The sequence below is a fragment of the Pseudomonas sp. GW821-FHT12A04 genome, from assembly GCF_058807755.1.
This window is the reverse complement of the sequence record NZ_JBXAQZ010000015.1, coordinates 115,343-218,277: the sequence shown is the minus strand read 5'-3', so window position 1 is coordinate 218,277 and position 102,935 is coordinate 115,343. Positions and strand designations below refer to the sequence as shown.

Annotated in this window: 99 protein-coding genes and 1 pseudogene (1 of these 100 cut by a window edge); 50 read left to right on the top strand and 50 right to left on the bottom strand. The window is 61.4% G+C overall.

What is annotated here, in order from left to right; all coding sequences use genetic code 11:
* The first annotated feature begins 402 nt into the window (after positions 1–402).
* Positions 403–570, top strand: coding sequence for a hypothetical protein (locus AC1RS8_RS23380; protein WP_167362873.1), 168 nt, complete (start codon positions 403–405; stop codon positions 568–570).
* 62 nt (positions 571–632) lie between these two features.
* On the opposite strand, the gene dmpG is transcribed toward AC1RS8_RS23380, so the two are convergent.
* From dmpG to AC1RS8_RS23360, 4 genes are read right to left on the bottom strand one after another with little or no spacing between them, the layout of a single operon-like run.
* On the bottom strand, positions 633–1,667 hold the full coding sequence (gene dmpG, locus AC1RS8_RS23375; protein ID WP_057714051.1) for a 4-hydroxy-2-oxovalerate aldolase: 1,035 nt from the start codon (positions 1,665–1,667) through the stop codon (positions 633–635).
* A 13-nt stretch (positions 1,668–1,680) separates the two neighbouring features.
* Positions 1,681–2,589 carry an acetaldehyde dehydrogenase (acetylating) gene (locus AC1RS8_RS23370; protein ID WP_090456759.1) on the bottom strand — a complete coding sequence of 303 codons (909 nt, stop codon included), beginning with the start codon at positions 2,587–2,589 and terminating at the stop codon, positions 1,681–1,683.
* A gap of 18 nt (positions 2,590–2,607) precedes the next feature.
* Positions 2,608–3,399, bottom strand: a complete 792-nt coding sequence (locus AC1RS8_RS23365; RefSeq protein ID WP_057714049.1) for a fumarylacetoacetate hydrolase family protein — start codon at positions 3,397–3,399, stop codon at positions 2,608–2,610.
* Positions 3,396–4,223, bottom strand: a complete 828-nt coding sequence (locus AC1RS8_RS23360) for an alpha/beta fold hydrolase (protein ID WP_407515705.1) — start codon at positions 4,221–4,223, stop codon at positions 3,396–3,398. Before AC1RS8_RS23360 ends, AC1RS8_RS23365 begins: the two co-directional genes overlap by 4 nt.
* A gap of 274 nt (positions 4,224–4,497) precedes the next feature.
* Between AC1RS8_RS23360 and AC1RS8_RS23355 the strand changes: the two genes are divergently transcribed.
* Both AC1RS8_RS23355 and AC1RS8_RS23350 read left to right on the top strand, forming a co-directional pair.
* Positions 4,498–5,274, top strand: coding sequence for an SDR family oxidoreductase (locus AC1RS8_RS23355; protein ID WP_489338916.1), 777 nt, complete (start codon positions 4,498–4,500; stop codon positions 5,272–5,274).
* Positions 5,275–5,287: 13 nt separating this feature from the next.
* Positions 5,288–5,782 (top strand): SRPBCC family protein, encoded by a 495-nt coding sequence (locus tag AC1RS8_RS23350; protein ID WP_489338917.1) that lies wholly within the window; start codon positions 5,288–5,290, stop codon positions 5,780–5,782.
* A gap of 591 nt (positions 5,783–6,373) precedes the next feature.
* Here AC1RS8_RS23350 and AC1RS8_RS23345 read toward each other — a convergent pair.
* From AC1RS8_RS23345 to AC1RS8_RS23315, 7 genes are read right to left on the bottom strand one after another with little or no spacing between them, the layout of a single operon-like run.
* A complete protein-coding gene (locus AC1RS8_RS23345) occupies positions 6,374–6,808 on the bottom strand; it encodes a nuclear transport factor 2 family protein (RefSeq protein WP_223503410.1) in 435 nt (144 codons plus the stop codon).
* Positions 6,805–7,194, bottom strand: a complete 390-nt coding sequence (locus AC1RS8_RS23340) for a nuclear transport factor 2 family protein (protein WP_489338918.1) — start codon at positions 7,192–7,194, stop codon at positions 6,805–6,807. The genes AC1RS8_RS23345 and AC1RS8_RS23340 overlap by 4 nt, the downstream gene beginning before the upstream one ends.
* Complete coding sequence (locus tag AC1RS8_RS23335) at positions 7,195–8,397, bottom strand: acetyl-CoA C-acyltransferase (RefSeq protein WP_489338919.1); 1,203 nt, start codon at positions 8,395–8,397, stop codon at positions 7,195–7,197.
* A gap of 31 nt (positions 8,398–8,428) precedes the next feature.
* Positions 8,429–8,887: a MaoC family dehydratase gene (locus AC1RS8_RS23330; RefSeq protein WP_154861410.1), complete on the bottom strand. Its 459-nt coding sequence runs from the start codon at positions 8,885–8,887 to the stop codon at positions 8,429–8,431.
* 2 nt (positions 8,888–8,889) lie between these two features.
* Positions 8,890–9,672 carry an SDR family oxidoreductase gene (locus AC1RS8_RS23325; RefSeq protein WP_489338920.1) on the bottom strand — a complete coding sequence of 261 codons (783 nt, stop codon included), beginning with the start codon at positions 9,670–9,672 and terminating at the stop codon, positions 8,890–8,892.
* A 13-nt stretch (positions 9,673–9,685) separates the two neighbouring features.
* The gene (locus AC1RS8_RS23320) at positions 9,686–10,879 is read right to left on the bottom strand and encodes an acyl-CoA dehydrogenase family protein (protein ID WP_489338921.1); all 1,194 of its coding nucleotides are present in this window, start codon (positions 10,877–10,879) and stop codon (positions 9,686–9,688) included.
* Positions 10,876–12,048: an acyl-CoA dehydrogenase family protein gene (locus tag AC1RS8_RS23315; protein WP_489338922.1), complete on the bottom strand. Its 1,173-nt coding sequence runs from the start codon at positions 12,046–12,048 to the stop codon at positions 10,876–10,878. Before AC1RS8_RS23315 ends, AC1RS8_RS23320 begins: the two co-directional genes overlap by 4 nt.
* Before the next feature lie 172 nt (positions 12,049–12,220).
* On the opposite strand from AC1RS8_RS23315, the gene AC1RS8_RS23310 reads away from it, so the two are divergent.
* Positions 12,221–12,865 carry a YceH family protein gene (locus AC1RS8_RS23310; RefSeq protein ID WP_057714038.1) on the top strand — a complete coding sequence of 215 codons (645 nt, stop codon included), beginning with the start codon at positions 12,221–12,223 and terminating at the stop codon, positions 12,863–12,865.
* A gap of 195 nt (positions 12,866–13,060) precedes the next feature.
* On the opposite strand, the gene AC1RS8_RS23305 is transcribed toward AC1RS8_RS23310, so the two are convergent.
* Both AC1RS8_RS23305 and AC1RS8_RS23300 read right to left on the bottom strand, forming a co-directional pair.
* Positions 13,061–13,579: a cupin domain-containing protein gene (locus AC1RS8_RS23305; protein WP_489338924.1), complete on the bottom strand. Its 519-nt coding sequence runs from the start codon at positions 13,577–13,579 to the stop codon at positions 13,061–13,063.
* A gap of 9 nt (positions 13,580–13,588) precedes the next feature.
* Positions 13,589–14,407, bottom strand: coding sequence for a shikimate 5-dehydrogenase (locus AC1RS8_RS23300; RefSeq protein WP_223503423.1), 819 nt, complete (start codon positions 14,405–14,407; stop codon positions 13,589–13,591).
* Positions 14,408–14,653: 246 nt separating this feature from the next.
* Here AC1RS8_RS23300 and AC1RS8_RS23295 point away from each other — a divergent pair, with 246 nt between their 5' ends.
* The 3 genes from AC1RS8_RS23295 to AC1RS8_RS23285 all read left to right on the top strand — a co-directional run bounded on the left by AC1RS8_RS23295 (position 14,654) and on the right by AC1RS8_RS23285 (position 15,744).
* On the top strand, positions 14,654–15,007 hold the full coding sequence (locus AC1RS8_RS23295; RefSeq protein WP_057714035.1) for a hypothetical protein: 354 nt from the start codon (positions 14,654–14,656) through the stop codon (positions 15,005–15,007).
* 235 nt (positions 15,008–15,242) lie between these two features.
* Positions 15,243–15,437 (top strand): hypothetical protein, encoded by a 195-nt coding sequence (locus tag AC1RS8_RS23290; protein ID WP_008052996.1) that lies wholly within the window; start codon positions 15,243–15,245, stop codon positions 15,435–15,437.
* Positions 15,438–15,552: 115 nt separating this feature from the next.
* Complete coding sequence (locus AC1RS8_RS23285) at positions 15,553–15,744, top strand: hypothetical protein (RefSeq protein WP_489338925.1); 192 nt, start codon at positions 15,553–15,555, stop codon at positions 15,742–15,744.
* On the opposite strand, the gene AC1RS8_RS23280 is transcribed toward AC1RS8_RS23285, so the two are convergent.
* Positions 15,741–16,802, bottom strand: coding sequence for an AI-2E family transporter (locus tag AC1RS8_RS23280; RefSeq protein WP_489338926.1), 1,062 nt, complete (start codon positions 16,800–16,802; stop codon positions 15,741–15,743). The two genes, AC1RS8_RS23285 and AC1RS8_RS23280, sit on opposite strands and share 4 nt — an antisense overlap.
* Before the next feature lie 164 nt (positions 16,803–16,966).
* On the opposite strand from AC1RS8_RS23280, the gene trhP reads away from it, so the two are divergent.
* Entirely contained in the window at positions 16,967–18,289 is a 1,323-nt protein-coding gene (gene trhP, locus AC1RS8_RS23275) for a prephenate-dependent tRNA uridine(34) hydroxylase TrhP (RefSeq protein ID WP_489338927.1), read from the top strand.
* Positions 18,290–18,484: 195 nt separating this feature from the next.
* On the opposite strand, the gene AC1RS8_RS23270 is transcribed toward trhP, so the two are convergent.
* Complete coding sequence (locus AC1RS8_RS23270) at positions 18,485–19,348, bottom strand: LysR family transcriptional regulator (protein ID WP_489338928.1); 864 nt, start codon at positions 19,346–19,348, stop codon at positions 18,485–18,487.
* 96 nt (positions 19,349–19,444) lie between these two features.
* Between AC1RS8_RS23270 and AC1RS8_RS23265 the strand changes: the two genes are divergently transcribed.
* Positions 19,445–20,356 (top strand): DMT family transporter, encoded by a 912-nt coding sequence (locus AC1RS8_RS23265; RefSeq protein WP_057714030.1) that lies wholly within the window; start codon positions 19,445–19,447, stop codon positions 20,354–20,356.
* A gap of 132 nt (positions 20,357–20,488) precedes the next feature.
* Here AC1RS8_RS23265 and AC1RS8_RS23260 read toward each other — a convergent pair whose 3' ends face one another.
* Complete coding sequence (locus AC1RS8_RS23260; protein ID WP_090456787.1) at positions 20,489–21,199, bottom strand: FadR/GntR family transcriptional regulator; 711 nt, start codon at positions 21,197–21,199, stop codon at positions 20,489–20,491.
* Positions 21,200–21,477: 278 nt separating this feature from the next.
* Here AC1RS8_RS23260 and AC1RS8_RS23255 point away from each other — a divergent pair, with 278 nt between their 5' ends.
* The 3 genes from AC1RS8_RS23255 (at position 21,478) to ampC (ending at position 25,462) form a co-directional block, all read left to right on the top strand.
* Positions 21,478–22,824 (top strand): MFS transporter, encoded by a 1,347-nt coding sequence (locus tag AC1RS8_RS23255; protein ID WP_489338929.1) that lies wholly within the window; start codon positions 21,478–21,480, stop codon positions 22,822–22,824.
* Between the two features lie 24 nt (positions 22,825–22,848).
* Positions 22,849–24,192: a glucarate dehydratase gene (gene gudD, locus AC1RS8_RS23250; protein WP_340315931.1), complete on the top strand. Its 1,344-nt coding sequence runs from the start codon at positions 22,849–22,851 to the stop codon at positions 24,190–24,192.
* Positions 24,193–24,352: 160 nt separating this feature from the next.
* The gene (gene ampC, locus AC1RS8_RS23245; protein ID WP_489340638.1) at positions 24,353–25,462 is read left to right on the top strand and encodes a class C beta-lactamase; all 1,110 of its coding nucleotides are present in this window, start codon (positions 24,353–24,355) and stop codon (positions 25,460–25,462) included.
* A 148-nt stretch (positions 25,463–25,610) separates the two neighbouring features.
* Here the strand turns inward: ampC and AC1RS8_RS23240 are convergent, their stop codons facing one another.
* Complete coding sequence (locus tag AC1RS8_RS23240) at positions 25,611–26,162, bottom strand: DUF4174 domain-containing protein (protein ID WP_489338930.1); 552 nt, start codon at positions 26,160–26,162, stop codon at positions 25,611–25,613.
* A gap of 180 nt (positions 26,163–26,342) precedes the next feature.
* Between AC1RS8_RS23240 and AC1RS8_RS23235 the strand changes: the two genes are divergently transcribed.
* The gene (locus AC1RS8_RS23235) at positions 26,343–26,711 is read left to right on the top strand and encodes a VOC family protein (RefSeq protein WP_057714024.1); all 369 of its coding nucleotides are present in this window, start codon (positions 26,343–26,345) and stop codon (positions 26,709–26,711) included.
* Positions 26,712–26,731: 20 nt separating this feature from the next.
* On the opposite strand, the gene AC1RS8_RS23230 is transcribed toward AC1RS8_RS23235, so the two are convergent.
* Positions 26,732–27,517: a sulfite exporter TauE/SafE family protein gene (locus AC1RS8_RS23230; protein WP_090456794.1), complete on the bottom strand. Its 786-nt coding sequence runs from the start codon at positions 27,515–27,517 to the stop codon at positions 26,732–26,734.
* A gap of 216 nt (positions 27,518–27,733) precedes the next feature.
* Positions 27,734–28,483 carry a hypothetical protein gene (locus AC1RS8_RS23225; protein WP_489338931.1) on the bottom strand — a complete coding sequence of 250 codons (750 nt, stop codon included), beginning with the start codon at positions 28,481–28,483 and terminating at the stop codon, positions 27,734–27,736.
* Positions 28,484–28,690: 207 nt separating this feature from the next.
* Here AC1RS8_RS23225 and AC1RS8_RS23220 point away from each other — a divergent pair, with 207 nt between their 5' ends.
* Positions 28,691–29,512, top strand: coding sequence for an aldo/keto reductase (locus AC1RS8_RS23220; RefSeq protein ID WP_057714022.1), 822 nt, complete (start codon positions 28,691–28,693; stop codon positions 29,510–29,512).
* A gap of 29 nt (positions 29,513–29,541) precedes the next feature.
* A complete protein-coding gene (locus AC1RS8_RS23215; RefSeq protein WP_489338932.1) occupies positions 29,542–30,012 on the top strand; it encodes a DUF1810 domain-containing protein in 471 nt (156 codons plus the stop codon).
* On the opposite strand, the gene AC1RS8_RS23210 is transcribed toward AC1RS8_RS23215, so the two are convergent.
* On the bottom strand, positions 29,977–32,337 hold the full coding sequence (locus AC1RS8_RS23210) for a DNA polymerase II (RefSeq protein WP_489338933.1): 2,361 nt from the start codon (positions 32,335–32,337) through the stop codon (positions 29,977–29,979). The genes AC1RS8_RS23215 and AC1RS8_RS23210 overlap by 36 nt on opposite strands.
* Before the next feature lie 244 nt (positions 32,338–32,581).
* Here AC1RS8_RS23210 and AC1RS8_RS23205 point away from each other — a divergent pair, with 244 nt between their 5' ends.
* On the top strand, positions 32,582–33,022 hold the full coding sequence (locus AC1RS8_RS23205; RefSeq protein WP_007976812.1) for a CBS domain-containing protein: 441 nt from the start codon (positions 32,582–32,584) through the stop codon (positions 33,020–33,022).
* 133 nt (positions 33,023–33,155) lie between these two features.
* Here the strand turns inward: AC1RS8_RS23205 and AC1RS8_RS23200 are convergent, their stop codons facing one another.
* Positions 33,156–33,779, bottom strand: a complete 624-nt coding sequence (locus tag AC1RS8_RS23200) for a glutathione S-transferase family protein (protein ID WP_057714019.1) — start codon at positions 33,777–33,779, stop codon at positions 33,156–33,158.
* A gap of 261 nt (positions 33,780–34,040) precedes the next feature.
* Between AC1RS8_RS23200 and AC1RS8_RS23195 the strand changes: the two genes are divergently transcribed.
* Positions 34,041–34,481, top strand: a complete 441-nt coding sequence (locus AC1RS8_RS23195) for a phage infection protein (RefSeq protein ID WP_340315944.1) — start codon at positions 34,041–34,043, stop codon at positions 34,479–34,481.
* A 77-nt stretch (positions 34,482–34,558) separates the two neighbouring features.
* On the opposite strand, the gene AC1RS8_RS23190 is transcribed toward AC1RS8_RS23195, so the two are convergent.
* Complete coding sequence (locus AC1RS8_RS23190) at positions 34,559–35,650, bottom strand: DUF1615 domain-containing protein (RefSeq protein ID WP_489338934.1); 1,092 nt, start codon at positions 35,648–35,650, stop codon at positions 34,559–34,561.
* A gap of 137 nt (positions 35,651–35,787) precedes the next feature.
* Between AC1RS8_RS23190 and AC1RS8_RS23185 the strand changes: the two genes are divergently transcribed.
* The gene (locus tag AC1RS8_RS23185) at positions 35,788–37,323 is read left to right on the top strand and encodes an FAD-dependent oxidoreductase (protein WP_489338935.1); all 1,536 of its coding nucleotides are present in this window, start codon (positions 35,788–35,790) and stop codon (positions 37,321–37,323) included.
* Between the two features lie 136 nt (positions 37,324–37,459).
* Here the strand turns inward: AC1RS8_RS23185 and hemB are convergent, their stop codons facing one another.
* The gene (hemB, locus tag AC1RS8_RS23180) at positions 37,460–38,434 is read right to left on the bottom strand and encodes a porphobilinogen synthase (RefSeq protein ID WP_493163679.1); all 975 of its coding nucleotides are present in this window, start codon (positions 38,432–38,434) and stop codon (positions 37,460–37,462) included.
* A gap of 152 nt (positions 38,435–38,586) precedes the next feature.
* Positions 38,587–39,297 carry a glutathione S-transferase family protein gene (locus AC1RS8_RS23175; RefSeq protein ID WP_223531756.1) on the bottom strand — a complete coding sequence of 237 codons (711 nt, stop codon included), beginning with the start codon at positions 39,295–39,297 and terminating at the stop codon, positions 38,587–38,589.
* 367 nt (positions 39,298–39,664) lie between these two features.
* On the opposite strand from AC1RS8_RS23175, the gene AC1RS8_RS23170 reads away from it, so the two are divergent.
* Positions 39,665–40,336 (top strand): hypothetical protein, encoded by a 672-nt coding sequence (locus tag AC1RS8_RS23170; protein WP_057714013.1) that lies wholly within the window; start codon positions 39,665–39,667, stop codon positions 40,334–40,336.
* Positions 40,337–40,473: 137 nt separating this feature from the next.
* Here AC1RS8_RS23170 and mnmH read toward each other — a convergent pair whose 3' ends face one another.
* From mnmH to AC1RS8_RS23145, 5 genes are all read right to left on the bottom strand, one after another.
* Entirely contained in the window at positions 40,474–41,577 is a 1,104-nt protein-coding gene (mnmH, locus tag AC1RS8_RS23165) for a tRNA 2-selenouridine(34) synthase MnmH (protein ID WP_057714012.1), read from the bottom strand.
* The gene (gene selD / locus AC1RS8_RS23160) at positions 41,577–42,611 is read right to left on the bottom strand and encodes a selenide, water dikinase SelD (protein ID WP_057714011.1); all 1,035 of its coding nucleotides are present in this window, start codon (positions 42,609–42,611) and stop codon (positions 41,577–41,579) included. Before selD ends, mnmH begins: the two co-directional genes overlap by 1 nt.
* Before the next feature lie 175 nt (positions 42,612–42,786).
* Positions 42,787–43,743, bottom strand: coding sequence for a quinone oxidoreductase family protein (locus AC1RS8_RS23155; RefSeq protein ID WP_218498113.1), 957 nt, complete (start codon positions 43,741–43,743; stop codon positions 42,787–42,789).
* A gap of 27 nt (positions 43,744–43,770) precedes the next feature.
* Positions 43,771–43,944 carry a DUF1427 family protein gene (locus tag AC1RS8_RS23150; protein ID WP_079246732.1) on the bottom strand — a complete coding sequence of 58 codons (174 nt, stop codon included), beginning with the start codon at positions 43,942–43,944 and terminating at the stop codon, positions 43,771–43,773.
* A 105-nt stretch (positions 43,945–44,049) separates the two neighbouring features.
* Positions 44,050–44,829 (bottom strand): AraC family transcriptional regulator, encoded by a 780-nt coding sequence (locus AC1RS8_RS23145; protein WP_489338936.1) that lies wholly within the window; start codon positions 44,827–44,829, stop codon positions 44,050–44,052.
* Positions 44,830–44,974: 145 nt separating this feature from the next.
* On the opposite strand from AC1RS8_RS23145, the gene AC1RS8_RS23140 reads away from it, so the two are divergent.
* Complete coding sequence (locus tag AC1RS8_RS23140) at positions 44,975–45,202, top strand: DUF6555 family protein (RefSeq protein WP_057714008.1); 228 nt, start codon at positions 44,975–44,977, stop codon at positions 45,200–45,202.
* Between the two features lie 33 nt (positions 45,203–45,235).
* Positions 45,236–45,514, top strand: coding sequence for a hypothetical protein (locus AC1RS8_RS23135; protein WP_489338937.1), 279 nt, complete (start codon positions 45,236–45,238; stop codon positions 45,512–45,514).
* A gap of 27 nt (positions 45,515–45,541) precedes the next feature.
* Here the strand turns inward: AC1RS8_RS23135 and AC1RS8_RS23130 are convergent, their stop codons facing one another.
* From AC1RS8_RS23130 to AC1RS8_RS23115, 4 genes are all read right to left on the bottom strand, one after another.
* Positions 45,542–45,697 (bottom strand): metallothionein, encoded by a 156-nt coding sequence (locus AC1RS8_RS23130; protein WP_079246731.1) that lies wholly within the window; start codon positions 45,695–45,697, stop codon positions 45,542–45,544.
* A gap of 104 nt (positions 45,698–45,801) precedes the next feature.
* On the bottom strand, positions 45,802–46,554 hold the full coding sequence (locus tag AC1RS8_RS23125) for a C1 family peptidase (RefSeq protein ID WP_090456813.1): 753 nt from the start codon (positions 46,552–46,554) through the stop codon (positions 45,802–45,804).
* Positions 46,555–46,708: 154 nt separating this feature from the next.
* The gene (ctpM, locus tag AC1RS8_RS23120; RefSeq protein ID WP_493163699.1) at positions 46,709–48,385 is read right to left on the bottom strand and encodes a methyl-accepting chemotaxis protein CtpM; all 1,677 of its coding nucleotides are present in this window, start codon (positions 48,383–48,385) and stop codon (positions 46,709–46,711) included.
* 224 nt (positions 48,386–48,609) lie between these two features.
* A complete protein-coding gene (locus tag AC1RS8_RS23115; protein WP_056722503.1) occupies positions 48,610–49,926 on the bottom strand; it encodes a Na+/H+ antiporter family protein in 1,317 nt (438 codons plus the stop codon).
* Positions 49,927–50,285: 359 nt separating this feature from the next.
* On the opposite strand from AC1RS8_RS23115, the pseudogene AC1RS8_RS23110 reads away from it, so the two are divergent.
* From AC1RS8_RS23110 to AC1RS8_RS23100, 3 genes and pseudogenes are all read left to right on the top strand, one after another.
* Positions 50,286–51,575, top strand: a pseudogene (locus AC1RS8_RS23110) (methyl-accepting chemotaxis protein); the annotation flags it as partial.
* A 102-nt stretch (positions 51,576–51,677) separates the two neighbouring features.
* Positions 51,678–52,433, top strand: coding sequence for a methyl-accepting chemotaxis protein (locus tag AC1RS8_RS23105; protein WP_371318489.1), 756 nt, complete (start codon positions 51,678–51,680; stop codon positions 52,431–52,433).
* A 315-nt stretch (positions 52,434–52,748) separates the two neighbouring features.
* On the top strand, positions 52,749–54,425 hold the full coding sequence (locus tag AC1RS8_RS23100; protein ID WP_407515724.1) for an MFS transporter: 1,677 nt from the start codon (positions 52,749–52,751) through the stop codon (positions 54,423–54,425).
* Positions 54,426–54,591: 166 nt separating this feature from the next.
* Here the strand turns inward: AC1RS8_RS23100 and AC1RS8_RS23095 are convergent, their stop codons facing one another.
* Genes AC1RS8_RS23095 through AC1RS8_RS23080 form a run of 4 tightly spaced genes read right to left on the bottom strand, consistent with a single transcriptional unit; the run spans position 54,592 to position 57,205 of the window.
* Positions 54,592–55,908 carry a sensor histidine kinase gene (locus tag AC1RS8_RS23095; protein WP_489338938.1) on the bottom strand — a complete coding sequence of 439 codons (1,317 nt, stop codon included), beginning with the start codon at positions 55,906–55,908 and terminating at the stop codon, positions 54,592–54,594.
* On the bottom strand, positions 55,905–56,573 hold the full coding sequence (locus tag AC1RS8_RS23090; protein WP_057714001.1) for a response regulator transcription factor: 669 nt from the start codon (positions 56,571–56,573) through the stop codon (positions 55,905–55,907). The genes AC1RS8_RS23095 and AC1RS8_RS23090 overlap by 4 nt, the downstream gene beginning before the upstream one ends.
* A gap of 3 nt (positions 56,574–56,576) precedes the next feature.
* Positions 56,577–56,897 carry a PepSY domain-containing protein gene (locus tag AC1RS8_RS23085; protein ID WP_057714000.1) on the bottom strand — a complete coding sequence of 107 codons (321 nt, stop codon included), beginning with the start codon at positions 56,895–56,897 and terminating at the stop codon, positions 56,577–56,579.
* Positions 56,897–57,205, bottom strand: coding sequence for a PepSY domain-containing protein (locus AC1RS8_RS23080; protein WP_057713999.1), 309 nt, complete (start codon positions 57,203–57,205; stop codon positions 56,897–56,899). Before AC1RS8_RS23080 ends, AC1RS8_RS23085 begins: the two co-directional genes overlap by 1 nt.
* Positions 57,206–57,439: 234 nt before the next feature.
* Here AC1RS8_RS23080 and AC1RS8_RS23075 point away from each other — a divergent pair, with 234 nt between their 5' ends.
* From AC1RS8_RS23075 to codA, 4 genes are all read left to right on the top strand, one after another.
* Positions 57,440–58,519 (top strand): patatin-like phospholipase family protein, encoded by a 1,080-nt coding sequence (locus AC1RS8_RS23075; RefSeq protein WP_489338939.1) that lies wholly within the window; start codon positions 57,440–57,442, stop codon positions 58,517–58,519.
* 75 nt (positions 58,520–58,594) lie between these two features.
* The gene (gene queD / locus AC1RS8_RS23070) at positions 58,595–58,951 is read left to right on the top strand and encodes a 6-carboxytetrahydropterin synthase QueD (protein ID WP_008021670.1); all 357 of its coding nucleotides are present in this window, start codon (positions 58,595–58,597) and stop codon (positions 58,949–58,951) included.
* A gap of 210 nt (positions 58,952–59,161) precedes the next feature.
* Positions 59,162–59,983, top strand: coding sequence for an alpha/beta fold hydrolase (locus tag AC1RS8_RS23065; protein WP_429522293.1), 822 nt, complete (start codon positions 59,162–59,164; stop codon positions 59,981–59,983).
* 121 nt (positions 59,984–60,104) lie between these two features.
* Positions 60,105–61,349: a cytosine deaminase gene (gene codA / locus AC1RS8_RS23060; RefSeq protein ID WP_090456830.1), complete on the top strand. Its 1,245-nt coding sequence runs from the start codon at positions 60,105–60,107 to the stop codon at positions 61,347–61,349.
* Between the two features lie 111 nt (positions 61,350–61,460).
* Here codA and AC1RS8_RS23055 read toward each other — a convergent pair whose 3' ends face one another.
* Positions 61,461–62,453: a diaminopimelate epimerase gene (locus AC1RS8_RS23055; RefSeq protein WP_489338940.1), complete on the bottom strand. Its 993-nt coding sequence runs from the start codon at positions 62,451–62,453 to the stop codon at positions 61,461–61,463.
* Between the two features lie 165 nt (positions 62,454–62,618).
* Here AC1RS8_RS23055 and AC1RS8_RS23050 point away from each other — a divergent pair, with 165 nt between their 5' ends.
* Positions 62,619–63,770 (top strand): MFS transporter, encoded by a 1,152-nt coding sequence (locus AC1RS8_RS23050; protein ID WP_489338941.1) that lies wholly within the window; start codon positions 62,619–62,621, stop codon positions 63,768–63,770.
* Between the two features lie 86 nt (positions 63,771–63,856).
* On the opposite strand, the gene AC1RS8_RS23045 is transcribed toward AC1RS8_RS23050, so the two are convergent.
* The 3 genes from AC1RS8_RS23045 to AC1RS8_RS23035 all read right to left on the bottom strand — a co-directional run bounded on the left by AC1RS8_RS23045 (position 63,857) and on the right by AC1RS8_RS23035 (position 67,903).
* Positions 63,857–66,280, bottom strand: a complete 2,424-nt coding sequence (locus AC1RS8_RS23045; protein ID WP_489338942.1) for a TonB-dependent siderophore receptor — start codon at positions 66,278–66,280, stop codon at positions 63,857–63,859.
* Positions 66,281–66,378: 98 nt separating this feature from the next.
* Positions 66,379–67,362 (bottom strand): FecR family protein, encoded by a 984-nt coding sequence (locus AC1RS8_RS23040; protein WP_489338943.1) that lies wholly within the window; start codon positions 67,360–67,362, stop codon positions 66,379–66,381.
* A 40-nt stretch (positions 67,363–67,402) separates the two neighbouring features.
* Complete coding sequence (locus AC1RS8_RS23035; RefSeq protein WP_057713991.1) at positions 67,403–67,903, bottom strand: sigma-70 family RNA polymerase sigma factor; 501 nt, start codon at positions 67,901–67,903, stop codon at positions 67,403–67,405.
* 233 nt (positions 67,904–68,136) lie between these two features.
* Between AC1RS8_RS23035 and tynA the strand changes: the two genes are divergently transcribed.
* On the top strand, positions 68,137–70,425 hold the full coding sequence (gene tynA, locus AC1RS8_RS23030) for a primary-amine oxidase (RefSeq protein WP_489338944.1): 2,289 nt from the start codon (positions 68,137–68,139) through the stop codon (positions 70,423–70,425).
* A 134-nt stretch (positions 70,426–70,559) separates the two neighbouring features.
* Here tynA and feaR read toward each other — a convergent pair whose 3' ends face one another.
* The 3 genes from feaR to paaY form a co-directional block, all read right to left on the bottom strand.
* Positions 70,560–71,474, bottom strand: a complete 915-nt coding sequence (feaR, locus tag AC1RS8_RS23025) for a transcriptional regulator FeaR (protein WP_489338945.1) — start codon at positions 71,472–71,474, stop codon at positions 70,560–70,562.
* A 101-nt stretch (positions 71,475–71,575) separates the two neighbouring features.
* Complete coding sequence (gene paaX / locus AC1RS8_RS23020) at positions 71,576–72,499, bottom strand: phenylacetic acid degradation operon negative regulatory protein PaaX (RefSeq protein WP_007972019.1); 924 nt, start codon at positions 72,497–72,499, stop codon at positions 71,576–71,578.
* Between the two features lie 176 nt (positions 72,500–72,675).
* Positions 72,676–73,272 (bottom strand): phenylacetic acid degradation protein PaaY, encoded by a 597-nt coding sequence (paaY, locus tag AC1RS8_RS23015; RefSeq protein WP_489338946.1) that lies wholly within the window; start codon positions 73,270–73,272, stop codon positions 72,676–72,678.
* Positions 73,273–73,620: 348 nt separating this feature from the next.
* Here paaY and paaF point away from each other — a divergent pair, with 348 nt between their 5' ends.
* The 16 genes from paaF to AC1RS8_RS22935 all read left to right on the top strand — a co-directional run bounded on the left by paaF (position 73,621) and on the right by AC1RS8_RS22935 (position 91,190).
* Positions 73,621–74,394: a 2,3-dehydroadipyl-CoA hydratase PaaF gene (paaF, locus tag AC1RS8_RS23010; protein ID WP_489338947.1), complete on the top strand. Its 774-nt coding sequence runs from the start codon at positions 73,621–73,623 to the stop codon at positions 74,392–74,394.
* Between the two features lie 51 nt (positions 74,395–74,445).
* A complete protein-coding gene (gene paaG, locus AC1RS8_RS23005) occupies positions 74,446–75,237 on the top strand; it encodes a 2-(1,2-epoxy-1,2-dihydrophenyl)acetyl-CoA isomerase PaaG (RefSeq protein ID WP_489338948.1) in 792 nt (263 codons plus the stop codon).
* Between the two features lie 3 nt (positions 75,238–75,240).
* Positions 75,241–76,758: a 3-hydroxyacyl-CoA dehydrogenase PaaH gene (gene paaH, locus AC1RS8_RS23000; RefSeq protein WP_489338949.1), complete on the top strand. Its 1,518-nt coding sequence runs from the start codon at positions 75,241–75,243 to the stop codon at positions 76,756–76,758.
* Complete coding sequence (gene paaI, locus AC1RS8_RS22995) at positions 76,751–77,200, top strand: hydroxyphenylacetyl-CoA thioesterase PaaI (RefSeq protein ID WP_154861450.1); 450 nt, start codon at positions 76,751–76,753, stop codon at positions 77,198–77,200. The genes paaH and paaI overlap by 8 nt, the downstream gene beginning before the upstream one ends.
* On the top strand, positions 77,193–78,404 hold the full coding sequence (pcaF, locus tag AC1RS8_RS22990) for a 3-oxoadipyl-CoA thiolase (RefSeq protein ID WP_489338950.1): 1,212 nt from the start codon (positions 77,193–77,195) through the stop codon (positions 78,402–78,404). Before paaI ends, pcaF begins: the two co-directional genes overlap by 8 nt.
* A 99-nt stretch (positions 78,405–78,503) precedes the next feature.
* The gene (gene paaK, locus AC1RS8_RS22985; protein ID WP_057713982.1) at positions 78,504–79,829 is read left to right on the top strand and encodes a phenylacetate--CoA ligase PaaK; all 1,326 of its coding nucleotides are present in this window, start codon (positions 78,504–78,506) and stop codon (positions 79,827–79,829) included.
* Positions 79,830–80,979: 1,150 nt separating this feature from the next.
* Entirely contained in the window at positions 80,980–81,969 is a 990-nt protein-coding gene (paaA, locus tag AC1RS8_RS22980; RefSeq protein ID WP_057713980.1) for a 1,2-phenylacetyl-CoA epoxidase subunit PaaA, read from the top strand.
* Positions 81,970–81,997: 28 nt separating this feature from the next.
* Positions 81,998–82,279 (top strand): 1,2-phenylacetyl-CoA epoxidase subunit PaaB, encoded by a 282-nt coding sequence (gene paaB / locus AC1RS8_RS22975; protein ID WP_007943393.1) that lies wholly within the window; start codon positions 81,998–82,000, stop codon positions 82,277–82,279.
* 8 nt (positions 82,280–82,287) lie between these two features.
* Positions 82,288–83,049 carry a 1,2-phenylacetyl-CoA epoxidase subunit PaaC gene (gene paaC, locus AC1RS8_RS22970; protein ID WP_489338951.1) on the top strand — a complete coding sequence of 254 codons (762 nt, stop codon included), beginning with the start codon at positions 82,288–82,290 and terminating at the stop codon, positions 83,047–83,049.
* Entirely contained in the window at positions 83,036–83,569 is a 534-nt protein-coding gene (gene paaD / locus AC1RS8_RS22965) for a 1,2-phenylacetyl-CoA epoxidase subunit PaaD (RefSeq protein ID WP_090456852.1), read from the top strand. Before paaC ends, paaD begins: the two co-directional genes overlap by 14 nt.
* Positions 83,570–83,603: 34 nt before the next feature.
* Positions 83,604–84,680 (top strand): 1,2-phenylacetyl-CoA epoxidase subunit PaaE, encoded by a 1,077-nt coding sequence (gene paaE / locus AC1RS8_RS22960; RefSeq protein WP_489338952.1) that lies wholly within the window; start codon positions 83,604–83,606, stop codon positions 84,678–84,680.
* A 178-nt stretch (positions 84,681–84,858) separates the two neighbouring features.
* Complete coding sequence (locus AC1RS8_RS22955; protein ID WP_150814175.1) at positions 84,859–85,167, top strand: DUF485 domain-containing protein; 309 nt, start codon at positions 84,859–84,861, stop codon at positions 85,165–85,167.
* A complete protein-coding gene (locus tag AC1RS8_RS22950) occupies positions 85,164–86,810 on the top strand; it encodes a cation acetate symporter (protein WP_057713976.1) in 1,647 nt (548 codons plus the stop codon). Before AC1RS8_RS22955 ends, AC1RS8_RS22950 begins: the two co-directional genes overlap by 4 nt.
* A 34-nt stretch (positions 86,811–86,844) precedes the next feature.
* Entirely contained in the window at positions 86,845–88,098 is a 1,254-nt protein-coding gene (locus AC1RS8_RS22945) for an OprD family porin (protein ID WP_489338953.1), read from the top strand.
* 57 nt (positions 88,099–88,155) lie between these two features.
* Positions 88,156–90,225 (top strand): phenylacetic acid degradation bifunctional protein PaaZ, encoded by a 2,070-nt coding sequence (paaZ, locus tag AC1RS8_RS22940; protein ID WP_493163664.1) that lies wholly within the window; start codon positions 88,156–88,158, stop codon positions 90,223–90,225.
* A gap of 650 nt (positions 90,226–90,875) precedes the next feature.
* Positions 90,876–91,190 carry a hypothetical protein gene (locus AC1RS8_RS22935; RefSeq protein WP_223503668.1) on the top strand — a complete coding sequence of 105 codons (315 nt, stop codon included), beginning with the start codon at positions 90,876–90,878 and terminating at the stop codon, positions 91,188–91,190.
* Between the two features lie 129 nt (positions 91,191–91,319).
* On the opposite strand, the gene AC1RS8_RS22930 is transcribed toward AC1RS8_RS22935, so the two are convergent.
* From AC1RS8_RS22930 to AC1RS8_RS22920, 3 genes are read right to left on the bottom strand one after another with little or no spacing between them, the layout of a single operon-like run.
* On the bottom strand, positions 91,320–92,228 hold the full coding sequence (locus AC1RS8_RS22930; protein WP_489338955.1) for a LuxR C-terminal-related transcriptional regulator: 909 nt from the start codon (positions 92,226–92,228) through the stop codon (positions 91,320–91,322).
* The gene (locus AC1RS8_RS22925; protein ID WP_489338956.1) at positions 92,225–93,643 is read right to left on the bottom strand and encodes an aminotransferase; all 1,419 of its coding nucleotides are present in this window, start codon (positions 93,641–93,643) and stop codon (positions 92,225–92,227) included. The genes AC1RS8_RS22930 and AC1RS8_RS22925 overlap by 4 nt, the downstream gene beginning before the upstream one ends.
* A 39-nt stretch (positions 93,644–93,682) precedes the next feature.
* On the bottom strand, positions 93,683–94,789 hold the full coding sequence (locus tag AC1RS8_RS22920; protein WP_057713969.1) for a polyamine ABC transporter substrate-binding protein: 1,107 nt from the start codon (positions 94,787–94,789) through the stop codon (positions 93,683–93,685).
* 218 nt (positions 94,790–95,007) lie between these two features.
* Between AC1RS8_RS22920 and AC1RS8_RS22915 the strand changes: the two genes are divergently transcribed.
* The 4 genes from AC1RS8_RS22915 (at position 95,008) to AC1RS8_RS22900 (ending at position 100,001) form a co-directional block, all read left to right on the top strand.
* Positions 95,008–95,790, top strand: a complete 783-nt coding sequence (locus AC1RS8_RS22915; protein ID WP_489338957.1) for an enoyl-CoA hydratase-related protein — start codon at positions 95,008–95,010, stop codon at positions 95,788–95,790.
* Positions 95,787–96,968, top strand: a complete 1,182-nt coding sequence (locus tag AC1RS8_RS22910; RefSeq protein ID WP_489338958.1) for an acetyl-CoA C-acyltransferase family protein — start codon at positions 95,787–95,789, stop codon at positions 96,966–96,968. Before AC1RS8_RS22915 ends, AC1RS8_RS22910 begins: the two co-directional genes overlap by 4 nt.
* A 322-nt stretch (positions 96,969–97,290) precedes the next feature.
* Entirely contained in the window at positions 97,291–98,412 is a 1,122-nt protein-coding gene (locus tag AC1RS8_RS22905; protein WP_489338959.1) for an HlyD family secretion protein, read from the top strand.
* Positions 98,409–100,001 (top strand): DHA2 family efflux MFS transporter permease subunit, encoded by a 1,593-nt coding sequence (locus AC1RS8_RS22900; protein WP_057713965.1) that lies wholly within the window; start codon positions 98,409–98,411, stop codon positions 99,999–100,001. Before AC1RS8_RS22905 ends, AC1RS8_RS22900 begins: the two co-directional genes overlap by 4 nt.
* Positions 100,002–100,013: 12 nt before the next feature.
* Here AC1RS8_RS22900 and AC1RS8_RS22895 read toward each other — a convergent pair whose 3' ends face one another.
* From AC1RS8_RS22895 to ycaC, 3 genes are all read right to left on the bottom strand, one after another.
* Positions 100,014–100,454, bottom strand: coding sequence for a carboxymuconolactone decarboxylase family protein (locus AC1RS8_RS22895; protein ID WP_154861462.1), 441 nt, complete (start codon positions 100,452–100,454; stop codon positions 100,014–100,016).
* Positions 100,455–100,719: 265 nt separating this feature from the next.
* Positions 100,720–102,162 carry a mechanosensitive ion channel domain-containing protein gene (locus AC1RS8_RS22890; RefSeq protein ID WP_489338960.1) on the bottom strand — a complete coding sequence of 481 codons (1,443 nt, stop codon included), beginning with the start codon at positions 102,160–102,162 and terminating at the stop codon, positions 100,720–100,722.
* Between the two features lie 222 nt (positions 102,163–102,384).
* Positions 102,385–102,935, bottom strand: the 3' portion of a protein-coding gene (gene ycaC, locus AC1RS8_RS22885; RefSeq protein WP_057713962.1) for an isochorismate family cysteine hydrolase YcaC. Its footprint extends 76 nt past the window's final position; 551 of the gene's 627 nt are visible here — the last part of the coding sequence; its start codon lies off the right edge, out of view; it ends in the stop codon at positions 102,385–102,387.

The following is a 102,935-nucleotide window of genomic DNA, read 5'->3' as shown; positions in this document are numbered from 1 at the left end:
AGCCATGGAGCAAAAAGCGGCATAAACACCGTAACCGGTGTCCGGGATTACTTGACCAGTTCAGCTTGCTCGCGATGAGGCCGGCACATCCAACACCCGTGTCGCCTGACACACCACCATCGCGAGCAAGCTCGCTCCCACAGGGGATCACGGCCAGGCACAGATCCCGGGAACGCCCAATAAACCTGTGGGAGCGAGCTTGCTCGCGATGAGGCCGGCACATCCAACACCCATGTCGCCTGATAGGCCGCCATCGCGAGCAAGCTCGCTCCCACAGGGGATCAAACACCCACAAGGGAAGGGGCAGCTTCAAATTGGTTGGCTAGTCCATTCGGACGAGGCGACTCGCGCGCTGCAGCCATAACCTGTCTCTACAACAATAAAACCGTGTCGAGACTCATCATGCGCAAAACGACTTGTGCTCTGTTCATCATCCTCTGTGCGGGTGCTTCCACCAGTCTGTGCCAGCTGTTCAAGAACGAAGCCTACCGACCGACCACGGCTTACTTCAGCTGTTCGAGCTCGGCCATCAACTGCTACCCGCCTGTGGTGCGCAATCTGCTGCCTTGAGCACGGTTTCCACCGGCCATAAAAAAACCACCGGATCGGTGGTTTTTTCGTTGCCGCATTAATCAGGTCGGCAGTACACCCCTGGCCCGCGACAGGGTCAGCGCCAGGTCTTCGATCATGTCTTCCTGACCTCCCACGGTTCCGCGTCGGCCCAGCTCCACCAGCAGTTCGCGAGCAGCGATGCCGTACTTCTGCTCGGCACGCTTGGCGAACAACAGGAACGAACTGTAGACCCCGGCGTAACCGAGTGTCAGTGCGTCCCGGTCGAGGCGGATCGGCTGGTCCATCATCGGCACCACCAGGTCTTCGGCCACGTCCATGATCTTGTACAGGTCGACGCCGCTGTTGACGCCCATGCGCTCCAGCACCGCGACGAACACTTCCAGCGGCGTATTGCCCGCTCCCGCGCCAAGACCCGCGACCGAACCGTCGATCCGTGCAGCACCGGCCTCGATGGCAGCCAGGGAGTTGGCGATGGCCATGCCCATGTTGTGGTGGCCGTGGAAACCGACTTCGGTCCCGGCGTTCAGTCCCGCACGCAGGGCCCCGATCTTTTGCGTCACTTCATCGGGCAGCATGTAGCCGGCCGAGTCAGTGCAATAGATGCAATTGGCGCCGTAGCTTTCCATCAACCGCGCCTGCTCCAGCAGTTTTTCCGGGCTGACCATGTGCGCCATCATCAGGAAGCCAACGGTGTCCAGGCCCATCTTCGCCGACATGCCGATGTGCTGGCCGGACACGTCCGCCTCGGTGCAGTGGGTCGCCACACGAATGGTCGACACGCCGTGTTCGTGGGCCATCTTCAGGTGGTCGAGGGTACCGATCCCCGGCAACAACAGGGCCGAAACCTTGGCCTGTTTCATCTTCGGAATCACCGCAGAGAAGTATTCCTCGTCGCTGTGGGCCGGGAAACCGTAGTTCAGCGAAGCACCGCCCAGACCATCGCCGTGGGTGATTTCGATCAGCGGCACACCGGCCGCATCGAGACCGGTGGCCACCGAGACCATTTGTTCGATACTGATCTGGTGCTGTTTGGCGTGCATGCCGTCGCGCAGGCTCATGTCATGCAGACGGACGCTCTTACCTTGCAAATTCATAGCGATTCTCCACTCAACGGGCAGGCAATTGCAGGGTGCCCTTGTGGGCTTCTTCGGCGAACATCTCGGCCGTGCGCAAACCGGCGGCGGTCATGATGTCGAGGTTGCCGGCGGACTTGGGCAGAAAATCGCCGAGGCCTTCGACCTCGATGAAAATCGACACCTTGCGCCCGTCGAACACCGGCCCGTTGATCAGCTTGTAGCCGGGCACATAGCGCTGCACTTCACGGACCATCTCCAGCACCGAGGTGCGGATTGCATCCTGGTTCGGCTCGTCATCGGTCAGGCAGTGGATGGTGTCGCGCATCATCAGCGGCGGCTCGGCCGGATTGATCACGATGATTGCCTTGCCGCGTCGGGCGCCGCCGATCTTCTCCACCGCACCGGCGGTGGTGCGGGTGAACTCGTCGATGTTCTGCCGCGTGCCCGGGCCCACCGAACCGGAGGACACCGTCGCGACGATTTCGCCGTAGCTCACCGGCTGCACCCGCGACACCGCCGCCACCATCGGGATGGTCGCCTGGCCACCGCAGGTGACCATGTTGACGTTCATCGCCAGGCTCGACGCGTGCTCTTTGAGGTTGACCGGCGGCACGCAGTACGGACCGATGGCCGCCGGCGTGAGGTCGATCATGATCACCCCGAGCTCGTTGAGCTTGCGGCTGTTTTCCGCGTGTACGTAAGCCGAGGTGGCATCGAAGGCAATGCGAATGTCATCGTCGAGGACGTGAGGCAGCAAGCCATCGACACCGCCGGCGGTGGTTTTGATGCCCATTTCCCGGGCACGTTTCAGGCCTTCGGATTCAGGGTCGACACCAACCATCCACACCGGCTCGATCCATTGCGATCGGCACATTTTCATCAGCAGATCGGTGCCGATGTTGCCCGGGCCGATAATGGCCGCTCTGAGTTTTTTGCTCATGGGGTCAAACTCCAAAAGTCAGGCGCAGAAAGACACCCGGGCACTGCCCAGGCCATCAATGGTCAGTTCAAAACGGTCGCCGGCACGGGCCGGTTCCAGCGGTACCAGCGAGCCGGACAGGATGATTTCCCCGGCCTTGAACGGAATGCCGAAGGCGCCCAGGGTATTGGCCAGCCAGGCCACCGCCGTCAACGGGTTGCCCTGCACCGCCGAACCCAGGCCTTCACTCAGGGGCTCTGCGTTTTTGAACACACGCATGCGCAAATTCGGCAGGTCCAGTTCGCGCGGATCCACCTTGCTGTCGCCCAACACAAACACTCCGCAAGAAGCGTTGTCTGCGACTGTGTCCTGGATGCGGATGCGCCAGTCGTGAATCCGTGAGTCGACGATCTCGAAACACGGCATCACGTATTCGGTGGCGGCCAGCACGTCGGCTTCGGTGATGCCGGGGCCGACCAGGTCATGCTTGAGCTTGAAGGCGATCTCGCCCTCGGCACGGGGCTGGATCAGTTTGTTGGCGGACAGGGAAATTTGCGCATCGTCATCGAACGACATCTGCCGCGTGATGAAGCCGAAATCCGGCTGATGCACGTTAAGCATTTGCTGCACCGCCGCCGAGGTCACGCCGATTTTCTTGCCGACGATCTGGTCACCGGCTGCCACCCGACGCTCAATGGCGTACAGGGAAATGTGATAGGCGTCTTCGATGCTGATCGACGGCCAGCGCTCGGTCAGCGGCGCCAGGGTGGAGCCGCTGAGCAGCGCCTGATAAAGCTCTTCGCCGAACTCACGGCGCAATTGCACGCTCATCCACGGGCCTCCTGAAAAAACGCCAGGCACTGGCGGTTGAAAAAGTCACGGTGCTCGACCTGGACCCAATGCCCGCACTCGCTGAGCATCACGAAACGTATTTGGGTGCAGTGTTCAAGCATGGTCTGGGCACCGGAGGACGGGCAGAACTTGTCGTTCATGCCCCAGAAACCGAGGATCGGGCACTGCAATTCACCCAGGCGCGACGTCATGTTCGGCACCTGCATGGTCGACAGCACGCACACCGGTTGCTGCTTAACCACGGCGACGCGCTCGTTCACCGTTTCGTCGCTGATCAGGGTTTCGTCGAACAGTTGCAGGGCCAGCAGGCGACGCATGCCCGCCGCATCGTTCAGCTCACCCTTGGCGAAAGCCGCGCCCATTTTCTGGATGCCTTCCATCTGCAGGTAATACTGTTCTTTTTCCATCAGGCCACCGGGCGCCATCAGCACCAGACGGCTGATACGCTGCGGTTGGTCGAGGGCCAGTTTGATCGCGATCGCGCCGCCCAGGGAGTTGCCGACCAGCACGCAACGCTGGATGTCGAGGGCATCGAGCAAACCGCTGAGGGCGGCGACAAAAAAATCCAGGGTGTAGAGGGTGTCCGGCTTGTCTGAAGCGCCGTAGCCGGGCAAATCCGGGACGATCACCCGGTAACCGGCTTCGGCGAACACCGGGTAGTTCTGCTTGAAGTTGCTGTGACCGCTGGCACCCGGTCCGCTGCCATGGATGAAAATCACCGGTTCGCCGTTACCGGTGTCTTTGTAGTGCAGCTGCAAACCATCCGGCAGCGTAACGAAGTGCCCTTGCGCTGAAGCGCCCATAAGGTGTCCTCCCGGCCTGTTGTTGTAGCCGGATTATTCCGACGGGTCGGGCCATCAACATCGTCCGACAGGACTACCTACTACCTGTAGGAGCGAGCCTGCTCGCGATGGTCGTCAACGATGACGCTGGATACCTGACACCCCGCGGTGTTCTCAGGTCCATCGCGAGCAGGCTCGCTCCTACAGACAATCTCTAGTCCCTTTGGACGTTGGCCTGCCGGGGTTGCAGACCTAGCATCGGTTACATTCCCGAGCGACAGAACGAGACACCCCCATGCTTGATCCAATGGACTTTCGCGGCAAAGTGGTACTGGTCACCGGAGGTGGCAAAGGTGTGGGTCGCGGCATCAGCCAGCGCTTTCTGGACTGTGGCGCCGAGGTGGTGATTTGCGGTCGCGAAGCACCACAAACCTTGCCGTCCAGCGCCGGGCGCGAGGCGCTGTTCGTGGCCTGCGACCTGCGGGATGTCGAGCAGTCCGGGCGCTTGATTACGCAGATCGTCGAGCGCTTCGGCCGCCTCGATGTGCTGGTCAACAACGCCGGCGGTTCGCCGAATGCCGACGCCGCCACAGCTTCGCCACGCTTCAGCGAGGCAATCATCCGCCTGAACCTGATTGCGCCACTGAACCTGTGCCAGCAGGCCAACCAGGTGATGCAGGCCCAGGCCGACGGTGGCGCAATCATCAACATCTGCAGCGTCAGCGCCACCCGCCCTTCCCCCGGCACCGCCGCTTATGGCGCGGCCAAAGCCGGCTTGCTCAACCTGACGACCTCGCTGGCGGTGGAATGGGCGCCCAAGGTGCGGGTCAACGCCGTGACCGCCGGGCTGATTCTCACCGAGCAGGCGGCCATGCATTATGGTGACGATGCGGGCATTGCCAGGGTGGCGGCGACCATTCCGTTGCAACGCCTGGCGACCCCGGAGGACATTGGCGACACCTGCCTGTACTTGGCATCGACATTGGCCCGTTACGTCAGCGGCACGGACATCGCGGTGCATGGCGCGGGCGAACGCCCGGCATTTCTCGATGCGGCTCAATCCCATCCATAAGAGGACTTTCGACATGCCCGTAGCCAGCCACAGCGTTGTGCTGAACCTCACGCGACAAGCCGCCTGGACCAAACTGCGCGACCTGAGCCTTGCCCCGCACTATGTACCAGGCCTGACCGGTTGCCAGTTTCATCCAGGCGCAACGGAAGGTATCGGCGCCAGTCGCCGGGTGTTGCGCAAGGGCGGTCAGTATCTGGATGAAAGCGTGGTGCAGTGGCAGGAAGGCACGGGGTTCGTGCTGCGGTTGCACAAGGGCGGCAATGAGTCGCCCTTTCCGTTTCGCGAAGCGAGTTTCAGTTATGCCTTGCAAGCCGAAGGCAACGCGACCCGCATCACTCTGCAAATGAGTTACAGCCTGCGCGGTGGCAAGCTGTTTGAAGGGTTGCTGGCCAAGGCCTTCAACAAGGTCGTTCGGCAGATTGCCGAGAACCTCAAGGCCTACTACGAAACCGGCCGAACGCAGAATCCGGATATGGCTGTCAGCACATCCAATATCAATGCTGCCTGACACACCGCCATCGCGAGCAAGCCCGCTCCCACAGGGGATTGGGGGGTGCTCGCAATGCCGGTGTCACCACAAAAACTGTGGGAGCGAGCCTGCTCGCGATGAGGTCGGCACATCCACCATCAATGCTGCCTGACATGCCGCTATCGCGGGCAAGCCCGCTCCCACAGGGGATTAAGGTGTACTCGCAATACCGGCGTCAACACAAAAACTGTGGGAGTGAGCTTGCTCGCGATGAGGTCGGCACATTCAACATTGATGTTGCCTGACATGCCGCCTTCGCGAGCAAGCCCGCTCCCACAGGGGATTGAGGTGTACTCGCAATGCCGGCGTCACCACAAACATTGTGGGAGCGAGCTTGCTCGCGATGAGGTCGGCACATTCAACATTGATGTTGCCTGACATGCCGCCATCGCGTTCAAGCTCGCTCCCACAGGGGATTGAGGTGTACTCGCAATGCCGGCGTCACCACAAAAACTGTGGGAGCGAGCTTGCTCGCGATGAGGTCGGCACATCCACCATCAATGCTGCCTGACATGCCGTCATCGCGAGCAAGCTCGTGCCTACAGGAGCCACCTCTGGAGTGAGCAACCTTCAGGAACGCGCCACTTCCGAGTGAGCGGTAAAGCGGGTGGCGACGATCTTCCATTGGCCGGCGATACGCTGATAACGGTCCTGATAGAACCCACCCAACTGCCGCGTCGCCCCGCTCTCACCATCCAGGTTGAAATACCACAGGGCCCAACGGCCCTGGGCTTCATCTTCGCTTAGCACATCGATTTCCGGGTTGGCGCCGTGATGCAGGTCGATCACCCGCTCATGGCAGGCCAGTTCGCGGTACAGCGCGACAAAACTGTTGCGCTCACGAAAGATCCCCAGCGGGCCGTAATCGATCAGCACTTCACCTTCGGCAAAGCAGTCGGCAATCACCTCGACCTGCTTGAGATCGCAGGCGTTGAGGTAGCGATGCTTGAGCTGGCGGATGTCCTCCAGCGCTTCCAGGCGGGCGATACGCTGTTCCAGGTTCATGCGGCACCTCGCGCGATTACGTTAACTTCACTCCAGTAGGCTTTCATCGAGCGGACTTTGCCGTCGGTATCGAATTCCATCACGTCGATCACATGCAGCGAGCACGGTTGCCCGCCCCACACCATGTCGACCCGGAACGGCATCGCGCCGCAACCGTTGAGCGTCGCGCGCACCGGGCCGGTCCGGGTTGCGGAGACTTTCATCGCCCCCAGCCCTTCACGGTAAAAGCGCGCGATAGCGTCGATGCCCTGCAACGGCGCCTGGCCGACCGGGTCTTCAACGATGGCGTTTTTGGCATAGAGCGCGAGGATGCCGTCGATGTCGCCGGCATCCACCAACTCCACGTAACGCGCCATTGTCGTCTGGATATGTTGTGCGCTGATCATTCAGACCACCTCGAATAGAGCAGCAGCGCCCATGCCGCCACCGATGCACATGCTCACCACCACGTAACGCAAGCCGCGACGCTGGCCTTCGACCAATGCGTGGCCGACCATCCGCGCCCCGGACATGCCGAACGGATGGCCGATGGCGATCGCCCCGCCGTTGACGTTCAGGCGCTCGGCCGGAATGCCCAGGGTGTCACGGCAATACAGCACCTGGCAGGCGAACGCTTCGTTCAACTCCCACAGGCCGATGTGGTCCATGGTCAGGCCATGACGCTTGAGCAGTTTCGGAATCGCGTAGATCGGGCCGATGCCCATCTCGTCGGAATTGCAGCCGGCGACGGCCATGCCGCGATAGATCCCCAGCGGTTCCAGGCCACGTTTCTCGGCCATTTTTGCGCTCATCAGTACCGAAGCCGATGCGCCGTCGGACAACTGCGAGGCGTTGCCGGCGGTGATGAAACGACCCTTGTCGCTCCACTGACCGCCCGGCCACACTGGCTCCAGCGCCTTCAGGCTCTGGAGAGTGGTGTCGATACGGTTGCACTCATCGCGCAGCAAGGTGACGGTTTCATAACTGGTTTCGCCGGTGGCCTTGTCGAACAGTGCCTTGCGGCTGATCAGCGGCGCGAGCTCCCGGTCGAAGCGTCCGGCGCTCTGGGCCTGTGCGGTACGCAGCTGGCTCTGGTAGCTGTATTCGTCCTGCTCGTCGCGGGAGATGCCGTAGCGCGCGGAGACGATCTCGGCGGTTTCGATCATCGGGATATAGGCGTGCGGGTCCAGCTCGATCACCGAACCCGACTGATTGCGATACAGGTTCTTGTGCTTGTTCTGCACCAGGGAAATCGACTCCAGGCCACCGGCCACGGCGATGTCGATTTCGTCGCACATGATGCCTTTGGCGGCCATGGCGATACTCATCAGGCCCGACGAGCACTGGCGCTCGACAGCCATCCCGGCAACCGATGCCGGCAAGCCGCCGGCAATCGCGCACAGACGCCCCAGGTTATAGGACTGGGTGCCCTGCTGTGCGGCGGCGCCAATGATCACGTCGTCCACTTCACCGGGCTCGATGCCGGCGCGGCGCACGGCTTCACGCACCACGTGGCCGCCCAGTTGCGGGGCTTCGGTGTCATTGAAGGCACCGCGAAAGGCTTTGCCGATCGGAGTACGGGCGGTCGAAACGATGACGGCTTCTTTCATGTTCAGTTCCTCGAAATTTCTGCTGACAGGCTTAGGCGGGGTAATAACGGCTGATGGTGTCGACCACACAGCCGGGGCGCTCCTCGCCGTCGATTTCGACGCTGACGCGGATGGTCGCCTGTACGCCGCCCTTCACTTCCTCGACCGCGATCAGTTGCGCACTGCCGCGCACCCGCGAGCCGACACGCACCACCGAGGGGAAGCGCACCCGCTCACAGCCGTAATTGACGCCCATGGCCAGGCCACGGACTTCGACGATCTGCGGCAGGAACAGATTGACCAGCGACAGGCTCAGGTAGCCATGGGCAATGCAGGCGCCAAACGGGCCGCTGGCGGCCTTGAGCGGATCGACGTGAATCCACTGATGATCGCCAGTGGCGTCGGCGAACCGGTCGATGCGGTCCTGTTCCAGCAACAGCCAGTCGCTGGCGCCGAGTGATTCGCCCACGGCGTCGAACAGAGCCATCGGCGTGTCGAAAATACGTGGCATGGTCACGCCCTCTGGCTGGACACCGACAACACTTCGCCGGTCATGTAGGAGCTGTAGTCGCTGGCCAGGAACATCATCACGTTGGCCACTTCCCAGACTTCGGCGGCGCGGCCGAACGCTTCGTTGGCGGCCAGTTGATCGAGCACTGCCTGGGGCGCGGATTTGCGCAGGAAATCATGCAGGGCAATGCTCGGGCTGACCGCGTTGATGCGGATGCCGTAGTCAGCCGCCTCGACCGCTGCGCAGCGGGTCAGCGCCATCACGCCAGCCTTGGCGGCGGCGTAGTGCGCCTGTTCTTTCTGCGCGCGCCAGCCCAGCACCGAGGCGTTGTTGACGATCACTCCGGCACGGCGCTCCATCATTTTCGGCAGCATGGCGCGGGTCATGCGCATGGTGCCGGTGAGCGTCACGTCGATGACCCGATTCCACTCTTCATCGGCCATGTCCACCAGCAACCGCGAGCCGCCAAGCCCGGCGTTGTTGATCAACACATCGACGCCTTGCAGGTCACGCTCGGCGCAGACGATCAGCTGCTGTACCTGGGCTTCGTCGGCAACGTTGCAGACCTGGCCGAACACGTGTTGCAGCCCGGTGGTTTCGCGGATTTTCAGCACCGCTTCGGCCAACCGGCCTTCATGGATATCGCTGATCATCAGCGCACGGCAGCCTTCTTCGGCGGCACGCACGGCGGCGGAAAAACCGATCCCGGCGCCTGCGGCGGCGGTGATCAGCACCGACTTGCCGCGCAGCAGGCCGCGACCTTCAACATATTGAGGTACAGACATGAACTCTCTCCTTTCAGGCGCGCGGACGCGGCTCTTTGGGCATGCCCAAGGCACGCTCGGCGATGATGTTGCGCTGGATTTCGTTGCTGCCGCCGTAGAGGGTGTCGGCGCGGCTGAACAGGTAAAGCGACTGCAAACGTGTCAACCGGTAAGGCGCGGCTTCGAGCAATTCCGCCTCGGCGCCGAGGACGTCCATCGCCAACTTGCCGAGGCTGGCGTGCCAGGTCGACCAGAACAGCTTGTAGATGGTCGCCTCTTTGCGCAGCGAACCGTCCTGGCTACCCGAGAGCATGCGCAGCGAGTTGTAGCGCATGATCCGCAACCCGCTCCAGGCTTCGGCCAGGCGCTGACGCAGGATCGGATCGCGGTCGGCGCCATTGGACTTGGCGATGGCGATGATTTCGTTGAGTTCGTTCTGGAACTGCATCTGCTGGCCGAGGGTCGACACACCCCGCTCGAAGCCCAGCAGCGCCATGGCGATCTTCCAGCCTTCGCCCGGCGCGCCAATGATATTGGTGGCGTCGGTGCGGGCATCGTCGAAGAACACTTCGTTGAATTCCGAGGTGCCGGTGAGTTGCTCGATGGGTCGCACGGTTATTTCTGTCTGGGCCATGGGCACCAGCAGGAACGACAGACCGCGATGGCCGACACTGCCCGGTTCGGTGCGGGCGATGACAAAGCACCAGTCCGATTCGTGGGCCAGGGAGGTCCAGACTTTCTGGCCATTGATGATCCAACTGCCGGTGGCTTCGTCCAGCGTTGCGCGGGTCTTGACGTTGGCCAGGTCGGAACCGGCGCCCGGCTCTGAATAGCCCTGGCACCAGAACGACGTACCGCTGACGATCCCCGGCAAAAAACGCTGTTGCTGTTCGACCGTGCCGAATGCGGCGATGGTCGGCCCGGCCAGCCCTTCGCCGATATGCCCCATGCGGCCGGGGCCGCCGGCGCGGGCGTACTCTTCGTTGAAGATCACCTGCTGGGTGATCGACAGGCCGCGCCCGCCATGCTCCGGCGCCCAGCCGACGCAGGTCCAGCCGCCTTCGGCAAGCTTGCGCTCCCAGGCTTTGCGCTCTTCGGGAAACATATGCTCATCGCCTGGACCACCGCGAAAACGCAGGGCTTCGAACTCGCCGCAGAGGTTGGCGCTCATCCAGTCGGCGACTTCCCGACGGAAGCGTTCGTCCTGCTCGCTGAAACTGATTTTCATGGCTGCTCTCCCAGAATCACCGAAGCAATGCGCTCGCGATGCCAGGCCGGTAGCCCGAGGAAGCTCTCGCTGGCGCGGGCGCGCTTGAAGTAGAGGTGCGGGTCGTATTCCCAGGTGAAACCGACGCCGCCGTGTAGCTGGATCGATTCGGACGCGCAGGAGAAGTAGGTCTCGGAGCACTGTGCCTTGGCCAGCGCCGCCGCCAACGGCAGTTCGGCCGCGACCTGCGGATCACCCTGGGGATCGAGGACTTCCTGGGCCACGCACGCGGCGTAATAACTGGCCGAACGCGCGCATTCGACTTGCAGCATCATGTCGGCGGCGCGGTGTTTGAGGGCCTGGAAACTGGCAATCGGGCGACCGAACTGCTGGCGCTCCTGCATGTAGGCCACGCTGAGGTCGAGCACCTGCTGCGCGCCGCCGGTCTGCTCGGCGGCCAGGCCGATGCAGGCCAGTTGCAGGACTCGCTCAAGGTACGACCAGCCGTTCCCGAACTCACCCAGCAGGCAGTCGGCTTCAAGGTACAGGCCCTTGAGCTGGATCCGCGCCTGGCGCCGGGTCTGGTCCATGGTCGGCAGCATTTGCCGTTCGATGCCTGCGCATACGGCGTTCACGGCAAACAGGCTGATGCCCATTTCGCCAGTGGTTCCGGGTTGCCGTGCGGCAATGATCAACAGGTCAGCGCCATGGCCATCGAGCACATGCTTGAGGGTGCCGTCGAGGACGTACCCGTCGCCTTCGGCCACCACCGTTGCCTGGACATCGTCGGCGGACCAGCCATTGGCACTGCTGAACGCCAAGGTCGCGGTCACGCTGCCATCGGCAATCGACGGCAACCAACGCTGCTTCTGTTGATCATTGGCCGCCAGTAACAGCGCAGGGGTGGCCATGCAGGCGGTGGCGAAAAATGGCGAGCACAGCAAACGCCGGCCCATCTGTTCGAGCAGGATCGTCAGCTCGACAAAGCCGAGGCCCAGGCCGCCATAGGTTTCGGGGATATGAATGGCCGGCCAGTACATTTCCTGGCACAGACGCTGCCAGAGGGCTTCGTCGAAACCCCGTTCACTGACCATTGCCGCGCGCACGGCGGCAGAATCCGAGACATCGGCGAGGAAACCCTCGGCCGATGCGCGGATCATTTCCTGTTCGTCGCTGAATGCAAACTCCATCGCGGCGCCTTCTGCTCGTTTGGCGGGGCGCGCGTGGCGCAACACCCCTTTGAGCATGAAGTTTGGCGCCGCCCGGACGCGGCAGAATCGTTAGCCTTGCCTAGTCCGAACGGGCGATGTCAAAGTGCGCCTACGCAAGTGAAAAACATGAATCGGCTAAGGATGCAGAACCATGAGCACTGAGCAAGAGACGACTTTCGACGAGCCACGGCTCAGCAGCACGGAAATCCGCATTCTGGGATCGTTGATTGAGAAACAGGCCACCAGCCCGGAAACCTATCCCCTGACCCTCAATGCCCTGGTGATTGCCTGCAACCAGAAAACCAGCCGCGAGCCAGTGATGAACCTGACGCCGGGCCAGGTCGGTCAGAGCCTGCGCGCCCTCGAAGGACGCGGCTTCGCCAGACTGGTGATGGGCAGCCGCGCCGACCGCTGGGAACACAAGGTCGACAAGGCCCTGGAACTTGTACCGGCGCAGGTCATCCTGACCGGGCTGATGTTTCTGCGCGGCCCGCAGACCGTCAATGAACTGCTAACCCGCAGCGGCCGCATGCATGAATTCGAAGACACTGAACAGGTGGTGCATCAACTCGAACGCCTGATTGCCCGGGGTCTGGCCGTGCTGATTCCGCGTCAGGCCGGCCAGCGCGAAGACCGTTACACCCACGCCCTGGGCGACCCGGCGGATATCGAAGCGATCATGGCGGCACGGCAAAACCCGGCCGAGCGTGGCGGCAGCGGGGTTTCGGTTGAACGGATCGAAGAACTGGAAGCGCGAATTGCGGCGCTGGAAGAAAGACTGGCCCGGCTCGAATAACCTGGATGTTTACCTGACACAACACTCCCACAATGGATCGTGGACCGACGGACATGTGTGATTGACACAACCCCTGTAGGAGCGAGCCTGCTCGCGAAAAACGTCCAGACGACGCGCTCATTCAGACAGCACGCGTTATCGTTGACGTCCATCGTGAGCAGGCTCGCTCCTACAGTGGTTTGACGGTGCCTGTGGTTACTCGCCGTCCCAGTAATCCACCCCGTCCGCCTGCCGGGCCACCGCAACAAAGCCCGACGCATTACCCTCGGCATCCACCTTGAAGTCATCCATCACGGCGTATTTACCGGAATCCGGGTATTCACAGATTTCCGGTGATTGCTGGGTGCTGACGGCCAGGTAGCGCAACTCGCCGTTACTGGTATTGATGATCTGGTGCGCCTTTTCAGGCCCACCCGGTGGACAGGCGATCACATCACCGGCACGGATTGGAAAGCGTTCGGATCCCAGGCGAACCTGCCCTTCCCCGGCCACGACGTAGAACATTTCCTCATTGACCCGATGACTGTGAAACGGACTGCCGCGCATGCCTGGCTCCAGCACATACAGGCGATACCCCAGCTTTTGCGCCCCCAGTTGCTGACCGACACGGGCCTGGCGCTGTTGATAGCGACCGGCGGTTTCACCGGTCGGCGCAAACGCTTCGGGTAGCGACTCAAGTTCGACCGAATCCAGATTGAGAATGGGGGGATGCATGGACACCTCCTAGCTGCGGGCAAACGCCACGGCCTTCTGGAATTGCTCGTCCGTCGGCCGTACACCGGTATAGAGCACAAATTGCTCCAGTGCCTGGATCGCGATCACTTCCAGCCCGGTGATGACCCGCTTGCCTTCGGCACGGGCACGCACGATCAGCGGTGTTTCCGAGGGTATCGCCACCACATCGAAGACAGTTTCCGCTTTTTCGATCACATCAGGCTCAAAGGCCAGTTGATCGGCCTCCGGTCCTCCCGTCATGCCGATCGGGGTGACGTTGACCAGCATCTGCGGGCGACGCCTCCCCAGCTCGGCCTGCCACTCATACCCCAAAGACTGCGCCAGCGCCTGCCCGGCGCGCTCGTTGCGGGCCACGATCAGGCCGTTTTCATAGCCGCCATCGCGCAAGGCACTCGCCACGGCCTTGGCCATGCCGCCGCTGCCGCGCAAGGCAAAGGTCGAGTCCTTGGGCACCTGGTGTTTTTCCAGCAACTGGGCAACGGCGATGTAGTCGGTGTTGTAGGCCTTGAGATGCCCGTCGGTGTTGACGATGGTGTTGATCGATTGAATGGCGGCGGCAGATGCGTCGAGTTCATCCACCAGGGCAATGCAGGCTTCCTTGAACGGCATCGACACGCCACAACCACGAATCCGCAGGGCGCGAATGCCGGCAACAGCACCCGTCAGGTCCTGGCTGGCAAAGGCCTTGTAGTAAAAATTCAGGCCCAGTTGTTCATACAGATGATTGTGAAAACGCAGACCAAAGTTCCCCGGGCGTCCTGAAAGGGACATGCACAACTGGGTGTCTTTGTTGGGGTTCATCTGCATGGGCAAGCTCCTTCAAATGCACTTTTCGGATGGACGGGATTAGCCCTCCATCGGGTTCTGATCGATCATGAAGGTGTGTTCGCACGGGCCTACACGGGTCGGTAAGAAAGTCGGTACAGACCTTACACAAAATTTACCTCGCGGCCGTGCTGTTTTTCAGAAAAACGCTGTCTTAGAAGTATCCCCGCGACAATCCTTGGGTCTATTGCAGACACAAGCGCCGGGTTGAAGAACCGAGGTACTATCATGATCCGTAAAGTCCCCACAGTAGCCTTGCTGATCGGCACCCTCGCTATCGCAGGTCAGGCGCAAGCCGGGCATGGTAATGACGCGGCGGTATTTGGAGCGATCGTCGGTACTGCCATCGTCGGCTCGGCTCTGATCAACGCCAACCGCCCGGTCTATGTCGCGCCGCAACCGGTCTACTACCAGCCCGCGCCGGTTTATTACGCACCACCGCCTCCGGTTTACTACCAACCGGCCCCGGTCTACGTGCAACAACCGATCTACTACCGCCCGGCCCCGGTTTACTACGGACCACCCCGTGGTTACTACGGCCCGCCACGCGGCTACTACGGCCGACATTACGGTCGCTGGTAACAGACTCAACCGGCCCCGCTGAAACAGTGGGGCTTTTTTATATCCAATTGTCGATCAAGGTCTGGATAAATCTCGCCAAGGTCGCTATCGGGACAGTGTCCGTGGCAGAAACAGGCAAGATGGACTCGTCCCGATTTCTGCCCTGCGGCACAAAACGGTCATATTTTTGTCATGTCAGTTCCGCAAGCTCGGTGCTGTCCGTCGAAAACAGGTTCATAACAACAAGGACGACCACATGCCAACGCAAAACCCGCACCGCATCGTCGGTCTGTGCACCTCCAGCAAGGTCTACAACGCACTGACCGAACTCAAGCACCTGGAAGGTCATCGCAGCGCCAAGTTTCTCTCGCTGCTGACGCAAAGCCTGGTGCGCAAGGGCCTGCTCAACGAGCAGGAAGTGGTTCATATGCTCGATCAGGTGGTCAGCTGACCGACCAACGGTCGTTTACCCCCTCTGGCATCAATGACCACTATCGAAAACGTTGATTACCCCTCAAGGTACCCGGACCTTAAAGTAACTCCACAGATTGATGGAGGTACTTTTCATGTCCAAGGTTCAGATCATGTCCGTTATCGGCAGCGCCGTCCCCGCACAGCTCAGAGAGTTGGGCATGCTCGCCTGCTGGTACCTGGTGCAGGACGGCGTACAGATCAGCGGCCCGCTCACTTCGCTGCCCGCCGCCCGTGAGCTGTCGCAACGCATCGGCAGCAGCCAGTCCGGCAGGTTCAGCGCCTAAGGCAGCTGCACCCGCGGTTTGGTTTCGATGAAAATGTCCCAGCTCGACATGAACAGGGCCGCGATCAACGGGCCGATGACAAAACCGTTCAGCCCGAAAATCGCCAGGCCGCCGAGGGTCGAGACCAGGATCATGTAGTCCGGCATCCTGGTGTCCTTGCCCACCAGCAATGGCCGGAGCAGGTTGTCCACCAGACCGATCACCAAGACCCCGAACAATACCAGCACCACGCCCTGCCAGATCGCCCCGGTGAGCAGGAAAAACGCCGCCACCGGCACCCAGACTATTCCCGCCCCCACCGCCGGCAGCAACGACAGAAACGCCATCAACACCGCCCAGAGCAACACGCTGGGAACGTCCAGAAACCAGAAAATCAGACCGCCCAGCGCGCCTTGGGTGACGGCCACCAGCAGGTTGCCTTTCACCGTGGCCCGCACCACACGATTGAACTTGAGCTGCAAACGGCGTTTCTGCTGTTCCTGCAACGGCACCGCCGCACGCACCTTGCGCGCCAGTTCCGCACCGTCACGCAGGAAGAAAAACAGCAGGTACAGCATGATGAAAAAGCTGACGATGAACTCGAACGTGCCCTGGCCGAAACTGAACGCCTTAGAGGCCAGCGCCTGCCCGCCGGTCATCGCGCTCTTGACGATTTTCTCGCGCAGCCCGTTCAACTCGCCCATGCCGAAGCGATCCAGCAGATGCTGGAAATACGGCGGCAGGCTGTGCTTGAACTGCGACACATACCCGGCAATGTCGAGTTCGCCGCTCTCGACGCTTTTGTAGAGTGACGCGCCCTCCTGAACCAGCAAGGCGCTGATGATGATTACCGGCAGAATCGCAATCACCAGGCAAATGCTCAATGTGCACAGCGACGTGAGGTTGCGTTGCCAGCCGAACTTCACTTGCAGCCGGCCCTGCAGTGGCGCAAAGAGGATGCCCAGGATCACCGCCCAGAACGCCGCGCCGTAAAACGGCAGCAGGATCCAGATGAAGGCAGCGCTCACCAGCACCAGCAATACCGTCAGCGATTTGTCTTGTGGGTTCGTTTCGTTCATGTCCGATCCGTGCCAGCCAGTCAGGACGAAAAACTTTCGCCTTGATGTTTAGTCCGCCACGGCTCGCGCGAGTGCCATCGGTTTGTTGATCAGACATAGATCCAGGTCAATAAACCCTTGGCACAGGGCATTTACCCTGTGCGGCTTTTGCGACCGACACCGCCATGAACCTCACCGCGCCAGAACTGCTCGCCCCCGCCGGCACCTTGAAAAACATGCGTTACGCCTTCGCCTACGGCGCCGATGCCGTGTACGCCGGCCAGCCGCGCTATAGCCTGCGGGTGCGCAACAACGAATTCGACCACGCCAACCTGGCCCTCGGCATTCGCGAGGCCCAGGCCCGGGGCAAGCGCTTCTACGTGGTGGTGAACATCGCGCCGCACAACGCCAAGCTCAAGACCTTCCTCAAGGACCTTGAACCGGTGATCGCCATGGCCCCGGATGCGCTGATCATGTCCGACCCCGGCCTGATCATGCTGGTGCGCCGACACTACCCGCAGATGCCGATCCACCTTTCGGTGCAGGCCAATACGGTGAACTGGGCCAGTGTCGAGTTCTGGCAGCAGCAAGGCTTGAGCCGGATCATCCTGTCCCGAGAGCTGTCCCTGGAAGAAATCGCCGAGATCCGCGAGCAAGTGCCGGCCATGGAACTGGAGGTGTTCGTGCACGGCGCGTTGTGCATGGCCTATTCCGGGCGTTGCCTGCTGTCGGGCTACATGAACAGGCGCGACGCCAATCAGGGCAGCTGCACCAACGCCTGCCGCTGGAAATACTCGGCGCAACCGGCCACGGAAAACCCGCTCGGCGAGATCGTGCAGCAGTATCAGCCGGAACCCACCCTGGGCATCGGCGCGCCCACCGGGCAGGTGTTCCTGTTGCAGGAAGCCAATCGTCCCGGCGAACAGATGCCCGCCTTCGAAGACGAACACGGCACTTACATCATGAACGCCAAGGACCTGCGCGCCGTGCAGCATGTCGAACGCCTGACCCACATGGGCGTGCACTCCCTGAAAATCGAAGGCCGGACCAAATCCCACTTTTATTGCGCGCGCACCACCCAGGTTTATCGCCGGGCCATCGACGATGCGGTGGCGGGCCGGGCCTTCGACCGCGGCCTGATGACCGACCTGGAGTCCCTCGCCCAGCGTGGCTACACCGAAGGTTTTCTGCGCCGGCATGTGCATGACGAATACCAGAACTACCAGAACGGCAGCTCGGTGTCGGAGCGCCAGCAGTTTGTCGGTGAACTGACCGGACAGCGGCGGGATCGCCTGGCCGAGGTCAAGGTGAAAAACCGCTTCGGCCTGGGCGATCACATGGAGCTGATGACGCCCAAGGGCAACTTCCACTTCGATCTGCACCAGTTGCAGAACGCCAAGGGTGAAGCGATCGACGTTGCGCCGGGGGATGGGCATACGGTGTATTTGCCGATACCGGATGCGGTGGAGCTGGAGTTTGGGTTGTTGATGCGGGATGTGAGGGGCTGAACATCAGCAACAGTGCCATGTGAACCTGTGGCGAGGGGGCTTGCCCCCGCTGGGGTGCGAAGCAGCCCTAAATCCAGAGGACGCGGTTTTTCTGTACAAGTACTTTCGTCGGGATTACGACGGCTTTGCCGCCGATCGGGGGCAAGCCCCCTCGCCACAAACGCTGCCTTACCCCATTTCTACAGCGATCAATGATTACGCAAATTCCTCGCGGAGCATCTTCACAAACGCCTCACGCGCCGGGTGCACCCCGGCGTTTTCGTGCCAGTAAAACAGGTTGTCGACGGCGGTCAGCTCAGGAAACTCAAACCCTGCGCACCCTGCACCTTTGGCGTATTGGTCAAAGATCCCCTTAGGCACCAGCGCCACGCCGGCCCCGGCGCTGACGCAACCGACAATCGCGCCATAACTGGCCAGGCTGACAATCGGCAGCGCCTGCCCCTTTCGCAACAACCAATGCTCCAGCGCCGCCCGGTACGGACAGCCCTGGGGCCACATGAACACGGTCTGGTCCTGCAAATCACTGATGTCCCGCAGCGGCCCCAGGGAGGTCGAGGCGATCAGCAGCAGCTCTTCGCGGTACATCGGCGTGCGCTTGAGGTGCGAACGCTCGACATCCACCGCCACGATGGCGCCGTCGAGCTTGTGGTTGAGTGTGTCGTCGAGCAACTGCCCCCAGGAGCCGGTGGTCAACTCCAGCGCCACCTGCGGGAAACGCTTGTGGAATTTCGCCAGCAGGCGCGGCAATCGCCCGGTGGCCGACGACTCGATGGCTCCGATGCGCAACGGCCCCGAGGGTTCGGCCGAAGGATCGACCGCGCGCTTGGCCTCGGCGGTGAGGGCAAGAATTTTCGAGGCGTAGGCCAGGAAGGTTTGCCCCGACGGGCTGATGCGCAGCCCTCGACCCTCACGCAAAAACAGCGCGACACCCAGTTCGGCCTCCAGGGCCTTGATCCGGGCCGTGATGTTCGACGGCACGCAATGCAACAGCTCGGCCGCGCGGGCGATGCTGCCGACATCGGCCACGGTCTTGAACATGCGAATCTGAGCCAGCTCCATACATCACCCACAGTGAACAGTTAGCGCAGTATAAGTCAGTTGTGGCGAACGATCCGCTTTCTGATACTCGGTGCATCCACCCACAGGTGCACGACCATGACGCCGCTCACACCCTCCCCCGTTTCACCCTGGAAAATCATTCTGGCCATGGCGTTTGTCGTGGCGTGCTGGGGCTACTCCCCGACCGGCATCCATATCGGCTTGCAGGCCTATGACCCGGTGCACCTGGCGCTCCTGCGCTTCCTGCTGGCCTCTGTGTTCATGGCCGTGGTCGCGATGTTCAAGGGCATTCGCCTGCCGAGCCTGCGAGATCTGCCCCTGATGTTCGGCCTGGGCTTCTTTGCCGTGAGCCTGCACCACGTGGCGATCAACTTCGGACAGCAGGGTGTCAGCGCTGGCGCTTCGAGCGTCCTGGCCCAGACCACCCCGCTGTTCAGTACGTTGATCGCGCGCTTCGTGTTCAAGGATCAGGTGAGCCTGTGGCGCTGGGGTTGTGTGCTGCTCGGGTTGTTTGGCGTGATGATTGTGGTGGCAGGCGATCATGGCTTGGGCAGCATTGATGCCCACGGCTTGCTGATCCTGCTGGCGGCGGTGTCCTGGAGTCTCTACTTTGCCCTGCAAAAGCATCACACCGGGCGATACGACGGGCTGACGCTGGTGTGTTACACGGTGTGGTCCGGGACGGTGCTGTTGCTGGTCTACTTGCCCGGTCTGGCGGATCAAGTCGCCCAGGCGCCGCTGCGCGTGCAGTTTGCGGTGATTGCCCTGGGGATATTCCCCAGTGCCCTGGCGTACCTGGCTTGGGCTTATGTGCTGGCGCATGTCGATTTGAGCCGGGCGACGATGACGCTGTATTTGACGCCGCCGACGGCGATGGTGATTGCGTCTTATGCGCTGGGTGAGCGGCCGACATTGATGATCGTGGTCGGCGGGCTGGTGGTGTTGGCAAGTGTGCTGGCGTTGAATCTGGAGCGGCGGGCTGTGGTTGTTCAAACTGTCAGGGTCTGACTCAGGTTTTTCGCTGTCAGGTCCGGCGCTATCGCGAGCAAGCTCGCTCCCACAGGGGAAATGCGGTGCTCACACAATCGGTGTGGGAGCGTGGCTTGCCCGCGATGAACGATGACGCGGTATCACTGACCATCAGCTGGGCGAAAACCGGTCGCGACTGTTGGTCAGGTGCAGCCACATCGCCGCCCGCGCCGCATCCGGGTCCTGGCGTTTGATGGCGTTGAGAATCGCCTCGTGCTCCAGGTTGGCCAACTGACCGAGCTTGCTCAAGTCCACCGCACCACGCTCGGCGGCATTGACCCGGGTGCGCGGGATCATCGCACTGCCCAGGTGCTGCATGATTTCAGTGAAGCAGACGTTGCCGGTGGCTTCGGCGATCAGCAGATGAAAACGCCGGTCCGCTTCGACACAGCTGTCGTTGTTGGCCAGCAGGTTTTGATAGTCGTCCAGCGCTTCACGCATCTGCGCCAGTTGCAGATCGGTGCGGCGAGTTGCCGCCAGCGCCGCCGCCTGGGTTTCCAGACCCATGCGCAACTCCAGAATACTGCGCACCCCCAACGCCGTATCGACATTCAGCCGCAGCCCCTGCTCCGGAGCGCGCTCGATCACAAACGTGCCAATCCCATGCCGGGTTTCCACCAGCCCCGAGGCCTGCAACTTCGAGATCGCCTCGCGCACCACCGTGCGACTGACCCCGTGCTCCTGAACGATGGTGTTTTCCGACGGCAGCTTGTCGCCGGGCAACATCTGGCCGAGCAGAATGCGCTGGGTCAGTTTCTCCACCAGATCATGGGCCAGGTTGTGGCTGCGCTTGCGGGCAGGTGCTTCGAGGTCTTCTTGCATGGGCGTGTCCGAAATCAGGGCTATCGAATCGTAGCACCGCGCCGGGCGAGAATTCCGAAAAATCTCGCTTAACTTGTATGACAACACTCAACAAAAGCCCATATTGAGTCGCTTAAAAGGCCACTTAGCACCACCAACAGAATTAAAAACCTCTGAATTGCCGCCATTTCATTGGGCAAACATGGTTGCAAGTTCAAAAAACCTAGTTGTATGATGTCTAGCAACAACGCAACACCCAGCTTCACCCCGCATAAAAATAACGAGTGGGAGAAAACGCAGTGAATACATCCATCTCCGGGATGCACGACGACGCCAATTCAGCGCTGAAGTCCGCCATCGCCAAAGTCAAAAGACACGTCTTGCCGCTGTTCGTCATCATGTTCATCGTCAATTACATTGATCGCGTGAACATCGGTTTCGTCCGCACCCACATGGAGCACGACCTGGGCATTGGCGCGGCCGCCTACGGCCTGGGTGCCGGTCTGTTCTTCATCGGTTATGCACTGTTCGAGGTGCCCTCCAACATCCTTCTGCAGAAAGTCGGCGCACGCATCTGGCTGACCCGGATCATGCTGACCTGGGGCCTGGTCGCCGCAGGCATGGCGTTCATCCAGAACGAAACCCACTTCTACATCCTGCGTTTTCTGCTGGGCGTGGCCGAAGCCGGGTTCTTTCCCGGGGTGATCTACTACTTCACCCGTTGGTTGCCTGGCGTGGAGCGAGGCAAGGCGATTGCCATCTTCCTCAGTGGCTCGGCGCTCGCGTCGCTGATCTCAGGCCCCCTGTCCGGTTTGCTCCTGCAAATCGAAGGGCTGGGCCTGCACGGCTGGCAGTGGATGTATTTCATCGAGGGCATGTTTTCGGTGGGATTGTGCGTGTTCGTCTGGTTCTGGCTGGACTCCAGGCCCCACGACGCCAAATGGCTGAGCCGCGAAGAGCAGGACGCACTGGTCAAGGCCATCGACGACGAACAACTGGCCCGGGAAGCCGCCACGCCCATCAAGCCGTCGCTGGGCAAACTGCTCAAGGATCGCCAGATCATCCTGTTCTGCCTGATCTACTTCTTTATCCAGCTGACCATCTACGCCGCGACCTTCTGGCTGCCGAGCATCATCAAGAAGATGGGCGATCTGAGCGATGTCCAGGTCGGGCTGTTCAACTCGATTCCGTGGTTGCTGTCGATTGTCGGCATGTACGCCTTCGCTTCCTTGTCGGCCAAATGGAAACACCAGCAAGCCTGGGTCGCCACTGCCCTGCTGATCGCTGCGGCCGGGATGTTCATGTCCACCACCGGCGGGCCGGTCTTCGCCTTTGTCGCCATCTGCTTTGCAGCACTGGGCTTCAAATCGGCCTCGTCGCTGTTCTGGCCGATTCCCCAGGCCTATCTGGATGCGCGCATTGCCGCTGGCGTCATCGCGTTGATCAACTCGGTGGGCAACCTCGGCGGCTTCGTTGCGCCGACCACTTTCGGCCTGCTGGAAGAACGCACCGGTTCCATTCAGGGCGGGCTGTACGGCCTGGCCGCGACTTCAATCATCGCCGCCATCATCGTGTTTGCTGCCCGTAACACACCGAAACCCGCACCTGCCGTGGCGCTGGGCAAACCCGCTCCCGACCACGCCTGAATTCTGCTTTTTAAGGATTGGAAAATGAACCCACAAGACACCGCAAAAGCCCCGGTCATCACCAGCATGCAAGTGGTTCCGGTCGCCGGCCACGATGGCATGCTGCTCAACCTGAGCGGCGCCCACGGCCCGTTTTTCACCCGCAACATCGTGATCCTCAAGGACAACGCCGGCCACACCGGCGTTGGCGAAGTGCCGGGGGGCGAGCGCATTCGCCAGACCCTCGAAGACGCGCGCAGCCTGGTGGTCGGCAGCCCGATTGGCACTTATCAGAAAATCCTTAATCAGGTACGCCAGACCTTCGCCGACCGCGATGCCGGTGGCCGCGGTTTGCAGACCTTCGATCTGCGCATCACCATTCACGCCGTCACCGGCCTGGAAGCTGCATTGCTCGATTTGCTCGGTCAGCACCTGGACGTACCGGTGGCCGCCCTGCTCGGCGAAGGCCAGCAGCGCGATGAAGTGAAGATGCTCGGCTATCTGTTTTACGTCGGTGATCGCAACGAAACCGACCTCGCCTACCGCAGCGAACCGGACGCCGACAACGACTGGTTCCGCGTGCGGCACGAGAAAGCCATGACCGCCGATGCGGTGGTCCGCCTGGCCGAGGCGGCTCACGCGCGTTATGGCTTCAAGGACTTCAAGCTCAAGGGCGGCGTGCTCAGCGGCGACGCCGAAATCGAAGCGGTCACAGCCCTTGCCGAACGCTTCCCCGATGCGCGCATCACCCTCGACCCGAATGGCGCCTGGTCACTGAAAGAAGCCATCCGCCTGTGCCGCGATCAGCACCGCGTGCTGGCCTACGCCGAAGACCCGTGCGGGGCAGAAAACGGTTACTCGGGGCGAGAAGTCATGGCCGAATTCCGTCGCGCCACGGGTTTGAAAACCGCGACCAACATGATCGCCACCGACTGGCGGGAGATGGGCCATGCGATCCAGTTGCAGTCGGTCGACATTCCCCTGGCCGACCCGCACTTCTGGACGATGCAGGGTTCGGTGCGCGTGGCGCAGATGTGCCACGAATGGGGCCTGACCTGGGGTTCGCACTCTAACAACCACTTCGACATTTCCCTGGCGATGTTCACCCATGTCGCGGCAGCGGCGCCGGGCGAGATCACCGCCATCGACACCCACTGGATCTGGCAGGACGGTCAGCGCCTGACCAAGGCCCCGTTGCAAATCGTCGACGGCTGCGTGCAGGTGCCGCAGAAACCGGGGCTGGGGGTCGAGCTGGATATGGATCAGGTCGCCAAGGCTCACGAGCTGTACAAAGGCATGGGCCTGGGGGCGCGGGATGACAGCGTGGCGATGCAGTTCCTGATTCCCGGCTGGAAGTTCGACAACAAGCGGCCTTGCCTGGTGCGTTGAATCGCCAGGTGCGTTGAATCAAGGGTTGCGTGTGGCCGCCTGATGGCGGCCGATTTTAAAAAGCGCTCGGAGCATGGCGCTTGAACCCCTAAAATGACGCGCAACTGAATCAACGACGGATGAAACCAACATGGACAGGCTGAAAACCATCGCCGCTGGCATGGCGATATTCGCCGCAGGCCAGTGCGTTGCACAGGATCAAGTCGAGACAGTGGTGAATGCCGCTGTACAACCGGTAATGCAAGCCGAGGGTATCCACGGCATGGCCGTGGCGATCACCGTCAACGGCCAGGCGCATTACTTCAACTATGGCGTCGCCTCGATAGAAACCGGCAACCCCGTCACACAAGACACCCTGTTCGAAATCGGCTCCGTCAGCAAAACCTTCACCGCCACCCTCGCCGCCTACGCCCAGGCCACCGGCAAGCTGTCCCTGACCGACAAGGCCAGCCAGGTCCTGCCGGCCTTGCGCGGCAGTGCTTTCGACCACATCAGCGTACTGCAACTGGGCACCTACAGCGCTGGCGGTTTACCCCTGCAATTTCCTGCTGAATCTGATTCGGCCGACAAAATGCTCGGCTACTACAAACAATGGAAACCGCTCTACGCCCCCGGCAGCCACCGACTGTATTCGAATCCCAGTCTGGGCCTGTTCGGCTACCTCGCCGCCCACAGCATGGGCCAGCCGTTTGATGACCTGATGGAGAAGACCCTGCTGCCAAAACTCGGCTTGCAGCACACCTATGTGCATGTGCCGCAGGATCAGATGGCGCTCTACGCCCAGGGCTACAACAAGGACGGCAAACCGGTACGGGTGGGTCCGGGCGCGCTGGATTCCGAGGCGTATGGGGTGAAGACCAGCGCCGCAGACTTGCTGAGCTATGTCGGCGCGAATATGAAACCGGCGTCCCTGGAAAAGCCGTTGCAGCAAGCCATCGCCTTGACTCACAGCGGTTACTACACCGTTGGCGATATGACTCAGGGCCTGGGCTGGGAGATGTATCGATACCCGATCACACTGGACCGCTTGCTGGACGGCAACTCCACGCCAATGGCCATGCAGGCCCATGAAGTCCAGTGGCGGAACCCGCCGCAAGCGCAGCCGGAAAACGTGCTGATCAACAAGACAGGTTCAACCGGTGGCTTTGGTGCTTATGTGGCGTACGTGCCTTCGAAGGACATCGGCATCGTGATGCTGGCCAACAAGAATTATCCCAATGCGCAGCGGGTCAGGATCGCTCATCAGATACTGAGTGCCCTTGCCCGATAGTTGCTGATCCATCTGTGGGAGCGAGCTTGCTCCGGGCGGCGCTCCGAGGATGGAGGTCTGACATTCAACATTTGTATCGACTGTTACGACGCTATCGCGAGCAAGCTCGCTCCCACAGAAAAGCCTGCCATTGTCGCCAGATAGAGGATCAATCATCCGGCATTTCAGGCGGCTTGGCGGGCTTGGCCGGTTTGCCAGGTTTTGTACCTTTGGCGCCTTTTGCCGCCGGCTCGGCTTCAGTGACGGGAGCGGCCACGGTCGCGGTAAATTCTTTCTCGGCCACCGGCAGCTGATCGACAGCGCTGAAAACATCTTCCAGCTTGATGGCGTCCGATTGTTCAAGTTTCTTTTCGCCGTCCTTGCCGACCAGAATCACCTTGGTCTTGGCGCCGGCCCCCAGCTTGAGCGAGCGGATCAGCGCCGCCGTGTCCTGTGGCCCGAGGTCCTTGCCGTCGCGCTGGCCCATCAGGTTGAGTACGGTGTAGAGCACCATGTTGCGGTCGGTGAAGCCCTTGCGGTTGGCCGGCTCATCCAGCGACTTTTTCAGGCTGACCCAGGTCGGATCAACCGTGCTCGGAGCGATGACGATCAGTGGCCGGGCCCTGCCCTTGTCCATGTCCAGCGGTGAGTCGCCATCGGCGGCGAACGAGGTGCCGGCAAACGCCAGCAAAGTAGCCAGAGTCAGTGACCTGATGAGCATGCGCATCTCCTTTTGATATTCACGCTCTAATGATTGCGCATCGCGGCGATCGTTCCGGGTGACATACCGCAAATATTGTTCGCCTTGCCCCAAGCTTAGGTCAGGGCGGTCATTGCGCAACAGACTGGGCTAATCTGAAGACTCATGGCAACCAGCCTGATCCCTTGTGAGGACTTGCCCATGAGTACTCAGTTGAATCACACCATCGTCTGGTGCCGGGACAAGCAGGTTTCGGCGAATTTCCTGACGGGCCTCCTTGGCCTGCCTGCCCCCGAGCCCTTCGGCCCCATGCTGATCGTCAAACTGGATAACGGCGTATCACTGGATTTCTACGACAACGAGCCGCCGATTGCGTCTCAGCACTACGCATTCCTGATTGGCGATGAGGATTTCGATGCAGCCTTCGCACGCCTGCAAGCCAACGGTCAGCCATGGTGGGCCGACCCGGGCAAGCAGCGACTGAGGGAGATCAATGATTACGCGGGAGGACGGCGGGTGTATTTCGATGACCCGGACGGGCATCTGCTGGAAATATTCACCCGCGAATGAAGCTGGCGTGGCGGCTTGATTCAGAACGCCAGTTTGTAGCCGATCAGCAACAGCATGGTCGCCAGGCAAGGGCGCAGCAATTCGTCGGAGATGCGCCCGGTCAGGTGGCTGCCCAGGTAAATCCCCGGCAACGAGCCCACCAGCAAGTAACCCAGGACGTGCCAATCCATGTTGCCCATGCTGGCGTGGCCAAGGCCCGCGACCAGGGTCAGCGGCACGGCGTGGGCGATTTCAGTCCCCACCAGGCGGCGGGTCGGCAGCATCGGATAGAGAATGAACAGTGCCACGGTGCCCAGTGCACCGGCACCGATGGACGTCAGCGCGACCATGGCGCCAAGGACCAGCCCGGTGATGACCGTCATCACGTTCAAGCGCAATCCGCTGGGGTTGTAGTTGCCACCCGCACGTTTGTGGGCGAAGTCGAGCAGGCGCTTCTTGAACAGGATCGCCAGAGCTGTGGCGAACAACACGAACCCGAGGGCCTGCTTGATGATCGCGTTCATCGACTCGGGGGCGCTGTGCAGGGTACTGAGGAACCACAGCGTCATCGCCACCGCGGGCACGCTGCCCAAGGTCAGCCAGCCGGTGATCGCCCAGTCGATGTTGTTGTTCTTGCGGTGAACCAGTACGCCGCTGGACTTGGTGATGGCGGCGTACAGCAGGTCGGTACCGACCGCCGTCGCCGGGTTGATGCCGAACCCAAGCAGGATCGGAGTCATGAGCGACCCGCCACCTACGCCAGTCATGCCGACGATGAAGCCGACAACCAGCCCGGCAACGACCAACCCGATGTTCACTAAATCCATGAATACTTCCACAAAGATCGCAGGGGAAATCTGGCCCGCAGCATAGCGATATTTCTTATAACCAGTTATATCGATGCGATCTATCTTTATACCGGAAGCACCATGTCACCCTGTGGGAGCAAGCTTGCTCGCGATGGCGGTGTATCAGTTGGCATCATGGCGACTGACACTCAGTCATCGCGAGCAAGCTCGCTCCCACAGGGTTGCGTGCCAGATTCACTGCACCGGCAGGAAATTCAGGAACAGCAGGCTCTGGGCATAGTTCACGCCGATGCGCCGGTAGCGTTCGTCGAGCATCCGGGTCAGCAGGTCCAGCCGGGCGACGATCTTGCCGAACTCGACGGCAAAGCTCAGGTTGCTGCCCTCCTCCGAGATTTCGTTGGAGAACAGCAAGGGCTGGCCCTCTTTGTTCTGTCGCTGGCTGAGGATCCAGGTGGCGATTTCGATATTGCGCGCGGCATTGCTGACAAATACCGGGTTGATCGTGTCGGTCATGTAGAACTCAAGGCGATTGCCATGAGCGGTCACCAGCATGCTGCCGATGGCATAGATGAACGCACCGACCCGGTCGCCCAGAAACTCCGGACTCATGGCAAAACGCAGGGCCGCGAGGTCCTTTTTGCCGCCCAGGGTCGGCAATGGTTGCTGCAGCTCAATGGCCATGCGCACTTGCTTGCCAGCGGTGCGGGCATCGAGGAAACCGGATTTTTTCAGCTCGTCGGGGTTACGCAGATAGAGCTTGCTCATCAGCAGGTAAAGGCTGTTGAGGTTGTCGCGCATGGTCAGGGTGGCCATGCGGTCGACGCTGGTCTGCAGGAACTCCTGGGGTTTGCTTTCGCGCATCTGGTTGATGATGTCGCCGCCCTGCTGCTGGCTGCAACCGGTGACGTAGAGCATCGACAGACCTGCAAGCAGCAGGCAATGACGGCGGATTCTAGTGGTGATCGTGGGTGAAACTCGAGCCATGGGTTCTTGGACTTGGGCATGGGCCGGCGGTGGGGATCGCCGCAGGCTGCCATGGATAGAGCCGGACATTTCGAAAAAGTGCAGTATCGGCACAGAGCAATCGATCACCGGCAAGGTGCAGCTCAAGAGTTCGCAGCCTGCGGCGGAACCGATGGACTATTCTGCTGCCCACTGAAATAACCATCGGCATTCATAAAGGAGGTTTGCATGCGCACGCTTGAACTGGCTGGCACCAGGGTCCCGGTCATCGGCCAGGGGACCTGGCAGATGGGCGAAGACCGTTCACGGCACACGGAAGAAGTCGCGGCACTGCGCCTGGGTATCGAGCTGGGCATGACCCTGATCGACACTGCGGAAATGTACGCCGAAGGCGGTGCCGAGGAAGTGGTGCGCGATGCCATTGCCGGCCAGCGCGACAACGTCTTTCTGGTCAGCAAGGTGTACCCGCACAACGCCAGTCGCCAGGGCATTCCCCAGGCTTGCGAGCGAAGCCTGCGCAGGCTTGGCACCGATTACATCGACCTGTATCTGCTGCATTGGCGCGGTCAGTATCCTCTGGAAGAAACCGTCGACGCCTTCGAGCGCTTGCGCGAAGCCGGCAAGATTGGCCGTTGGGGCGTGTCCAACTTCGACCTCGACGACCTGCTGGAACTGGACGCCCCGGCCTGTGCCACCAATCAGGTGCTCTACAACCTGGAGCAACGGGGCATAGAATTTGATTTGCTGCCCTGGAGCCAACAACGGCGGTTGCCGGTCATGGCTTACTGCCCGATTGGCCAAGGCGGTAAAATGCTCTTGGACGTCGCGCTCAAGCAGGTAGCTGCCCGTCACGGCGTCGCACCGGCTCAGGTGGCACTGGCCTGGATACTGCGTCAGGAAGGAGTGATCGCCATCCCCAAGGCGGTCCGACTCGAACATGTACGCCTCAACGCCCAGGCCGCCACGTTGCAGCTTGAGCCCGGGGATCTGGAGGCGCTGGACCAAGCGTTTCACGCGCCACAACGCAAACAGCGGCTGGCCATGGTCTGAACCACCGCAGCCTGTCAGAGAGCTTCGCCATGAGAAGCACCGACCACCTGGACCCGTTCAATCTGCAACGTTTTCTCCAGGCTCAGGACCCGGTATTCGACCGGGTTCGAAACGAGCTGAACAACGGACACAAGCGCAGTCACTGGATGTGGTTCATTTTTCCGCAGTTTGCCGGGCTCGGCGACAGCGAGATGTCGCGCCGCTTTGCCATCCGCTCGCGGGAGGAAGCCCTGGCCTACCTTGAGCATCCGTTGCTGGGCGCCCGGCTACGTACCTGCACCCAGGAAGTACTGAACGTCCGGGAGCGCTCGGTAGCGGGGATTTTCGGTCATCCCGATGACCTGAAGTTTCATTCCTCGATGACCCTGTTTGCCCAGGTCGCCGATGCCGACAACCTTTTCCAGCAAGCCTTGAACCAGTACTTCCACGGCATCCTGGATGACTGGACCCTGTCGCTGATGGACTCAAAACAGGCCCAGCTGCCCCCCAATCAGGGTTGAGAAGTCGTCGTCGACAAACGGCAGTATCGCGTCCGCCACCGGTTGCAGCTGCCGGGTGATGTAGTGGTCGTAATCGATGGGCGCGCTGCGCACTTCCAGCGGTTCGGGGCCGGCGACGGTGATCACGTAGCTGATCCAGCCGCCGTTCTGATACTGCCGCGGGCGCCCCTGCCGGTCGTTGTACTCGTCGGCCAGGCGCGCCGCGCGCACATGGGGCGGTACGTTGCGCTGATAGTCATCGAGGGTGCGGCGCAGGCGTTTGCGGTAGATCAGCCGGTCATCGAATTCACCGGCCAGGGTCTTGCGCACGTAGTCACGCACATAATCCTGGTAGGGCTTGCGCAGGAAGATCCGCGAATACAGCTCCTGCTGGAACTGCCGGGCCAGCAGCGACCAGTCGGTGCGCACGGTTTCCAGGCCTTTGTAGACCATTTCGTCGCTGCCGTCCTCCCGGGTGACCAGCCCGGCATAGCGCTTTTTACTGCCTTCCTCGGCACCGCGAATGGTCGGCATCAAAAAGCGCTTGTAGTGGGTTTCGAACTGCAGTTCGAGAACGCTCTGCAGGCCGTATTCCTGCTGCACGTGCTCGCGCCACCACTGATTGACGTGCGCCACCAGCGCGTGGCCGATCTGCGCCGCCTCCTGCTGGCCATGGGCGCGACGCAGCCAGACGAACGTCGAGTCGGTGTCGCCGTAAATCACCGCATGCCCCTGGGCTTCGATCAACTGGCGGGTGCGCAGCATGATCTCGTGCCCGCGCAAGGTGATGGACGACGCCAGGCGCGTGTCGAAGAAACGACAACCGCTGGAGCCGAGCACACCGTAGAACGCGTTCATGATGATTTTCAGCGCCTGGGACAGCGGCGCGTTGTGTTCGCGCTTGGCGGTTTCCCGGCCTTCGGCCACCCGGGCGACGATGGACGGCAGGCAATGCCGGGTGCGGGAAAAGCGCGCGCCACGAAATCCCGGCACCGACTCGCTGTCGTCCGGGTGCTTGAGCCCTTCAATCAGTCCCACGGGGTCAATCAGGAAGGTACGGATGATCGACGGGTAGAGGCTTTTGTAGTCGAGCACCAGCACCGATTCGTACAGTCCCGGCTGCGAATCCATGACAAAACCGCCGGGACTGGCTTCGGGTGGCTTGCCACCGAGGTTCGGCGCCACGAAACCCTGACGGTGCATCAGCGGCATGTACAGGTGCGTGAACGCCGCCACCGAACCGCCCATGCGATCGGCCGGCAAACCGGTGACGCTGGCTCGCTCCAGCAGGAAGGTGAGCAACTCGGTCCTGGCAAAAATCCGCGTGACCAGTTCGCAGTCCTTGAGGTTGTACTTGGCCAGCGCCGGTTTGTCCTCGGCGAACATGCGATTGATTTCGTCCATGCGCTGGTACGGGTTGTCGATGGACTTGCCTTCGCCGAGCAAGGTTTGCGCGACGTTTTCCAGGCTGAACGAGGGGAAACTCCAGGTCGCCGAACGCAGGGCCTCGATACCGTCGATGATCAGGCGGCCAGCCGCAGATGCGAAGTAGTGATTACCGCTGCCGTGTTCGCGCCACTGCATTTCCTCGCCGCCACGCCCCAGTTTCAACGGCACCGCCAGGCGCCGGGCGTGTTCGTGGAGTACCCGCAAGTCGAACTGCACGACGTTCCAGCCGATGATCGCGTCGGGGTCGAACCGGGCAAACCATTCGTTGAGTTTTTTCAGCAACAGGGTGCGCGAATCGCAGTATTCAAGCTGGAAATCCACCTGGCTGGCATCGCCATTGGGCGGACCGAGCATGTACACCTGGCGCTCGCCGCAGCCTTCCAGGGCGATGGAGTACAACTCGCCCTGGGCCGTGGTCTCGATGTCCAGGGACACCAGTTTCAGGCTCGGCCGGTAATCGGGGTCGGGTTTCATCTGCGCGTCGAGCAGCAGGCCCTCGGCATCCGGTGTGCCACTGAAGCGCACCGGTGCGGTGATGAAGCGCTCCATCATGTAGCGTTCCGGCGGGCGCACGTCGGCTTCGAACACCTCGACACCGGCCCGGCGCAGCGCGGTTTCCAGGCGCATCAACTGGCCATGTTGCTGGCAATAGAGACCGAGGACCGGGCGATGTTCGAAATCCTGCAGGGCCAGGGGCTTGAGCTCGACGTTTTTCTCGTCATGCAAAACACTTTCGGCGGGCTGACGCTGCGCAGCCGGGATGAACGCCACCGACGGTTGATGAGGCAGGCGGATACGCCGGGGACCGCTGTCGGTCGCCAGCCAGAATTCGACTTCCGTACCGGCCGGGGTGTCGCGCCAATGCCGGGTCAGGACGAAGCCCTGCTGTAGATCCACCACTGCAAACCTCGAAACTGATTCAGAGGGTGATTCTACCCGTCATCAGTCGTGATAGCGCGTTTGCCGCAGGCCTGTCAGGCAGACACCGATCCCACAGGTGGTTCGTTGGCCGGAATGTGGGGTTTACCAAAGAAAAACCGCCAAATGACGTTTTTTGCGTGTTATCTGCCGCTTTCGCCCTTGCCCTGAACGCTTGCGTCTACGATTCTTCAAGAACAACGACAACACCCGAGTAACCACCATGAAAACCGTCGCCCAACTGCTCAAGCTCAAAGATCAGAAGAATCAGGAAGTGCACCAGATCAAACCCGACCACATGGTGCTCGAGGCGCTGATGAAGATGGCCGAGAAAAACGTCGGCGCCTTGCTGGTGGTGGAAAATGATGAAGTGCTGGGCATCATCAGCGAACGGGATTACGCGCGCAAACTGGTGTTGCACGGCCGCTCTTCGGTGGGCACGCCGGTGCGCGACATCATGGTGTCACCGGTGATTACCGTCGACACCCATCAAACCGTGGATACCTGCCTGGGCATCATGTCCGATAGACGCCTGCGCCACTTGCCGGTGGTCGAAGGCGGCAAATTGATCGGCCTGCTGTCGATCGGTGACCTGGTCAAGGAAGCCATTGCCGAACAGGCTGAACTGATTCGCCAGCTGGAACAGTACATTCGCGGGGAATAAAGCCGGACTCAACATTCACCCGAAAACCTGTGGGAGCGAGCTTGCTCGCGATGGGGCCATATCGGTCGACATCTATGTCGAATGTCAGGCCGTCATCGCGAGCAAGCTCGCTCCCACAGGGTAAGTGGTGTTTTCAAGCCGGCCAATGCCGGGCGAACACCGGTGCCAGTGCCGGGTGGCGGTCGATGCGTTCCAGCCAGGCGAAAAACCCCGGCCGGGCGTTGCGCAAATGTTCCCGGCTGCCCGCCCATCGCGAGATCACCGCCGCCAGCACATCCAGGCCCCCTGGTTTTTCGCTGCCCAGGTACAACTCACCCGAAAACTGATCGGCAAACACCTCCCAACTCCAGTGCAGGCGCCGGCGGGCGCCCTCCATGAGGTTCTGCCTGGACAACTCATCCGCCTCGGCCAGCCAGCGTTCGGGGTAATCGATGATGCCGATGGCCGCATAGCAATTGCTGACGATGTACGCCATGCCGCGAATGGCCTGGTCCCGCTCGGCCGGATCCTGCGGCAACAATCCCGATGCGGGAAAGGTGAGCCCGAGGTGGATCAGGATCGCCGCGCTCTCGGTCAGGACAGCGCCATCGGGTAGCTGCAAGGTCGGAATCTGTTTGAGCGGGTTGAGCTTCTCCAGCGCCTGGGCCGCCTCCGCGGACGTCTCGACATCGATGAAGCGATAAGGAACATCACACAGCTCAAGGGCGGCTTCGATGGCCGCCGCCCCGGAGTTCTGATGGCCGTAGAGCTGGTACATAAACGTCTCCTTGCATACCGTAACCTCTGCAGTGCCGCATCAAGCGTCGCGGCTGAGGATCGCGCCAGCTAACCAGTGTAGAAGCCACCACCCGCCACACCACGAACATCCGACGATCGCACCATCACGTTCACTTGGGGTGTGGTGTCGGTCCTATCATTGCCGTCGATGTTCACCATCATCTCAATGAAGTTCTCTTAAAAATTCCCCGGCGTAACATCTGCTCCATACCAACCCATAAGCACCCCGGAGCACACCATCATGAAACGCCAAACCCTCCTCAGCATCGCTTTCTCGGTTTTCGCAGTTAACGCTTTCGCCGCAAACTCTGCTCAACCTGTAGTCGCTGAAGGCGGCTCGGATCGTCTGATTGAAAGCCGTGTGGCCGAGGGTGGTTCGGATCGCCTGATCGAAAACCGCGTCGCCGAAGGCGGTTCCGACAAACTCCTGCAAAACCGCGTCGCTGAAGGCGGTTCCGACAAGCTCCTGCAAAACCGCGTCGCTGAAGGCGGTTCCGACAAACTGCTGCAAAACCGTGTCGCCGAAGGCGGTTCCGACAAACTGCTGCAAAACCGCGTCGCCGAAGGTGGTTCCGACAAGCTCTTGCAAAACCGTGTCGCCGAAGGTGGCTCCGACAAGCTCTTGCAAAACCGTGTCGCCGAAGGTGGTTCGGATCGTTTGATCGAAAGCCGCGCTGTCTGAATGCAGTGCCTGACCGCAGGACTCAATGAAAACCCGGCCTCACCCGCCGGGTTTTTTATGCTTTTTTTGCGCCGCGATTACTGCCCTGCCCGCGCCATGCAGCGCTGGTAGCGTTCATCGACTCGCTTGGCGAACCACGCGGTGGTGAGCTTGCGGGTGATTTTCGGGCTTTGCAGCACGATCCCGGGTAACACTTGACGGGGTAACGGCCGGCCCTCGGCCCGTTCGGCCAGTTCGAAAACCCGCCGATAGAGTTTGCTGTCTTCGAACGCCAGGGTGTTCCCCTCTTCCAGTTGTTCCCGGATCGTCGGATTGCGCATGTCCAGTTGCTTGCCGAGGGTACGCACGGCCAGTTCCGTGGTGCCGGGCATGATCGAACCGTGGCGCACCAGGTCGCCATCCATCGCCAACGAGATACCGGAAGCCCGGCTCACCGCGTTCTGGAACGCGGCGTTACGGCTGGCGTACCAACCCGCGTTGAAGTCCGCAAAGCGGTACAACGGCTGTGGGTAGCTCACCGGATACCCGAGCAGATGCGCAATGCCGAAATACATGCCGCCGCGTCGGGTGAACACTTCATGACGAATCGAGCCCTTCACCGGGTACGGATAGCCCTTGGCCTGCTGCTCGGCAAAATCAATGCTGACCTGCATCGGCCCGCCGGTATGCACCGGGTTGAAGCCGCCGAACAGGGTCTTGCCCATCGGCACCATGCCGATGAAGTCATCGAAAACAGCGCTCAGTTCCTTTTCACTGCGCGCGGCATTCAGGCGGCTGCTGTAGCTTTTGCCGTTGGGCGAGTCGAGCATTAACGCACCGCTCACCAACAGCCCGGGAATATGTGCCTTGGCGGCACGGCGGTCGATCTCGTCGCGGGCGATCTTGCCCAGGCCCGGTACGCTCGGATCGACCTGAAAGGTCGACTCCTGTTCAGTCACCGCCAGCACCGAGCACAGGTTTTGCGTGGTCGGCGAGATGTCTTGCGCGGTAAACGCCACCTGGATATCCGTGGCCCAACCCTGGCGATCGGCAGCCTTGGCCGGCAGCAAACGCACAATCTCGGCTTTCACTTCGGCCGGGCTGCGCGCCACCGGCTCCTGGGTCCGTTGGCTGCCGCAACCGGCCAATACCAGCAACACGGCGACGCTTGTGATCAATCTGATTTGCATGTCGTTCCATCTAATCCGTTGGTCCGGGCCAACCATACGACCAATGGCAGGTCTGCGGCTACGTCCGTGGCAGTCCGACGGTTGCCGCCCTCCCCGACTGGACCATACTTCATTCACACAGCGAGGAGGACAGGTTCATGCACCGCAGCGACGTGTTGATCATCGGTGCCGGCCCCACCGGGCTGGTCCTGGCGTTGTGGCTGAGCAAACTCGGCGTGCGCGTGCGGATCGTCGACAAAACCTCCGCCCCCGGCACCACGTCCCGGGCGCTGGCCGTCCAGGCACGGACGCTGGAGTTGTATCGCCAGCTCGGACTGGACGACGCCGTGGTGCAAAACGGACATCAAGTAACGGCCGGCAACTTCTGGGTAAAGGGTGAGCCCGTGGCGCGCCTGCCCCTGTCTCAGATCGGTGAAGGCCTGACGCCCTACTCGTTTCTCGAGATTTTCCCCCAGGACGAACACGAACGGCTGCTGATCGAGCGCCTGAACGCTTTCGGTATCACAGTGGAACGCAACACCGAACTGGCGGACTTCGAGCAAACCGCAGACGGCATCACGGCCACGCTGCGCTTGCCCGACGGTCAGCAGGAAATCTGCCAGGCCTGTTACCTGGCCGGATGCGATGGTGCCCGGTCGATTGTGCGCAAAACCCTGGAGACCGGGTTTCCCGGCGGGACTTACCAGCAGATTTTCTACGTCGCCGACGTACAGGGCAGCGGCCCGACATTCAACGGCGAACTGCATGTGGACCTCGACGAGGCAGACTTCCTCGCCGTGTTCCCGCTGGCCGGCAGTGGTCGCGCGCGCTTGATCGGCACGGTACGCGACGAACGCGCCGAACACGCCGAGACCCTGCGCTTCGAGGATGTCAGCAGCAGGGCCATCGAGCACATGAAGGTGAAGATCGAGCAACTGAACTGGTTTTCGACCTATCGCGTACATCATCGGGTCGCGGATCACTTCCGCAAAGACCGGGCGTTTCTACTGGGGGATGCCGCCCACGTGCACAGCCCGGCGGGCGGCCAGGGCATGAACACCGGGATTGGCGATGCCATCAACCTGGCCTGGAAACTGGCGGCCGTGTTGAGCGGCGGCGCAGAGGCCAGACTGCTCGACACCTATGAAACCGAGCGCATCGCGTTTGCCCGCAAACTGGTGGCCACCACCGACCGGGTATTTAACTTCGTCACTGCCGATGGGCGAATTGCCGACTTGCTGCGTACACGCCTGGCCCCGTTCTTGATACCGAAAATAACCTCGTTCGAAACCTCTCGCGAATTCATGTTTCGCACGGTGTCGCAGATCACCCTCAATTATCGTGGAATGCCGCTGAGCACGGGCGTTGCCGGGCACGTGCATGGCGGCGATCGCCTGCCCTGGGCCCATGACGGTGAGGGGGATAATTTTGAGTCGCTCAAGTGCCTGACCTGGCAGGTGCATGTCTATGGCGACACCAGCGACGAGATGATCGCCTGGTGCCACGAGCACCATTTGCCACTGCATGTGTTCGACTGGCGACCGGCGTTCGAAACCGCGGGCCTGGGGCGCAACGGCTTTTATCTGTTGCGGCCCGATACCTATGTGGCGATTGCCGAAACTTGCGCGGACCCGAAAGTGATCGAACGGTATTTCCGTGATCACGGGATCCGGCCGTTTTTTGGCGCTCCCTGAGAACACCACATCCCCCCTGTAGGAGCGAGCCTGCTCGCGATGGACCCAAGGGCGCCGCGTTTAGTCAGTAAACACGCGTCATCGTTAACGACCATCGCGAGCAAGCTCGCTCCTACAGGGGGATATGCGTTGGTGCCTAGATCCCCGCCAGCGCCAGGTCCATCGCAAAGTACGTAAAGATCAGGTCTGCCCCGGCACGTTTGATCGCCCCCAGGCTCTCACGCACCACACGGTCTTCATCGATGGCCCCGGCCTGGGCGGCAAACTTGATCATCGCGTACTCACCGCTCACCTGATAGGCCGACAGCGGCAGGCGTGAGGCTTCGCGGATGTCGCGGATGATGTCCAGGTATGCACCGGCCGGTTTGACCATCAGCGCATCGGCGCCTTCCTGTTCGTCGAGCAACGATTCGCGTATCGCTTCGCGGCGGTTCATCGGGTTCATCTGGTAGCTTTTACGGTCGCCCTTGAGCGCACTGCCGCCGGCCTCGCGGAACGGGCCATAGAGCGCCGAAGCAAATTTGGTCGAATAGGCCATGATCGCCGTCTGGGTAAATCCGGCGTCATCGAGCGCCCGGCGAATCGCCTGGACTTGCCCGTCCATGGCCGCCGAGGGTGCGATCACGTCGGCACCGGCCCGGGCCGCCGCGACGGCTTGCCTGCCGAGGTTGATCAGGGTCTGGTCGTTGTCGACTTCATGGTTGTGCAGCACGCCGCAATGGCCGTGGTCGGTGTATTCGCAAAAGCAGGTGTCTGACATTACGATCATTTCCGGCACCGCGTCCTTGGCGATGCGCGACATGCGCGAAACCAGGCCGTCCTCGCGCCAGGTGTCGCTGCCGCTGCTGTCCAGGTGGTGGGAGACGCCGAAGGTCATCACTGACTTGATCCCGGCATGGGCGTAGCGCTCGATCTCGCCGGCCAGCTTCGACTCGGGAATGCGCATCACGCCGGGCATGCTGTTGATCGGCACGAAGTCGTCGATTTCTTCTTCGACGAAAATCGGTAGTACCAGGTCGTTGAGGCTGAACTCGGTCTCCTGGAACAGGCTGCGCAGGCTCGCATTGCGGCGCAGACGGCGTGGGCGTGCTTCGGGAAACTGACTGGACATGGGTTTTCCTGAATTTCAGAGGACAAGATGTAGGAGCGAGCCTGCTCCGGGCGGCGTTCCGACGATGGTCGTAAACGATAACGCGCATTGTCTGAATGTTCGCGTTGCCCTTACGTTTTTCGCGAGCACGCTCGCTCCTACAGGCAAGAGGTTTAATTCGAGATTGGTTTCGGGATTTCCAGCCCGCGCACCACCGCCGGTCGCGCCAGGAAGCGTTCCAGCACCCGCGTGACGTTAGGGAAGTTCTGGATGCCCACCAGATCGCCGGCTTCATAGAAGCCGATCAGGTTGCGCACCCACGGGAAAATGGCAATGTCCGCGATGGTGTAGCGCTCGCCCATGATCCAGTCGCGCCCTTGCAGGCGATCGTCCAGCACCTTGAGCAGGCGCCTGCTTTCCTCGACGTAGCGGTCACGGGGACGCTTGTCTTCGTAGTCCTTGCCGGCGAATTTATTGAAAAACCCGAGCTGGCCGAACATCGGACCAATACCGCCCATCTGGAACATCAGCCACTGAATCGTTTCGTAGCGCGGTGCCGATTCCTGGGCCAGCAGTTGCCCGCTCTTGTCGGCCAGGTAGATCAGAATCGCGCCCGACTCGAACAGCGCCAGCGGCCGGTCGTCCGGACCGTGGGGGTCGAGGATCGCCGGAATCTTGTTGTTGGGATTCAGGGAAAGAAATTCCGGGGACATCTGGTCGTTGGTGTCGAAGCCTACCCGGTGAGGTTCATACGGCAGGCCGATCTCTTCGAGCATGATCGAGACCTTGACGCCGTTGGGGGTCGGCAAGGAGTACAGCTGAATCCACTCCGGATACTGGGCAGGCCATTTGCGGGTGATGGGGAATGCGGACAAATCGGTCATGGGCACGATCCACGAAGACATTGAGAGTGACGATCATAATGTAGATATCGGCTCAGCGATCCCTTGAAGCCATCGATCTCGCTGATAGGCGAGATCAAAAGAAATCACGACGGTTTCAACGCCATCCGGTGTAGCGTGTCCACAATTGTGCAACATCCTGTCGATAACCTTCGCTGCAAACCCGTGAAGGTTACCGGTACATTGCCGCCCACTCGGCCGGAATCGAACCAAACGGGCTCAGGGGACTCTGAGAACCACCTCTTTGATGACGGACCGGCTTCAATGACATGGAAAACACCCGACGCAGGACAATCGTGGTGTAGAGGTTTGTCAGCCTTAACCGAATTGCGCTGAAGACCCTTTACACATGAATCTGTTTAATTTTGCCAAACGCTTCAAACATCGCGCTTACCTTTTGTTGCCCGCCTTATTGGTGGTCAGCGCGGTGTGCCTGACGCTGGAGTCCGGCCTGAGTCGCGCCCAACCGATGGATGGCACCCAGACGCTGGTCTTCCTGCGCCACGGGGAAAAACCCGCCGGAGGCCTGGGCCAGCTCAATTGCCAGGGACTGAACCGCGCCATCGACCTGGCCACGCTGCTGCCGGAAAAGTTCGGCAAGGCCAACTACGTGTTTGCGGCGAACCCGACGCGTAACGTCGAGGAAGGCGAGCTCGACAATTCCTACAGTTACATCCGCCCACTGATGACCATCAGCCCCAGCGCCATCAAGCTTGGTCTGCCGGTGAACATCAATTTTTCCGCCAATGACACCAGTGACCTGGCCGATGAACTGCTCCACGACAAGTACCACAATGCGGTCATCTACACGGCCTGGTCCCACGGCTATCTGCCGGAGCTGATCAACAAGGTAGCCGGCGACGCCACCGGCAAGAAAATGACCATCACGGATGACTGGGAGTCCAGCGACTACGACTCGCTGTATGTACTCACCTTGACCTGGCACAACGGCAAGGCCAGCTTGCAGAGCCATGTGTACAAGCAAGGCCTGGATAATGGTGCCGAAACCTGTCCGACCTGAAACCTGTAATGCCTGATCCGGCCTCATCGCGAGCAAGCTCGCTCCCACATTGGATTTGCAGTGTGATCACGAAGGCATGAGCACTACTGAACCCTGTGGGAGCGAGCTTGCTCGCGATAGGGCCAGTTAAACCTACATCACTTTCGTTGATTCACTCGCTCACGCAGATACTCGAGAACCGCCCCCCGCTCCCCGACAAACTCGATCCGCGCGTCTTTCTTCTCCCGCTGAAACGCATACATCGGATCGTAATACTCGCACAGCAGGCCTTCGATCCAGCCCCGGTGCAGATCCACCGCGCCACTGCGGGCCTGCTCGGCCAGCGCATCCTCCATCAAAACCAGCATGCGCCGATGACGTTCGCCACCCAGGCGCTTCTGCACATTGTTCAGGCTTGCCAGCAAGCGTTCGGAAAACAGCGCAAAGCCCTCCTCGCCATGCACGTCGATGAATTCGGCGCACAGATCCACCACGTAATCGCGCAGGATCCGCTCGACCCGCCCTTCCAGGCTGTCTTCAAGCCACACCATCGGAAACTGCTGCATGCCCTGGTAAAGCGGCAACGGCAAGGCACAACTGCCCACCGCACGGCTTTCGTCTTCCAGTACGAACTGCTCGATGCCCCGGGCGCGTTTTTTCAGTACGTCTACGGCCAAGCGGTTTTCGAAGTCGATATTCGAGGGTTGGCCCGTGGCGCGCTTGCCGAAACTGGAGCCGCGATGGTTGGCATGACCTTCAAGGTCCACGGCATTGTCGAGTTGCGTGAGCACCTCGGTTTTGCCGGTGCCGGTCATCCCGCCCAGCAAGACGAAATTGCACTGGGTCACGGCTTGATCGAGGGTGTCCAGCAGGAAGGTGCGCATGGCCTTGTAGCCACCGCCCACCCGTGGATAGTCGATGCCGGCCTCGTCCTTGAGCCATTGCTGGACAATCTGCGAGCGCAGGCCGCCGCGAAAGCAATACAGCAGGCCATCCGGATGCGCCCGGGCAAAATCGGCCCAGGCCTGGATGCGTTCGGCCTTGACCGCGCCCGACACCAGTTGATGCCCCAGCACGATGGCCGCTTGCTGGCCGTGCTGCTTGTAGCAGGTACCGACCCGCTGGCGTTCATGGTCATTCATCAACGGCAGGTTGATCACGCCGGGAAACGCACCCTTGTTGAATTCGACCGGCGCGCGGGCGTCCATCATTGGCCGGTCGTTGAGGAAGATGTCGCGGTAATCAGTGCAGTCGACGAACATCAAAACACCTCGACTGCGTTGCTCTGTCGCTCGACCAGTTCACCGATCGGTTCCAGGCTCAGGCCCAGTTCGGCGGCCACCGAGAGGAATTGTTCGTTGCCTTGAGGCGTCACGGCAATCAGCAGGCCACCGCTGGTCTGCGGGTCGCAAAGCACACGTTTGTGCAGCTCCTGAAGGCGTCCGAGCTTGCTGGCGTAGCTGTCGAAATTGCGCAGAGTCCCGCCCGGTACGCAGCCTTGTTCCAGGTAATACTCCACCCCCGGCAGGCGCGGTACGCGGTCATACTCAATGCGCGCCGTGAGCTGGCTGCCGTCGGCCATTTCCACCAGGTGCCCGAGCAGGCCGAAACCGGTGACGTCAGTCATCGCGGTCACACCGTCGAGCTTGCCGAAACGGCTGCCGGGTTTGTTCAGGGTGCACATCCAGTCCCGGGCCAGGCCGATGTCGGCGTTGCGCAATTTGCCCTTTTTCTCGGCCGTGGTAAGGATGCCGATCCCCAAGGGCTTGGTGAGGTAGAGCAGGCAACCGGCCGTGGCGGTGTCGTTGCGCTTCATGTGGCGCTTTTCCACCAGACCGGTGACGGCCAGGCCAAAGATCGGTTCTGGCGCGTCGATGGAGTGCCCACCTGCCAACGGGATACCCGCCGCGTCACACACTGAACGACCGCCGCGTATCACTTCCCGGGCAACTTCCGGGGCCAGCACGTTCACCGGCCAGCCCAGAATCGCAATCGCCATCAACGGATCGCCGCCCATCGCATAGATGTCGCTGATGGCATTGGTGGCGGCAATTCGACCGAAATCGAAGGGATCGTCGACGATCGGCATGAAAAAGTCGGTGGTCGAGACCACGCCGCGTTCATCATCGATTGCATACACCGCCGCATCATCGCGCGAGGCATTGCCGACCCAAAGTTTCGGGTCGAGGTTCTGCGCCCCACTGCCGGCCAGGATCACTTCCAGCACCTGGGGAGAAATCTTGCAACCGCATCCAGCGCCGTGGCTGTACTGAGTCAGGCGAATCGGCTCGCTCATAGGGGTACCTCATTGGGTCAATGGGCCGATTCTAGCAGAGCGAGGCATGCGCAAGGCGTTGCGTGGCCATGGACCTTGTGGGAGCGAGCCTGCTCGCGAAAGCGGTGTGTCAGGCACATCCATGCTGGATGTGCCATCGCCTTCGCGAGCAGGCTCGCTCCCACATTGATTGCGGTTACGGCAGCAAAATCACTTTGTCACCACTGCCCTGATTCACCTCGGCATAACGCTCCAGGCCTTCGGCCAATGGCGACTCGAACAAGCCCTGGGGCAACGGCAACAGGTCTTGATCGAAGAACCGGCCGAACTGTTCGAGCATCGCCGCACACGCCTGCACCCCGTACAGCAACGAGTTGATCCCCACAACCGAGCCACCCTTGCGATACAACGCCAGGGCCGGCAACTGCACGTGACCGTCCACGGGTGCCGCAATGATCGCGATGCGGCCGAACGTGGCCAGGGCCGCTACCGAGGCCGGCAACCAGAAACCGGTGGTGTCGAAAATCACGTCGGCGCCGCCGGCATACACCGCGTTGACCTGTGCGCCCAAGTCTTCGGGTTTATCCAGTTGCAGGGTCTGGTAGCCCTGGTCCTGCAAATCCTTGACCTGCTCCGGACGCCTCGCGGCCGCCAACACCTGGGCACCGCGCACCTTGGCCAAGGCCAGCGCGGCACTGCCGACTGCCCCGCCACCGATGACCAGCAATCGGGTTTCGGCCGTCACCAGGCTGCGCTCCAGCGCATCCCACGCCGTGGTGTACGGCACGCCGAGGCTGGCGGCCTGGGCAAAGCTCAGATGCGTAGGTTTGAGCGCCACGCCGTTGGCCGGCAGCTTGACGAACTGCGCGTGGGAACCGTCGGCGAAAAAGCCCAGTTCCTTGCCCGTGCCCCAGACTTCCCGACCGATCATCGCCTGCGGGCCGGCCACGACAACACCGGCAAAGTCACGACCGGGAATCCGCGGCAAGGTGGTGTAGGGAAAACGGCCCAGCACGTTCTTCACATCGCTGGGGTTCAGGCCAGCGGCCTTGATCTCGACCAGCACTTCATCGGCGCCGGGAACGGGGGTAGGCACCTCAACGTAGCGCAGGGCCGAGAGATCACCGGTTTTATCGAATTGCAGAGCTTTCATGGGCGTATCCATCGAGTCGAAAAGGGTTCAGGAGATCCAGCCAGCCACCAGCCCTCGCCCCATCGGCCAGAGTTTTTCGCCGGCGAGCATGCCGAGCAGGCCCACCAGGGCGATGGCCGGGGGTGCGGGGGAACGAAAATCCAGGGCGCCGTAGAGCAGACCGACGCCCAGACCGATGGCCAATGACACGAGGTAGTTCATGGCAGACTCCGGGGCAATTGAGGTATGCGCCAAGTCTAGGGGGCGACGCCTTTGATCATCGGTCAAGTGCTTCTGAATTTCGGCCAAAGCCTGGCTTCGACGAAATCAGTCCTGGCGTTGCGCCGCAGGAAACTGCGAAGGGGCAACGCCCAGCTCACGACGAAACATGTCGCTGAAGCTGCTCGGCGAATATCCCAGCTCCCGGGCAATCGCGCTGACCGGTACGCCCTGGATCAGCTCGGCCACCGCCGTCGCCAATTGCACCTGACGCCGCCACTCGGCGAAGCCCATGCCCAAACCGTCCTTGAACAGCCGCGCCAGGGTGCGCACGCTGGCTCCGGCGTTATCCGCATGTTGTTCGAAAGGAATGTCCAGTGAAGGCGCGGCCATGACCGCCTGACACAGGTTCATCAGCCGTCGGTCGGAATCGTCCGGCAGCGGAATTTTCAGCAGCGAACGCCTGGCCCGCTTGAGTTCCAGCAGCGCCAGGCTCACCAGCGCGTCGTAATACTCGGGCGCCCCGTCGTTACCCTGCTCCACCAGCCCGACGATCAGCTCGCGCAGCAAACCGCCGACCTCGATCACCTGAACGCTGTCATCCAGGGTCGCCGCCAGGGACGGCCGCAGGTAGATATTGCGCATTTGCAGGTCCGATACCACACGGATGCCATGAGGCACGCCGGGCGGCAACCACACCGCCCGTTGCGGAGGCACCACCAGCGCCTCATGCGGCGTCTCGACCCACATCACCCCGCTCATCGCATACAGCAACTGGCCCCAGACGTGCTCATGGGGCTCGATGTACAACCCGCGCGGATAGGTGCGGGCCAGCGGTTGCACAGGCACATCGGTGTCACTCAGGTCAGGTGGTGCGGCGAGGGCCATGGTCTATGTTCATTGGGTACGGGAAGGCTTCATGGTAACGAGGCGCCGAACGTGTCGCCAGCAACCGCCGGTATCTGACAATCCGAGTGAATTTTTCTGATGGCGCGCGATCCTTTTATGTACAACAGGGAGGAACCGGGGCTTTATGAACAGTGCAAAATTATTCGTCATCGAGTACACCCTCCATGGTGCTCCGAAATCATTCATCATCCGCCTGGAAAAAATGGATAACGCAGAAGCCTGGCATTGGGCGAGTTGTGACGCGGGGGTGGGGCGAATCCCCCGATTCGGACGCGAGAAGGTGCAAAAGACCAGCAAGCCGATGGCTGAAAAATTCGGCGTGGAAAACGTCAAGTGGCGGCCGGCGAACTAATATCCGGTAACCATCAGGTTCGGGGGAAGGGATATGAGCGCAACACCCGTCAACAGCCCTGTGCAACTGGACTACGATCTGGACACGCCGAGCGGCCGCATCACCAGGAGCACCGAGTGCCGAATCGGACTGGAACAGGTCGAAAATGACCCATTCTGCTTCGCCATACGCGTCCCGGCGCCACTGCCGGAAGATCTGGCGCAAGCCAAGACCCTGGTGCTGCGGGTCGAAGGGCGGCGCTTGCAAGGCACCGTCCGCCACAGCGAACGCCTGGAAGATGACAGCCTCAGGCTGGAAGTGGAGCCGGACTAGGCTCCACTTTTGCGTATGCCGTGGTTTTCAGTGGGCACACTTGCAGCCTTGGGAGGCGCACTCCTCGCCGTGCTCGTGATGCTTGGCACAGGCTTCACAGCAATAGTGCTTGCCGTGACGCACGATCGGGTGCTCGCCGAGTTTGCAGGAACACTTCGGACAATCGCATATACGCTCAGTCATGGGTTTGACTCCTGTGGGTAGTGGTCGTCGGGGGGGAGATGAAAACAACCCGTGCTTTTCAGTGTAGGGGTCGACTGCAACACCGCAACAGCGCGTATCGCGCACTACTTGAGTCCTTGATGAATTATCCGTTTCGCGAGGACAGGGAATGACGCGTAAGAGGCGATGCCACACTGATTATCTTTGTTTCTGGACATCCTTATATACCCGGCCTCCCCCCACTCCGGCCCCCTGCTATTTTTCACCAGCCAATAATCCTCGCCATCTTCGGTGCCATAACCAACAATAAGCACGGCGTAATTCAAATCATTTTCATCGCAATCTTCATCATTCAATACCCCGCCGGAGTATTTTTTAAAGTTGTCGGAAGCGTCAATCGCCGCCGATACCGGCCCTTTGGCTACGGCCTGGCGCAGTGCCTCCTCGTCGCCACGAGGAATATTCGTATAGGTCACCGTATTGGCGGCGACAGCCTTGATCATGCCTGCATCACAGCGTCCCCCGCCGCCTGTGTAAGGGTAATATTCTTCTGACTGAATACCGTGTTGCTTGACGTAGTCATAGGTGTAATCCATCAGCCCGCCATCACATCCTTGATTACCTTGCTCACTGCTGCAATCAAGAATCTGCTGCTCGGAAAGCTCGACCAGTCTTTCGGTTTGCAAAAACAATGCGCCCTCCAGGGCACCCACCGCTGAAAAAGCATAACCGGAGCCACAAGTCCCCAATTGCTTGACTCTGGTAACAGCTCCCTGGGTACGCCAGTCCACTGAGCTTGGTATATCCAGAGCCTGTGCCGTCACGGTAACGGCACAGCCGCCAACCAGGATGAAACATGAGAGTTGCCAAAACCTCATACTTAGCCCCTGTTTCTATATGGTTTGCAGTTACCTCGCTATGTCATTGAAATGAAAGACCAATAAGCCAACGGCAACAACTGTCAAATATGACAGTTGTTCAATACTGTTTAGTTATAAAAAACACACCATTTCGCGTTGTTAACCATAACTGTCAAATACGGAACTGCCCGACCAGGCTACCCAGGCGCTGACCGAGGTCGGCCAGGCTGCGAGAGGTTTGCGCGCCGAGTTGGGTTTCGTCGGCGACGCTGTCCACCGCCACGGCAATCTGGTGCACGCTGCGATTGATCTCTTCGGCCACGGCGGTCTGTTCTTCGGCGGCACTGGCGATCTGTGCGTTCATCGAGTTGATGGTCGCGATCAGCTGAGCCATGGTGTCCAGCGAAGCCCCCGCCTCGTTGGCCTGGGCCGAGGTGCCGTCGCCGGCCTCGCTGGAGCGACGCATCGCCTCCACCGCCGACTGGGTGCCGGCCTGCAAACGGTCGATCATGCCCTGGATTTCCTGGGTGCTGATTTGCGTGCGGCTGGCCAGCGCCCGCACTTCATCGGCCACCACCGCAAAGCCGCGCCCGGCCTCGCCGGCGCGGGCGGCTTCGATGGCCGCGTTGAGCGCCAGCAGGTTGGTCTGCTCGGCAATCGAGCGGATCACCCCGAGCACGCTGACAATCGACGACACGTCTTTTTGCAGGCTGTCCAGGGACACGCCGCTGCTGCGGATGTCGTCCACCAGGGCATGGATCTTCTCGATGCTGCCGGCCACAACACGCTTGGCCGCCTGCCCTTCTTCGTCGGTCTGCTGGGCTGCTACCGCGGCGTTCTGCGCGCTCTTGGCCACTTCCTGGGCCGCCGCCGACATTTCGTTGATCGCTGTGGCCACCTGATCGGTTTCGTGACGCTGGCGTTCCATGGCCTGGTCCGAACGGTTGGCCTGGTCGGACACCTGGTTCACCAGTCCGGTCAGTTGCGAGGTCATTTCGGTGATCTGCCGTACCAGGCCGTGGATCTTGTCGACGAAACGGTTGAACGAGCCGGCCAGCTCACCGAGCTCGTCCTGACTGGTGATGGTCAGGCGGCGGGTCAGATCGCCCTCGCCCGCCGCGATGTCGTCGAGGTTGGCTTTCATCAGATGCAGCGGACGCAGAATGGTGTTGGCCAACAGCATCCCGGCAGCAGCGATCACCAACAGCACCACGACTGCTACGCCAACGATACTCAGCACCATGCCTTGCATGCGCTCCTGGACCTTGGCTTCGACCACGACCACTTGTGCTTCGATGCCGTCGAGGTTGACCGCGGTGCCGACTGCCATGTCCCACTTCGGCAGGTATTCGGTGTAGCCGAGCTTGGGCACCAGCACCTGGGTGTTGCCAGGCAATGGCGAGCTGTATTGCAGGTAGTGCGTACCGTCCTTGGCGACTTTCACCAGGTCGCGGTTGACGTAGACACCGTTCGGGTCGCGGTTGTCCTTGAAGCTCTGGCCCACGCCCTCGGGGCTGTTGGCCTTGAACAGGCGCACGGTGTTGGAGTCGTAGCCGAAGAAGTAGCCGTCCTTGCCGTAGGTGATGCTCGACAGCAGCTTGATCACTTGGGCCCGCGCCGCTTCATCGCCGGGGGCGGCGGCGTCGTAGAGCGGTTTGATCGTGGTCATGGCCACGGCCACGTAGCTTTGCAAGGTTGCCTTGGCATCGCTGAGCAGGCGTTCGCGGGTCTGCTCGACTTCCTTGCGCGCCTGATCCTGAAGAATGAACAGCGTGGTCAGGCTGATGACCAGCGCAAACAGCAACACCGGGAGGACGGCAAGGGACAGGACTTTGGCCTTGAGACTCATGCGCATGACGTTCACTCTTTTGATTTTTTGTTGGCGTGGTTAAAAGCTTTAACGGCACGCCAGGGCAAAAGTTGAACGCAGTCAGTCGGAGCAGTGGAGCCCCCTGTGGGAGCGAGCTTGCTCGCGATAGCGGACTGTCAGCCAAATAGATGTTGACTGTTTCACCGCCATCGCGAGCAAGCTCGCTCCCACATTTTGATCCAGGGTAATCAGAAGGGAATTGGTTACAGGACCATCGCCGCCACCCAGCCAAACGCCAGCAGCGGCAGGTTGTAGTGCAGGAAGGTCGGGACCACGGTGTCCCAGATGTGATGGTGCTGGCCGTCGATGTTCAGGCCGGAAGTCGGGCCCAGGGTCGAGTCGGAAGCCGGTGAACCGGCGTCGCCCAGGGCACCGGCCGTGCCGACGATGCACACGATCGCCAACGGGCTGAAGCCCAGTTGCACGCACAGCGGCACGAAGATCGCCGCCAGGATCGGCACGGTGGAGAACGACGAGCCGATGCCCATGGTCACCAGCAACCCCACCAGCAACATCAGCAAGGCGCCAATGCCTTTGCTGTGATCGATGTACGACGCCGACGACTCGACCAGCGTCTGCACCTCACCGGTGGCCTTCATCACTTCGGCAAACCCGGAGGCGGCGATCATGATGAAGCCGATCATCGCCATCATTTTCATGCCTTCGGTGAACAGGTCGTCGGTGTCACGCCATTTGACAATGCCCGACACCGAGAAGATCAGGAAGCCGACCAGCGCACCGATGATCATCGAATCGAGCAACAACTGAATGATGAACGCCGCCGCGATGGCCACGCCGGCCACCATCAGGCTCAGCGGGTTGTATTGCACCGCCACTTGCTCGACCTGTTCGATCTTCGCCAGGTCGTAGACACGCTTCTTGCGGTAGCTGACAAACGCGATCAGCAGGCCCGCCACCATGCCCAGGGCCGGAATGCCCATGGCGTGGGTCACGTTGATGCCGCTGATGTCCACGCCGCTGCGGGCGACGTTGGCCAGCAGGATCTCATTGAGGAAGATGTTGCCGAAGCCCACCGGCAGGAACATGTAGGGCGTGATCAGGCCGAAGGTCATGACGCAGGCGATCAGTCGACGGTCCAGTTGCAGCTTGGTCAGCACATAAAGAAGCGGCGGCACCAGCAACGGAATAAACGCGATATGTATCGGCAAGATATTCTGCGAGGCGATGGCCACGACCCAGAGCAGGCCAATCAGCAGCCACTTGACCTGGCCACCGCCGCTGGCGTGCTGCCGATCGACCATGGCCAGGGCCTTGTCGGCCAGCGCATGGGCCATGCCGGACTTGGCAATGGCCACGGCGAAAGCGCCGAGCAAGGCGTAGGACAACGCCACCGTCGCCCCGCCACCGAGGCCGCTGTTGAAAGCCTTGAGCGTCGCCTCGATTCCCAGGCCACCGGTCAAGCCACCGACCAGCGCACCGACGATCAGGGCGATCACCACATGCACGCGGGACAGGCTGAGGATCAGCATGATGCCGACCGCGGCAATTACTGCATTCATTTCATTACCTCGATACAAACGAAAAGACTCCGTCCGGCAGTCTGCGAAGAGCCACCAGCGGATTAAGGAATGGGTTTTATTAGAGGGCGCGCACTGTGCCGCAGCGTCACCTCCTTGTCAAAGCACCTCGGCGCTGTCGATATGTAACGACATGTCATGACCTGTAGGAGCGAGCGAGCTCGCGATGCACCTGAGAGCACCGGGGGGATGAGGTTTCCATCGTCATCGTTGACGACCATCGCGAGCATGCTCACTCCTACATAGGGAAGTGTTTGATCGCCGATAGACGGGATAAAGAAACCAAAATCCCGGCCGTTACAGTGCAAAGTCTCAGATATTTATCGAATAAGGACGTCTCCATGTCGCTCAGACAACTTTCCATTCAATGGAAAATCACCCTGCTGGCCGGGCTGTGCCTGGCGGGCATCGTGACCCTCCTGGTGGGTCTTTCGCTGTACCGCATGGAGCACAGCTCCGAGTTGGTGAAAGCCTCGAGCATGGAGATGCTGACAGAGGCGGCCCAGGCCCGGATCGAGTCCCAGGGCGAAAACCAGGCGCTGGGGATACGCCAGCAGTTCATGGACGCCTATCAGTACGGCCACGGCTTCTCCCGGCAGGTGCTGTTCCTGCGTGACCAGGCCGAGAAGCGCTTTCTCGATGCCTTCGACCTGCGCGAAGACCTGACCCGCCAAGTCAAGTCGGCCCTGCAAGCCAACCCGGACCTGCTCGGCCTGTCCCTGGTGTTCGAACCCAATGGGCTGGACGGCAAGGACGAACTGTTCGCCGGGCAAGCCGAGCTTGGCAGCAACGACAAGGGTCGTTTCGCCCTCTACTGGTCGCAGCCGACGCCGGGCAAGGTAACGTCCATGGCGCTGCCGGAAAAGGACATGGCCGACACCAGCACCGGCCCCAGCGGCGAAGCGGCCAACACCTGGTTCACCTGCCCGCGCACCACGCTCAAGCCGTGCGTGATCGAACCTTACTTCTATGAGATCGACGGTCAGAACGTGCTGATGACCAGTATCGTTTTCCCGCTGATGGTCAACGGCAAGGTGATCGCCTCGCTATCCGTGGACATCAACCTCAACAGCCTGCAAGCGGTCAGCCTGGGCGCGAGCAAGAAGCTCTATGACGGCCAGACCAGCGTCAGCATCATCAGCCCGGCCGGCCTGCTCGCCGGCTACAGCCCGGACGCCGGCAAACTCAGCCAGCGCCTGGACGCCGTGGACAAGGCCAATGGCGCCGAACTGCTGCGCATGCTCGCCGCCAGCAGCAAAACCGCCAGCCTGCACAGCCATCAGCAACTGAAAGTGCTGGCACCCTTCCAGCCGATTCCCGACGGTAAATCCTGGGGCGTGCTGCTCGACGTGCCGGAGAAAGTCCTGGTCGGCCCCGCCGAAGCCCTGAAAAAGCAACTCGATGACAGCAACACCGCCGGTACCCTGGTCGAGCTCGGCCTGGGGGTGCTCGCCGCGCTGCTCGGTCTGCTGCTGGTGTGGCTGATGGCCCGCAGCGTCACCCGACCGATCCTCGGCGTGGCGCACATGCTCGAAGACATCGCCAGCGGCGAAGGTGACCTGACCCGCCGCCTGGCCTACGACAAGCAGGATGAACTGGGCCAGTTGGCCGGATGGTTCAACCGTTTCCTCGACAAGCTGCAACCGATCATTGCCGAAGTGAAGCGCTCGGTGCAGGACGCCCGCAGCACCGCGGATCAGTCGTCCGCCATCGCCGCACAGACCAGCGCCGGCATGGAGCAGCAGTACCGCCAGGTGGACCAGGTGGCGACCGCCTCCCACGAAATGAGCGCCACCGCCCAGGACGTCGCCCGCAGCGCCGCGCAGGCGGCCCACGCCGCCCGCGATGCCGATCAGGCGACCCGTCAGGGCCTGACCGTGATCGACCGCACCACCGCCAGCATCGACAACCTCGCCGCCGACATGAGCGCGGCCATGGTTCAGGTCGAAGGCCTGGCCGCCAACAGCGAGAAGATCGGCACCGTACTGGAAGTGATCCGTGCGATTGCCGAGCAGACCAACTTGCTGGCCCTCAACGCCGCGATCGAAGCGGCCCGTGCCGGTGAGGCCGGGCGCGGGTTTGCCGTGGTGGCCGATGAAGTGCGCAACCTGGCCCGGCGTACCCAGGAGTCCGTGGAAGAAACCCGTCTGGTGATCGAACAACTGCAAAACGGCACCCAGGAGGTGGTGGGTTCGATGAACAACAGCCATCGTCAGGCCCAGGGCAGTGTCGAGCAGGTTGGCCAGGCCGTGACGGCGCTGCGCCAGATCGGTGACGCGGTGACCGTGATCAACGACATGAATATGCAGATCGCCAGTGCCGCCGAAGAGCAAAGCGCGGTGGCCGAGGAGATCAACAACAACGTGGCGACCATCCGCGACGTGACCGAGTCGCTGTCGGGCCAGGCCAATGAATCGGCGCGGGTCAGCCAGTCGCTCAATAGCCTGGCGAACCAGCAGCAGAACCTGATGGATCAGTTCCGCGTCTGAACCCTGCTGGCCGAACAAAATACCTGAGGGAGCGAGCTTGCTCGCGATGACGGATTATCAGACACATTGATATTGAATGTGCCACCGCCATCGCGAGCAAGCTCGCTCCCACATTTATTCTTCCGTGCTGCTCAATCAAATGATGGCAAGTGGATATCTGCCGCATGCCGATTATGCTTCATGGAACCTTGCAGCGCCTTCGGGCGTCAATCTGAATGCAAGCCACGTAATCCAATGACTTCAGCCCCAGGGCCTGGGTACGGTAAGTGTTGGTGGGAACTCCGGCCTACAACAAAAGCAAGACGGAGAATACTCATGGCAGCAATCGACAATGCAACCACGGGCAGCGCGCCCCATCACGGGCTCACCAAGGAGGAACGCAAGGTCATTTTTGCCTCGTCCCTGGGCACCGTGTTCGAATGGTATGACTTCTACCTGTACGGCTCCCTCGCGGCGATCATCGCCAAGCACTTCTTCGCCGGTGTCAACGAAACGACGTCCTTCATCTTCGCCCTGCTCGCCTTTGCCGCCGGCTTCGCCGTGCGGCCCTTCGGCGCCATCGTGTTCGGCCGGTTGGGCGACATGATCGGGCGCAAGCACACGTTCCTCATCACCATCGTGATCATGGGTATTTCCACGGCCGTGGTGGGTTTGCTGCCCGGCTACGCGACCATCGGCGTGGCCGCCCCGATCATCCTGATCAGCCTGCGCCTGCTGCAAGGCCTGGCGCTGGGCGGTGAGTACGGCGGCGCCGCGACCTACGTGGCCGAACATGCCCCCAAGGGCAAGCGCGGCTACTTCACCTCGTGGATCCAGACCACAGCAACCCTCGGCCTGTTTCTGTCACTGCTGGTGATCCTCGCCTGCCGTACCGCGCTGGGCACTGAAGCCTTCGAAGCCTGGGGCTGGCGGATTCCGTTCCTGCTGTCGATCCTGCTGCTGATTATCTCGGTGTACATCCGCTTGCAGCTCAACGAGTCGCCGGTGTTTGTGAAAATGAAGGCCGAAGGCAAGTCTTCCAAGGCGCCGCTGACTGAATCTTTCGCACGCTGGGAGAACCTGAAGATCGTGATCATGGCCCTGCTCGGCGGCACCGCCGGCCAGGCAGTGGTCTGGTACACCGGGCAATTCTATGCGCTGTTCTTCCTGTTGCAGACGCTGAAGATCGAACCGCAAACCGCGAACCTGCTGATTGCCGGCTCCCTGTTGATCGGCACGCCGTTCTTCGTCATTTTCGGCAGCCTGTCCGACCGTATCGGGCGCAAGGGCATCATCATGGCGGGCTGTATCATCGCGGCACTGACTTACTTCCCGATCTTCCACGCGCTGACCCAATACGGTAACCCCGACGTGTTCATCGCGCAGGAGAAGAATCCGGTCACGGTCGTCGCCAATCCCGCCCAGTGTTCGTTCCAGTTCGACCCGGTGGGCAAGGCCAAATTCACCAGTTCCTGTGACTTGGCCAAGACCGTGCTGGCCAAAAGGGCCATCCCCTACAAGAACGCGGACGCCGAGCCGGGCGCCGTTGCGCAGGTGCGCATTGGCGATAAAGTGATCGAGAGCTTCGAGGGCACCGGCATGCCGGCCGCCGACTTCAAGGCCAAGAACGACGCCTTTGCCGCCACCCTCGCCACCGCCCTCAAGGACGCCGGCTACCCCGAAAAGGCCGACCCGGCCAAGACCAACTACCCGATGGTGTTGCTACTGCTGACGATCCTGGTGATCTACGTGACCATGGTCTACGGGCCGATTGCCGCCTGGCTGGTGGAACTGTTCCCGGCGCGCATCCGCTACACCTCGATGTCGCTTCCCTACCACATCGGCAATGGCTGGTTCGGTGGCTTCCTGCCGACGGTGGCGTTCGCCATGGTGGCGGCCACGGGGGATATCTACTACGGGCTGTGGTATCCGATTGTCATCGCGGTGATGACGGCGGTGCTGGGTATTTTCTTCATGCCGGAAACCAAGGATCGGGAGATTCATCACACATAAACCTGACACCTCACCCTGTGGAACCGGGTGTACTCATAATCGGCGGCCATGAAAAACCACTGTGGGAGCGAGCTTGCTCGCGATAGCGTCAGCACATTCAACATCAATGTGTCAGACAGATTGCCATCGCGAGCAAGCTCGCTCCCACAGGGTTCCTGGTGTGACTTCAAGTATGTTTAGGCAACTCGATGACGACCTTCAGCCCGCCCCATTCGCTTTCCAGCAACGACAGTTTGCCGCCCCAGCTATCGACAATGTCGCGCACGATGCCCAGCCCCAAACCATGCCCATGGGTTTGCTCATCCAGCCGCGTTCCTCGGCCGAACACCTGATCGCGACGCTCTTCGGGAATGCCCGGGCCGTCATCTTCCACGTTGAGTTCAAAGCCCTCTGCAGTCTCGGCCACACTCAGGCGAACCTCGGCATCCGCCCACTTGCAGGCGTTATCCAGCAGATTGCCCAACAGTTCCAGCAGGTCTTCGCGATCCCAGGGCAATTGCAGGCCGGTGGGTGCGCGGTAGCTCAGCGCCAGGTGTTCGCCATGGATCATGTTCAGGGTGGCCAGCAACCCGGGGAGTTCCGCATCGCAATCAAACAGTGCCCCCGGCAACGCATCGCCGGACAACCGCGCACGATTGAGTTCCCGATTGAGCCGTTGCTGGACTTGCTCCAGTTGCTCCTTGAGGACCTTGCGCAATTGCGGGTGCGCGTCGAGTTGCTCGCTTGAAGCTAGGCTCAACAGCACCGCCAGCGGAGTTTTCAAGGCGTGGCCGAGGTTGCCCAGGGCATTGCGTGAGCGCTTGAGGCTGTCCTCGGTGTGGGCCAGCAAATGGTTGATCTGCGCCACCAGTGGTTCCAGTTCCACCGGCACCTGATCATCGAGTTGCGAACGCTGGCCCTGCTGAAGCTGCGCAATCTGCTCGCGGGCCTGCTCCAGCGGACGCAAGGCCCGGCGCACGGTAATCCGTTGCAGCAGCAGAATCAGCAGCAGCGCCGTCAAACCGAGACCAAACCCGAGCTGTTGCATGCGCCGGAAGCTTTCGCGAATTGGCGTGTAATCCTCGGCGACGCTGATGGAGATCGGCAACCCCGAACGTCGATAGTCCGTACGCAGCACCAGTAACTGTTGCCCTTCCGGACCCAGTTGCAAGTTGCCATGCAGGCCGGGGTGATCGAGCACCGGCAGTTCCTGATCCCATAATGAACGGGAACGCCAATGGCCGTCGGCGAAATCGATGCGGAAATAATGCCCGGAGAACGGCCGTTGATAAGCCGGTGACAGGCGTCGCTCATCCAGTTGCAAGCCTTGCGGCCCGCGCACCAGTGCCGCCAGCAGGTTCTCGCTGTCATTGCGCAACCCGGCTTCGAGGTAGCGCTGCAACCCCATTTCGAACAGCCACAGGCTGGTTTGCGCCAGCACCAGGCCAACGACCACCATCACGCTGATCAGGCCCAGGCTCAAGCGGCGCTGGATCGATCTCACCGGGCTTGCCCGCCGAACAGATAACCCTGGCCGCGACGGGTTTCAATCACACTTTTGCCGAGCTTGCGGCGCAAGTGGTTGACGTGGACTTCCAGCACATTGGAATCGCGTTCGGTTTCACCGTCGTAGAGGTGTTCGGCGAGGTGACTTTTGGAGAGGATCTGCTCGGGGTGCAGCATGAAATAACGCAACAGGCGAAACTCCGCGGCGGTCAGTTGAATGTCCGCACCGTCGCGCACAACGCACTGGCGACCTTCGTCCAGATGCAACCCGGCAGCCTTGAGCGTTGGCTGGTTGACCTGGCCATGGGAGCGGCGCAATAACGCCTGGATGCGCAAAAACAACTCTTCGGGATGGAATGGCTTGGTCAGGTAGTCGTCGGCGCCGGCCTTGAGACCTTCGATGCGTTCGGCCCAGGAGTCTCGGGCCGTCAGGATCAGCACCGGCGTGGCCAGCCCCGCCGCGCGCCATTGCGCCAGCACCTCAAGCCCCGGCACGCCGGGCAAACCGAGGTCGAGGATGATCAGGTCGTAAGGCTCGGTGCTGCCCTGATGTACCGCATCGCGACCATCGGCCAGCCAGTCCACCGCATACCCCTGGCGATTGAGGCCGGCCAGCAGTTCGTCGGCCAGGGGCACATGGTCTTCCACCAGGAGCAAACGCATGGATCAGTCTTCCTTGTCTTTGAGTAAACGGCCGGTGGTGGCATCGATGCCCAGTTCGCGGACCACGCCCTCAGGGGTCAGCAGCTCGACTTCATAAATGTAGACGTCGTGTTTTTCTTCGAGCTCGGCTTCCAGCAGCTTCGCACCGGGGTAGTGACCCATCGCCTGCTGCAGCAGTTGCTCCAGCGGCAGGATCACGCCCTGTTGACGCAGGCTCAGGGCCTCATCCTGATCCAGGTCGCGGGCCAACACTGCCGAGCAAAATGCCAGAAGCAACAGCGCCATCCGGCTACCGGTGCATCGCTTGAATAAAAACACCTTCATTACGAATCCTGATGATCCTTGAGAACCTGCCCGCTGACAGCGTCTAATTCCACATCCCAGTCGATGCCCTGAGGATCGCGCAGCTCGACCTTGTACAGGTATTTGCCATAACGCTGTTCCAGCTCGGTTTCATTGACGGTGGAACCCGGATGCCTGGCCACCGCGTTGGCATTGAGTGTCTCGAACGACACAATGGTACCAGCGTCGCGCAATCTCAGCGCTTCATCCGGGCCAAGTTCCCGGGCGTGGGCGAGGCTTGCGGTCATGCCGAGGATCGACGCGGTGAACAGGGTGGTCAGGGTTTTCATGGGTGTCTCCGTATTTCTTCAGGTGCTGCCTGTGGGCGCCACCTTAACCGGATGAACTTAATTGAAACTGAATTGCCATCATTGGCAACACCGCCCTCCTTTGTGGGAGCGAGCTTGCTCGCGATAGCGGCGGCACATCCAACAATGATGTGACTGCAACACCGCTATCGCGAGCAGGCTCGCTCCTACAGTGATCGTGTTTATAATTTCTGTCGGCCCGACATCGAGACTTTAATGACCGCCATCCACATCAAGTTCCCCTCCCTGACCCTCAAGGCCGGTCCAGGTGCCTTTGCGCGCATTCGTGACAGCGGCTTGAACGCCGCCGACGTCGGCACCTTGCCTGGCGCGGCTGGCGGTCCGAAGGCGCTGGGGATTCAGGGTCTGGACCTGGCGCTGTTCGGCGAGTGGCTGCCGGCGGCACCGCGGGAACGCTCGCTGATTGGCGCATCGGTGGGTTCCTGGCGCTTCGCCAGCGCCTGCCTGCCGGACGCCACCGAGGGCATCCGGCGTCTCGGGCAGCTCTACACCGAGCAACACTTTGCCAAGGGCGTGACCATGGCGCAGATCAGCCAGAGCTCACAGCGCATGCTCAATGACCTGCTCGACGGTCGCGATGCCTCGATCCTCGACAACAACCATTACCGCCTGAACATCATGGTGGTCAAAAGCCACGGCCTGCTGGCCGACGATCATCGCGGCCGCCTCGGGCTGGGCCTGTCATCGGTCATCGCCGACAACCTGCGCGGCCGGGCGCGGCTGGCACGACACTTCGAACGCCTGATCATCCACGACCCGCGCCTGGCGCCGCCAGTCAATGCCTTGAATGACTTCCCGTCGCGCTTCGTCGCCCTCAATGCCGGCAACTTGCGCCAGGCCCTGCTGGCCTCGGGCTCGATCCCGATGGTGATGCAAGGCGTGCGCGACCTGCCGGGTGCCGGCGCCGGGACCTTCCGCGACGGCGGTCTGCTGGATTACCACCTGGACCTGCCCTACAGCGGCAACGACATCGTGCTTTACCCGCATTTCACCGACCGGGTGATTCCCGGCTGGTTCGACAAGACCCTGCCGTGGCGCCGCGCCTGCCCGGCTCGCTTGCAGAACGTGCTGTTGCTGGCGCCGTCGAAGGAATACCTGGCGCGCCTGCCCTACGGCAAACTGCCGGACCGTAACGACTTCAAGCGTTTCATGGGCGACGCCCCGAGCCGGCAGAAATACTGGCGCACGACCATGGATGAAAGCCGCCGCCTGGGCGACGAGTTCCTCGAACTGGCCGCCAACGGTCGCCTGGGCGAGCGCTTGCTGACCCTTTAGTCAGGACAAACTGGTAAACTCGCTACCTGCCCGAATCGCTGCGGCGAACGCCACCTGAACAGAGCTGAAGATACTGTGGAAATTTTCAAAGAGTTTACCTTCGAATCCGCCCACCGCCTGCCCCACGTACCGGACGGCCACAAGTGCGGGCGCCTGCACGGTCACTCGTTCAAAGTGGCAATCCACCTGAGCGGCGACCTCGACCCGCACACCGGCTGGATCCGCGACTTCTCGGAAATCAAAGAGATCTTCAAGCCGTTGTACGAGCGTCTGGACCACAACTACCTGAACGACATTCCTGGCCTGGAAAACCCGACCAGCGAAGTGCTGGCCAAGTTTATCTGGCAGGAGTTGAAGCCTCTGCTGCCGGAACTCAGCGCGATCCGTATCCACGAGACCTGCACCAGCGGTTGCATCTATCGCGGCGAATAAGCCGGCAGACAAATGCAGAACCCTGTGGGAGCGAGCTTGCTCGCGATGACGGCGCCACATTCAACATCGATGTGACTGACACAACGCCATCGCGAGCAAGCTCGCTCCCACAATGGAACAGCGTTTTGTCAGAGAAAAAGAAAACAGCCTTCATCGGCTGTTTTTTTATGCCTATGCTTTTTGCCTCGCACCCGCCAAGAGGACACACCTATGACTGACTGGCCACTGCCCCAGACCTACCGCTTCAAAGGGCACTCCGTGCGCTACGCCGTGCGCGGCGACGGCCCGCCGCTGGTGTTCGTGCATGGCACGCCCTTCTCCTCTTATGTCTGGCACCGGATTGCCCCGCACTTCATCACCACGCACCGGGTGCACTATTTCGATTTGCTGGGCTACGGGCAATCCGAGAAAGTTGATGGTGACGTGTCCCTGGGTGTGCAGAACGAATTGCTGACGCAGTTGCTGGATCATTGGGGCCTGGATCGCCCCGACGTGGTGGCCCATGACTTTGGCGGTGCCACGGCCCTGCGCGCGCACCTGCTCAACGGCAAGGATTACCGCAGCCTGACACTGATCGACCCGGTGGCGCTCACGCCCTGGGGTTCGCCGTTCGTGCAGCATGTGCGCCAGCATGAAGCCGCCTTCAGCGGACTGCCCGATTACATCCAGCAAGCGATCGTGCCGGCTTACATCCGCGGGGCGATCAAGCGGAAAATCCCGGACCACGAACTCGCCCCCTATGTTCAGCCGTGGCTGGGAGAGCCGGGGCAAGCGGCGTTCTACCGGCAGATCGCGCAGATGAACGAGCGTTATACCTGCGAGGCTGAGGGCCTGTACTCGACGATTCGCTGCCCGGTGCAGATTCTCTGGGGTGAAGATGACCAGTGGATTCCCATCGAACGCGGGCGGGCCTTGCAGCAGATGATTCCCGGATCGCGGTTTTATCCGATTCCCAACGCCGGTCATCTGGTTCAGGAAGACGCGCCCGAAGCGGTAGTCGCGGCGCTGCTGCGGTTTTTGCCCCTGCAGTAATCCTCCAGAACAAACCCGCTCCCACATTTGAACGGTGGTGATCAATGTCACTGGCGGGAATCGCCGCTGGCGAGCTAACGTAAGAGCATTGCCTAAACGATTCGCCAAAAGGATCTGCCCGATGCACATCATCAATGCCCGTCTGCGCAACCAGGAAGGCCTGCATGAGTTGAACCTGGAAAACGGCCTGATCAGCAGCATCGGCCGCCAGATCGAAGCCCCGACCCTAGGTCCTGACGATCTGGATGCCGGGGGCAACCTGGTGGTACCGCCTTTTGTCGAGCCGCACATCCACCTCGACGCAACCCTGACCGCCGGCGAGCCGCGCTGGAACATGAGCGGCACGCTGTTCGAAGGCATCGAGTGCTGGGGCGAACGCAAGGCGACCATCACCCAGGAAGACACCAAGGCCCGGGCAAAGAAAACCATCCAGACCCTCGCCGCCCACGGCATCCAGCATGTGCGCACCCACGTCGACGTCACCGACCCGCAACTGACCGCGCTCAAGGCGATGCTCGAAGTACGCGAGGAAAGCCGGCACCTGGTCGACCTGCAAATCGTCGCATTCCCTCAGGAAGGCATCGAGTCCTACCGCAATGGTCGCGAATTGATGGAAGAAGCGATCCGCATGGGCGCCGACGTGGTAGGTGGCATTCCGCATTTCGAATACACCCGCGATCAGGGCGTCAGCTCGGTGAAGTTTCTCATGGACCTGGCCGAACGCAGCGGTTGCCTGGTGGATGTGCATTGCGACGAAACCGACGACCCGCATTCACGCTTTCTCGAAGTGCTCGCCGAAGAGGCCCGCAGCCGCGACATGGGTTCGCGGGTCACGGCCAGCCACACCACAGCCATGGGCTCCTACGACAACGCCTACTGCGCCAAACTGTTTCGCTTGCTCGGGCATTCGGGGATCAGCTTTGTCTCCTGCCCCACCGAAAGCATCCACCTGCAAGGTCGCTTCGACAGTTTCCCGAAACGCCGGGGCGTGACCCGGGTCAACGAGTTGCTGGAAGCAGGCATGAACGTGTGCTTCGGCCAGGACTCCATCGTCGATCCGTGGTACCCGCTGGGCAACGGCAACATTCTGCGGGTGCTCGAAGCCGGCCTGCACATCTGCCACATGCTCGGTTATCGCAACCTGCAAAGTGCGCTGGACCTGGTGACGGACAATAGCGCCCGAGCCATGAACCTCGGCGATCGCTATGGCCTGGAGCGCGGGCGGCCGGCGAACCTGCTGATTCTGTCGGCGGAGAGTGATTACGAAATGATCCGCAGCCAGGGGTTGCCGCTGTACTCGGTGCGCGATGGCAAGGTCTTGATGAAGCGGACGATGCCGGTGGTGGAGTTCAGTGGGCTGGGCTGAAACTTGCGCTGACTGGACTGGCCCCATCGCGAGCAGGCTCGCTCCTACAGGTTTTGTGAACGACATAAAACCACTGTGGGAGCGAGCTTGCTCGCGATGGCAATCTAACAATCAATCGATCATTCGAGCCGTACCAAACAGACTGACCCGACTCAACTCCCCCAACTCTTCCGCCAGCAAGATCGGCGCCGTGCCACCCGGCATCGTCACCTTCACCTCCCCGGCGCTGACCCAACCTGCCCGCCAGGCCGCACAGGCCACCGCGCTGGCGCTGGTCCCCGACGACGCCGTCGGCCCCTCGCCCCGCTCGAATACCCGCGCGGCGATGTGTCCTTCGGATACGCGCATTGCCCATTGCAGGTTGATTCCCGCCGGACAAGGCTTGCCTGCACCGACCGGCATGGCGTAGGCGATTCGCGTCAGCCCCTCACCCAGCGCCGGCTCGCGCATCTGCTCGTTGCTCGGCAGGTCCTCGGCACTTTCCACCAGCGTCACGCAATGGGGATTGCCGACCCGCGCGAACTGGCTGTGCGACCACGCACTATTGAGTGCCGACAATTGTTCAACGTGGCTGAGTTCGCGACCATTGAACATCGCCGCTTCAACCCCGTGAGCACTGACCGCCGACGGCCCGAATCCCGGCTGGCCCAGATCGAGCCAAAAACCCTTCACACCCTCGACCTCTGCGGCTTTCACTGAAGTCTGCCCCGGCGAAGGCGAATCAGCCTTGTCGTGGTGAACCCTGAGCAGACAGGCTTCGTTCTGCGGCAACAGCCCTTGATCACTGAGGGCCTGGGAAAAGATCGTCAGCCCGTTGCCACTGCGCTCGGCCAGGGTACCGTCGGTGTTGACGATCAACAGATCAAAGGGAGGCGACGACTGAAACGGTCCGACCAGCAAACCGTCGCTGCGATGATCCTTGCTGCCGGACGGTTGAGTGCCTGGAGCCCAACAGCAGCAAGCCTCGATCGCGGCTGGCGCCCAGGCTTCAAGGGTTTGCGCTGCCTGGCTGGCCTGGTCGGGCAGGTCGATGCCCTGACGGCGCAGCTCTTCGGGCGTTACCACGATGTAAATGTTGCCCCGTGCATCGTACCTCTGAGCCATGGCGCCCTCCGTGTGTCATTGGAATGGCTCAACATATCGCGAAAAACACCGACGCTGTGCAACCATATCGCCCTGTTTGACCGTAAAACTCTCCGGGCACTGATCGAACCCTCACAGGCCGATCACTGTCCGTTGAGGACGCAACGCTTTTTGCCAAGGATTGTCATGACCAGCCTCAACAGCCAAACCACCTTCATACCCGGGCGCCTGGAACAGATGTCCACGCGCATCGCCTTTTTCATCGCCGGGGTCGGCATCGCCGCGTGGGCACCGCTGGTGCCCTATGCCAAGGCCCGGGCCGGACTGGATGAAGGCACCCTGGGATTGTTGCTGCTGTGCCTGGGGGTAGGTTCGATCCTGGCGATGCCGCTGGCCGGGATCCTGTCCACACGTTTCGGCTGCCGGCGGGTGACGGCCGGCGGGACCCTGCTGATCTGTGCCGCCCTGCCGCTGCTGGCGACGGTGTCGTCGATTCCGGCGCTGATCACCGCATTGTTCATGTTCGGCGCGGGGCTCGGCACCGTGGATTCGACGGTCAACCTGCAAGCGGTGATCGTCGAGCGCGCCAGCGGCAAAAACATGATGTCGGGGTTCCATGGCCTGTTCAGCTTGGGCGGGATTGTCGGCGCGGCAGGCGTCAGCGGATTGCTTGGCCTGGGGATCTCCCCTCTGGGGGCCACGCTGGTGGTGATCGTGTTGCTGCTGATCGCGCTGGCCAAGGCCGTGCCGCATCTGTTGCCCTACGGCAGTGAGAGTTCGGGGCCGGCGTTTGCCGTGCCCCATGGCATCGTCCTGTTCATTGGCGGCATGTGCTTCATCGTGTTCCTCGCCGAAGGCGCTGCGCTGGACTGGAGCGCGGTGTTCCTGACACAGGAACGCGGCATCGACACCGCGTATGCGGGGCTCGGTTATGCGGCGTTTGCCTTGACCATGACGGCCGGGCGTTTGACCGGTGACAAAATCGTACGACGGTTGGGCGCGACGCGGGTGATTGTGTCCGGCGGGCTGACCGCCGCCGCAGGTTTGTTTCTGGCGACGTTCGCACCGAGCTGGGAGGCGGCGCTGGTGGGTTATGCGTTGCTGGGTGCCGGTTGCTCGAACATTGTGCCGATACTGTACACCGCAGTCGGCAAGCAGACGGTCATGCCCGAAAGCATCGCCGTGCCGGCCATTACCACCCTGGGTTATGCGGGCATCCTGGCAGGCCCCGCCGTCATCGGCTTCGTCGCCCATGGCAGCAGCTTGAGTTTCGCCTTTGCCCTGATGGCGGTGTTGCTGGTGGCGGTTGCCGTTGGCGGGAGAGTGTTGAAGGTCTGAAAAGCATCGCGAGCAAGCTCGCTCCCACAGGGATCACACGGAACCTGTGGGAGCGAGCTTGCTCGCGATGAATTCACCTCGGTCTATCAGAACCCGACACTGGCCTGCACAAAGAACGTGCGCGGCGCACCGACGTACATGCCCGAGTTGTTGTCGCTGGAACGGGTGAAATACTGCTTGTCGAAGATGTTCTTCACCCCCGCCCCCAGTTTCAGGTTCGACACCTGCGGACCGAAATCATAGCCGGCACGTGCGTTCCAGAGTACGTAACCCGGGATATCACCGAACTGGCCATCAGCGGTGCCTTCAGTGATGTAGTCGCCGTTGAAGCTGCCATCGGCGTTCACGCCGGTGCCCGGCGAACGCTGCTTGGACTGGGCGAACGCATCGAGATTGTAAGTCCAGCGGTTGACGTCGTAACGCAGGCCGGCGGTGGCCACCTGGCGGGAGTAGAACGGTAGGTCACGGCCCTTGAAGCCCGGGATCTCACCTTCGTAGGTGGCGCGGGTGTAGGTGAAACCGGCGTTGGCGGTCAGGCCGTCCAGCATCGGGTTCAGCGCGGCCATGTCGTAGTGCACCGAGGCTTCGATACCCTGGTGCTTGGTCGCGCCGAGGTTGGTCCAGCCCACGTCATTGCTGATGTATTGCAGTTCGTCGTCGAAGTCGATGTAGAACAGCGTCACTTCACCGCCCCACACGTCATCGTTGTAGCGCGTACCGATTTCGTAGGTCTTGGCCTTTTCCGGCTCCAGGCCGTTGGCGGGCTCATTACCGATACCGCCCTGCCCCAGCTGGAAATACTGCAGCGCGCCGAACGAGGTTTCGTAGTTGGCGAACAACTTCCAGGCATCGGACATGTGATACATCACGCTCAGGGCCGGCAGCGGCTCATTGCTCTCGATGCTGCGTTTTTTCTCCGGCACCCGTTTACCGGCGTTATCGAGTACCGGGCGGTCGTGCCAATCGGTGCTGATGTGCTCGAAGCGAATGCCTGGCGTGACAGTCCAGTTGCCAACGTCAATCTTGTTGTCGACGTAGACCGAATTGGCCTCGGTTCCACCGGTACGGTCCTGATAGACATGGCCGTCCGCCCCCGGACGCACGACCGGCTCATTGTTGACCAGCGCCACACGGCTGGCCTCTTCGTGCATGGCCTCTTTCAGGTAGCGATAACCGACGCTGACTTCCTGGGTGGTAGGGCCCACATCGAAGACGTGAGACACCCGTGGCTCGATACCGTAGGTGTAGTAGGTGCGCGGGTAGGAGTTGAGTGTCTTCAGGTCACGGGAGGCGATGTTGCTGCCACGGAAACTGTCGGTGTAGTAGGTCAGCACTTCGGCCTGGGTGCGATCGTCGATCTGCCGCGCCCACTTGAACGACACATCCTTGCGCCGACCGCTGAAGCTGTCGTAGTCGCGCACGGACTGGAACGGGTCGGCGTCGTACTGCGCCTGGGTCAGGCCGCCGGGCATGTCGGCCTTGGCGTCGTAGTAGTGGAAGTTGAGGCTGAAATCGTCGACATCGGTCGGCGCCCAATGGGTCTTGAGGATCACGTCGTCGATGTCGTTACCGTTGTTGCTTTCACGGTAACCGTTGCCGTTCACGCCGGAATACAACAGCGCCACGCCCATGCCGTTGTCGGCGGTGCCGCCCATGAATGCCGTGTCGATGTGCTTCCAGCCACCGTGCTGTGAGGTTTCCAGGGTGGTGCCGATTTCCGCGGAGGCTTGCTCCGGGATCGCGCGGGTCACGAAGTTGATCACGCCGCCGACGTTTTGTGGTCCGTAGCGTACGGAACCGGCACCGCGCACCACGTCGATGCTGTCGAGGTTGCCAGAGGAAATCGGCGCCATGGATAGTTGCGGCTGACCGTAAGGAGCGAACGCCGCCGGGATGCCATCGATCAGCACGGTGGAGCGAGGCGACAGGCGCGAAGTCAGGCCGCGCACGCCGACGTTGAGGGAAATGTCGCTGCCACCGGTACCGTTGGCGTCCTGCACCTGCACGCCCGGAACACGTTTGAGTACGTCGCCGACGTTCATCGCGCCCTGCTCGACCATGGCTTCGCGGCGGATCACGGTTCGTGCCCCGGGGTGGTTCTGCACCACGGCGGCATCGGCGTCGCCGAGCCAGTTACCGACAACCTTGATGTCAGTCACGCCCAGTTCCAGTGGACCGCTGGCCGCCGATGCTGGTGCCGGCATCAGCGTCACCGAACCTTCATCGATCTGGTATTGCAGGCCGCTGCCTTGCAGCAACTGGCGCAGCGCGTCTTCCGGGGAAAGGTTGCCATCCACCGCCGGAGCCTGCTTGCCGGCGACCAGTTCAGGGCTGAAGAACACCTGAAGCGAGGTTTGCTGGCCCAACTGACTCAGGGCCTGTCCCAAGGGTTGCGCCGGGATGCGGATGGCATCGGCGGCAAAGGCCTGGGGCAGCGCAACGTTGACCGCCAGCGCGAGGGCCAGCGGTAACCAGGGGAGTTGGTTGTTTTTAGCGGTGGAGTTTTTCACGTCGAACGTAATCCTGTGGATCGCAAGAGTGTGCGCTTGTTAATGCAAACCAGTTGCAGTTGAACAGGAAGACGATGAACTCGAAAAAAACCTGAATTTTATTTTGAAATTATTTCCTGACTGCCATCGCCAAGGGTGCGCACGGCCACGGGGAGGATGCTCGGCAAGGCCTTGAGCAGCGCGTCGGTGTTGTCGGATTTGAACACGCTGGTCAGGCGCAGATCGCCCACCGCGGCACTGGCGACCTTGAGTGGCTTCTCGCGATAGCGCGAGACCTGCTCGGCGACATCGGCCAGGCTGGCATTGTTGAACACCAGTTTGCCGTTGCGCCAGGCGGTCATTTCCGCCGGGTTGACAGCATAGGCGGCGGCAACTTTGCCCTGGGTATCGACGTGGGTGCCAAGGCCTGCCGACAGATTGATGAAATCGTTATCGGCGGCGTCGCGACCTTGAACCTTGACGCTGCCCTGCTCCACCACCACCCGGGTTTCGCTGGCGGCATGACGTACGTCGAATCGAGTGCCGGTAACCGTGACCTTGCCGCTGCCCGCCGCGACCACGAAAGGCCGGCTGGTGTCATGCTCGACGCTGAACATCGCTTCGCCTTCGGTCAGCTCGACGTTGCGGCGATCCTTTTCAAAGCGCACCTGAATCCGGCTGCGGCTGTCCAGATCGACCACCGAGCCATCGGGCAACGCCACCTGGCGTCGCTCATTCAGGGCCGTTGAAAACTCGGCGGTATAAGGCGCCGGATGATTCAGGCCGCTGAACAAACCCAGGCCGAGCGCTACCGCCAACACGCTGGCAGCCACCGCGTAACGCAGCACGGGACGACGTTTTTTCAGGGCTGGCGGGGTTTCACACAAAGCACGCAAACGCGCCGCCGGTAGCAGGTCGGCGGCGCTCCACAAGCCCTGGAGCACTTCGAATTCGTTGCGGTGTTGGGGGTGCTGCTCCAGCCAGAGTTGAAACTGACGCCGCATTTCGACATCGGCAACAGGCTCCTGCAAACGCACAAACCACTGCGCCGCGTCATCGCGAACCGCTGTTTGCCCGCACGCACAATCACGAGTATCCATCATGGAAGTTCCTGTTTGGCTGGGGAGGAGAAGGCGCGGCCGGTCATGACTGCAATCCGTCCAGGCGATCGCGCAGATGCCGAAGCGTGCGGATCATATACTTTTCCACCATGTTCTTGGACAGCCCCAGGCGTTCGGCGATTTCGGCCTGGGTCAGGCCCTCGATTTTCTGCCAGACAAACACCTTGCGGCAGTTGACCGGCAGCTCGGTGAGCGCCCGTTCGATGGAATCAGCCAGCTGGATCGCGTGCATGAAATGCTCCGGGTCGCCGGTCGGCGACTCACTGAGATCGATCGCCTCTGACTCCATGGCGCCCCGCCGGTCCTCACGCCGATAACCATCCACGGCAATGTTGCGCGCGGTCTGGTGCAAATACGCCCGGGGCTGCTGCACCACCGCCGAATCGGACTCAAGCACCCGCACGAAGGTATCGTGGGCCAGGTCCTCGGCCTGCTGACGATTCCTCAGGCGACGGGTCCAGGTGCCAACCAACTCTTCGTAATGCTCGAAAAAGCCGTGTCTGCGGGGCAGCTTGAGGGTCATTGCGGTGTGCTGTGGAGACGGGGCGTGAATAGTAATGCTTCCTATTAACTTGAAGCAATGGTTTGCGTCCGCCACACAGGGCACTTTATCCCCTTGCCATTGTGCATTTCGTCAGGAAAGCTCAATTGCGGCACGGAACCAAAGAAATCTGGCAGGCATTCAAATGCAGCCATTGACTGGTTGTAACAAAGTGCAGAAATGCCCGTACCCGGCTTTCACCCAGGAATTCACACATGTTCAGCCCCAAAGCATCGCCCAAGAGAACACCGCTGGCCCGCCTCGCCCTGGCCATCACCCTGAGCACCCTCGGCCTGCCGTTCTGGACGGGTAATGCCCAGGCCCACGGCGGTCACGCCGAAATGGTGCCGCTGCAAGCGGGTCTTGAGGAATTTGGCGCCACGGTGAAATGGGACGATTACGCCAACCTGTTCACCATTGCCAAGGACGGGGTCTACCTCAAGGTCAAGCCCGACAGCAAAGTGGCGATGCTCAACGGCAAGCGTATCGAGCTGACGGTGCCGGTGGTGTTCAAGGACCATACGGCGTTCATGTCCAAGGACTTTATCAACCAGGTGTTCCAGTCCGGGCTGGACAAGACCTTCGTCGTCGAGACCCGCCCCAACCCGCTCAACCCCCTGAGCGCAGCTGAAATCACCACGGCAGTGGACATCGTCAAGAAATCGGAAAACTACAAGCCTGGCTTCCGCTTCACCGAAGTCTCGGTCAAGGAACCGCCGAAGGATCAGGTGTGGAACTTCGCTCTGACCGGGCAGAACGTCGCCCAGCCGCGCCAGGCGAGTATCGTGGTGCTCGACGGCAAGCACGTGATCGAAGCCCTGGTCGACCTCGACACGAAAGAACTCAAGTCCTGGAAGCCGATCGAAGGCGCCCACGGCATGGTGCTGCTGGACGATTTCGCAACGGTGCAGTCGGCTGTGGAAACCAGCCCGGAATACGCCCAGGCCCTGGCCAAGCGCGGCATTAACGACGTGAAAAAAGTCGTGGCCACACCGCTGACTGTCGGCTTCTTCGACGGCAAGGACGGCCTGGCGCAGGACAAGCGCCTGCTGAAAATCGTCAGCTACCTCAACACCGGTGACGGCAACTACTGGGCGCACCCGATTGAAGGCTTGGTGGCGATTGTCGACCTGGAACAGAAGAAGCTGATCAAGATCGAAGACGACGCGCTCATTCCGGTGCCGATGAATCCGACGCCGTATGACGGTCGCGGACGCCAGGGCGTCGCAGTCAAACCGCTGGAAATCATCGAGCCCGAGGGCAAGAACTACACCATCAGCGGCAACAGCATTCACTGGCAGAACTGGGACTTCCATGTTCGCCTCGATTCGCGGGTCGGGCCGATCCTGTCCACCGTCACCTACGACGACAAAGGCAAGAAACGCAAGATCATGTACGAAGGCTCGCTGGGCGGCATGATCGTGCCTTACGGCGACCCGGACGTCGGTTGGTACTTCAAGGCCTACCTCGACTCCGGCGACTACGGCATGGGCACCCTGACCTCGCCGATTGCCCGTGGCAAAGACGCCCCGCAAAACGCCGTGCTGCTGGACGCCACCATCGCCGACTACACCGGCGCACCGACCGCAATCCCGCGCGCCATGGCGGTGTTCGAACGCTACGCCGGCCCCGAATACAAACACCAGGAAATGGGCCAGCCCAACCTCAGCACCGAGCGCCGTGAGCTGGTGGTGCGCTGGATCAGCACCGTGGGCAACTACGACTACATCTTCGACTGGGTCTTCCAGCAGAACGGCACCATCGGCATCGACGCCGGCGCCACCGGTATTGAAGCGGTCAAGGGCGTGAAATCGAAAACCATGCACGAAGACACCGCCAGGGAAGACACGCGCTACGGCACCCTGCTCGACCACAACATCGTCGGCACCACGCACCAGCACATCTACAACTTCCGCCTCGATATGGACGTGGACGGCGAGCAAAATTCGCTGGTGGAAGTGAACCCGGTGGTGTTGCCCAACGACCGTGGCGGGCCGCGCACCAGCACCATGCAGACCGAGACCAAAGTGGTCGGCACCGAACAGCAAGCGGCGCAGAAGTTCGACCCGTCGACCGTGCGCCTGCTGACCAACTTCAGCAAGGAGAACAAGGTCGGCAACCCGGTTTCCTATCAGCTGATCCCTTATGCCGGCGGCACGCACCCGGTGGCCAAGGGCGCCAACTTCGGCAAGGACGAATGGCTCTACCACCGCCTGAGCTTCATGGACAAGCAGCTATGGGTGACGCAATACAACCCGGAGGAAAAGTACCCGGAAGGCAAATACCCGAACCGCTCGGACAAGGACTCGGGCCTGGGGCAGTTCACCCAGGACAACCACTCCATCGAGAACACCGACGACGTGGTCTGGCTGACCACCGGCACCACCCACATCGCCCGCGCCGAAGAGTGGCCGATCATGCCGACCGAGTGGGTACATGTGCTGTTGAAACCGTGGAATTTCTTCGATGAAACGCCGACCCTGAACCTCAACGCACCGAAGTAACCAGGTCGAACGCAATACCTGTGGGAGCGAGCTTGCTCGCGATGACGGAGTGTCAGTCGACTTAAATGTTAACTGACACTCCGCAATCGCGAGCAAGCTCGCTCCCACAGGGTCAAGCGGTGTTCATGCAACCATCAAGCATGCCGCTTGCGATACTCCCCCGGCGCAATGCCGAAGCGCGACTTGAACGCTGTCGAGAAGTAACTCGAATCGGAAAACCCCCACGAATACCCCAGCACCGACAACTTCTCCTCCTTGCCCGATTGGCGCAGGGATTCAGCGCACAGGTCCAGGCGGCGGTTCTTGATGTAGCGCGCCACCACCAGCCCTTTCTTGGCAAACATCCGGTACAGGCCACGGGTGGACATGCCGACTTCCCGCGCCAGCCATTCCGGGCACAGGTCTTCGGAGCGAATGTTTTCGTCGATGCAGGTGAGCGTCTTGCGAAAGATCCGCTCATGGGCATCGGTGCAATCGTCGGCCTGGCTGATCGCCGGGCGCAGCAGACTGACAATCGCCTCCAGGGTCGCTTCGCTTTCCTGCCGGGTCAGGTGCTGCTGGCGGGTGGCATCGAGGATCAGCCGGTGCGACAGCATCGCGATGGGCGAGGTTGCGGCAATCCGGTGGCCGCACCTGACCTGATTGAAGCGCAGGGTTTGCTCGACCAGTTGATACGGCAGGATCAACGACAACTGCCGGGAGTTTTCGCCGTAGGTGAAGTCGCTGGGCCGCGAAGCATCGATCAGCGTGATGTCGCCGGGGGACAGCAAGACCTTGTCGTCGCCTTGGGCCATGCCCGCCGTGCCGTCGAGTTGGAACACCGCAAAATACTTGCCGCCCTCGCCCGCCGCGACTTCCTGGGGCGTACGGTACAAACGCGCCTGGCACACGTCGACGAAACTGAGTTTGAGCGCATCGCTCTGGTATTCGCGGATACGTCCGGCAAACTCGCTGCCCAGGGGTTGTGCGTTGAAGGCGCCACAGATCTGGTTGATCTGATGGATCCACTGGTCGAACCCATCATGGCGCTGTGCTGTTGTAGAAATCATGTCAGGCCTCACGCAGGCTTATTTTTATTGTCTACGTCAATCCACACGACATCGGATGCTTCGAGTCTCCTTTACCGCACCACTCCCTGAACAATGACGTGCTATTTCAGTCCGCCAAAACGCCGATAGAAGCTTTCACCCACATCCGGCAACGGGCCGTCGGCCGTTTCCAGTGCGGCGTTCAGCCATTCTTCGGCCTTGGCGTAAATCAAACGGTAAATGTTGCGGCACAGCTGGCGGGCGGCGCGGCCTTCCCAATCGCCGGGCAGCAACTCGTCCGGCAGTTGCGGGTCGCGCAGCAGCAGCTTGCGGTACTCGTGGATCAACAGCACCCGCGCCAGGAAGCAGTCGGCCGGTTGCAGGTTTTCCTGCTCGCGCAGGGCTTGCCACAGCGGCCGGAACAGCTGGATGAACTCGCTGTAGTGCGCGGCCAGCTCCTCGATGTTCCAGCTCTCGCGCACCTGCAGGCGCAGGGCCTTGGAGGCCAGTACGTCCTGGGCGGTGGTTTCGAAGACAATGGTGTCTTCCTGCGCGCCGAGGTCGAGCAGGGTCGCGTTGACGTCGGAACGGTCGCTGCGCGGACAGGCCAGCACCACCGGCGAAATCGCGCCGAAACCCTGCCACTCCAGTTCTTCACGCACCTGTTTGCGTTTGTCCTGAGTCAGCTGCGAGAGCATCACCAGGCACCAGGAACCATCCCAGGCCGGCATCGTGGTGCTGTAGACCCGCTTGAAGGCCTTGTCGAAACGCCGGCGACCGGTGCCGGTCAGGCTGTAGTAACTGCGGCGACCGACCTTCTCGGCGGTCAGCCAGCCTTCCTTGGTCAGGCGAAAAATCGACGTACGGATCAGCCGCTCGTTGATGCCGATGGGCTCGAGCAATTGAATCAGGCTGCCCAGCCAGACGGTGCCGCCATGGGGTTCGATGGCATCCCCGTATAACGTGATGATCAAGGAACTGGCGCGGATCGGCGTCTGCTCCTGGAAGCGGGTAATCAGATGGTTCAAGGGAGTCAGGGACGACATGGGCGTTCCGTGTAAAAAAAGAAAAGGAATATACCGAAACTCTGCCTGTTAATCGCATCCACCTGTAGGAGCGAGCCTGCTCGCGAAAAACGTCCGGACAACACGGGCATTCAGACAGCCCGCGTCATCGTTGACGTCCATCGCGAGCAAGCTCGCTCCTACAAAGGGATTTGTATTCACTGGGAACTGCCCTTGGGCCGCAACCCCCTGTCGCTGATGCGCGGGCGATCAGCTTCCGGCTCGGCCAGCGGCTCGCAGACCTGCATCTGTTCCAGGCAACGCTTGGCCAATTCCTGATACTCACGTGTTCCCGCCTGCTTCCACGCCACTTCCTGATCGCTGAGGCTGCGCTTGACGCTGGCCGGTGCGCCCATGACCAGCGACTGCTCCGGGCATTCGAAGCCGGCCTTGACGAATGCCGCCGCCGAAACGAATGAACGCGGACCGATCCGGGCGTTGTCCATCACCACCGCATTCATGCCCACCAGCGCATCGGCGCCAATCCGGCAACCGTGCAGCACCGCACCGTGGCCGATGTGGCCATTGCGCTCGACCACGGTGTCGCTGTCGGGGAAACCGTGCATCACGCAGGTGTCCTGCAGGTTGGCGCCCTCTTCCAGCACGATCCGCCCGAAATCCCCGCGCAGGCTGGCCAGCGGGCCGACATAGCAATGGGGGCCGATGATCACGTCACCGATCAATACGGCGGACGGATGCACATAAGCGCTCGGATCAACCACCGGAGTCAGGCCATCAAGGCTGTAGCAGGTCATGGAAGCTTCCTTCACAAAGCGATGCAAATAATGACTCATTTTGTATCACATCACTTTTAACAGCACAAAGACTAAAAACCGTATCACTTGAAATACACCTTTCCGACGAATGCCAGCACGCCTCCAAAATCACCATAAAACCCAATGTTTTCTAGGCAGAACCCGCTATCAGCACTCCTTCAGCGGGAAGATGAAAAATCAAAACGCACATCAATAAGACACATTAAATCTATTTTCGTATTGCTTTTACGTATCACGTTATAGCTATACTTGGGCAAAACCGGCCCCTGCGGCCGATCCAATAACGAGCCGGCACCCCGCCGAGCGTGCACCGTGAGAGCATCCGCCATGCCTCTGACCCTTGCCGTCGAATTGATCGAGCCTGGCGTCCGCCTGATTACCCTGCAGCGCCCGCAAGCCCTGAACGCCCTGACCACCGAGTTGCTGGGCGAACTGGCCGCTGAACTGAACATCGCGCAAGCCGACCCCGACACCCGTGCCGTGGTGCTCACCGGCAGCCGCAAAGCCTTCGCCGCCGGTGCCGACATCAAGGAAATGGCCGAGCGCGATCTGGTCGGCATCCTCGACGACCCGCGCCAGGCCTCGTGGCAAGCCATTACTCGCTTCAGCAAACCGCTGATCGCCGCGGTCAACGGCTTTGCCCTCGGCGGTGGCTGCGAACTGGCGATGCACGCCGACATCATTATTGCCGGCGAAGACGCCCGCTTCGGCCAGCCGGAAATCAACCTCGGGATCATGCCCGGCGCCGGTGGTACCCAACGTCTGCTGCGCGCCGTCGGCAAATCCATGGCCATGCAAATGGTGCTGACGGGCGAGTCGATCGACGCCCGTCAGGCCCAGCGCGTCGGTCTGGTCAGCGAAGTGACCCAGCCGGAATTTACCGTCGAGCGCGCCCTGCACATCGCTCGCAGCATTGCGGCCAAGGCGCCACTGGCGGTGCGCCTGGCCAAGGAAGCGCTGCTCAAGGCCATGGACACCGACCTGGCCAGCGGCCTGCGTTTCGAGCGTCACGCCTTCACCGTGCTGGCCGGCACCCGCGACCGCGACGAGGGCATTGCGGCCTTCCAGGAAAAGCGCAACCCGATTTTCACCGGGCAATAAAGCGGCCACTGACATCCGAATTCGAACGACTGCCAAGAGAACGCCAAGACCATGAACTTCGAACACATCCTGTTTTCCATCGACGCCGGCGTCGCCCTGCTCAGCCTCAATCGGCCGGACCAGCTCAACAGCTTCAACACCCAGATGCATGGCGAAGTGAAGGAAGCACTCAAGCAAGTGCGGCAGAACCCGGACGTGCGCGTGCTGCTGCTGACCGGTGAAGGTCGCGGCTTCTGCGCCGGGCAGGACCTGAGCGACCGCAATGTCGCGCCGGGAAGCGCCGTACCGGATCTGGGCGAGTCCATCGAGAAGTTCTACAACCCGCTGATCCGCCAGTTGCGCGACCTGCCGATGCCGGTGATCTGCGCGGTCAACGGTGTGGCCGCCGGGGCTGGCGCCAACATTCCGCTGGCCTGTGACCTGGTACTGGCGGCGCGTTCGGCCAGTTTCATCCAGGCGTTCTGCAAGATTGGCCTGATCCCTGATTCAGGCGGCACCTGGACCCTGCCGCGTCTTGTGGGCATGGCCCGGGCCAAGGCTTTGGCACTACTGGGCAACCGCCTTAGCGCCGAACAAGCCGAGCAATGGGGCTTGATTTACCAGTGTGTGGAAGACGCCGAACTGCGCGATGAAGCCCTGAAGCTGGCCCGCCACCTCGCCACACAACCGACCTACGGTCTGGCGCTGATCAAACGCAGCCTGAACGCCAGCATGAGCAACAGTTTTGACGAACAGCTCGAGCTGGAGAAAGACCTGCAACGTCTGGCCGGGCGCAGCGAGGACTACCGCGAAGGCGTCGGCGCCTTCATGGAAAAACGCACCCCAAGCTTCAAGGGACGCTGAGCCATGACCGCATTGAACACATCTGCACGCATCGCAGTGATCGGCGCCGGGGCCATGGGTGCCGGTATCGCCCAGGTCGCGGCCCAGGCCGGCCATCCGGTCTTGCTGCTGGACAATCGTCCCGGTGCAGCCGCCCAAGCGATTGAAGGCATCGACCGACAACTGGGCAAGCGAGTCGAGAACGGCAAGCTGTCGGCCGAGTCGCGCAGCGCCACCGTTGCGCGCCTGCAAGCGGTGGAAGTCATCGAAACCCTGGCCGACTGCGATCTGATCATCGAAGCCATCGTCGAGAACCTTGAGGTCAAACGCGCGCTGTTCCGTCAGCTGGAAGGCATCTGCGGCGAGCATTGCATCCTCGCCAGCAACACTTCGTCGCTGTCGATCACCAGCATCGCCGCACAGCTTGATCATCCACAACGCCTGCTCGGCCTGCACTTCTTCAACCCGGCACCGGTGATGGCGCTGGTGGAAGTCGTCTGCGGCCTGGCCAGCGATCCGGCACTCGCAGAGTGCCTGTACGACACCGCCAAAGCCTGGGGCAAAAAACCGGTGCACACCCGCTCCACACCGGGCTTCATCGTCAACCGCGTGGCCCGGCCGTTCTATGCCGAAAGCCTGCGGATGCTGCAGGAAGGCGCGGCCGACTGCCCAACCCTGGATGCGTTGATGCGCGAGGCCGGCGGCTTTGCCATGGGCGCGTTCGAACTGACCGACTTGATCGGCCATGACGTCAACTACGCCGTGACCTGCTCGGTGTTCGACGCTTATTACCAGGACACACGCTTCCTGCCGTCGCTGATCCAGAAAGAACTGGTGGATGGCGGGCGTCTGGGACGTAAAAGCGGACAGGGTTTCTACAGCTACGCCCAAGGCGCCGAACGTCCGCAAGCAGGTGAAATCAGCAGCAGCGCGAGCGTCGAGACTTGTATCGCCGAAGGTGACCTTGGCATTGCCCAGGGTTTGCTGGCGCGCTTGAGCGAGCAAGGTGTCGAAGTCATCCGGCGCGACGGCCGCGGATTGCTGCGAGTGGGTGACGCGGTGCTGGCCCTGAGCGATGGCCGCATGGCCTGCCAGCGTGCCCGGGAAGACGGGCTGCGCAACCTGATCCTGCTGGATCTGGCGTTCGATTACGGCAACGCCAAACGCATCGCTATCAGCCATGCGGCAGGCATTGATCCGCTGGCCCTCGAACAAGGCGTTGCCCTGCTGCAACGGGCCGGCCTCATGGTCAGCCTGCTCAGCGACAGCCCGGCCCTCGCCGTCCTGCGCACTGTGGCCATGCTCGCCAACGAAGCCGCCGACGCCCTGCTGCAAGGCGTGGCCTCGGCCGCCGACATCGATCTGGCCATGCGCGCCGGGGTCAATTATCCACAGGGGCCGCTGGCCTGGGCCGATGCCATTGGCCTGTCGCACATTCTTGAAACGCTGGAAAACCTGCAAGCCAGTTATGGCGAAGAACGCTACCGGCCGTCGCTGTTGCTGCGTCGCCGCGTCGCCGAAGGGAGAACATTCCATGACTAACCATGAAGCCATGACCCTGGCCAGTGAATGCGCGCAATCGCTGTTCCAGCGCGACACCGCCAGCCAGGCCATGGGCATGCGCCTGCTTTCGGCCGGCCCCGGTTGCGCGCGAGTGGGCATGACGGTGCGGGCCGACATGATCCAGGGTCACGGCACCTGCCACGGCGGCTACCTGTTCGCCCTCGCCGATTCGGCATTCGCCTTTGCCTGCAACAGCTACAACGAAGCCACCGTGGCCATCGGTTGCAGCATCGACTACATCGCCCCGGCGCGCCTGGGTGACACGCTGAACGCCGACTGCATCGAGCAGAGCCGTTCGGGTCGCACCGGCAACTACGACGTGCGCATCGAAAACCAGCAGGGCCAGTTGATCGCCCTGTTCCATGGCAAATCCTACAAAGTGCGCGGCCCGGTGCTGACGCAGGAGAACCCGAATGAATGACGCCCTGATCATCGACGCAGTCCGGACCCCGATTGGCCGTTACGCCGGTGTCCTGAGCAGCGTGCGCGCCGACGACCTCGGCGCAGTGCCGCTGCGCGAGCTGCTGCGCCGCCACCCGCAAGTGGACTGGAACACGGTTGACGACGTGATCTACGGCTGCGCCAACCAGGCCGGCGAAGACAACCGCAACGTCGCGCGCATGTCGGCACTGCTGGCCGGGTTGCCGGTCAGCGTGCCGGGCACCACCCTCAATCGCCTGTGCGGCTCCGGGCTCGATGCCATCGGCACCGCCGCCCGCGCCATTCGCAGTGGCGAAACCGGGCTGATGCTGGTCGGTGGCGTCGAGTCCATGTCCCGCGCGCCACTGGTGATGGGCAAGGCCGAGCAGGCGTTTTCACGTACAGCCGAAGTCTTCGACACCACTATCGGCTGGCGCTTCGTCAATCCGCTGATGAAAAAGACCTACGGCATCGATTCCATGCCGGAAACGGCAGAGAATGTCGCCGAACAGTTCAACATCTCCCGCGCCGACCAGGACGCCTTCGCCCTGCGCAGCCAGCAACGCGCTGCCGCTGCCCAGGCCAGCGGGCGTCTGGCCAAAGAGATCGTCGCGGTGGAAATCCCCCAGCGCAAAGGCCCGGCCAAGTTGGTCGAGCACGACGAGCACCCACGCGGCGACACCACCCTTGAGCAGCTCGCCAAACTGGGTACGCCGTTCCGCGAAGGCGGCAGCATTACCGCCGGCAACGCCTCCGGGGTCAACGACGGTGCCTGCGCGCTGCTGCTGGCCAGCCCGGAAGCCGCCAAACGCCACGCCCTGACCGCCCGTGGCCGGGTCGTGGCCATGGCCACTGCGGGCGTCGAACCCCGGATCATGGGCATCGGCCCGGTGCCAGCGACCCGCAAGGTACTGGAACTGGCCAACCTGAGCCTGGCGGACATGGACGTGATCGAGCTCAACGAAGCCTTCGCCGCACAGGGTCTGGCGGTGCTGCGCGAACTGGGCCTGAGCGACACCGATCCACGGGTCAACCCCAACGGCGGCGCCATCGCCCTGGGCCACCCGCTGGGCATGAGCGGCGCACGCCTGGTCACCACCGCCCTGCATGAGCTTGAGGAACGGAATGGCCGCTACGCCCTGTGCACTATGTGCATCGGTGTCGGCCAGGGGATCGCGCTGATCATCGAGCGTCTATCCCACTAAAGAATCGCGATTCCCAAGGAGCCGAGAGGTATCCTTGGGGCATGCACTCAAAGCCCTTGTGCAAAAGGGCTGGAACACAAAAACAATTCGAGTGAACACATGAACATGCCAATTGCCCAAGCCGTGCTGAACCCTGTGCTGGACCCGCTGGAAACCGCCAGCATCGACGAGCTGCGCCAGCATCAGCTGGAGCGCCTGCGCTGGAGCCTGAACCACGCCTACAACAACGTGCCGCTGTACCGTCAGCGCTTCGATGCGCTGGGCGTACACCCCGACGACATCAAGTCCCTGGACGACCTGGCGAAATTCCCTTTCACCACCAAGTCCGACCTGCGGGACAACTACCCCTACGGCATGTTTGCCGTACCGATGCACGACATCGTGCGCCTGCACGCGTCCAGCGGCACCACCGGCAAACCGACCGTGGTCGGCTACACCCAGAACGACATCGACACCTGGGCCAACGTGGTTGCGCGCTCGATCCGCGCCGCCGGTGGCCATCGTGGCGACAAGGTGCACATTTCCTATGGCTACGGCCTGTTCACCGGCGGCCTCGGCGCGCACTACGGCGCCGAACGCCTGGGCTGTACGGTGATCCCGATGTCCGGTGGCCAGACCGAAAAACAGGTGCAGCTGATCAAGGATTTCCAGCCGGACATCATCATGGTCACGCCGTCCTACATGCTCAACATCGCCGATGAAATCGAGCGCCAGGGCATCGACCCGCACAAACTGGCCCTGCGCCTGGGCATCTTCGGCGCCGAGCCGTGGACCGCCGAACTGCGCAGCGCCATCGAGGCACGCATGGGCATCACCGCCCTGGACATCTACGGCCTCTCGGAAATCATGGGCCCGGGCGTGGCCATGGAATGCGCCGAAACCAAGGACGGCCCGACCATCTGGGAAGACCACTTCTACCCGGAAATCATCGACCCGGTCACCGGCGAAGTGCTGCCGGACGGGCAGATGGGCGAACTGGTGTTCACCTCCCTGAGCAAAGAAGCCCTGCCGATGATCCGCTACCGCACCCGCGACCTGACGCGCCTGCTGCCGGGCACCGCACGGCCGATGCGACGCATCGACAAGATCACCGGACGCAGCGATGACATGCTGATCATCCGCGGCGTTAACGTGTTTCCGACGCAGATCGAAGAGCAGGTTCTGAAAGTCAAACAACTTGCCGAGTGTTATGAGATTCATCTGTATCGCAATGGCAACCTGGACAGCGTTGATGTGCATGTCGAGCTCAAGGCTGAGCACCAGCACCTGGGCGATGAACAGCAGAAGGCTGTTTGCGGGGAATTGAGCCGGCATATCAAGACGTACATCGGGATCAGTTCGCGGATCGTTTTGCAGCCGTTCCATTCGATCAAGCGATCCGAGGGCAAGGCTTGCCACGTGGTGGATAAACGTCCTAAAGCATGACTGCTGCACCCTTTATGGCCCCGCTTTTTGCGGGGCTTTTTTTTGCCAGGGCTTTACCGACTCTGGCACCGATCACTATTCCTGTGGGAGCGAGCTTGCTCGCGATGGCTTTGTGTCAGGCGACATGGATTTTTGAGGGTGTACATATCCATTGCTGCGGTCACGGCCACTTAGGGTTCCGCCCTTACGGCGGGTCACTTGGAAAAGCCCCAAGTAACCAAGGGCTCTTGCCCCTTTCGTTCGGTGCCTCGCCTAGGCTCGGCATGCCCTCGCTCCGGTCCTGCTCCGTGGGCCCGCCGCCATCGGCCATCCATGGCCGGGGGCGGCTAACCCGGCATCCATGCCGGGTTGCCCACTGCGCAGAACCTCCACTCGGCCTCACGAGGGGGCGTACACCGCAACAGCGCCCGAGGCGGCCTACCGGCCGGCCTGTTTGCTGGGTTCGTTCGACTGTGATGTACCTCGTCGACTGGCAGGTCGCTATCGCGAGCAAGCTCGCTCCCACAGGTATCGAGTACATCTGCAAGATTTCGGTCCGCTGGCAGGCCGCCTTCGCGGGCAAGCCCGCTCCCACAGGGGTTGGGGACATCTGCAAAAACCAGGTCGGCTGTCAGGCCGCCATCGCGAGCAAGCTCGCTCCCACAGAAGAGCAAAAGCAGATCGACGTACACCGATGCTCTTCACCACTCATCAGGCCGAGCGTTAGCTCGCCTGCAGCTCTTGATCTTGATCCACCCGCCCCTTCGGGAGGCTGAGTGGAGGCGTTCATCCGGGGATTGGCGCGCAGCGCCGTTCGACGCAGTCGAACACATTGCATGTAGGTGCAGCGAAGCAAACCGGAGGGCAATGCCCCCGGATGAATGCCGGAGCGAAGGAACGCCGAGCCTTAGCGAGGGGCCGGACGCTCGGGGCGAGCCTTTTTTTGCTTACTTTTTTTTGGCGTTTGTAAAAAAAGTGAGTCGCCGTAAGGGCGAAACCGCCAGTGGCCGTTACCAAAGAAATGGATATGTACGCCGACCTCCCTCCCCCCATTCATCCCAAAGCGATACAAAAAACAATTACGACACGTCATTTTGTGTTTGATATTAAATTCTGTATCGCTTATAAAGTTCTCCATGCCCCAGAACAGATTCAAGGCGGGAACTCAAAAATGTACGCACAGCTCGTAGAAACAGGCGTCAAGCGCATAAAAGACCTCTCGGAAATGTCCGAACAGGAACGCGCCTTCCAGGAAAAAATCGATTCAGAAATCAAGATCGAAGCCAAGAACTGGATGCCAGATGCCTACCGCCAGACCCTGATCCGGCAAATTTCCCAGCACGCCCACTCCGAAATCGTCGGCATGCTGCCCGAAGGCAACTGGGTCACCCGCGCGCCAAGCCTCAAACGCAAACTGCAACTGATGGCCAAGATCCAGGACGAAGCCGGCCACGGCCTCTACCTGTACAGCGCCATGGAAACCCTGGGCGCCGACCGCGATGAAGAAATCGCCAAGCTGCACAGCGGCAAGGCCAAGTACTCGAGCATCTTCAATTACCCGACACTGAACTGGGCCGACATGGGCGCGGTGGGCTGGCTGGTGGATGGCGCGGCGATCGTCAACCAGGTGGTACTGCAGCGCACCTCCTACGGCCCGTATTCCCGGGCGATGATCCGCATCTGCAAGGAAGAGAGTTTCCACCAGCGCCAGGGCTACGAAATCCTCCTGACCATGATGCGCCACGGTAACCAGGCGCAAAAAGACATGGTCCAGGACGCGATCAACCGCCTGTGGTGGCCGTCGCTGATGATGTTCGGCCCGAGCGACGAACACTCGCCGAACAGCGCCCAGTCCATGGCCTGGAAAATCAAGCGCCAGAGCAACGATGAACTGCGCCAGCGCTTCATCGACCAGACCATCCCGCAGCTGGAGCTTTTGGGCTGTACCTGCCCCGACCCGGACCTGAAGTGGAACGCCGAGCGCGGCCACTACGACTTCGGCGAAATCCAGTGGAACGAATTCTACGAAGTGCTCAAGGGCAACGGCCCGTGCAACCAGGAACGCGTTGCCACCCGCCGCAAGGCGATCGAAGACGGCGCCTGGGTTCGTGAAGCCGCCGTCGCCCACGCCCGTAAAAAACAAAACAAGAACGCCGCCTGATCCGGCCACCTGATGTGGAGTAACTGAAATGTCCGAGTGGACCCTCTTCGAAGTCTTCGTGCGCAGCAAGCACGGTCTGAACCACAAGCATGTCGGTAGCGTGCACGCCGCCGACACCACCATGGCCATCGAAAACGCGCGCGAGCTCTACACCCGTCGCAGCGAAGGCGTGAGCCTGTGGGTCGTGCCTTCGGCGTTGATCACCGCCTCGTCGCCGGATGAAAAAGACCCGCTGTTCGATCCATCGGACGACAAGGTCTACCGCCACGCCAGCTTCTACGAGCTGCCGGCCGAAGTCGGGCACATGTGAGGTCGACCATGAATAACAAGACCGATCTGATCGAATACCTGCTGCGCCTCGGCGACAGCGCCCTGATCCAGGGCCAGCGCCTGTGCCAATGGTGCGGCAAGGCCCCGGCGCTGGAAGAAGAACTGGCGCTGATGAACGTCGGCCTCGACCTGGTGGGCCAGGCGCGCAACTGGCTGGAGTACGCCGCCGAACTGCTGGACGACGGCCGTGATGCCGATCACCTGGTGTTTCGTCGCGACGAGCGCGCCTATCGCAACCTGCTGCTGGTGGAACAACCCAACGGCGACTTCGCGGTGACCATGCTCAAGCAGTTCCTCTATGACGCCTGGCATTTGTCGGTGCTGCAGGGCCTGAGCCAGTCCAGCGACGAGCGCATTGCCGGGATTGCCGCCAAAGCCGTGAAGGAAGTGACCTATCACCTGCGTCGCTCCGGCGAATGGATCGAACGCCTGGGTGACGGCACCGAGGAAAGCAATCGGCGCATGCTCGCAGCGATTCCCGAAGTCTGGCGCTTCACCGTGGAACTGATCGCCGCCGATGACAGCGAACAGCGTCTGTGCGCCGCCGGCATCACCCCGGACATCGCCAGCGTCGCCACCCAGTGGCAGACAAAGGTCGAGCAGATCTTCAGCAGCGCCACCCTGCCCGTCCCCGCGGCGCCGAGCTATTTCTACCTGAATGCACGCAAGGGCCTGCACACCGAACACTTAGGGATTCTGCTGGCCGAAATGCAGTGCCTGCCACGAGCGTACCCCGATGCAACCTGGTGAGCTGATCGCCAGCGACCTCGGCGCCCGGCCGGCTCAACCGACCGACCTGGCTGCCGCGTGGGCGATCCTGTGCGAGGTCATGGACCCGGAAGTGCCAGTGGTCAGCGTGGTTGACCTGGGCATCGTCCGCGATCTGGACTGGCAGGCCGGTCACCTTCACGTGGTGGTCACGCCGACCTACTCCGGTTGCCCGGCCACCGAAGTGATCGAAAGCGACATCCGCGAAGCCCTGGAACTCGCCGGATTCAAGGCGCCGCAATTGGAGCGCAAGTTGACCCCGGCCTGGACCACCGACTGGATCAGCGACAGCGGCCGCGAACGCCTGCGCGCTTACGGCATCGCGCCGCCCGAGGGCAGCACCAGCAAGCGCAGCCTGCTCGGCGAGAACCCGCAGGTTGTGTGCCCGCAATGCGGCAGCGCCCACACCGAGGTGCTCAGCGAGTTCGGCTCCACCGCCTGCAAGGCCCTGTACCGCTGCGTCGATTGCCGGGAACCGTTCGACTATTTCAAGTGCATCTGAGCGGCGAATCGGCCGTCCCAGCTGGAGAACAACAATGAGCAAATTTCACAGCCTGACCATCAAGGACGTGCGCGCCGAGACTCGTGACGCGGTGTCCATCGCCTTCGAGATTCCGCAGCACTTGCAGGACAGCTTCCACTTCACCCAGGGCCAGCACCTGGTGATGCGCACCCAACTGGACGGCGAAGAAGTACGCCGCTCCTACTCGATCTGCACCGGGGTCAACGACGGAGAGCTGCGCATCGCCGTCAAGCGTGTTACCGGCGGACGCTTCTCGGCATTTGCCAACGAACAGCTGAAAGCCGGGCACACCCTGGAAGTGATGCCGCCCGCCGGGCACTTCTGCGTCGAACTCGACCCGGCGCGCCATGGCAACTACCTGGCCGTGGCGGCAGGCAGCGGCATCACGCCGATCCTGTCGATCATCAAGACCACCCTGGAAACCGAGCCCCACAGCCGCGTCACCCTGTTGTACGGCAACCGCTCCAGCTCCGGTGCGCTGTTCCGCGAACAGCTCGAAGACCTGAAAAACCGCTACCTGCAACGCCTGAACCTGATCTTCGTGTTCAGCCGCGAGCAGCAGGATGTCGACCTGTACAACGGCCGGATCAACGCCGAGAAATGCGAGCAACTGTTCAGCCGCTGGCTCGACGTCAAGGCCCTCGACGCCGCCTTCATCTGCGGCCCGCAGGAAATGACCGAGACCGTGCGCGACAGCCTCAAGGCCAAGGGCATGCAACCCGAGCGCATCCATTTCGAACTGTTCGCCGCCGCCGGCAGCCAGCAGAAGCGTGAAGCCCGTGAGGCGGCACGCCAGGTGGATTCAGCGGTCAGCCAGATCACCGTCATCAGCGATGGCCGCGCCCTGGCGTTCGACCTGCAACGCAACAGCCAGAGCATCCTCGATGCGGGTAACGAGCAAGGTGCGGAACTGCCCTACTCGTGCAAGGCCGGTGTGTGCTCGACCTGCAAGTGCAAGGTCATCGAGGGCGAAGTGGAAATGGACAGCAACCACGCCCTGGAAGACTACGAAGTGGCCGCCGGCTACGTGCTGTCGTGCCAGGCCTTCCCGATCAGCGACAAGGTGGTGCTGGATTTCGATCAGCTCTGATATCCGCCTCACGCAAAACCCTGTGGGAGCGAGCTTGCTCGCGATAGCGGTGGGTCAGCCACCATCAATGCTGAATGTAATGGCCTCATCGCGAGCGAGCTCGCTCCCACAGGGGGCCGGTGATTCGGCACGAATACAACGTTTCACCCAAAACAAAAAAAACAAAGGAGCGCGCGTCATGACACCCCAGGAAATAGAACTCATCGGCCAGCACCCGGATTTCATCCAGCTGGTTCGTCGCAAACAGAAGCTGTACTGGTCACTGAGCCTGGCCATGCTGGTGATCTATTACGGCTTCGTGCTGCTGGTGGCTTTCTCCCCTTCTACCCTCGGCCAATCCCTGAGCGGCGGCGTGACCACCGTGGGCATGCTGGTGGGTGTCGTCATCGTCGGGCTGGCCTTTGCGCTGACCGGTTTCTATGTCTATCGCGCCAACAACGTGATCGATCCGCTGAATGAAAAACTCAAGCAGGAGTGCGCCCGATGAACCGCCTTCTTGCACTGTTCCTGCTGCCGCTGGCGGCTGTCACTGATGTTGCGATGGCCGCCGACGGCGCATCCCGACCGTTGAACTGGAACGCCATCGGCATGTTCCTGGTGTTCGTGTTGTTCACCCTTGGCGTGACACGCTGGGCGGCACTTCGCACCCGCTCCACCAGCGATTTTTACACCGCTGGCGGCGGCATGACCGGGTTTCAGAACGGTCTGGCGATTGCCGGCGACATGATCTCGGCGGCCTCGTTCCTCGGCATCTCCGCGATGATGTTCCTCAATGGCTACGACGGTTTGCTCTACGCTCTGGGCGTGCTGGCCGGCTGGCCGATCATCCTGTTCCTGATTGCCGAGCGCCTGCGCAACCTGGGCAAATACACCTTTGCCGACGTGGTGTCCTATCGCCTGGAACAAACCCCGGTGCGCCTGACCTCGGCCTTCGGCACCCTGACCGTGGCCCTGATGTACCTGGTGGCGCAGATGGTCGGCGCCGGCAAGCTGATCGAACTGTTGTTCGGCATCGACTACCTCTATGCAGTGATGCTGGTCGGCGTGTTGATGGTGTTCTACGTGACCTTCGGCGGCATGCTCGCCACCACCTGGGTGCAGATCATCAAGGCGGTGATGCTGTTGTTCGGCACCAGCTTCATGGCGTTCATGGTGCTCAAGCACTTCGGCTTCAGCACTGAGGCGATGTTTGCCGGTGCCACCGCCGTGCACGCCAAGGGCAACGCGATCATGGCCCCCGGCGGCTTGCTGTCCAACCCGATCGATGCGATCTCCCTGGGGCTGGGCATGATGTTCGGCACCGCCGGCCTGCCGCACATCCTGATGCGTTTCTTCACCGTCAGCGATGCCAAGGAAGCGCGTAAAAGCGTGTTCTACGCCACCGGTTTCATCGGCTACTTCTACTTGCTGCTGATCATCGTCGGCTTCGGCGCCATCGTCATGGTCGGCACCGATCCGGCGTTTCGTGACGCCAGCGGCGCGATCATCGGCGGCGGCAACATGGTCGCGGTGCACCTGGCCCACGCGGTAGGCGGCAACCTGTTCCTCGGCTTCATCTCGGCGGTCGCCTTCGCCACCATCCTGGCGGTGGTTGCCGGGCTGGCGCTGTCCGGCGCCTCGGCGGTGTCCCATGACCTGTATGCCTGCGTGATGCGCAAAGGCCAGGCCAGCGAGCAGCAGGAAATGCGCGTGTCGCGAATCGCCACCCTGTGCATCGGTGTGCTGGCGATCGTCCTCGGCCTGCTGTTCGAGTCGCAGAACATTGCCTTCCTCTCGGGTCTGGTGCTGGCCATCGCCGCGTCGGTGAATTTCCCGGTGCTGTTCCTCTCGATGTACTGGAAAGGCCTGACCACCCGCGGCGCCGTCCTCGGCAGTCTGTCCGGACTGGTCTCGGCGATTGTGTTGCTGGTGCTGAGCCCGGCGGTGTGGGTCAACGTGATGCATCACGACAAGGCGCTGTTCCCGTACTCCAACCCGGCCCTGTTTTCCATGAGCCTGGCGTTCTTTAGTGCATGGCTGTTTTCCGTCACCGACACCTCGCCCCGTGCAGCCCTTGAGCGTGGCCGTTATCTGGCGCAGTTCATCCGCTCGATGACCGGCATCGGTGCCACTGGCGCCAGCAAACACTAAACGACGACCGATCAGTTGGCAGGGAATAAAAATAATGAAACCCGCACGTACCACGTCTTGTGAATCACTGTTTTCACTGGCCGCCGCATTGAGTCTGCCCATGATCGCCCCCAGCGCCATGGCCGACTTCATCGGCGACAGCAAGGCCCGCATTGATATGCGCAACCACTACATCAATCGCGATTTCCGTCAGGACAACGCGCCGCAATCCAAAGCCGAAGAATGGGCCCAGGGATTCACTGCGCGCATCGAGTCCGGATTCACCGACGGCACCTTCGGTTTCGGTCTCGACGCGCTGGGCGAACTGGGGCTCAAGCTCGACTCCAGTCCCGACCGCCGTGGCACCGGGCTGCTGCCGTTTGGCCCGCAGAGCCATGAGCCCGACGACGAGTACAGCGAACTGGGCCTGACCGGCAAATTGAAAGTATCCAAAAGCGTGTTGAAACTCGGCACCCTGCAGCCCTTGTTGCCAGTAGCGACTTACAACGACACACGCCTGTTGGGTTCGACTTTTGAAGGTGGCTTGCTGACCAGCCAGGAAATCGACGGCCTGACGGTGAATGCCGGACGCCTGACCAAGGCCAACCTGCGGGACTCCTCCAGCAACGATGACATCGGCTTCGGCGCCGCCACCAGCGATCACTTCGACTTCGGCGGCGGCACCTACGCGTTCAGCCCGCAACTGAATGTGAGCTACTACTACGGCAAGCTGGAACAGATCTATCGCCAGCAATTCGCCGGACTGGTGCATACGCAACCGTTGGGCAACGGCTTCAACCTGCGCAGCGACCTGCGTTATTTCGACAGCCGCGGTGACGGCGCCGAGCGGGCCGGGCGCATCGACAACCGCAACTTCAACGGCATGTTCACGGTGTCCCACGGTGCCCACAAGGTCAGTGCCGCCTACCAGCAATTGTCCGGCGACAGCGCCTTTCCGTTCCTCAACGGCGGCGATCCGTACGTGGTCAACCTGGTGACGTTCAACACCTTCACCCGCGCCGAGGAGGATTCCTGGCAGCTGCGTTACGACTATGACTTCGCGGCGCAAGGTATTCCCGGCCTGACCTTCATGACCCGCTACACCGACGGTCGCCACGTCAAGGCCGGCACCGTCGACAACGGTCGCGAATGGGAGCGCGACACCGATATCAGCTACGTCGTCCAGAGCGGTGTGTTCAAGAACGTCAGCCTGCGCTGGCGCAACGTGACCTTCCGTTCCGGCAATGGCCTGACTACCGCCCTCGATGAGAACCGGCTGATCGTCGGTTACACCCTGGCGCTTTGGTAATTCCGAAAGGCGCGGCCGCCACCGCGCCACAACCCTTCATAACCAGGAGCAATCGTGATGTCCTCTTCACCTGCACTGCATGCCCCCACCCTGCAAAGCTTCATCGCCGGTCGCTGGATCGGCCAACACGGCGCGCAGGTCCTGCGCAGCGCCATCGACGGCCATGAAATCGCCCGCACCCACGAAGAGCGTCCGGACTTCGCCGAAGCCATCGAACACGGTCGCCGCCAAGGCGTCAGCGGCCTGATGGCGCTGGACTTCCAGCAGCGTGCCCAGCGTCTCAAGGCCCTGGCCCTGTACCTGAGCGAGCGCAAGGAACAGCTCTACGCGATTTCCCACCACAGCGGCGCGACCCGCGCCGACAGCTGGATCGACATCGAAGGCGGCAACAGCACACTGTTCACCTACGCCAGCCTCGGCTCCCGCGAGCTGCCGTCGGGCAACATCGTCCACGAAGGCCCGGCCATGCAGCTGAGCAAAATGGGCACCTTCGCCGGTACGCACATTCTGGTGCCCCGTGGCGGTCTGGCGGTGCACATCAACGCGTTCAACTTCCCGATCTGGGGCATGCTGGAAAAATTCGCCCCGAGCTTCCTAGCCGGCATGCCGTGCATCGTCAAACCCGCCAGCGCCACCAGCTACCTGACCGAAGCCGTGGTGCGCCTGATGGACGAATCCGGCCTGCTGCCGGCGGGCAGCCTGCAACTGATCATCGGCAGCACCGGCGACCTGCTCGACCGCCTGCAAGGCCAGGACGTGGTGACCTTCACCGGTTCCGCCGACACCGCAGCCAAGCTGCGGGTCAACCCGAACCTGATCCGCAATTCGGTGCCGTTCAACGCCGAAGCCGACTCGCTGAACTGCGCGATCCTCGCCCCGGACATAACCCCGGATGACGAAGAGTTCGAGCTGTTCATCAAGGAAGTCGCCCGGGAAATGACCACCAAGGCCGGGCAGAAATGCACCGCCATCCGCCGCGCCATCGTCCCGGCCAAGCACATAGATGCCGTGGCTACCCGCCTGCGTGATCGCCTGGCCAAAGTGGTGGTCGGCGACCCGTCGGTGGAAGGCGTACGCATGGGCGCACTGGCGTCTCACGATCAGCAGAAAGACGTGGCCGAGCGTCTGGAAAGCCTGTTGCAGAGCAGCGATATGCTGTTTGGTGCCCGCGACGGTTTCGAACCCCGTGGTGAAAACGTCGACAAGGGCGCGTTCTTCGCCCCGACCCTGTTGCAGGCCCGCGACCCCCATGCCGAGGGCGGCGCCCACGATATCGAAGCGTTCGGTCCGGTCAGCACGCTGATGGCCTACGACGATCTCGACGAAGCATTGGCCCTGACCGCCCGCGGCAAAGGCAGCCTGGTGGCCAGTCTGGTGACCAAGGATCCGCAAATCGCCGCCAAGGCCATCCCGGTCGCGGCTGCCTGGCACGGCCGCTTGCTGGTACTGGATCGCCACTCTGCCGGCGAATCCACCGGTCACGGCTCGCCGCTGCCACAGCTCAAGCACGGCGGCCCGGGGCGTGCCGGTGGCGGCGAAGAACTCGGCGGCCTGCGCGCGGTGAAACACTACCTGCAACGCGCGGCGGTACAAGGTTCGCCGACCATGCTGGCAGCGGTCACCGGCGAGTACGTGCGCGGGGCCAAGGTCATCGAAACCGACGTGCATCCGTTCCGTCGCCATTTCCAGGACCTGCAGATCGGCGAGTCGCTGCTGACCCACCGCCGCACCGTCACCGAAGCAGATCTGGTGAACTTCGGCTGCCTGTCGGGCGACCACTTCTACATGCACTTCGACGAGATCGCGGCCAAGGAATCGCAATTCGGCAAGCGCATCGCCCACGGTTACTTCGTGCTTTCAGCGGCGGCCGGGCTGTTTGTTTCCCCCGCTCCGGGGCCGGTACTGGCCAACTATGGCCTGGACACCTTGCGCTTCATCAACCCGGTGGGCATCGGCGACACCATCCAGGCGCGCCTGACCTGCAAACGCAAGATCGACCAGGGCAAGAAGAGCCCGCAGGGCATCCCGCAAGGGGTGGTGGCGTGGGATGTGGAAGTGACCAACCAGTTGGGTGAGCTGGTGGCCAGTTATGACATTCTGACCCTGGTGGTCAAACGCGAAGACTGATCTGGATTCCTGGTTGACCACTAATCTCGTGGTCAACCTCAATCTACTGTGGGAGCGGGCTTGCTCGCGAAAGCGGTGTGTCAGTCAATAATGATGTCGACTGACACACCGCTTTCGCGAGCAAGCCCGCTCCCACAGTTCGTTCTCTGTCGAACTTCAATTTTGTGCTCACTGGCTCCCACAAGGTTGAGGTGATCCAGGCGTCAATTGGCGTAGGACATTTCTGTTTTTCCTAGGCTTCGGTCATGCCCGTTGTGCCTCGCCCACAACTCACTCCCCCCGTTTTGCGGATACAAGTTCCACAGGTCCTAGGACATTTCCGGGCAAGGTCTTCGGAGATTTCCTTCGAATTGCGGCGATCCGCATGAACTGGTTTGAAAGGTGCTCAATCGATAGTCTTTGGTGGTCACTGAATTTCAGTGGCGGGGTGTAGGAACCTCCAGTTTCCCTAGTACCACGTTGGCGCCAATTACCTGGTTTGCGGCCGTTGAAATGCGTCCGTAAGATCAGCTGCGGCGGCTATGTACGGGCACGCTTCGGCGTGGTCGAGGTGCTAGGGACTCGATATTCCTACCCCGTACATGGCTGCCACCCTAGCCCGTAGGAAGGCTTTCGGTAGCTTCGATTTTCCTTTCCTAGAGTTAGAAACCATGAAAACCATTCATCCCGATCCACCCTACGAAAAACCAACCCCACACCCCAACAATCGCTTCATGGCACTCACCAGCAATTGCAGTGAAATGCCCACCCTCTTCGTCGACACCCACGCACCGCTCGACGTCCTGATGGACGCCGCCAACTACCGAATCCGCGCCGTCACCCAATTGCTGGAAAACCTGTCCATGCGCGGTTCGATCGAGTGCGATTCCTTCATCCTCAGCGACTTTTCATTGCTCTGCGCCATCCCGTTGCGCGATGGCTGTGATGTGCTGGATGTGGTCGGGCGACGGTTGCGGGCGCGCTGACCAACCCTGTAGAAGCGAGCCTGCTCGCGATGGAGGCCAACGATAACGCGGGCTGCCTGACTGAACGCGCCGTCAGGACGTTCTTCGCGAGCAAGCTCGCTCCTACAGGGTTACCGGTGTGTCAGGTGATCAATGCCTGCGCAACCACTCGATAAACAGCGCAAACAACTCCGACTGCGAACCCACCTCCAGTTTCAGGTACAGGTTCTTGCGGTGCATGCGCACGGTTTCCGGTGAGATGTTCATCTGGCTGGCCGTGGATTTCACCGAATGCCCGCGCAACACCATATGCGCCACTTGCCGCTCTCGTTCAGTGAGCAAGTCGCTGCCGAAATGCTCGAACGCCGACTGCACCCGGTGCTTGAGATCATCGCGCATGCCCTGGTCTTTATCGCACTGGATCTCGCGACTGCGCAGCATGCCCCGTTGACTGAATTCGCTGATGAATTCGCGCACCAGCGGTTCCACGGCGCGCAGCAGGTTCAGCTGTTCGGCGCTCAGGCATTCACCGCCGAAACCCTGATAGAGGCTGACGGAAATCTTCGTGTCATTGCCGATATCGACAATGTAGTAGCTGTCTTCCGAGCAGCCCGCCTTCAGGTAATAGGATTTGTAGTAGTCACTGTCGAAGAAGTTGTCCGGGGCAATCTCCTCCAGGTGATAGAAGCCTTGCGCCAATCCCTGCTCCACCGCCAGGCAGAACGGGTCGAGCAAATAACCCCCGGCAAAATAGCGCTCCAGAATCGAGACCTGATACTCCTGCGCAATCCCGCGCTGATGCAGCAACTGGGGCGCGCGGTCCTTACGCTCCAGGCTGATCATCATCGACTCGACGGACACCAGTTGCGCCAACGCCGACGCCAGGTGTCGCAAGGCGTCAGGCTCATCGATATGGGCGAATGCCTCGCGCATTCCCCCATGCCATTTGTGCAATGCCCCGAAGGGCACCGCGATCAGCGTATCGTCGTCTGGTTTGCTCATGCCCCGCAGTCTAGCGGCTGGACACGCCCTTGGTAACAGCCTGACTGACGAAATCATTGGCCCGCGTACTGTCCGCTCGCTTCAAGCTCGGCGGCCACTTCCAGAATGCATGTGCGCAAGGTCTCGACGATTTCATCGACCTGGGCAGACGTCAGGATCAACGGTGGCGACATGACATTGAGGTGCATGATCGGCCGCACCAGCAAGCCCCGGGCCTGGGCCCGCACGTGGATTTTCTCGCCGATGTTGATCTCGTCGGGGAACAGCGCCTTGGTGCGTTTATCGGCGACGAACTCCACGCAGGCCATGAGTTTCTGGCAGCGCACATCCCCCACCAGCGGCAAGTCCCGCAAGGTTGCCAGGCGCTCCTCCAGATAAGCCCCCACCGTGTCGACATGGGCCAGCAGGTTTTCCCGCTCGATGATTTCTATGTTCTTCAGCGCCGCCGTGCAGCACACCGGATGCCCGCTGTAGGTGAAGCCGTGGGTGAAGCAGCGGCCCTTGCCCGGCTCGGCGATGACTTTCCAGATGCGCTCGGAAAAGATGCACGCGCCCAGCGGCAGGTAGGCCGAGGTCAGGCCCTTGGCAGTGGTGATGATGTCGGGCTGCACGTCGAACACATCATAAGAAGCAAAGAACTTGCCCAGGCGCCCGAACGAAGTGACCACTTCGTCGGCGACGAACAGGATGTCGTAGCGCTGGCAGACGTCCCACATGCGTTTGAGATAGCCCCGGGGCGGAATGATCACCCCGCCGGAGCCCATGATCGGCTCGGCGAAAAAACCGGCAACCTTGTCCGCGCCAATCGAGAGGATCTTGTCTTCGAATTCCTTGACCAGGAACTCGAGGAACTGCGCCTCGTCCATGCCATCGGGCGCGCGGTACGGATTCGGGTTGGAGACGTGATGGATCAGCGGGTTGGCGTAGTCGAACTCCGGCACCCGGTCGGCGGCCTTGTTGCCGATCGACATGGTTAGCGTGGTAGAGCCGTGATAGGCGTTGAACCGCGCGATGACGTACTTCTTCTCGGGTTTGCCTCGGCAGTTCTGGTAGTACTGGATCAGCCGGTACGCGGTGTCCACGGCGGTGGAGCCACCGGTGGTCAGAAACACATGGTCGAGGTCGCCGGGGGCCAGGCTGGCGAGTTTTTCGCACAGCTCGATGGCGACGTTGTTCGACATGTCGGAAAACGGGTTCGAATAGGCCAGCTGACGCACCTGGTCGGCGATGGCCTCGGCCATTTCCTCGCGGCCCAGGCCAATGTTGGTGCACCACATGCCGCCCACCGCATCGAGAAAGCGGTTGCCCTGGGTGTCGTAGATGTAGGCGCCGTTGCCTGCGACGATGTTCAGCGAACCCTGTTCGGCATGTTCGTCGAACACGTGATAGCCGTGCATATGGTGAGCCTTGTCGGCCTTGACCAGCCGGGACTCGTCCGCTGGGGAAAAAACGGTGCGTGTTGGCGTCGCCATAAATAAACCTCTAACCGAATTGACTAACGTTCGAACAAATCAGATGCCGCTTTTCACGGTGCTCCAGACCCGGGTAATCGCCCGCATGTCCTTGGCGTTCTGGGTCTTCTGCGGAAACAGCCGCTCGCGGGTTTGCGCGTCGGGGTAAATCGCCGGGTTGTTGCGCACATCGGCGCTCAACAACGGCGTGGCCGCGGCGTTGCTGTTGGCGTAATTGATGAAGTCGCTCACGTCCGCCATCACCTGCGGCTGCATCAGGTACTCGAGAAACTTGTGGGCATTGGCGACGTGGGGGGCGTCGGCCGGGATGTACAGGTTGTCGAACCAGATCAGCGAACCTTCCTTGGGGATGAAGTAGGCCAGGTCGATCTTCTTCTTGGCTTCTGCGGCGCGGGCCATGGCGGTGGCGTAGTCGCCGGACCAGGTCATGGCCATGCACACATCGCCATTGGGCAGGCTGGTCAGGTAATTGACCGAGTCGAACTTGCGGATGTACGGCCGCACGGACAACAGCAAGTCCTGGGCGGCTTTCAGATCTTCCGGTGCGGCGCTTCTCGGATCACGACCCAGGTACTTCAGGGCCATGGGAATGACTTCGGTCGGGGCATCGAGCAGGGTCACGCCGCAGTCGGCGAAGCGCGAGACGATCTTCGGATCGAAGATCATCGCCAGCGAGCCGATCGGCGCGTCGGGCATGCGTTCCTTGATCTTGTCGACGTTGTAGGTGACGCCGTTGCTACCCCAGGTATAAGGCGCCGAGTACGTGGTGCCCGGATCGTACCCTTGCAGATCCTCCAGGACTTTCGGGTCCAGGTTGGTCCAGCCCGGCAGCAGTTTTTTGTCCAGCGGCTGGAACACCTTGGCCTTGATCAGCGGTGGCGCCAGGGACGCGTTCAACACGATCAGGTCATAACCGGAGTGGCCGGTGAGCAATTTGGCCTGCACCGTTTCGTAGGCATCGAAGGTGTCGTAGATGACTTTGATGCCGGTGGCCTTTTCGAAGTCGGCCACGGTTTTTTCACCGATGTAATCCGCCCAGTTGTACAACCGCAGCGTATGGCTGTCGTCCACTTGAGCGGCGTAGGCATTCAATGTCAGCGGTACAACAAACAGACTGGAAATCACCTTAAGCAGCGTCTTGCCCATAGCAAATGCACCTTATAGCGAGTTCGGCTCTGGATGAGCGGATGCCCCCACTATTGGTGGATTCGCCGGGCGCGGCCATACCCCGAATGGGTGTGTGTCGTTTTTTGGTCACACCGGCATGGCAAAAAGCGGCAGTGCAGTTGACCCGTTTTGCCATAGATCCGGGGTTTGTCCGGCGCTTAAAGTGGCAGCCCTGAACCGACCCTGCAGAGCCTGCGATGACCGACCTGATCAAACACGAGCAACGCGACGGCGTGTTGACGCTGACCATCGACCGCCCGGACAAGCTCAATGCGCTGAACAACGCCATGTACACGCAACTGGCCGAGCTGTTGCTGGACGCCGACGAAGACCCGCAGACCGGCGTGATCATCATCACCGGTGGCCCGGCGTGCTTTACCAGCGGCAATGACCTGGTGGATTTCCTCCAGCACCCGCCGACTCATCTGGACGCCCCGGCGTTCCACCTGATGAAGGTCGTCACGCGCCTGCAAAAACCGCTGATCGCGGCAGTCTGTGGTGCGGCCATCGGTATTGGCACCACATTGCTGCTGCATTGCGATCAAGTACTGGTCACCCGCAACGCCAAGCTGCGCATGCCGTTCGTCAACATCGGCCTGTGCCCCGAATTTGGCGCCAGCCTGTTGCTGCCACGCCGGCTTGGCCATGCCCGTGCCGCGAGCCTGCTCCTGTTGGGCAACGGCCTGGACGGCAACGAAGCGGTGGCCTGGGGCCTGGCCAACGAAGCCTTCGATGACGGCGAACAATGCCTGGCGGCGGCGAAAAAAATCGCCCAGCGCTTTCTGGCCATGCCCCAGCAAGCCTTGCGCCAGTCCCGGCTGCTGATGAAACAGGCTTGCCTGGCCGAACTGGAAACCACCCTGCGCGAAGAAAACACGCTGTTCATTCAGCGCCTGAATACCGACGAGGCGAAAACCGCCTTGAACGCCCTGCTCAATCGCAGTACAGATAAGAATCCACCGAAAGGAAACCAGCCATGAACACTCCAGAAATCTACGTCGTCAGCGCCGCCCGTACTGCCATCGGTACCTTCGGTGGTTCGCTCAAGGACGTGCCGCTGGCCGACCTCGCGACCACCGCCGTGAAAGCCGCCCTGGAGCGAGCCGCCGTGGACCCGGCGCTCGTTGGCCATCTGGTGATGGGCAACGTGATCCCGACCGAAACCCGCGATGCCTACATCTCCCGCGTCGCGGCGATGAACGCCGGCATTCCGAAGGAAACCCCGGCCTACAACGTCAACCGCCTCTGCGGTTCGGGCCTGCAAGCGATCATCAACGCCGCCCAGACCCTGATGCTCGGCGATGCCGACATCGTCGTCGGTGCCGGTGCCGAATCCATGAGCCGTGGCCCGTACCTGATGCCGGCCGCCCGTTGGGGTTCGCGCATGGGCAACGCCCAGGTCATCGACTACATGCTCGGCATCCTGCATGACCCCTTCCATGGTATCCACATGGGCATCACCGCCGAGAACGTCGCCGCGCGCAACGGCATCACCCGCGAAATGCAGGACGCCCTGGCTTTCGAAGACCAGCAACGCGCGGCCCACGCGATTGCCAACGGCTACTTCAGCGAGCAGATCGCGACCGTGGAGATCCAGGATCGCAAAGGCGTCAAACTGTTCAGCGTCGACGAACATCCGCGCGCCACGTCCCTAGAACAGCTGGCAGCAATGAAGCCGGCGTTCAAGAAGGACGGTTCGGTCACCGCCGGCAACGCCTCGGGTCTGAACGACGGCGCCGCCGCACTGGTCATGGCCAATGGCAACGCGGTCCAGGCCAATAACCTGAAACCCCTCGCCCGCCTGGTCAGCTACGCCCACGCCGGCGTCGAACCGGAATTCATGGGCCTGGGCCCGATTCCGGCCACCCGCCTGGCGCTCAAGCGCGCCGGCCTGACCGTCGCCGACCTGGACGTGATCGAAGCCAACATCGCCTTCGCGGCCCAGGCCTGCGCCGTCAGCCAGGAACTGGACCTCGACCCGGCCAAGGTCAACCCGAACGGTTCGGGTATCGCCCTGGGCCACCCGGTGGGCGCGACCGGCGCAATCATCGCCACCAAGGCCATCCACGAACTGCACCGCACCGGCGGCCGTTACGCGCTGGTGACCATGTGCATCGGTGGTGGTCAGGGGATTGCGGCGATTTTTGAACGGGTCTAAGCAATAGCTGTAAAAAGGGCCGGTGATCATCCAGATCACCGGCCTTTTTCATTCCAGCAGACCAGTAGCGATTCCCTGTGGGAGCGAGCCTGCCCCGGGCGGCGTTCCGACGATTGCGGCGTATCAGGCACCGTCATTGTTGACTGGACGGCCGCTATCGCGAGCAAGCTCGCTCCCACAGGGGTTCTCTAGCGCAAATAAAATCCCATTCTCGCTGAACAAACCACCTGACGACCGGCAGCAAAAACCATTTGCCACAAAATATTACATTCGTCATATTATGATCATCATAATTGACCGCCGCCCCCACAGGTAATCCTCCATGACCAGCATGCCCACCGTTGAACCCGACCTGGTTGCCCCGGTGACTGCCGCCAAACCTCCCCTGCTCAAACGCCTGCTGTTGCCAACACTGGGCATCGCGGCACTGGTGCTGGCCGGTGTGTATGGCACGCATTGGTGGACTGCCGGACGTTTCATCGAGGAAACCGACGACGCCTACATCGGCGGTGATGTGACGGTGATCGGGCCGAAAGTGGCGGGCTACATCGACGAAGTGCTGGTGACCGACAACCAGAAGGTCAAGGCCGGCGACGTGCTGATCCGTCTCGATTCCCGCGACTACCGCGCCCACCTGGCCAAGGCCGAAGGCGCAGTGGCCGCCCAGCAGGCCCTGCTCGCCAACCTCGACGCCACCGAGCAACTGCAACAGGCCGTCATCGGCCAGGCCCGTGCCGGCATCGACGCCGCCGGTGCCGAAGCCGTCCGTTCGCGGGATGACGATGCCCGCTACAAAAAACTGGTGATCACCAACGCCGTCTCGGTTGAAAGTGCCCAGCGGGCCAATACCACGTTCAAGACGGCCCAGGCCCAAAGCAACCGCGCCCAGGCTGAATTGCTGGCCGCGCAACGCCAGTTGAACGTGATCGACACCCAGAAACAACAAGCCCGGGCCGCCTTGATCCAGGCCAAGGCTGAGCGCGACCTGGCGCAATTGAATGTCGGCTACACCGAACTGAAGGCACCGGTTGACGGTGTGATCGGCAATCGCCGGGCGCGGGTCGGCGCCTATGCCCAGGCCGGCTCGCAATTGCTCTCGGTAGTGCCGACCAGCGGTCTGTGGGTCGATGCCAACTTCAAGGAAGACCAACTGGCGCACATGGTGCCGGGGCAACGGGTGGTGATCCGTGCCGACGTGCTGTCGGGGCAGGAATTCCACGGTCACCTGGACAGCCTCGCCCCCGCCAGCGGTTCGCAATTCAGCGTATTGCCGCCGGAAAACGCCACCGGCAACTTCACCAAGATCGTGCAGCGGGTGCCGGTGCGGATTCACCTCGACCCGGCCGACAGTGTGCTCGGCCACTTGCGTCCGGGGTTGTCGGTCACCGCTGAAGTGGACACGCGCAAGGAGCCTGAAGCGCCAGCCGTGGCCAGCGCGCCATGAGCCGTGCCCTCGCCGCCCCGGCGCAACCGTTCAATGCCGCGAACATGGCGACGGCGACCAAGGTTTTCGCCTTCGCCAGCATGTGCATCGGCATGTTCATTGCCCTGCTGGACATCCAGATTGTCTCGGCTTCGTTGCGTGACATCGGCGGCGGGCTTTCCGCCGGCACCGACGAAACCGCGTGGGTACAAACCAGCTACCTGATCGCCGAAATCATCGTGATCCCGCTGTCCGGTTGGCTGTCCCGGGTGTTCTCGACGCGCTGGCTGTTCTGCGCATCGGCGGTGGGTTTCACCCTGGCCAGCCTGCTGTGCGGCATAGCCTGGAACATCCAGAGCATGATCGCCTTCCGCGCCCTGCAAGGGTTTCTGGGCGGTTCGATGATCCCGCTGGTGTTCACCACGGCCTTCGTGTTCTTCACCGGCAAACAACGGGTGATCGCCGCCGCGACCATCGGCGCAGTAGCGTCCCTGGCACCGACCCTGGGGCCGGTGATCGGTGGCTGGATCACCGACATATCGTCCTGGCACTGGCTGTTCTACATCAACCTGGTCCCCGGCATCTTCGTCGCCGTGGCCGTGCCGATGCTGGTAAAAATCGACCAGCCGGAACTGTCGCTGCTCAAAGGCGCGGATTACTTGAGCATGGTGTTTCTGGCGCTGTTCCTTGGCTGCCTGGAATACACCCTCGAAGAAGGCCCGCGCTGGAACTGGTTCAGCGACCGCACGATCCTGACCACCGCGTGGATCAGTGGCCTGGCCGGGCTGGCGTTCATCGGCCGGACCTTGCATGTGGCCAACCCGATTGTCGATCTGCGCGCCTTGAAGGACCGCAATTTCGCCCTCGGTTGTTTCTTCTCGTTCGTCACCGGCATCGGCCTGTTCGCCACCATTTACCTGACACCGCTGTTCCTCGGTCGGGTGCGTGGCTACGGAGCGCTGGACATTGGTCTGGCGGTTTTCTCCACCGGAGTGTTCCAGATCATGGCGATTCCGCTGTATGCCTTTCTGGCCAATCGCGTCGACCTGCGCTGGATCATGATGTTCGGTCTTGGGCTGTTCGCCTTGTCGATGTGGGATTTCAGCCCGATCACCCATGACTGGGGGGCCAAGGAGTTGATGCTGCCGCAAGCCTTGCGCGGGATTGCCCAGCAATTGGCGGTGCCACCGGCGGTGACCTTGACCCTCGGCGGCCTGGCGCCGGCACGGCTCAAGCATGCGTCAGGGTTGTTCAACCTGATGCGCAACCTGGGCGGGGCCATCGGCATCGCCGCGTGCGCGACCATCCTCAACGACCGCACCAACCTGCATTTCACCCGGTTGGCGGAGAACCTCAACAGCACCAACGAGGCGCTCAACCAATGGCTGTCCCAGGTCGGCAACAACTTCGCGGCCCTCGGCCAGAGCGGTGACGCCGGGGTCACCGCCAGCCTGCATCAACTATGGTTGCTGACCTACCGCGAAGCCCAGACGCAAACCTATGGCGATGCGTTCTTGATGATCATGGTCTGCTTCATTATCGCCACGGCGATGGTGCCTTTGATGCGCAAGGTACAACCACCGGCCGCGCCGAGTGCCGATGCTCATTGAGGCTTGTGCGGGTCAGGCCTGAGGCATTTTGCGAAAACCTACGGCCAGACGGTTCCAGCTGTTGATGGTGCTGATGGCCACGGTCAGGTCGACCATTTCCTTGGGCGAGAACTGGGCGCTGACCATTTCGTAGTCTTCATCCGGAGCGTGGGTCAGGCTGAGCTGGGTCAGGGATTCGGTCCAGAGCAGCGCAGCGCGTTCGCGCTCGGTAAAGAACGGTGCTTCGCGCCAGGCTGTCACGGCGAACAGGCGGCGCGGGGTTTCACCGCCCTTGATCGCATCAGCGGTGTGCATGTCGATGCAGAAGGCGCAGCCGTTGATTTGCGAGGCACGCAGTTTGACCAGTTCGATCAGGTTCTTTTCCAGCGGCAGTTTCGAAACGGCGGTTTCCAAAGCGATCATCGCTTTGAGGGCGTCAGGGGATGCGGTGTAGAAATCGATACGAGGTTGCATGGGGTGCTCCAGGGCAGGTGGGTGTGTGACTACGTTAGTCCCCCGACCGTTCTACACAAATAGCCAATCTTTCAGAAGTCGAGGAGGCCATTGGCGGTGCCTTCCTGGTTGTTGGTGGAGGCGCGGGTGTGATGGGTTTCACTCTACACTTTTGGTGAGTTCGCTGCCGTCATCGCGAGCAAGCTCGCTCCCACAATTTGACCGTATTTCCCTGTGGGAGCGAGCTTGCTCCGGGCGGCGATCCGACGATCCGCGCAGCGGCCATTCACACCCGACTGCGCAACCATCGCAGGAAGCCCTTTTTCTCCACCGGCACCGGTAGGTCCTGAGTCAGGGATTTCGCTTTTTGCAGTCGATAATCGAGCAAGGCCTGCATTGCATCGTTGATGTCGTGACGGGCATCCAGGCACGGCTTGAGGTATGACTTTTCGATGCGGTACAGGCCACTGAATGTCTTGGCGGTAAACTGCGCAGGCAGCGCGCTGTCGGTGAGAATACCTGCCTCGCCGAACACCTCCCCCGGCCCCATGCGTCCGGATTCATATGGCGCTCCGTGACGCATCAAGGTCACCGAGATCACGCCGGATTCGATAATGAACAAGTGATCGCTGACCTGCCCCGCTTCCAGGATCACCTCCCCGGCGCGAAAGGTTTGCAGGGTCATGTTCTGGCTGAAGGTGTCTTTCTCTTCCTGGCGCAAGGTGGAGAAAATCGGCGAGCTGTCGAGCAACGCGCGTTTGCGAGTCGAGTTGACCGGCGGACTGGGCTCCACGCTCGACAACAAACTGACCCCGGATGCCTGCAAGTGCCGATAGGCCAGATCGTACAGCTGGTTGCGCACTGAACGTTTCTCGTCCATCGACGCGACAAAGCCGCTGATTTCGTAGACCACTCCGGTGTTGCTGGCGGTTTTCAGGCCGACGCTTGGCGACGGCGTATCGAGCAACGCACGACAACCTTGAATGGCCCGCTCCAAAGCATCGATCACCGTGTTCGGCCGCGCGTGGGGGCTCACTTCCAGCGAGACGGAAATGCCGAACATATCGCTCGGCCGACTGAAATTGATGATCTTGGCCTTGGCTGCCAGGGAGTTGGGAATCACTGCCATGCAACCCTGGGAGGTCTGCAGGCGCGTGGCACGCCAGTCGATGTCGGTGACCCGGCCCTCCATGCCATCGATGGAGATGTAATCATCGAGTTGATAGGGCTTGGTGGTGTTCAGGACGATCCCGGAAAACACGTCACTGAGGGTACTTTGCAAGGCCAGCCCGACGATGATCGCCAACGCACCGGACGTCGCCAGCACGCCCTTGACCGGCAGATCGAGCACATAGGCCAGGGCGGCAATCACCGCGATCAGGAAAATCACCGCACCGAGCAGATCCTGAAGCAATCGCCCGGTGTGCCCGACCCGTTGCATCATCACCGCGCCGATCAGCACGGTCAGGGTCCGCGCGCCGAACAACCACCAGCCGATCTGCAAGCCAGTGGCCGCCAGATGCAAGGGTACGTTGTCAGCCCAGGGCGGCGGCTCCATCGGGTTCAGACCTTCGTTGAACAACAGCAGGCTGAACAACGAAAAAATCACCACCCGTACCAATAGCCGCCAGGCGCTGCCAAGTGCACTGAGCAAGTACCACAACCCAAGATCGATCAGGATCAGCGCCATCGCGCAAATCAGCGGGTGTTCGGTGAGCAATGACAGCATCAAGCAACTCCAGCCAGGGCCAATAACGCGAAGATCGCATGGATTGGCCTCAGTGTAGGAGCATTTGATTTGGCGGGATGAACCCCCTCCCAAAAACACCACAAAACCAATGTGGGAGCGGGCTTGCTCGCGAAAGCGGTATAACAGTCAACACACAGGTTGAAAGTTAAGCAGCCTTCGCGAGCAAGCCCGCTCCCACAGGGGGGATGAGTGATGCCGAAGTTACTTGCTATTGGCCAGTGTGCTGTAGCTGGTCATCAGGTTGCGGTAATCCGGAATATGGTTAGAGAACAGCGTACCCAATCCTTCGATGTCGTTGCGCCAGTCGCGGTGCAGTTCACAGGCCAGGCCGAACCAGGTCATCAGTTGCGCGCCCTGAGCGGTCATACGGTGCCACGCCGATTCGCGGGTCAGTTCGTTGAAGGTGCCGGACGCGTCGGTGACCACGAACACGTCAAAACCTTCGGCCAGCGCCGAAAGCGCCGGGAACGCCACGCACACCTCCGTCACCACACCGGCGATGATCAGTTGTTTCTTGCCAGTTGCCTTGATCGCCTTGACGAAATCTTCGTTGTCCCAGGCGTTGATCTGGCCCGGGCGAGCGATGTACGGCGCATCCGGAAAGAGTGCCTTGAGTTCGGGCACCAGCGGTCCGTTGGGACCGGTTTCGAAACTGGTGGTGAGGATGGTCGGCAGCTTGAAGTACTTGGCCAGGTCAGCCAGCGCCAGCACGTTGTTCTTGAATCGATCCGGATCGATGTCGCGCACCAGAG

Coding starts and splice junctions, on each gene's coding strand:
- AC1RS8_RS23380 (WP_167362873.1), top strand. CDS start 403: ATGCGCAAAACGACTTGTGCTCTGTTCATCATCCTCTGTGCGGGTGCT.
- dmpG (WP_057714051.1), bottom strand. CDS start 1,667: ATGAATTTGCAAGGTAAGAGCGTCCGTCTGCATGACATGAGCCTGCGC.
- AC1RS8_RS23370 (WP_090456759.1), bottom strand. CDS start 2,589: ATGAGCAAAAAACTCAGAGCGGCCATTATCGGCCCGGGCAACATCGGC.
- AC1RS8_RS23365 (WP_057714049.1), bottom strand. CDS start 3,399: ATGAGCGTGCAATTGCGCCGTGAGTTCGGCGAAGAGCTTTATCAGGCG.
- AC1RS8_RS23360 (WP_407515705.1), bottom strand. CDS start 4,223: ATGGGCGCTTCAGCGCAAGGGCACTTCGTTACGCTGCCGGATGGTTTG.
- AC1RS8_RS23355 (WP_489338916.1), top strand. CDS start 4,498: ATGCTTGATCCAATGGACTTTCGCGGCAAAGTGGTACTGGTCACCGGA.
- AC1RS8_RS23350 (WP_489338917.1), top strand. CDS start 5,288: ATGCCCGTAGCCAGCCACAGCGTTGTGCTGAACCTCACGCGACAAGCC.
- AC1RS8_RS23345 (WP_223503410.1), bottom strand. CDS start 6,808: ATGAACCTGGAACAGCGTATCGCCCGCCTGGAAGCGCTGGAGGACATC.
- AC1RS8_RS23340 (WP_489338918.1), bottom strand. CDS start 7,194: ATGATCAGCGCACAACATATCCAGACGACAATGGCGCGTTACGTGGAG.
- AC1RS8_RS23335 (WP_489338919.1), bottom strand. CDS start 8,397: ATGAAAGAAGCCGTCATCGTTTCGACCGCCCGTACTCCGATCGGCAAA.
- AC1RS8_RS23330 (WP_154861410.1), bottom strand. CDS start 8,887: ATGCCACGTATTTTCGACACGCCGATGGCTCTGTTCGACGCCGTGGGC.
- AC1RS8_RS23325 (WP_489338920.1), bottom strand. CDS start 9,672: ATGTCTGTACCTCAATATGTTGAAGGTCGCGGCCTGCTGCGCGGCAAG.
- AC1RS8_RS23320 (WP_489338921.1), bottom strand. CDS start 10,879: ATGAAAATCAGTTTCAGCGAGCAGGACGAACGCTTCCGTCGGGAAGTC.
- AC1RS8_RS23315 (WP_489338922.1), bottom strand. CDS start 12,048: ATGGAGTTTGCATTCAGCGACGAACAGGAAATGATCCGCGCATCGGCC.
- AC1RS8_RS23310 (WP_057714038.1), top strand. CDS start 12,221: ATGAGCACTGAGCAAGAGACGACTTTCGACGAGCCACGGCTCAGCAGC.
- AC1RS8_RS23305 (WP_489338924.1), bottom strand. CDS start 13,579: ATGCATCCCCCCATTCTCAATCTGGATTCGGTCGAACTTGAGTCGCTA.
- AC1RS8_RS23300 (WP_223503423.1), bottom strand. CDS start 14,407: ATGCAGATGAACCCCAACAAAGACACCCAGTTGTGCATGTCCCTTTCA.
- AC1RS8_RS23295 (WP_057714035.1), top strand. CDS start 14,654: ATGATCCGTAAAGTCCCCACAGTAGCCTTGCTGATCGGCACCCTCGCT.
- AC1RS8_RS23290 (WP_008052996.1), top strand. CDS start 15,243: ATGCCAACGCAAAACCCGCACCGCATCGTCGGTCTGTGCACCTCCAGC.
- AC1RS8_RS23285 (WP_489338925.1), top strand. CDS start 15,553: ATGTCCAAGGTTCAGATCATGTCCGTTATCGGCAGCGCCGTCCCCGCA.
- AC1RS8_RS23280 (WP_489338926.1), bottom strand. CDS start 16,802: ATGAACGAAACGAACCCACAAGACAAATCGCTGACGGTATTGCTGGTG.
- trhP (WP_489338927.1), top strand. CDS start 16,967: ATGAACCTCACCGCGCCAGAACTGCTCGCCCCCGCCGGCACCTTGAAA.
- AC1RS8_RS23270 (WP_489338928.1), bottom strand. CDS start 19,348: ATGGAGCTGGCTCAGATTCGCATGTTCAAGACCGTGGCCGATGTCGGC.
- AC1RS8_RS23265 (WP_057714030.1), top strand. CDS start 19,445: ATGACGCCGCTCACACCCTCCCCCGTTTCACCCTGGAAAATCATTCTG.
- AC1RS8_RS23260 (WP_090456787.1), bottom strand. CDS start 21,199: ATGCAAGAAGACCTCGAAGCACCTGCCCGCAAGCGCAGCCACAACCTG.
- gudD (WP_340315931.1), top strand. CDS start 22,849: ATGAACCCACAAGACACCGCAAAAGCCCCGGTCATCACCAGCATGCAA.
- ampC (WP_489340638.1), top strand. CDS start 24,353: ATGGCGATATTCGCCGCAGGCCAGTGCGTTGCACAGGATCAAGTCGAG.
- AC1RS8_RS23240 (WP_489338930.1), bottom strand. CDS start 26,162: ATGCTCATCAGGTCACTGACTCTGGCTACTTTGCTGGCGTTTGCCGGC.
- AC1RS8_RS23235 (WP_057714024.1), top strand. CDS start 26,343: ATGAGTACTCAGTTGAATCACACCATCGTCTGGTGCCGGGACAAGCAG.
- AC1RS8_RS23230 (WP_090456794.1), bottom strand. CDS start 27,517: ATGGATTTAGTGAACATCGGGTTGGTCGTTGCCGGGCTGGTTGTCGGC.
- AC1RS8_RS23225 (WP_489338931.1), bottom strand. CDS start 28,483: ATGGCTCGAGTTTCACCCACGATCACCACTAGAATCCGCCGTCATTGC.
- AC1RS8_RS23220 (WP_057714022.1), top strand. CDS start 28,691: ATGCGCACGCTTGAACTGGCTGGCACCAGGGTCCCGGTCATCGGCCAG.
- AC1RS8_RS23215 (WP_489338932.1), top strand. CDS start 29,542: ATGAGAAGCACCGACCACCTGGACCCGTTCAATCTGCAACGTTTTCTC.
- AC1RS8_RS23205 (WP_007976812.1), top strand. CDS start 32,582: ATGAAAACCGTCGCCCAACTGCTCAAGCTCAAAGATCAGAAGAATCAG.
- AC1RS8_RS23200 (WP_057714019.1), bottom strand. CDS start 33,779: ATGTACCAGCTCTACGGCCATCAGAACTCCGGGGCGGCGGCCATCGAA.
- AC1RS8_RS23195 (WP_340315944.1), top strand. CDS start 34,041: ATGAAACGCCAAACCCTCCTCAGCATCGCTTTCTCGGTTTTCGCAGTT.
- AC1RS8_RS23190 (WP_489338934.1), bottom strand. CDS start 35,650: ATGCAAATCAGATTGATCACAAGCGTCGCCGTGTTGCTGGTATTGGCC.
- AC1RS8_RS23185 (WP_489338935.1), top strand. CDS start 35,788: ATGCACCGCAGCGACGTGTTGATCATCGGTGCCGGCCCCACCGGGCTG.
- hemB (WP_493163679.1), bottom strand. CDS start 38,434: ATGTCCAGTCAGTTTCCCGAAGCACGCCCACGCCGTCTGCGCCGCAAT.
- AC1RS8_RS23175 (WP_223531756.1), bottom strand. CDS start 39,297: ATGACCGATTTGTCCGCATTCCCCATCACCCGCAAATGGCCTGCCCAG.
- AC1RS8_RS23170 (WP_057714013.1), top strand. CDS start 39,665: ATGAATCTGTTTAATTTTGCCAAACGCTTCAAACATCGCGCTTACCTT.
- mnmH (WP_057714012.1), bottom strand. CDS start 41,577: ATGTTCGTCGACTGCACTGATTACCGCGACATCTTCCTCAACGACCGG.
- selD (WP_057714011.1), bottom strand. CDS start 42,611: ATGAGCGAGCCGATTCGCCTGACTCAGTACAGCCACGGCGCTGGATGC.
- AC1RS8_RS23155 (WP_218498113.1), bottom strand. CDS start 43,743: ATGAAAGCTCTGCAATTCGATAAAACCGGTGATCTCTCGGCCCTGCGC.
- AC1RS8_RS23150 (WP_079246732.1), bottom strand. CDS start 43,944: ATGAACTACCTCGTGTCATTGGCCATCGGTCTGGGCGTCGGTCTGCTC.
- AC1RS8_RS23145 (WP_489338936.1), bottom strand. CDS start 44,829: ATGGCCCTCGCCGCACCACCTGACCTGAGTGACACCGATGTGCCTGTG.
- AC1RS8_RS23140 (WP_057714008.1), top strand. CDS start 44,975: ATGAACAGTGCAAAATTATTCGTCATCGAGTACACCCTCCATGGTGCT.
- AC1RS8_RS23135 (WP_489338937.1), top strand. CDS start 45,236: ATGAGCGCAACACCCGTCAACAGCCCTGTGCAACTGGACTACGATCTG.
- AC1RS8_RS23130 (WP_079246731.1), bottom strand. CDS start 45,697: ATGACTGAGCGTATATGCGATTGTCCGAAGTGTTCCTGCAAACTCGGC.
- AC1RS8_RS23125 (WP_090456813.1), bottom strand. CDS start 46,554: ATGAGGTTTTGGCAACTCTCATGTTTCATCCTGGTTGGCGGCTGTGCC.
- ctpM (WP_493163699.1), bottom strand. CDS start 48,385: ATGAGTCTCAAGGCCAAAGTCCTGTCCCTTGCCGTCCTCCCGGTGTTG.
- AC1RS8_RS23115 (WP_056722503.1), bottom strand. CDS start 49,926: ATGAATGCAGTAATTGCCGCGGTCGGCATCATGCTGATCCTCAGCCTG.
- AC1RS8_RS23105 (WP_371318489.1), top strand. CDS start 51,678: ATGGAGCAGCAGTACCGCCAGGTGGACCAGGTGGCGACCGCCTCCCAC.
- AC1RS8_RS23100 (WP_407515724.1), top strand. CDS start 52,749: ATGGCAGCAATCGACAATGCAACCACGGGCAGCGCGCCCCATCACGGG.
- AC1RS8_RS23090 (WP_057714001.1), bottom strand. CDS start 56,573: ATGCGTTTGCTCCTGGTGGAAGACCATGTGCCCCTGGCCGACGAACTG.
- AC1RS8_RS23085 (WP_057714000.1), bottom strand. CDS start 56,897: ATGAAGGTGTTTTTATTCAAGCGATGCACCGGTAGCCGGATGGCGCTG.
- AC1RS8_RS23080 (WP_057713999.1), bottom strand. CDS start 57,205: ATGAAAACCCTGACCACCCTGTTCACCGCGTCGATCCTCGGCATGACC.
- AC1RS8_RS23075 (WP_489338939.1), top strand. CDS start 57,440: ATGACCGCCATCCACATCAAGTTCCCCTCCCTGACCCTCAAGGCCGGT.
- AC1RS8_RS23065 (WP_429522293.1), top strand. CDS start 59,162: ATGACTGACTGGCCACTGCCCCAGACCTACCGCTTCAAAGGGCACTCC.
- codA (WP_090456830.1), top strand. CDS start 60,105: ATGCACATCATCAATGCCCGTCTGCGCAACCAGGAAGGCCTGCATGAG.
- AC1RS8_RS23055 (WP_489338940.1), bottom strand. CDS start 62,453: ATGGCTCAGAGGTACGATGCACGGGGCAACATTTACATCGTGGTAACG.
- AC1RS8_RS23050 (WP_489338941.1), top strand. CDS start 62,619: ATGACCAGCCTCAACAGCCAAACCACCTTCATACCCGGGCGCCTGGAA.
- AC1RS8_RS23040 (WP_489338943.1), bottom strand. CDS start 67,362: ATGATGGATACTCGTGATTGTGCGTGCGGGCAAACAGCGGTTCGCGAT.
- AC1RS8_RS23035 (WP_057713991.1), bottom strand. CDS start 67,903: ATGACCCTCAAGCTGCCCCGCAGACACGGCTTTTTCGAGCATTACGAA.
- tynA (WP_489338944.1), top strand. CDS start 68,137: ATGTTCAGCCCCAAAGCATCGCCCAAGAGAACACCGCTGGCCCGCCTC.
- feaR (WP_489338945.1), bottom strand. CDS start 71,474: ATGATTTCTACAACAGCACAGCGCCATGATGGGTTCGACCAGTGGATC.
- paaX (WP_007972019.1), bottom strand. CDS start 72,499: ATGTCGTCCCTGACTCCCTTGAACCATCTGATTACCCGCTTCCAGGAG.
- paaY (WP_489338946.1), bottom strand. CDS start 73,272: ATGACCTGCTACAGCCTTGATGGCCTGACTCCGGTGGTTGATCCGAGC.
- paaF (WP_489338947.1), top strand. CDS start 73,621: ATGCCTCTGACCCTTGCCGTCGAATTGATCGAGCCTGGCGTCCGCCTG.
- paaG (WP_489338948.1), top strand. CDS start 74,446: ATGAACTTCGAACACATCCTGTTTTCCATCGACGCCGGCGTCGCCCTG.
- paaH (WP_489338949.1), top strand. CDS start 75,241: ATGACCGCATTGAACACATCTGCACGCATCGCAGTGATCGGCGCCGGG.
- paaI (WP_154861450.1), top strand. CDS start 76,751: ATGACTAACCATGAAGCCATGACCCTGGCCAGTGAATGCGCGCAATCG.
- pcaF (WP_489338950.1), top strand. CDS start 77,193: ATGAATGACGCCCTGATCATCGACGCAGTCCGGACCCCGATTGGCCGT.
- paaK (WP_057713982.1), top strand. CDS start 78,504: ATGAACATGCCAATTGCCCAAGCCGTGCTGAACCCTGTGCTGGACCCG.
- paaA (WP_057713980.1), top strand. CDS start 80,980: ATGTACGCACAGCTCGTAGAAACAGGCGTCAAGCGCATAAAAGACCTC.
- paaB (WP_007943393.1), top strand. CDS start 81,998: ATGTCCGAGTGGACCCTCTTCGAAGTCTTCGTGCGCAGCAAGCACGGT.
- paaC (WP_489338951.1), top strand. CDS start 82,288: ATGAATAACAAGACCGATCTGATCGAATACCTGCTGCGCCTCGGCGAC.
- paaD (WP_090456852.1), top strand. CDS start 83,036: ATGCAACCTGGTGAGCTGATCGCCAGCGACCTCGGCGCCCGGCCGGCT.
- paaE (WP_489338952.1), top strand. CDS start 83,604: ATGAGCAAATTTCACAGCCTGACCATCAAGGACGTGCGCGCCGAGACT.
- AC1RS8_RS22955 (WP_150814175.1), top strand. CDS start 84,859: ATGACACCCCAGGAAATAGAACTCATCGGCCAGCACCCGGATTTCATC.
- AC1RS8_RS22950 (WP_057713976.1), top strand. CDS start 85,164: ATGAACCGCCTTCTTGCACTGTTCCTGCTGCCGCTGGCGGCTGTCACT.
- AC1RS8_RS22945 (WP_489338953.1), top strand. CDS start 86,845: ATGAAACCCGCACGTACCACGTCTTGTGAATCACTGTTTTCACTGGCC.
- paaZ (WP_493163664.1), top strand. CDS start 88,156: ATGTCCTCTTCACCTGCACTGCATGCCCCCACCCTGCAAAGCTTCATC.
- AC1RS8_RS22935 (WP_223503668.1), top strand. CDS start 90,876: ATGAAAACCATTCATCCCGATCCACCCTACGAAAAACCAACCCCACAC.
- AC1RS8_RS22930 (WP_489338955.1), bottom strand. CDS start 92,228: ATGATTTCGTCAGTCAGGCTGTTACCAAGGGCGTGTCCAGCCGCTAGA.
- AC1RS8_RS22925 (WP_489338956.1), bottom strand. CDS start 93,643: ATGGCGACGCCAACACGCACCGTTTTTTCCCCAGCGGACGAGTCCCGG.
- AC1RS8_RS22920 (WP_057713969.1), bottom strand. CDS start 94,789: ATGGGCAAGACGCTGCTTAAGGTGATTTCCAGTCTGTTTGTTGTACCG.
- AC1RS8_RS22915 (WP_489338957.1), top strand. CDS start 95,008: ATGACCGACCTGATCAAACACGAGCAACGCGACGGCGTGTTGACGCTG.
- AC1RS8_RS22910 (WP_489338958.1), top strand. CDS start 95,787: ATGAACACTCCAGAAATCTACGTCGTCAGCGCCGCCCGTACTGCCATC.
- AC1RS8_RS22905 (WP_489338959.1), top strand. CDS start 97,291: ATGACCAGCATGCCCACCGTTGAACCCGACCTGGTTGCCCCGGTGACT.
- AC1RS8_RS22900 (WP_057713965.1), top strand. CDS start 98,409: ATGAGCCGTGCCCTCGCCGCCCCGGCGCAACCGTTCAATGCCGCGAAC.
- AC1RS8_RS22895 (WP_154861462.1), bottom strand. CDS start 100,454: ATGCAACCTCGTATCGATTTCTACACCGCATCCCCTGACGCCCTCAAA.
- AC1RS8_RS22890 (WP_489338960.1), bottom strand. CDS start 102,162: ATGCTGTCATTGCTCACCGAACACCCGCTGATTTGCGCGATGGCGCTG.